Source organism: Paenibacillus sp. FSL R7-0026, assembly GCF_038004485.1.
GTDB classification, from domain to species: Bacteria; Bacillota; Bacilli; order Paenibacillales; family Paenibacillaceae; genus Paenibacillus; species Paenibacillus xylanexedens_A.
The window spans coordinates 1-115343 of sequence record NZ_JBBORG010000001.1; the positions used below are offsets into that span (position 1 = coordinate 1).

At 47.3% G+C, this 115343-nt stretch carries 102 protein-coding genes, 1 tRNA gene, 6 rRNA genes and 2 riboswitches (1 of these 111 running past the window's edge); of the genes, 94 read left to right on the plus strand and 15 right to left on the minus strand.

The window, feature by feature from the left end; all coding sequences use genetic code 11:
* The 6 genes from dnaA to gyrB all read left to right on the plus strand — a co-directional run.
* Nucleotides 1–1347, plus strand: a 1347-nt coding sequence (gene dnaA / locus MKY44_RS00005) for a chromosomal replication initiator protein DnaA (protein ID WP_301289659.1), incomplete at its 5' end; no start/stop codon positions are given.
* A 220-nt stretch (nucleotides 1348–1567) separates the two neighbouring features.
* Entirely contained in the window at nucleotides 1568–2710 is a 1143-nt protein-coding gene (gene dnaN, locus MKY44_RS00010) for a DNA polymerase III subunit beta (protein ID WP_017691408.1), read from the plus strand.
* A gap of 16 nt (nucleotides 2711–2726) precedes the next feature.
* Entirely contained in the window at nucleotides 2727–2942 is a 216-nt protein-coding gene (gene yaaA, locus MKY44_RS00015) for a S4 domain-containing protein YaaA (protein WP_036611994.1), read from the plus strand.
* Nucleotides 2943–2999: 57 nt separating this feature from the next.
* Nucleotides 3000–4112 (plus strand): DNA replication/repair protein RecF, encoded by a 1113-nt coding sequence (gene recF / locus MKY44_RS00020; RefSeq protein ID WP_017691406.1) that lies wholly within the window; start codon nucleotides 3000–3002, stop codon nucleotides 4110–4112.
* A gap of 14 nt (nucleotides 4113–4126) precedes the next feature.
* Nucleotides 4127–4375 (plus strand): extracellular matrix regulator RemB, encoded by a 249-nt coding sequence (remB, locus tag MKY44_RS00025; RefSeq protein ID WP_017691405.1) that lies wholly within the window; start codon nucleotides 4127–4129, stop codon nucleotides 4373–4375.
* A gap of 145 nt (nucleotides 4376–4520) precedes the next feature.
* Nucleotides 4521–6431 (plus strand): DNA topoisomerase (ATP-hydrolyzing) subunit B, encoded by a 1911-nt coding sequence (gene gyrB, locus MKY44_RS00030; protein WP_076216622.1) that lies wholly within the window; start codon nucleotides 4521–4523, stop codon nucleotides 6429–6431.
* Between the two features lie 77 nt (nucleotides 6432–6508).
* On the opposite strand, the gene MKY44_RS00035 is transcribed toward gyrB, so the two are convergent.
* Nucleotides 6509–7456 (minus strand): YheC/YheD family protein, encoded by a 948-nt coding sequence (locus MKY44_RS00035; RefSeq protein WP_341005657.1) that lies wholly within the window; start codon nucleotides 7454–7456, stop codon nucleotides 6509–6511.
* Nucleotides 7457–7884: 428 nt separating this feature from the next.
* Between MKY44_RS00035 and gyrA the strand changes: the two genes are divergently transcribed.
* The 6 genes from gyrA (at nucleotide 7885) to MKY44_RS00065 (ending at nucleotide 17901) form a co-directional block, all read left to right on the plus strand.
* A complete protein-coding gene (gyrA, locus tag MKY44_RS00040; RefSeq protein ID WP_036671890.1) occupies nucleotides 7885–10449 on the plus strand; it encodes a DNA gyrase subunit A in 2565 nt (854 codons plus the stop codon).
* A 221-nt stretch (nucleotides 10450–10670) separates the two neighbouring features.
* Nucleotides 10671–11789 (plus strand): HD-GYP domain-containing protein, encoded by a 1119-nt coding sequence (locus MKY44_RS00045; RefSeq protein ID WP_341005659.1) that lies wholly within the window; start codon nucleotides 10671–10673, stop codon nucleotides 11787–11789.
* Nucleotides 11790–12260: 471 nt separating this feature from the next.
* Nucleotides 12261–13813 (plus strand): 16S ribosomal RNA (locus MKY44_RS00050).
* A 314-nt stretch (nucleotides 13814–14127) separates the two neighbouring features.
* Nucleotides 14128–17053: ribosomal RNA gene (locus tag MKY44_RS00055) — 23S ribosomal RNA — on the plus strand.
* Between the two features lie 78 nt (nucleotides 17054–17131).
* Nucleotides 17132–17248 (plus strand): 5S ribosomal RNA (gene rrf / locus MKY44_RS00060).
* The 16S, 23S and 5S rRNA genes sit together here, the layout of an rRNA operon.
* Nucleotides 17249–17460: 212 nt before the next feature.
* Complete coding sequence (locus tag MKY44_RS00065; protein ID WP_084174380.1) at nucleotides 17461–17901, plus strand: hypothetical protein; 441 nt, start codon at nucleotides 17461–17463, stop codon at nucleotides 17899–17901.
* Nucleotides 17902–18576: 675 nt separating this feature from the next.
* Here the strand turns inward: MKY44_RS00065 and MKY44_RS00070 are convergent.
* Nucleotides 18577–19101 (minus strand): hypothetical protein, encoded by a 525-nt coding sequence (locus tag MKY44_RS00070; protein WP_036606136.1) that lies wholly within the window; start codon nucleotides 19099–19101, stop codon nucleotides 18577–18579.
* 499 nt (nucleotides 19102–19600) lie between these two features.
* On the opposite strand from MKY44_RS00070, the gene MKY44_RS00075 reads away from it, so the two are divergent.
* From MKY44_RS00075 to rsmI, 12 genes are all read left to right on the plus strand, one after another.
* Entirely contained in the window at nucleotides 19601–19786 is a 186-nt protein-coding gene (locus tag MKY44_RS00075) for a sigma factor G inhibitor Gin (RefSeq protein ID WP_017691396.1), read from the plus strand.
* A 257-nt stretch (nucleotides 19787–20043) separates the two neighbouring features.
* Nucleotides 20044–21870, plus strand: a complete 1827-nt coding sequence (locus tag MKY44_RS00080; RefSeq protein WP_341005661.1) for an aminotransferase class I/II-fold pyridoxal phosphate-dependent enzyme — start codon at nucleotides 20044–20046, stop codon at nucleotides 21868–21870.
* Between the two features lie 530 nt (nucleotides 21871–22400).
* Entirely contained in the window at nucleotides 22401–22829 is a 429-nt protein-coding gene (locus tag MKY44_RS00085; protein ID WP_341005662.1) for a CidA/LrgA family protein, read from the plus strand.
* On the plus strand, nucleotides 22799–23491 hold the full coding sequence (locus MKY44_RS00090) for an LrgB family protein (RefSeq protein WP_341005663.1): 693 nt from the start codon (nucleotides 22799–22801) through the stop codon (nucleotides 23489–23491). Before MKY44_RS00085 ends, MKY44_RS00090 begins: the two co-directional genes overlap by 31 nt.
* 217 nt (nucleotides 23492–23708) lie before the next feature.
* A complete protein-coding gene (tmk, locus tag MKY44_RS00095) occupies nucleotides 23709–24356 on the plus strand; it encodes a dTMP kinase (RefSeq protein WP_341005664.1) in 648 nt (215 codons plus the stop codon).
* A gap of 61 nt (nucleotides 24357–24417) precedes the next feature.
* Nucleotides 24418–24747 carry a cyclic-di-AMP receptor gene (locus MKY44_RS00100; protein WP_017691391.1) on the plus strand — a complete coding sequence of 110 codons (330 nt, stop codon included), beginning with the start codon at nucleotides 24418–24420 and terminating at the stop codon, nucleotides 24745–24747.
* A gap of 344 nt (nucleotides 24748–25091) precedes the next feature.
* Entirely contained in the window at nucleotides 25092–25535 is a 444-nt protein-coding gene (locus MKY44_RS00105) for a YaaR family protein (RefSeq protein ID WP_341005665.1), read from the plus strand.
* Between the two features lie 9 nt (nucleotides 25536–25544).
* Nucleotides 25545–26516, plus strand: coding sequence for a DNA polymerase III subunit delta' (holB, locus tag MKY44_RS00110; protein WP_074092912.1), 972 nt, complete (start codon nucleotides 25545–25547; stop codon nucleotides 26514–26516).
* 117 nt (nucleotides 26517–26633) lie between these two features.
* Nucleotides 26634–27434 carry a PSP1 domain-containing protein gene (locus MKY44_RS00115; protein WP_053778939.1) on the plus strand — a complete coding sequence of 267 codons (801 nt, stop codon included), beginning with the start codon at nucleotides 26634–26636 and terminating at the stop codon, nucleotides 27432–27434.
* 28 nt (nucleotides 27435–27462) lie between these two features.
* Complete coding sequence (yabA, locus tag MKY44_RS00120; protein ID WP_017691386.1) at nucleotides 27463–27831, plus strand: DNA replication initiation control protein YabA; 369 nt, start codon at nucleotides 27463–27465, stop codon at nucleotides 27829–27831.
* Between the two features lie 95 nt (nucleotides 27832–27926).
* Nucleotides 27927–28706, plus strand: a complete 780-nt coding sequence (locus MKY44_RS00125; protein ID WP_100528120.1) for a tRNA1(Val) (adenine(37)-N6)-methyltransferase — start codon at nucleotides 27927–27929, stop codon at nucleotides 28704–28706.
* Nucleotides 28707–29591 carry a 16S rRNA (cytidine(1402)-2'-O)-methyltransferase gene (gene rsmI, locus MKY44_RS00130; RefSeq protein WP_341005666.1) on the plus strand — a complete coding sequence of 295 codons (885 nt, stop codon included), beginning with the start codon at nucleotides 28707–28709 and terminating at the stop codon, nucleotides 29589–29591. It begins immediately after the preceding gene.
* A 283-nt stretch (nucleotides 29592–29874) separates the two neighbouring features.
* Here rsmI and MKY44_RS00135 read toward each other — a convergent pair whose 3' ends face one another.
* The gene (locus MKY44_RS00135) at nucleotides 29875–30129 is read right to left on the minus strand and encodes an AbrB/MazE/SpoVT family DNA-binding domain-containing protein (protein WP_024633700.1); all 255 of its coding nucleotides are present in this window, start codon (nucleotides 30127–30129) and stop codon (nucleotides 29875–29877) included.
* 317 nt (nucleotides 30130–30446) lie between these two features.
* On the opposite strand from MKY44_RS00135, the gene MKY44_RS00140 reads away from it, so the two are divergent.
* The 14 genes from MKY44_RS00140 to MKY44_RS00205 all read left to right on the plus strand — a co-directional run bounded on the left by MKY44_RS00140 (nucleotide 30447) and on the right by MKY44_RS00205 (nucleotide 43411).
* The gene (locus MKY44_RS00140; protein WP_341005667.1) at nucleotides 30447–31724 is read left to right on the plus strand and encodes an HD domain-containing protein; all 1278 of its coding nucleotides are present in this window, start codon (nucleotides 30447–30449) and stop codon (nucleotides 31722–31724) included.
* Between the two features lie 332 nt (nucleotides 31725–32056).
* Nucleotides 32057–32827 (plus strand): TatD family hydrolase, encoded by a 771-nt coding sequence (locus tag MKY44_RS00145; protein WP_179087975.1) that lies wholly within the window; start codon nucleotides 32057–32059, stop codon nucleotides 32825–32827.
* A gap of 241 nt (nucleotides 32828–33068) precedes the next feature.
* Nucleotides 33069–33322, plus strand: a riboswitch (cyclic di-AMP (ydaO/yuaA leader).
* Nucleotides 33323–33595: 273 nt separating this feature from the next.
* Nucleotides 33596–34780: a 3D domain-containing protein gene (locus tag MKY44_RS00150; protein WP_036606128.1), complete on the plus strand. Its 1185-nt coding sequence runs from the start codon at nucleotides 33596–33598 to the stop codon at nucleotides 34778–34780.
* 155 nt (nucleotides 34781–34935) lie between these two features.
* On the plus strand, nucleotides 34936–35481 hold the full coding sequence (gene rnmV, locus MKY44_RS00155) for a ribonuclease M5 (RefSeq protein WP_017691379.1): 546 nt from the start codon (nucleotides 34936–34938) through the stop codon (nucleotides 35479–35481).
* 4 nt (nucleotides 35482–35485) lie between these two features.
* Nucleotides 35486–36388: a 16S rRNA (adenine(1518)-N(6)/adenine(1519)-N(6))-dimethyltransferase RsmA gene (gene rsmA / locus MKY44_RS00160; RefSeq protein WP_341005668.1), complete on the plus strand. Its 903-nt coding sequence runs from the start codon at nucleotides 35486–35488 to the stop codon at nucleotides 36386–36388.
* Between the two features lie 59 nt (nucleotides 36389–36447).
* Nucleotides 36448–37344, plus strand: coding sequence for a sporulation peptidase YabG (gene yabG / locus MKY44_RS00165; protein WP_017691377.1), 897 nt, complete (start codon nucleotides 36448–36450; stop codon nucleotides 37342–37344).
* A 153-nt stretch (nucleotides 37345–37497) separates the two neighbouring features.
* On the plus strand, nucleotides 37498–37773 hold the full coding sequence (veg, locus tag MKY44_RS00170; protein ID WP_017691376.1) for a biofilm formation stimulator Veg: 276 nt from the start codon (nucleotides 37498–37500) through the stop codon (nucleotides 37771–37773).
* 257 nt (nucleotides 37774–38030) lie between these two features.
* Entirely contained in the window at nucleotides 38031–38207 is a 177-nt protein-coding gene (locus tag MKY44_RS00175; protein ID WP_017691375.1) for a small, acid-soluble spore protein, alpha/beta type, read from the plus strand.
* 149 nt (nucleotides 38208–38356) lie between these two features.
* Entirely contained in the window at nucleotides 38357–39211 is an 855-nt protein-coding gene (ispE, locus tag MKY44_RS00180) for a 4-(cytidine 5'-diphospho)-2-C-methyl-D-erythritol kinase (protein ID WP_026081373.1), read from the plus strand.
* 97 nt (nucleotides 39212–39308) lie between these two features.
* Entirely contained in the window at nucleotides 39309–40136 is an 828-nt protein-coding gene (purR, locus tag MKY44_RS00185; RefSeq protein ID WP_017691373.1) for a pur operon repressor, read from the plus strand.
* 188 nt (nucleotides 40137–40324) lie between these two features.
* Nucleotides 40325–40609, plus strand: coding sequence for a septation regulator SpoVG (spoVG, locus tag MKY44_RS00190; RefSeq protein ID WP_017691372.1), 285 nt, complete (start codon nucleotides 40325–40327; stop codon nucleotides 40607–40609).
* Between the two features lie 83 nt (nucleotides 40610–40692).
* Nucleotides 40693–40887: a hypothetical protein gene (locus MKY44_RS00195; RefSeq protein ID WP_341005669.1), complete on the plus strand. Its 195-nt coding sequence runs from the start codon at nucleotides 40693–40695 to the stop codon at nucleotides 40885–40887.
* A 77-nt stretch (nucleotides 40888–40964) separates the two neighbouring features.
* Nucleotides 40965–42356 (plus strand): bifunctional UDP-N-acetylglucosamine diphosphorylase/glucosamine-1-phosphate N-acetyltransferase GlmU, encoded by a 1392-nt coding sequence (gene glmU, locus MKY44_RS00200; RefSeq protein WP_445670668.1) that lies wholly within the window; start codon nucleotides 40965–40967, stop codon nucleotides 42354–42356.
* A gap of 101 nt (nucleotides 42357–42457) precedes the next feature.
* Entirely contained in the window at nucleotides 42458–43411 is a 954-nt protein-coding gene (locus MKY44_RS00205; protein ID WP_017691370.1) for a ribose-phosphate diphosphokinase, read from the plus strand.
* Between the two features lie 298 nt (nucleotides 43412–43709).
* On the opposite strand, the gene MKY44_RS00210 is transcribed toward MKY44_RS00205, so the two are convergent.
* The gene (locus MKY44_RS00210) at nucleotides 43710–43910 is read right to left on the minus strand and encodes a hypothetical protein (RefSeq protein WP_024633712.1); all 201 of its coding nucleotides are present in this window, start codon (nucleotides 43908–43910) and stop codon (nucleotides 43710–43712) included.
* Nucleotides 43911–44049: 139 nt separating this feature from the next.
* Between MKY44_RS00210 and pth the strand changes: the two genes are divergently transcribed.
* The 37 genes from pth to MKY44_RS00395 all read left to right on the plus strand — a co-directional run bounded on the left by pth (nucleotide 44050) and on the right by MKY44_RS00395 (nucleotide 84371).
* Entirely contained in the window at nucleotides 44050–44610 is a 561-nt protein-coding gene (pth, locus tag MKY44_RS00215; protein WP_036606126.1) for an aminoacyl-tRNA hydrolase, read from the plus strand.
* Nucleotides 44611–44707: 97 nt separating this feature from the next.
* The gene (locus tag MKY44_RS00220) at nucleotides 44708–44938 is read left to right on the plus strand and encodes an anti-sigma-F factor Fin family protein (RefSeq protein WP_017691368.1); all 231 of its coding nucleotides are present in this window, start codon (nucleotides 44708–44710) and stop codon (nucleotides 44936–44938) included.
* Nucleotides 44939–45210: 272 nt separating this feature from the next.
* Entirely contained in the window at nucleotides 45211–48738 is a 3528-nt protein-coding gene (gene mfd, locus MKY44_RS00225; RefSeq protein WP_036606125.1) for a transcription-repair coupling factor, read from the plus strand.
* Nucleotides 48722–49870: a peptidylprolyl isomerase gene (locus MKY44_RS00230; protein WP_341005671.1), complete on the plus strand. Its 1149-nt coding sequence runs from the start codon at nucleotides 48722–48724 to the stop codon at nucleotides 49868–49870. The genes mfd and MKY44_RS00230 overlap by 17 nt, the downstream gene beginning before the upstream one ends.
* 330 nt (nucleotides 49871–50200) lie before the next feature.
* A complete protein-coding gene (gene spoVT, locus MKY44_RS00235; RefSeq protein ID WP_036606123.1) occupies nucleotides 50201–50743 on the plus strand; it encodes a stage V sporulation protein T in 543 nt (180 codons plus the stop codon).
* A 166-nt stretch (nucleotides 50744–50909) separates the two neighbouring features.
* Nucleotides 50910–52658: a putative polysaccharide biosynthesis protein gene (locus MKY44_RS00240; protein ID WP_341005672.1), complete on the plus strand. Its 1749-nt coding sequence runs from the start codon at nucleotides 50910–50912 to the stop codon at nucleotides 52656–52658.
* 149 nt (nucleotides 52659–52807) lie between these two features.
* On the plus strand, nucleotides 52808–54301 hold the full coding sequence (mazG, locus tag MKY44_RS00245; RefSeq protein ID WP_341005673.1) for a nucleoside triphosphate pyrophosphohydrolase: 1494 nt from the start codon (nucleotides 52808–52810) through the stop codon (nucleotides 54299–54301).
* 307 nt (nucleotides 54302–54608) lie between these two features.
* Nucleotides 54609–54881, plus strand: a complete 273-nt coding sequence (locus MKY44_RS00250) for an HU family DNA-binding protein (protein ID WP_017691362.1) — start codon at nucleotides 54609–54611, stop codon at nucleotides 54879–54881.
* The gene (locus tag MKY44_RS00255; RefSeq protein WP_017691361.1) at nucleotides 54881–55159 is read left to right on the plus strand and encodes an RNA-binding S4 domain-containing protein; all 279 of its coding nucleotides are present in this window, start codon (nucleotides 54881–54883) and stop codon (nucleotides 55157–55159) included. Before MKY44_RS00250 ends, MKY44_RS00255 begins: the two co-directional genes overlap by 1 nt.
* Before the next feature lie 172 nt (nucleotides 55160–55331).
* Nucleotides 55332–55616, plus strand: a complete 285-nt coding sequence (gene yabP, locus MKY44_RS00260; RefSeq protein ID WP_036606119.1) for a sporulation protein YabP — start codon at nucleotides 55332–55334, stop codon at nucleotides 55614–55616.
* Nucleotides 55613–56182: a spore cortex biosynthesis protein YabQ gene (yabQ, locus tag MKY44_RS00265; protein WP_091039114.1), complete on the plus strand. Its 570-nt coding sequence runs from the start codon at nucleotides 55613–55615 to the stop codon at nucleotides 56180–56182. Before yabP ends, yabQ begins: the two co-directional genes overlap by 4 nt.
* A gap of 11 nt (nucleotides 56183–56193) precedes the next feature.
* Nucleotides 56194–56529: an FtsB family cell division protein gene (locus MKY44_RS00270; RefSeq protein ID WP_076254642.1), complete on the plus strand. Its 336-nt coding sequence runs from the start codon at nucleotides 56194–56196 to the stop codon at nucleotides 56527–56529.
* Between the two features lie 198 nt (nucleotides 56530–56727).
* On the plus strand, nucleotides 56728–57258 hold the full coding sequence (locus MKY44_RS00275; protein WP_017691357.1) for a S1 domain-containing RNA-binding protein: 531 nt from the start codon (nucleotides 56728–56730) through the stop codon (nucleotides 57256–57258).
* Nucleotides 57259–57731: 473 nt separating this feature from the next.
* Nucleotides 57732–60239, plus strand: coding sequence for a stage II sporulation protein E (gene spoIIE, locus MKY44_RS00280; RefSeq protein WP_179088724.1), 2508 nt, complete (start codon nucleotides 57732–57734; stop codon nucleotides 60237–60239).
* Between the two features lie 85 nt (nucleotides 60240–60324).
* On the plus strand, nucleotides 60325–61077 hold the full coding sequence (locus MKY44_RS00285) for a VWA domain-containing protein (RefSeq protein WP_091018321.1): 753 nt from the start codon (nucleotides 60325–60327) through the stop codon (nucleotides 61075–61077).
* Nucleotides 61061–62008: a serine/threonine protein kinase gene (locus MKY44_RS00290; RefSeq protein WP_341005674.1), complete on the plus strand. Its 948-nt coding sequence runs from the start codon at nucleotides 61061–61063 to the stop codon at nucleotides 62006–62008. Before MKY44_RS00285 ends, MKY44_RS00290 begins: the two co-directional genes overlap by 17 nt.
* Nucleotides 62009–62052: 44 nt before the next feature.
* Nucleotides 62053–63492, plus strand: coding sequence for a tRNA lysidine(34) synthetase TilS (tilS, locus tag MKY44_RS00295; RefSeq protein ID WP_341005675.1), 1440 nt, complete (start codon nucleotides 62053–62055; stop codon nucleotides 63490–63492).
* A 52-nt stretch (nucleotides 63493–63544) separates the two neighbouring features.
* On the plus strand, nucleotides 63545–64084 hold the full coding sequence (hpt, locus tag MKY44_RS00300; RefSeq protein ID WP_017691352.1) for a hypoxanthine phosphoribosyltransferase: 540 nt from the start codon (nucleotides 63545–63547) through the stop codon (nucleotides 64082–64084).
* Between the two features lie 100 nt (nucleotides 64085–64184).
* On the plus strand, nucleotides 64185–66230 hold the full coding sequence (ftsH, locus tag MKY44_RS00305) for an ATP-dependent zinc metalloprotease FtsH (RefSeq protein ID WP_341005676.1): 2046 nt from the start codon (nucleotides 64185–64187) through the stop codon (nucleotides 66228–66230).
* A gap of 300 nt (nucleotides 66231–66530) precedes the next feature.
* Nucleotides 66531–67469 carry a quinolinate synthase NadA gene (gene nadA, locus MKY44_RS00310; protein WP_341005677.1) on the plus strand — a complete coding sequence of 313 codons (939 nt, stop codon included), beginning with the start codon at nucleotides 66531–66533 and terminating at the stop codon, nucleotides 67467–67469.
* A gap of 35 nt (nucleotides 67470–67504) precedes the next feature.
* Nucleotides 67505–69145, plus strand: a complete 1641-nt coding sequence (nadB, locus tag MKY44_RS00315; protein ID WP_341005678.1) for an L-aspartate oxidase — start codon at nucleotides 67505–67507, stop codon at nucleotides 69143–69145.
* A complete protein-coding gene (gene nadC, locus MKY44_RS00320; protein WP_091039124.1) occupies nucleotides 69142–70008 on the plus strand; it encodes a carboxylating nicotinate-nucleotide diphosphorylase in 867 nt (288 codons plus the stop codon). Before nadB ends, nadC begins: the two co-directional genes overlap by 4 nt.
* 6 nt (nucleotides 70009–70014) lie before the next feature.
* Nucleotides 70015–70785, plus strand: coding sequence for a type III pantothenate kinase (locus tag MKY44_RS00325; RefSeq protein ID WP_026081372.1), 771 nt, complete (start codon nucleotides 70015–70017; stop codon nucleotides 70783–70785).
* A gap of 73 nt (nucleotides 70786–70858) precedes the next feature.
* Nucleotides 70859–71779 (plus strand): Hsp33 family molecular chaperone HslO, encoded by a 921-nt coding sequence (hslO, locus tag MKY44_RS00330; protein ID WP_047844508.1) that lies wholly within the window; start codon nucleotides 70859–70861, stop codon nucleotides 71777–71779.
* A gap of 23 nt (nucleotides 71780–71802) precedes the next feature.
* Nucleotides 71803–72753: a peptidyl-prolyl cis-trans isomerase gene (locus MKY44_RS00335; protein ID WP_341005679.1), complete on the plus strand. Its 951-nt coding sequence runs from the start codon at nucleotides 71803–71805 to the stop codon at nucleotides 72751–72753.
* Nucleotides 72754–73098: 345 nt separating this feature from the next.
* The gene (gene cysK, locus MKY44_RS00340; protein WP_341005680.1) at nucleotides 73099–74037 is read left to right on the plus strand and encodes a cysteine synthase A; all 939 of its coding nucleotides are present in this window, start codon (nucleotides 73099–73101) and stop codon (nucleotides 74035–74037) included.
* Nucleotides 74038–74177: 140 nt separating this feature from the next.
* Entirely contained in the window at nucleotides 74178–75791 is a 1614-nt protein-coding gene (locus tag MKY44_RS00345; RefSeq protein WP_341005681.1) for an anthranilate synthase component I family protein, read from the plus strand.
* 50 nt (nucleotides 75792–75841) lie between these two features.
* Nucleotides 75842–76417 carry an aminodeoxychorismate/anthranilate synthase component II gene (gene pabA, locus MKY44_RS00350; protein WP_036606106.1) on the plus strand — a complete coding sequence of 192 codons (576 nt, stop codon included), beginning with the start codon at nucleotides 75842–75844 and terminating at the stop codon, nucleotides 76415–76417.
* 1 nt (nucleotide 76418) lies between these two features.
* Nucleotides 76419–77303: an aminotransferase class IV gene (locus MKY44_RS00355; protein ID WP_341005682.1), complete on the plus strand. Its 885-nt coding sequence runs from the start codon at nucleotides 76419–76421 to the stop codon at nucleotides 77301–77303.
* On the plus strand, nucleotides 77300–78163 hold the full coding sequence (gene folP, locus MKY44_RS00360) for a dihydropteroate synthase (protein WP_341005683.1): 864 nt from the start codon (nucleotides 77300–77302) through the stop codon (nucleotides 78161–78163). Before MKY44_RS00355 ends, folP begins: the two co-directional genes overlap by 4 nt.
* A gap of 116 nt (nucleotides 78164–78279) precedes the next feature.
* A complete protein-coding gene (gene folB / locus MKY44_RS00365) occupies nucleotides 78280–78642 on the plus strand; it encodes a dihydroneopterin aldolase (protein WP_036606103.1) in 363 nt (120 codons plus the stop codon).
* A gap of 9 nt (nucleotides 78643–78651) precedes the next feature.
* Complete coding sequence (gene folK, locus MKY44_RS00370; protein WP_047844503.1) at nucleotides 78652–79200, plus strand: 2-amino-4-hydroxy-6-hydroxymethyldihydropteridine diphosphokinase; 549 nt, start codon at nucleotides 78652–78654, stop codon at nucleotides 79198–79200.
* Nucleotides 79161–79355 (plus strand): helix-turn-helix domain-containing protein, encoded by a 195-nt coding sequence (locus tag MKY44_RS00375; protein ID WP_036668438.1) that lies wholly within the window; start codon nucleotides 79161–79163, stop codon nucleotides 79353–79355. Before folK ends, MKY44_RS00375 begins: the two co-directional genes overlap by 40 nt.
* A 96-nt stretch (nucleotides 79356–79451) precedes the next feature.
* Nucleotides 79452–80471 (plus strand): tRNA dihydrouridine synthase DusB, encoded by a 1020-nt coding sequence (gene dusB, locus MKY44_RS00380; protein WP_091018303.1) that lies wholly within the window; start codon nucleotides 79452–79454, stop codon nucleotides 80469–80471.
* A gap of 250 nt (nucleotides 80472–80721) precedes the next feature.
* Nucleotides 80722–81201: a transcription elongation factor GreA gene (greA, locus tag MKY44_RS00385; RefSeq protein ID WP_036606099.1), complete on the plus strand. Its 480-nt coding sequence runs from the start codon at nucleotides 80722–80724 to the stop codon at nucleotides 81199–81201.
* Nucleotides 81202–81317: 116 nt separating this feature from the next.
* The gene (lysS, locus tag MKY44_RS00390; protein WP_341005684.1) at nucleotides 81318–82829 is read left to right on the plus strand and encodes a lysine--tRNA ligase; all 1512 of its coding nucleotides are present in this window, start codon (nucleotides 81318–81320) and stop codon (nucleotides 82827–82829) included.
* 204 nt (nucleotides 82830–83033) lie between these two features.
* On the plus strand, nucleotides 83034–84371 hold the full coding sequence (locus MKY44_RS00395; protein ID WP_341005685.1) for a TrkH family potassium uptake protein: 1338 nt from the start codon (nucleotides 83034–83036) through the stop codon (nucleotides 84369–84371).
* An 84-nt stretch (nucleotides 84372–84455) separates the two neighbouring features.
* Here MKY44_RS00395 and MKY44_RS00400 read toward each other — a convergent pair whose 3' ends face one another.
* Nucleotides 84456–85046 carry a TetR/AcrR family transcriptional regulator gene (locus tag MKY44_RS00400; RefSeq protein ID WP_341005686.1) on the minus strand — a complete coding sequence of 197 codons (591 nt, stop codon included), beginning with the start codon at nucleotides 85044–85046 and terminating at the stop codon, nucleotides 84456–84458.
* An 86-nt stretch (nucleotides 85047–85132) separates the two neighbouring features.
* Here MKY44_RS00400 and MKY44_RS00405 point away from each other — a divergent pair, with 86 nt between their 5' ends.
* The 13 genes from MKY44_RS00405 (at nucleotide 85133) to MKY44_RS00465 (ending at nucleotide 99633) form a co-directional block, all read left to right on the plus strand.
* Entirely contained in the window at nucleotides 85133–85684 is a 552-nt protein-coding gene (locus MKY44_RS00405; RefSeq protein ID WP_341005687.1) for a hypothetical protein, read from the plus strand.
* Nucleotides 85685–86124: 440 nt separating this feature from the next.
* Nucleotides 86125–87677: ribosomal RNA gene (locus tag MKY44_RS00410) — 16S ribosomal RNA — on the plus strand.
* 314 nt (nucleotides 87678–87991) lie between these two features.
* Nucleotides 87992–90917, plus strand: a 23S ribosomal RNA gene (locus MKY44_RS00415).
* Between the two features lie 81 nt (nucleotides 90918–90998).
* Nucleotides 90999–91115, plus strand: a 5S ribosomal RNA gene (rrf, locus tag MKY44_RS00420).
* Between the two features lie 367 nt (nucleotides 91116–91482).
* A complete protein-coding gene (gene guaB / locus MKY44_RS00425; RefSeq protein ID WP_341005688.1) occupies nucleotides 91483–92940 on the plus strand; it encodes an IMP dehydrogenase in 1458 nt (485 codons plus the stop codon).
* 416 nt (nucleotides 92941–93356) lie between these two features.
* On the plus strand, nucleotides 93357–94745 hold the full coding sequence (locus MKY44_RS00430; RefSeq protein WP_341005689.1) for a D-alanyl-D-alanine carboxypeptidase family protein: 1389 nt from the start codon (nucleotides 93357–93359) through the stop codon (nucleotides 94743–94745).
* 216 nt (nucleotides 94746–94961) lie between these two features.
* The gene (gene pdxT / locus MKY44_RS00435; RefSeq protein ID WP_341005690.1) at nucleotides 94962–95552 is read left to right on the plus strand and encodes a pyridoxal 5'-phosphate synthase glutaminase subunit PdxT; all 591 of its coding nucleotides are present in this window, start codon (nucleotides 94962–94964) and stop codon (nucleotides 95550–95552) included.
* A gap of 273 nt (nucleotides 95553–95825) precedes the next feature.
* Nucleotides 95826–97109 (plus strand): serine--tRNA ligase, encoded by a 1284-nt coding sequence (gene serS, locus MKY44_RS00440; RefSeq protein ID WP_017691327.1) that lies wholly within the window; start codon nucleotides 95826–95828, stop codon nucleotides 97107–97109.
* Between the two features lie 197 nt (nucleotides 97110–97306).
* Nucleotides 97307–97395 (plus strand) — tRNA-Ser (locus MKY44_RS00445).
* A 190-nt stretch (nucleotides 97396–97585) separates the two neighbouring features.
* Nucleotides 97586–97924: a hypothetical protein gene (locus MKY44_RS00450; RefSeq protein ID WP_036607297.1), complete on the plus strand. Its 339-nt coding sequence runs from the start codon at nucleotides 97586–97588 to the stop codon at nucleotides 97922–97924.
* A 29-nt stretch (nucleotides 97925–97953) separates the two neighbouring features.
* Nucleotides 97954–98130 carry a hypothetical protein gene (locus MKY44_RS00455; protein ID WP_017691325.1) on the plus strand — a complete coding sequence of 59 codons (177 nt, stop codon included), beginning with the start codon at nucleotides 97954–97956 and terminating at the stop codon, nucleotides 98128–98130.
* Between the two features lie 21 nt (nucleotides 98131–98151).
* The gene (locus MKY44_RS00460) at nucleotides 98152–98304 is read left to right on the plus strand and encodes a small acid-soluble spore protein P (protein ID WP_036607296.1); all 153 of its coding nucleotides are present in this window, start codon (nucleotides 98152–98154) and stop codon (nucleotides 98302–98304) included.
* A 234-nt stretch (nucleotides 98305–98538) separates the two neighbouring features.
* The gene (locus MKY44_RS00465; RefSeq protein WP_341005691.1) at nucleotides 98539–99633 is read left to right on the plus strand and encodes a hypothetical protein; all 1095 of its coding nucleotides are present in this window, start codon (nucleotides 98539–98541) and stop codon (nucleotides 99631–99633) included.
* 260 nt (nucleotides 99634–99893) lie between these two features.
* Here MKY44_RS00465 and MKY44_RS00470 read toward each other — a convergent pair whose 3' ends face one another.
* Nucleotides 99894–100463, minus strand: a complete 570-nt coding sequence (locus tag MKY44_RS00470; protein WP_341005692.1) for a GNAT family N-acetyltransferase — start codon at nucleotides 100461–100463, stop codon at nucleotides 99894–99896.
* A 43-nt stretch (nucleotides 100464–100506) separates the two neighbouring features.
* The gene (gene tadA / locus MKY44_RS00475; protein ID WP_341005693.1) at nucleotides 100507–101013 is read right to left on the minus strand and encodes a tRNA adenosine(34) deaminase TadA; all 507 of its coding nucleotides are present in this window, start codon (nucleotides 101011–101013) and stop codon (nucleotides 100507–100509) included.
* A 332-nt stretch (nucleotides 101014–101345) separates the two neighbouring features.
* On the opposite strand from tadA, the gene MKY44_RS00480 reads away from it, so the two are divergent.
* Nucleotides 101346–103685 carry an ATP-binding protein gene (locus tag MKY44_RS00480; RefSeq protein WP_341005694.1) on the plus strand — a complete coding sequence of 780 codons (2340 nt, stop codon included), beginning with the start codon at nucleotides 101346–101348 and terminating at the stop codon, nucleotides 103683–103685.
* Nucleotides 103686–103703: 18 nt separating this feature from the next.
* Nucleotides 103704–104405, plus strand: coding sequence for a 23S rRNA pseudouridine(2604) synthase RluF (gene rluF, locus MKY44_RS00485; RefSeq protein WP_036607293.1), 702 nt, complete (start codon nucleotides 103704–103706; stop codon nucleotides 104403–104405).
* Nucleotides 104406–104618: 213 nt separating this feature from the next.
* On the opposite strand, the gene motB is transcribed toward rluF, so the two are convergent.
* Both motB and motA read right to left on the minus strand, forming a co-directional pair.
* Nucleotides 104619–105437, minus strand: a complete 819-nt coding sequence (gene motB / locus MKY44_RS00490; protein ID WP_341005695.1) for a flagellar motor protein MotB — start codon at nucleotides 105435–105437, stop codon at nucleotides 104619–104621.
* Nucleotides 105424–106224, minus strand: coding sequence for a flagellar motor stator protein MotA (gene motA / locus MKY44_RS00495; protein WP_017691317.1), 801 nt, complete (start codon nucleotides 106222–106224; stop codon nucleotides 105424–105426). The genes motB and motA overlap by 14 nt, the downstream gene beginning before the upstream one ends.
* A 234-nt stretch (nucleotides 106225–106458) precedes the next feature.
* Here motA and MKY44_RS00500 point away from each other — a divergent pair, with 234 nt between their 5' ends.
* The 3 genes from MKY44_RS00500 to rbsK all read left to right on the plus strand — a co-directional run bounded on the left by MKY44_RS00500 (nucleotide 106459) and on the right by rbsK (nucleotide 108327).
* Complete coding sequence (locus MKY44_RS00500) at nucleotides 106459–106752, plus strand: hypothetical protein (RefSeq protein WP_074092938.1); 294 nt, start codon at nucleotides 106459–106461, stop codon at nucleotides 106750–106752.
* A 250-nt stretch (nucleotides 106753–107002) separates the two neighbouring features.
* Nucleotides 107003–107299, plus strand: coding sequence for a 4a-hydroxytetrahydrobiopterin dehydratase (locus MKY44_RS00505; protein WP_341005696.1), 297 nt, complete (start codon nucleotides 107003–107005; stop codon nucleotides 107297–107299).
* Between the two features lie 44 nt (nucleotides 107300–107343).
* Nucleotides 107344–108327: a ribokinase gene (gene rbsK, locus MKY44_RS00510; RefSeq protein ID WP_341005697.1), complete on the plus strand. Its 984-nt coding sequence runs from the start codon at nucleotides 107344–107346 to the stop codon at nucleotides 108325–108327.
* A gap of 78 nt (nucleotides 108328–108405) precedes the next feature.
* Here the strand turns inward: rbsK and MKY44_RS00515 are convergent, their stop codons facing one another.
* The 5 genes from MKY44_RS00515 to MKY44_RS00535 form a co-directional block, all read right to left on the minus strand.
* Complete coding sequence (locus MKY44_RS00515; protein WP_036607288.1) at nucleotides 108406–108762, minus strand: c-type cytochrome; 357 nt, start codon at nucleotides 108760–108762, stop codon at nucleotides 108406–108408.
* 150 nt (nucleotides 108763–108912) lie between these two features.
* Nucleotides 108913–109407: a GNAT family N-acetyltransferase gene (locus MKY44_RS00520; protein ID WP_341005698.1), complete on the minus strand. Its 495-nt coding sequence runs from the start codon at nucleotides 109405–109407 to the stop codon at nucleotides 108913–108915.
* A 355-nt stretch (nucleotides 109408–109762) separates the two neighbouring features.
* A complete protein-coding gene (locus MKY44_RS00525) occupies nucleotides 109763–110233 on the minus strand; it encodes a C40 family peptidase (RefSeq protein WP_036607285.1) in 471 nt (156 codons plus the stop codon).
* A 3-nt stretch (nucleotides 110234–110236) separates the two neighbouring features.
* Nucleotides 110237–110374: riboswitch (cyclic di-AMP (ydaO/yuaA leader) on the minus strand.
* A gap of 245 nt (nucleotides 110375–110619) precedes the next feature.
* Nucleotides 110620–111471, minus strand: a complete 852-nt coding sequence (locus MKY44_RS00530) for a hypothetical protein (protein WP_341005699.1) — start codon at nucleotides 111469–111471, stop codon at nucleotides 110620–110622.
* A gap of 10 nt (nucleotides 111472–111481) precedes the next feature.
* Entirely contained in the window at nucleotides 111482–113473 is a 1992-nt protein-coding gene (locus MKY44_RS00535) for a M1 family metallopeptidase (protein WP_341005700.1), read from the minus strand.
* Nucleotides 113474–113574: 101 nt separating this feature from the next.
* On the opposite strand from MKY44_RS00535, the gene MKY44_RS00540 reads away from it, so the two are divergent.
* Complete coding sequence (locus tag MKY44_RS00540; protein WP_341005701.1) at nucleotides 113575–114078, plus strand: YwhD family protein; 504 nt, start codon at nucleotides 113575–113577, stop codon at nucleotides 114076–114078.
* 198 nt (nucleotides 114079–114276) lie between these two features.
* Here the strand turns inward: MKY44_RS00540 and MKY44_RS00545 are convergent, their stop codons facing one another.
* Nucleotides 114277–115343, minus strand: the 3' portion of a protein-coding gene (locus tag MKY44_RS00545; protein WP_341005702.1) for a transglycosylase domain-containing protein. 1012 nt of this gene lie beyond the right edge of the window; the window shows 1067 of its 2079 coding nt (coding positions 1013–2079); the start codon falls outside the window, past its right edge; its stop codon occupies nucleotides 114277–114279.

The following is a 115343-nucleotide window of genomic DNA, read 5'->3' on the forward strand; positions in this document are numbered from 1 at the left end:
GTGGACAGCCATACTTCTGATTTATGGCAGCAAATTTTATCAATCATACAAAACAAACTCAGCAAACCCAGCTTTGACACCTGGTTCAAAGCAACCAAAGCCACCAAGCTGAATGACCGTTCAATCGTCATATCCGCACCAACCACGTTTGCCGTCGAATGGCTGGAGAGCCGTTACACCAAATTGGTTGGCTCGACGGTATACGAGTTGCTTGGCAAGCAAGTCGATGTGAAATTTGTCATCGAAGAGAACAAGCCTGCTGAACCGGACCCGCAACTGCCGGCACCAACGCCTACAGTTGTACAGGAAGAAGCCGTACTCAGCATGCTGAATCCGAAATATACGTTCGATACATTTGTCATCGGGCCGGGCAACCGTTTTGCCCATGCCGCATCGCTGGCGGTCGCTGAAGCGCCAGCCAAAGCTTACAATCCTCTCTTTCTGTATGGGGGAGTAGGTCTCGGTAAAACTCACTTGATGCATGCGATCGGACATTATGTTCTGGAGCATGATCCGGGCAGCAAAGTCGTTTATTTGTCGTCTGAGAAATTCACGAACGAATTCATTAACTCGATCCGTGACAACCGCGGGGAGAGCTTCCGTAACAAATACCGGAGCGTCGACATTTTGCTCATTGATGATATTCAGTTCTTGGCGGGAAAAGAATCAACACAAGAGGAATTTTTCCATACGTTTAATGCGCTGCATGAGGAACGGAAGCAGATTATCATCTCCAGCGACAGACCACCGAAGGAAATTCCGACACTGGAAGAACGGCTTCGTTCTCGCTTTGAATGGGGGTTAATTACGGATATCCAGCCTCCAGATTTGGAGACAAGGATCGCAATTTTGCGGAAAAAGGCACGTGCGGAAAACCTGGATATTCCGAATGAAGCGATGATGTACATTGCCAACCAGATTGACACCAACATCCGTGAACTGGAGGGCGCCCTGATTCGGGTCGTTGCTTATTCTTCACTGACTAATCAAGATGTAACCACTCATCTGGCAGCTGAAGCACTGAAGGATATTATTCCTTCCAGTCGTCCCAAAATGATCACTATTCATGACATCCAACAAAAGGTCGGCGAGTATTATAGCCTTAAGCTTGAAGATTTCAAAGCACGGAAACGGACCAAGGCAGTTGCTTTTCCAAGACAGATTGCCATGTATCTCTCTCGTGAACTGACAGACTTTTCTCTGCCCAAAATTGGGGAAGCATTCGGAGGACGAGATCACACCACTGTCATACATGCTCACGAAAAAATCTCCCAAGCGATTAAAAACGATCAGGATCTCTATAAAGTTATCAACAACTTAACCGAAAAAATTAAGAATCCAACCTGAACAAGTCCCAAGCCTATGCACAACGTATACACATGTGGATAGGCTTGGGTGTACGGGTTTATACCCACTTATCCACATATTCAGTGCCCCTATTACTATTATTACTAAAAAGATCTTAAAGATATCATCTCCAAAATAGCCATTTCGGAGCTTAGCCTTCGGCCTTTGAAAAACACCTTTTAACAACCCAACACCCAAAAAATCAGCTAGGAGTGAAACCATGAAAATCAGCATAATGAAAAACTACTTAAACGATTCCATACAGCAAGTATCCAAAGCGATCTCGAGCCGTACGACGATTCCGATTCTGAGCGGTATCAAATTCGACGTGAATCATCAAGGTGTAACGTTGACAGCAAGTGACACCGATATATCCATTCAATCCTTCATCCCGCTTGAAGATGGAGATAAAAGCGTAGTTCAGGTAGATCAACCGGGCAGTGTAGTTTTGCCAGCCAAGTTTTTTGTGGAGATCATCAAGAAGCTGCCATCGCAAGAAGTGCACATGGAAGTCAAAGAGAACTTCAACACCTTTATCTCCGCAGGTGCTACCGAAATTCAACTGGTAGGTCTTGATCCGGAAGAATTCCCGGTACTGCCAAGCATCGAAGAAAACCAAACGGTCTCCATTCCAGGAGATTTGCTGAAAAATATGATCAAACAAACTGTTTTCTCCATTTCCACACATGAGACTACTCCAATCCTGACAGGTGTACTCTGGAGTTTGGGTGACAACGAATTGAAATTTGTGGCAACAGACCGTCACCGTCTTGCTACTCGATCAGCAATGCTGGATAATGCAGAAGGTATCCGCTTCAACAACGTGGTCATTTCCGGTAAAACGCTGAACGAGCTCAGCAAAATTGTTCCGGATCAAAATACCCTTGTGGATATCGTTGTTGCAGATAACCAGGTCCTGTTCAAAATCGACCGTGTATTGTTTTACTCCCGTATTTTGGACGGAACATATCCGGATACTTCTAGAATTATTCCAACGTCATACAAAACAGAACTTGTTTTAGATACAAAAAAATTAAGTGAATCCATTGACCGGGCTTATTTGCTGTCGCGTGAAGAGAAAACAAACATCGTGCGTATGCAAACGATGGATTCAGGATCCGTTGAAATTTCTTCAAGCTCTTCCGAGCTAGGTAAAGTAAGAGAAGAAATCGAACCTGCCGAGTTTACAGGAGATCCGTTAAAAATCTCGTTCAACTCCAAATACATGCTGGATGTGCTGAAAGTTGTTGAAAGTGAGCAGCTGATGATCGCTTTTACAGGAGTCATGAGTCCAATCATCTTGAAACCGCTGGATGACAGTCACAGCCTTTACGTGATATTGCCATATCGGACGACCAACTAACGAAAGGAAGATCACAGTGAACCAAGTTACGATTCGTACGGAATATATTAAGCTTGATCAATTTTTGAAACTGGCTGATTGCATCCCAACTGGAGGTATGGCCAAAGCTTTGCTTCAGGAAGGACTTGTACGTGTGAATAAAGAGCCTGAGGAACGCCGGGGACGTAAGTTATACCCTGGGGATATCGTTGAAGTGGACGGAGAAGGCACATTCGAAGTTGCTGCAGAATAAGAAGACCAGTTCGATCCTGCTGCCTCCTGACGGACGGGATAAAAGGGAGGTTACCGCGTGTTTGTGAACAGCATTGATCTGCAGAATTTCCGCAATTATGAACATCTGAGACTGGATTCTTTTGGTCCCGTAAACTTGTTGATCGGGCAAAACGCCCAAGGCAAGACCAATCTTGCAGAGGCGATTTTTGTACTTGCACTCACCAAGAGCCACCGTACATCCCGTGACAAGGAGTTAATCCGTTTCGGTGAGGAACGTGCCAGACTTGCAGCAGAGGTCGACAAAAAGTACGGATCGGTCAAGCTTGAACTATCATTGTCGCAACAAGGCAAAAAAGCAAAGATTAACGGCCTGGAGCAGCGCAAGTTAAGTGATTTTGTCGGAGCGCTCAATGTTGTGATGTTTGCACCAGAGGATCTGGAGATTGTAAAAGGCACACCGGGGGTTCGCCGCCGGTTTCTTGACATGGAGATTGGACAGGTTGCACCTGGCTACCTGTACCACCTGCAGCAATATCAAAAAGTGCTCGTCCAACGAAATAATTTGCTTAAGCAGTTATGGGGAAAAGGGGCATCGGCCCAGACCATGCTTGAGGTGTGGAACGAACAACTGGTCGAGCATGGTGTTAAAATCGTCAAAAAAAGGAAACAATTCATAAAGAAACTGCAAAAGTGGGCAGAAACGATTCATCAGGGGATCACCGGAGGCGGAGAAGTCTTGCGGCTGGCCTACCTTCCTTCCTTCAGCGAAGCCGCTGAGGAAGATGAAGCTGTCTTAATGGACCAATTTATGATAAAATTATCACAAATGAAAGAGCAGGAGATTCGCCGAGGCACAACCCTTAGTGGGCCGCATCGGGATGACCTGTCCTTTTTCATTAACGATCGGGAAGTACAAACATATGGCTCGCAGGGGCAGCAGCGCACAACGGCGTTGTCCCTTAAACTTGCGGAAATTGAACTGATTCATGAAGAAATCGGAGAATATCCAGTTCTGTTGCTGGATGATGTTCTGTCCGAGCTGGACCCTTTTCGCCAGACGCAGCTGATCGAAACGTTCCAGAGCAAGGTGCAAACCTTTATTACGGCTACGGGGATCGAGAGCCTGAACGTTGACAAGCTCAAAGATGCCAGTATTTATCACGTTCATGCCGGACAGGTTGAACGCTAAGGAGTGAGGGGCTTATGTACATTCATCTGGGCGGTGAGAAGATCATCCGTTCTTCCGAATTGGTCGCTATTTTTGATATATCGATTGAAAAATCCTCAAAGATCTCCAAGCAGTATGTCACGCATGCCGAGCAGGAAAAAACAGTGGAGCACATCGGCGAAGAGGAAGCCAAGTCTATTGTGGTGACCAAAAACATTGTGTACTACTCGCCTATTTCCTCAGCCACGCTGAAAAAGCGGGCTCACATTTTTCCGGATCTCTAGCGTTGTGTGGCATAAAAAATGTCTCTTTTGCTGCTTGTCTTTAAATTTGAATAGCTGCTGAAATGAAGGACGTTGCCTATTTCAGCAAACAATTATTAGTTAACGCATATTTACGATATTGAATCTATAGAAGTAGGTGAAAGGCATGTCTATGAATCAACCGTCATATGATGCGAATGAAATTCAGGTCCTTGAAGGATTGGAAGCCGTACGGAAGCGTCCGGGCATGTATATCGGTTCCACCAGTTCCAAGGGCCTGCATCATCTGGTCTGGGAAGTAGTGGACAACAGTATTGACGAAGCGCTTGCAGGTTACTGCGACCACATTGAGGTCAGTATCCATGAAGACAATAGCGTGACTGTAGTCGATAACGGACGGGGTATTCCTGTCGGCGAACATACCAAAATGAAACGTCCTGCACTTGAGGTAGTTATGACTGTCCTCCATGCAGGGGGGAAATTTGGCGGCGGCGGATATAAAGTATCCGGTGGTTTGCATGGTGTTGGTGTGTCCGTTGTGAATGCACTCTCTGAAAAAGTGGTTGTAACGGTTAAACGTGAGGGGCATATCTATCAACAGGAATATCGCCGTGGAGCTCCACAGTACGACCTGAAAGTGATCGGTACAACCGACGAAACAGGAACAACGGTTAGATTCCATCCGGACCCTGAAATTTTCACGGAAACAAGAGTTTATGAATATGACATCTTGCTGGCCCGTATTCGTGAGCTGGCGTTCCTGAACAAGGGTATTGGTCTTACACTGACGGATGAGCGCACAGGTGCAACCAACTCATTCCTGTATGAAGGCGGCATTATCGAATACGTCTCCTTCCTCAACCAGAAGCGCGAAGTACTGCATGAAAATCCAATTTACGTTGAAGGTTCCAGAGATAACATCCAGGTGGAAGTTGCCCTGCAATACAATGACAACTACACCGAGAATATCTATTCCTTCGCGAACAATATCAACACGCATGAGGGCGGAACACATGAATCAGGTTTCAAGAGTGCCCTTACGCGGATTATCAATGACTACGCCCGTAAGGCGGGAGTAATCAAGGACAGCACGGGGAACCTTTCCGGGGATGACGTGCGTGAAGGCTTGACAGCTATTATTTCGGTCAAGATTCCGGAGCCGCAATTTGAAGGACAGACAAAGACCAAGCTGGGCAACAGCGAAGTGCGTGGGATTGTCGAATCCTTGTTTGCCGAGAAACTTCAGGAGTTCCTGGAAGAGAATCCTTCCGTATCCCGTCGCATTTTGGAAAAAGGGCTGCAAGCAGCACGTGCTCGTGAAGCTGCCCGTAAAGCCCGTGAACTGACACGTCGTAAAGGTGCACTCGAAGTAAGCTCACTTCCAGGTAAACTGGCAGACTGTTCATCCAAGGATGCTTCAATCAGCGAATTGTACATCGTCGAAGGTGACTCTGCAGGCGGATCAGCAAAGCAAGGTCGGGATCGTCATTTCCAAGCGATTTTGCCACTGCGTGGTAAGATTTTGAACGTGGAAAAAGCTCGTCTCGACCGGATCTTGGGTAATGCGGAGATTAGAGCAATTATTACGGCAATGGGTACGGGTATTGGTGATGACTTCGATATTGCCAAAGCACGCTATCACAAAATCATTTTGATGACCGATGCCGACGTTGATGGTGCTCATATCCGAACACTATTGCTGACATTCCTGTATCGGTACATGCGTAAAATCATTGAAGCAGGTTATGTATATATTGCACAACCGCCATTGTTCAAGATTGAGCGTAACAAAGTGATTCGTTATGCTGGTTCCGAGAAAGAGCGCGATGAAATTATTGCAACGCTCGGCGAAAATGCGAAATTCAACGTTCAGCGTTACAAAGGTCTTGGCGAGATGAATGCCGGACAATTGTGGGAAACGACGATGGATCCGGAGAGTCGGACCATGATGCAAGTATCGATTAATGATGCCATCCTTGCTGATACCATGTTTGACACCCTGATGGGAGATAACGTTGAACCGCGTCGTGACTTTATCCAGGAAAATGCAAAATACGTGAAAAACCTCGACATTTAACATATTCGAAGAGGCGCCTGAGAGGGCGCCTTTTTTATATTAGGGAAGGCGTATACTTAGACTCACGTATCCCTTTGTTATCTGCGTACACGTTTTTTGGCAGACGAAGCCTGTGCTTTAGGGGATGGACGGGAGCTCTTACCCTTTTTGGAGGGCAAACGACCGTACGCAATCGCATAACGTTTGATCTTCCGGTATGCCTCCTTGTCCGGTAATAAGCCAAAGGCGTAAATGCCTGGCAGTGTGTTGACTTCAAGAATCCAGGGACGCCCTGCTTCGTCTAGCGCAATATCAATACCAATCTCTTTGAGTCTTGGAAATGATGTTTGCAATTGCACAGCGGTATGAATACCTAAGCGGTACAGCTCAGTGCGAAGTTTTTTGAAGCCCTCCTGGTGAAGATGGGGGAGTACGAGTTCTTCAAACGTGGCCAATCGCCCACCACCATGAATGTTGGTGATTATTTTGCCTGGCGCAGCAACACGTCCCAGAATACCTGTTGTTTCCCAGTTGTGTTGCAGATTTTTCTGAGTTAACACACGCAAGTCAAAAGGCAAATCTTCATGCTTCATCAGCGATATTCCCTGTTGAATGATATATTCACGTTCCTGAATGCGATCATTCAGTGCTCGTTCGAGTTCGTCCAGGGAATGAAATGATCTCTCCTCTGTACCGTATTGGAGTTGATATGTTGTTGTGAGATAGGTAGCTCTGGAGATAACAGTACTTGCTTCGGGTTCATCAGGCAGGTTCCGATCATTGGTTTCTTCCGAAACCTCTGTATCTGTGGTGGAATCTTCGGAATTAACAACAGGTTCGTATAAACGGGTTGTTCTCACCCGCATAACGCCATTACCGTAAGTGCCACGGTCCGGTTTGATATAGTTGGACTCAAATAATTCAGTCATTCGTTCCAGAGTTTGACGGCTATATTTTCGGGTCACTGGGATATATTCATTGACAATGCGACTGCGTTGTAACACGGCTGTTTTGGCCCATTTGCTGGAGACGCGTTGGATACCCAAGATTCATCAGTCCTTTCATGTTTTGTTCAGTTCTAAAGAGGGACCAGACACGGAGAAATCAAAGGACAAGAGACGATTTCAGTGGTATAATAGAGAAATATGGCGTTTTGTGCGATGAGCTGCACAATTTGCAGTTTGATCGTAGGACGGGAATGGCTTTAGCCTCGGTAGGCACAGTACATATGCCGTTTTTCTAGCATTGTATGTGCAATTGGGGAGGAAGGCAGGGCGTATCCCCAGACACGCAGAAGTTCCCGGAAGAAAGGCTATTGCCCAGCGGACGTTTAATTGTGTAACTTTTGTGAAAGTAATATAATAAAGAGTAGCGTTCTTGCGCGGTTTTAGCCTTGTTAGGCTTTTCACATATAATCAACTTTTTTTGCATGACGGAATGGAACGTTTGTTGAAGGACAAGAAGGAGGTCCAGCATGGCGGAAGAAATGAACTCTCAGATTACAGATCGGGATATAGGCGTCGAGATGCGTGAATCGTTTATGGATTATGCGATGAGCATCATCGTTAGCCGTGCCTTACCTGACGTGCGTGATGGATTGAAGCCGGTTCACCGGCGTATTCTGTACGCGATGTCAGAGCTCGGCATGACACCCGACAAACCACATAAAAAATCAGCCAGAATCGTCGGCGAAGTTATCGGTAAGTATCACCCACACGGTGACTCTGCTGTTTACGAGACGATGGTACGGATGGCACAGGATTTCTCCCTGCGTTATATGCATGTAGATGGGCATGGTAACTTTGGATCGGTCGATGGTGATATGGCAGCAGCCATGCGTTACACCGAAGCACGTTTATCCAAGATTGCTATGGAAATGCTCAGAGATATCAACAAGGATACGATTGATTTCCAGCCGAACTATGACGGTGAAGAACATGAACCAATCGTCCTGCCTGCTCGTTTTCCTAACTTGCTTGTCAATGGGGTCGGCGGGATCGCGGTAGGTATGGCTACCAATATTCCTCCTCATAACCTGGGCGAGGTCATTGATGGTGTACAGGCCATGATTCAAAATCCGGACATTACATCCATGGAACTTATGGATTACATTCAAGGACCAGACTTCCCTACGTCCGGCTACATTTTGGGCCGCTCAGGCATTCGCCAGGCATATCAGACCGGACGTGGTTCAGTAACGATGCGGGCTAAAACCAACATCGAAGAGAACAACAACAAGGCGCGAATTATCGTTACAGAGTTGCCTTATCAGGTAAACAAGGCGAGACTCGTTGAGAAAATCGCCGAGTTGGTACGTGATAAAAAGATTGATGGCATTACTGACCTTCGTGATGAGTCTGACCGTAATGGTATGCGGGTTGTAATTGAGCTTCGCAGAGACGTGAATCCGGGGGTTGTCCTGAACAACCTGTACAAACATACATCGATGCAATCCACTTTCGGGATTAACATGCTTGCGATTGTTAATAAAGAACCTAAAATTCTGAACTTGCGCGAAGTGTTGTATCACTACCTGCAGCATCAGATTGAGGTTATTCGCAGACGTACGCAGTTTGAACTGAAAAAGGCTGAAGCTCGTGCACACATTCTAGAAGGTTTACGTATTGCGCTGGATCATATCGACGAGATTATTACGTTGATTCGTTCATCCAGTAATGCGGATGCAGCAAGAGAAGGTTTGATTGAGCGCTTCTCACTCAGTCATGATCAGGCTCAAGCTATTCTCGATATGCGTTTGCAACGCCTCACAGGTCTGGAACGCGAACGTATTGAAAATGAATATAACGAACTGATGGTCAAAATCAGAGAGTATCGCGAAATTCTGGCGAATGAACATCTGGTGCTTGAGATTATCAGTACGGAGCTGCAAGAGATCCGCGACCGCTTCAGCGATGATCGTCGTACGGAGATCACTGTAGGTGAAGAGAGTATTCTGGATGAGGACCTGATTCCACGTGAAGAGGTTATCATTACGATTACTCATACAGGCTACGTGAAACGTCTGCCGGTATCCACATACCGCAGCCAGAAACGTGGTGGACGTGGGGTCGTGGGTATGGATACAAAAGATACCGACTTTGTCGAGCATCTGTTTGTGACCAACTCTCACAATTACCTCATGTTCTTCACTGACAAAGGTAAAGTGTACCGTCTCAAAGCTTACGAGATTCCAGAGCTTGGACGTACCGCACGGGGAACGCCGATTATCAACCTGATCCAGATCGAGCAGGGCGAATCGGTCAATGCCGTAATTCCGGTCCAGGAATTCGAAAGTGACAGATACTTGTTCTTTGCTACCCGCCAAGGGGTTGTGAAGAAGACGCCACTTGAGGATTACACCAATATTCGCAAAGGCGGCTTGATCGGTATTTCCTTACGTGATGATGACGTTCTGATCGATGTTAAGCTGACCGATGGATTGCAAGAGATCATCATGGGTACAGCTCACGGAATGTCTATTCGATTCTCGGAAGGTAACGTACGTTCCATGGGACGTAGCGCAACCGGGGTCAAAGGGATTACATTGGATGAACAGGATGCTGTTATCGGCATGGATGTAGTTGATAAAGAGCTTGATGTTCTGATCGTTACAGCCAAAGGTTACGGTAAACGTACACCTGTCAGTGATTATCGGATGCAGACTCGTGGCGGTAAAGGGATCAAGACTATTAATGTCACAGAGAAGAACGGCTCAGTAGTCAGCCTCAAAATGGTTAAAACCGAAGAGGATCTGATGATTATCACGTCTAGCGGTACGTTGATCCGGATGAGCATGGAAGGCATATCCACTATGGGTCGATACACGCAGGGTGTGAAGCTGATTCATATTCGTGACGAGGATTCAGTAGCTACAGTCAGCCGAATTGACAAAAATGAAGAGGAACCAGATGATGAGTCGCTTGAAGGCTTGGAAGGCGAGGAGTCCCAAGCTCCGGTAGTAAGCTTGGAAGAAGGCACCGTTTCTGACGCTGAGGTTAATGAAGTTGAGGGCGACGACGATTCCGGTTCGGAAGCATAAAATAGAATTTTATAAAGACTGATCTCTTGGAGATTGGAAGAAGATTGCGAGGGCTCCCACGGGGAGCCCTTTGTTTGTATAAAGGAATCTCTTCTTTTATTCTTCCGAATCTGGGATGTACAGCCTGATTCCTGAGTAATATAATGGGAAATATCATGAAAAACCGGGACTATGGTCTTGTTTGTATTAACATAGAAGAACGATGAGTGAGGGGAATACACATGGGATTAATCACCCTGTCAGAAGTCAAACCAGGACTCAAACTTGGGAGTGATGTGCAAACACTTCGCGGTAATGTTCTGCTTCAGAAGGGAAAAGTCATTTTACCCAAGGATATGGAAGTGCTCAGAGCCTTTATGATTCAACAGGTAGATATTGAACAAGAAAGAATGGCGTCGAGTAGTACGGGAACCAAAGGTGCATCTTTGTCCGCAGGAAGCTCTGCCAATGACAACAATGGTGAACGGGCTGGTAAGACAGGGAACGTCACCACAGCTCCTGTAGTAACGTCTTTGCAGGATGAGTATGAGAAGATGGTCGGACTAACCAAAAATGCTTTCCTGTCCTCTCTGGCGGCTGAATTACCGGTCTATGAGTTACGTACACAGTTGGAGTCTGTGTTTGCACAGCTCAAACAATATAATGTGCTTACCTTCAGTCCACGAGTAATGCAAGAACATGATTATGTATATCACCATTCCGTACTTAGTGCGATCACATCCTATCAACTGGCTCAATGGATCGATCTCCCCTCCAAGGATTGGATGCAAGTGGCTTTTGCAGGCTTGTTCCATGATATTGGTAACAACAAGGTAGATCCGCAGATTCTTCATAAACCATCCACGTTGACGGCTACTGAGCAGGAAGAGATTCGTCAGCATACGAAATATGGTTATCAGATCCTTAAACAGGCAAAGGCCATTAATGAGGGAGCCAGACTTGCAGCTTTGCAGCATCATGAAAAAGTGGATGGATCAGGCTACCCGTTGCAGCTTAGTGGGACGCAGATTCATATTTATGCCAAGATTGTAGCTATCGCTGATATTTTCCACGCCATGACGCTGGAGAAGATCTACCGCAAGGCACAATCACCATACCTAGTCCTAGAACAGATCCAAAGTGAGGCATTTGGGAAATTGGACCCTGCAATCGTAAGTGTATTTGTTCAACGATCGACCCAGATCCATAATGGCATCCGAGTGAAACTCAGCAATAACCAGATTGGAGAGATCGTATTCTCTGATCGAGATCATCCTACACGGCCTATGGTGTCAGTAGAAGGAACCATCATTAACCTGATGCAGCAACGGCAGCTTCACATCCAAGAGGTTATCGGATAACAATAGATATTAAAGTAACTTGATGAGAGGGAGGGTCTTTCTTTTATAGAGAGGCCTTTTACGTGAGATAAATGTGGGGGTGTAGAAAAAAACAGAAAGATTATAGAAAGATATATAATTACTCAAAAAAAGACTTGCATTCAATAACTGTACATGGTATATTCTAATTCCGGCCAAGAAAACACGGTTTACACGGTGCGGCAAGCAAATGAAATAAGCTTCGAAAGAAACTTAAAAAAAAAGCTTGCAAAGTTGGTTCGGATGTGATAAGATATAAAAGTTGCTGAAGAGAACAACATTCGGTAACAAAACAAGTTTGATCTTTGAAAACTGAACAACGAGTGAGTAAACATTCTGCTTGCAGAATGAACGCAAAAGTTTGAAACAAGCCTTGGCTTGGATCGGCTGGAGCACAAATGAGATTTTTAATCTCGTCAGATTCAAAATGAGCTTATCGCTCTTTTCAATACTTTATTGGAGAGTTTGATCCTGGCTCAGGACGAACGCTGGCGGCATGCCTAATACATGCAAGTCGAGCGGACTTGAAGAGAAGCTTGCTTCTCTGATGGTTAGCGGCGGACGGGTGAGTAACACGTAGGCAACCTGCCCTCAAGTTTGGGACAACTACCGGAAACGGTAGCTAATACCGAATAGTTGTTTTCTTCGCCTGAAGGAAACTGGAAAGACGGAGCAATCTGTCACTTGGGGATGGGCCTGCGGCGCATTAGCTAGTTGGTGAGGTAACGGCTCACCAAGGCGACGATGCGTAGCCGACCTGAGAGGGTGATCGGCCACACTGGGACTGAGACACGGCCCAGACTCCTACGGGAGGCAGCAGTAGGGAATCTTCCGCAATGGGCGAAAGCCTGACGGAGCAATGCCGCGTGAGTGATGAAGGTTTTCGGATCGTAAAGCTCTGTTGCCAGGGAAGAACGCTTGGGAGAGTAACTGCTCTCAAGGTGACGGTACCTGAGAAGAAAGCCCCGGCTAACTACGTGCCAGCAGCCGCGGTAATACGTAGGGGGCAAGCGTTGTCCGGAATTATTGGGCGTAAAGCGCGCGCAGGCGGTCATTTAAGTCTGGTGTTTAATCCCGGGGCTCAACCCCGGATCGCACTGGAAACTGGGTGACTTGAGTGCAGAAGAGGAGAGTGGAATTCCACGTGTAGCGGTGAAATGCGTAGATATGTGGAGGAACACCAGTGGCGAAGGCGACTCTCTGGGCTGTAACTGACGCTGAGGCGCGAAAGCGTGGGGAGCAAACAGGATTAGATACCCTGGTAGTCCACGCCGTAAACGATGAGTGCTAGGTGTTAGGGGTTTCGATACCCTTGGTGCCGAAGTTAACACATTAAGCACTCCGCCTGGGGAGTACGGTCGCAAGACTGAAACTCAAAGGAATTGACGGGGACCCGCACAAGCAGTGGAGTATGTGGTTTAATTCGAAGCAACGCGAAGAACCTTACCAGGTCTTGACATCTGAATGACCGGTGCAGAGATGTACCTTTTCTTCGGAACATTCAAGACAGGTGGTGCATGGTTGTCGTCAGCTCGTGTCGTGAGATGTTGGGTTAAGTCCCGCAACGAGCGCAACCCTTATATTTAGTTGCCAGCACTTCGGGTGGGCACTCTAGATAGACTGCCGGTGACAAACCGGAGGAAGGTGGGGATGACGTCAAATCATCATGCCCCTTATGACCTGGGCTACACACGTACTACAATGGCCGGTACAACGGGCTGCGAAATCGCGAGATGGAGCCAATCCCAACAAAGCCGGTCTCAGTTCGGATTGCAGGCTGCAACTCGCCTGCATGAAGTCGGAATTGCTAGTAATCGCGGATCAGCATGCCGCGGTGAATACGTTCCCGGGTCTTGTACACACCGCCCGTCACACCACGAGAGTTTATAACACCCGAAGTCGGTGGGGTAACCGCAAGGAGCCAGCCGCCGAAGGTGGGATAGATGATTGGGGTGAAGTCGTAACAAGGTAGCCGTATCGGAAGGTGCGGCTGGATCACCTCCTTTCTATGGAGAATCGTTTCCTGCAACGGAAACATTCAAATAAGCAGCTTAGCTGCAAAACACTCACTCGTTGTTCGGTTTTGAGAGCTCAAACTCTCAAACAGCTTGCTTTTGCATGGAGCTTGTTCTTTGAAAACTAGATATCGAAACGAAACAAACGCGAATTAGAACATTCCTTTAAGCTGATCTTGTGTAAACAAGTGAAGTGTTTATAAAGGTAGTTAAATTGCTTTTGTGATGGTATCGGGTGAGAGCGACTTTTGGATTTGGACGTAGTCCAAACCAAGGGAAGCGAGCGACCGAAACCGGAACAAAATGGTTAAGCTACTAAGAGCACACGGAGGATGCCTAGGCGCTAGGAGCCGATGAAGGACGTGGCGAACAACGAAACTGCCTCGGGGAGCTGTAAGCAAGCTTTGATCCGGGGGTGTCCGAATGGGGAAACCCAGCTGGGGTAATTTCCAGTTACTCATAACTGAATACATAGGTTATGTAGAGGCATACCAGGGGAACTGAAACATCTAAGTACCCTGAGGAAGAGAAAACAATAGTGATTCCGTCAGTAGCGGCGAGCGAACGCGGAGAAGCCCAAACCAGAGAGCTTGCTCTTTGGGGTTGTGGGACGTCTCACATGGAGTTACAAAGGAACCGGTTAAGCGAAGAGGTCTGGAAAGGCCCGCCAAAGAAGGTAAAAGCCCTGTAGTTGAAAGTTGGTTCCCTCCGAGACGGATCCCGAGTAGTGCGGGGCACGTGAAACCCCGTATGAATCCGGCAGGACCATCTGCCAAGGCTAAATACTTCCTAGCGACCGATAGTGAAGCAGTACCGTGAGGGAAAGGTGAAAAGCACCCCGGAAGGGGAGTGAAATAGAACCTGAAACCGTGTGCTTACAAAAAGTCAGAGCCCGTTTTAGGGGTGATGGCGTGCCTTTTGTAGAATGAACCGGCGAGTTACGTTCCCGTGCAAGGTTAAGGTGAAGAGCCGGAGCCGCAGCGAAAGCGAGTCTGAATAGGGCGATGTAGTACGTGGACGTAGACCCGAAACCGGGTGATCTACCCCTGTCCAGGGTGAAGGTGCGGTAACACGCACTGGAGGCCCGAACCCACGCATGTTGAAAAATGCGGGGATGAGGTGGGGGTAGCGGAGAAATTCCAATCGAACTCGGAGATAGCTGGTTCTCCCCGAAATAGCTTTAGGGCTAGCCTCGGAAAACAGAGTCGTGGAGGTAGAGCACTGATTGGGTGCGGGGCCCGCAAGGGTTACCAAGCTCAGTCAAACTCCGAATGCCATAGACTTACTTCCGGGAGTCAGACAGTGAGTGCTAAGATCCATTGTCAAAAGGGAAACAGCCCAGACCATCAGCTAAGGTCCCCAAGTGTGTGTTAAGTGGGAAAGGATGTGGAGTTGCACAGACAACCAGGATGTTGGCTTAGAAGCAGCCACCATTGAAAGAGTGCGTAATAGCTCACTGGTCGAGTGACTCTGCGCCGAAAATGTAACGGGGCTAAACACACCACCGAAGCTATGGCTTGATGCTTTGCATCAGGGGTAGGGGAGCGTTGTATAAGGGTTGAAGGTGTACCGTAAGGAGCGCTGGACATTATACAAGTGAGAATGCCGGTATGAGTAACGAAAAGATCAGTGAGAATCTGATCCGCCGAAAGCCTAAGGGTTCCTGAGGAAGGCTCGTCCGCTCAGGGTAAGTCGGGACCTAAGGCGAGGCCGAAAGGCGTAGTCGAAGGACAACAGGTCGAAATTCCTGTACCACCGTAAGCCGTTATGAGCAATGGGGGGACGCAGTAGGGTAGTGACGCGGACTGATGGATGTCCGTCTAAGCAGTGAGGCTGATGTGTAGGCAAATCCGCACATCGTAAGGCTGAGCTGTGATGGGGAGCGAAAATTATAGTAGCGAAGGTCATGATCTCACACTGCCAAGAAAAGCCTCTAGCCAGGTGATGGTGCCCGTACCGCAAACCGACACAGGTAGGCGAGAAGAGTATTCTAAGGCGCGCGGAAGAACTCTCGTTAAGGAACTCGGCAAAATGACCCCGTAACTTCGGGAGAAGGGGTGCCCCGGTAGTGTGAATAGCACGAGGGGGCCGCAGTGAAAAGGCCCAAGCGACTGTTTAGCAAAAACACAGGTCTGTGCGAAGCCGTAAGGCGAAGTATACGGGCTGACGCCTGCCCGGTGCTGGAAGGTTAAGGGGAGTGGTTAGGAGCAATCCGAAGCTGTGAACCGAAGCCCCAGTAAACGGCGGCCGTAACTATAACGGTCCTAAGGTAGCGAAATTCCTTGTCAGGTAAATTCTGACCCGCACGAATGGCGTAACGACTTGGGCGCTGTCTCAACGAGAGATCCGGTGAAATTTTAATACCTGTGAAGATGCAGGTTACCCGCGACAAGACGGAAAGACCCCATGGAGCTTTACTGCAGCTTGATATTGAATTTGGGTACGATCTGTACAGGATAGGTGGGAGCCTTTGAAGCATGAGCGCCAGCTTGTGTGGAGGCAACGTTGGGATACCACCCTGATCGTATCTAGGTTCTAACCTGGTACCGTAATCCGGTGCGGGGACAGTGTCAGGTGGGCAGTTTGACTGGGGCGGTCGCCTCCTAAAGAGTAACGGAGGCGCCCAAAGGTTCCCTCAGAATGGTTGGAAATCATTCGAAGAGTGCAAAGGCATAAGGGAGCTTGACTGCGAGACCTACAAGTCGAGCAGGGACGAAAGTCGGGCTTAGTGATCCGGTGGTACCGCATGGAAGGGCCATCGCTCAACGGATAAAAGCTACCCTGGGGATAACAGGCTTATCTCCCCCAAGAGTCCACATCGACGGGGAGGTTTGGCACCTCGATGTCGGCTCATCGCATCCTGGGGCTGAAGTAGGTCCCAAGGGTTGGGCTGTTCGCCCATTAAAGCGGTACGCGAGCTGGGTTCAGAACGTCGTGAGACAGTTCGGTCCCTATCTGTCGTGGGCGTAGGAAATTTGAGAGGAGCTGTCCTTAGTACGAGAGGACCGGGATGGACGTACCGCTGGTGTACCAGTTGTTCCGCCAGGAGCACCGCTGGGTAGCTATGTACGGACGGGATAAACGCTGAAAGCATCTAAGCGTGAAGCCCCCCTCAAGATGAGATTTCCCAGTATGTAAGACCCCTTGAAGACGACGAGGTAGATAGGCTGGGGGTGGAAGTGCAGCAATGCATGGAGCTGACCAGTACTAATCGGTCGAGGGCTTATCCAATAGCAAGTTGTAATTCGCATGTTTCGTTTCGAATCTAGTTTTCAGAGAACGATCTCTGAATGTAAGCTAAGCTATGCGTTTGGTGGCGATGGCGGAGGGGTTCCACACGTACCCATCCCGAACACGACCGTTAAGCCCTCTAGCGCCGATGGTACTTGGACCGCAGGGTCCTGGGAGAGTAGGACGCCGCCAAGCAAAGAACCACTGCCGATGTTATTCGGTGGTGGTTTTTATTTGTTTATAAGGATTAGATACGTTGAGCAGAAGCTCTGACATGATCGATATTGGAAGGTAACATTTTTGTTACGGATAACAGCGGCAAAACCAGTATAATAGGACTATGTTAAATATGCTAAAAGTACCTGACCACAGAGCTGGAATGTGCAGCTGTGAAAAGGAGGGTGTGTGTGTTAAGTTGGCGGAGACTTGGACTACAATCATTTCTGTTGCTTTGTTTGACCGTTGTTCTGGCAGGATGCGGTGAAGCTTCAGGATCTGTATGGACTTCATATGAAGGTGCGGTGAACGAAAAGAGTTTTCCGGTGCCGAAAGTAGCGAATAAATCTGACCAGTCTGAAAATAATTCGGATATGGATTATGTTCGATATACGCTGTCTGGTATTAGTGAGAGTACTAGCTTGCCTGAGGTATATCTAGACGAGATTAAAAGCTGGGGTTGGACAGAGAAGCAAGCCAAGGGTACATCCAATGAATCCAGTACCTTGCGTGTATTTGCAAAGGAAGGACATACTGTGCATTTAGCAGTACATGATGGTTCCTTTACACTAATGGTTCCTAGAAATGATGCTACTCAAGCGACAGTTAAATCATTGGCTGAAGACGATTGAGCTGTTGCGGGTAAGGTTGCATATGATTAATTAACGTTGTGATGTTCCTTATAATATAGTAAAGCTCCCGTGTACTTGATCGGGGGCTTTTTGTTATTTAGCGAAGTAGGCTTTAGTAATGATGGGAGAACCTATCACGTATGGTGGTTCAGAGGTCATAAAGGTACAGAAGGAATGGAGCAGTTTCTTTCGTACACGTATAGGTGGTATGTGTGCGTGAAGCATAGGGGAGTGTAGAGCGCCAAAAGTAGAGGGGAGAGATAAGTTGTATAAAGGTATTGAGGTAGTGAGTGGCTGATGGAAAGCAGCTAGAGAGCAGCTAGAGAGCAGCTAGAGAGCAGATAGAGCTGAGACTGAGGCAAAAGATCGCTCAAAGGTGTAAGATCTACGAGATATCTGGGGTTATGAGGATATGGAGCAGCGGGAGGAAAAGAAGAGAAGAACAATGCCTCGAGTGGGGATAACTCATTTAACTATACCCATGCTGTGGATAATGAATGAGAAGGGAACAATAAATAAAGGTTATCCACTGTGGATAACCTTTATTTGAGCATGTGAGGTTGAGTCAACTGAACGATACACGATTATGTTTTTGTAACAGATTATTCGAAGGGCTCAGCGGTTATGTATTACAGGTAAGTGAGGTTCATTGAGTATTGCATAAACGAGGGAGCGTTATTGCAGATAGTATGAGACATCTTGTTCATTCAATTTGATGAGTCCGTCTTTGCGCTCACGGGAGAGCACCATTACAACATACAAGCGAGGACCCAACAACCACAAATGCCAGAAGATCAGCGAGAGGGTAAAGGACAATGGCGACCATATCAAACATACTGTAATGATACATAGTCCAATCCAGCTCATGTTAAGGTGTACCCGGACAAACATACGGAAGCTAAAATGCTGATCAGGGATATAACCTAACCAGGGCATACGCATATTCCAACGCCAGCGTTTGGCGTAAGAGGTACGGACCAGAAGTAATATCGTTCTGGCGATGACATAATGAATCCAGATGGTGATTGGACCTGCCAGTACAAAAAAGAAGAGGCCAGTCCAGGAGAATGCGAGTAGATTGAATAAGAGCATGATGACCGGCAGACACAGATAGCTGTAAATGACACTGCGGGCGATAGCCTTTTTTTTCAGAAGCCGGTATTGATAAAATGTTGCTTTATTCTCCGGTTCGGCGATCATACGATTATATATCCTCCTTCGGATTCACGTTTGTGTGGGGTAGGTATTCGTTTTTCTTACACGAGTAAAAGGGAATGAATCATACATGTATGTATATATGAACCTTGTATCTCACGCCATGACGATTGTACAAGATATTGAGATTCGACGGAGCTTATCTCAGTATACTCTTGAATACACGGACTGTCAGGCTTTGATATCGTTATCATGTATTATATATCGGCTGAGATTCCAAGTTTTTTTAAGGAAATTGAATATAAGTTTGAGTCAGGCCATGGGATACGTGATGTAGAGGTAAATGCGATGGATTGTAGGAGTACTGTATATACATAAGCAGGTGAATGTTCTTGTAGGGAGTTGAATGTATTTTTCGGTACAGACACCCAAGAGGGGGTGGGCGAATATATATATTTTATAGAAAGAAAGCACTATGAAAATGTTTAAAATAATAGAAACTGTGCAATACTGATAGTAAACGTAAAACAAGGTGGGATGGTTCATGGAAGAACATGCCGAACACACATGTATTATCTGCGAGCAAAGAAAAAGAGAAGGCATTTTTATTGTATCTGAATTCATATGTGACACTTGTGAAGCAGAAATGGTTCATACCGACGCGCAGGATGCCAAGTACAATTATTTTATTCATCAAATGAAGCAAATTTGGGTACAAAAAAACGCATAATGAATGTTGCTAATAGAAGTAGAAGCGAAACATCACATTGTAACGATGCTGATGTGTATAGAGGCCCAATGGGCCTTTTTCTGTTTTTAAGAGGAGAGATTGTCTTGTTTGCCATCTTGGGAAGGCGTATGCTGATATAATGGTATAGATCATTTGCAGTAGAGCGTGTGGAGATGAGGAAGAAGGACGTTCCTTAGATTAGGAAGCATTTTGGAGCGCATAGGGCGCACATTATATATGTACAGGATGGTTATTTCATGGATCATAAAAATAAATCAAGTAGAGCCCCTTTATATGAAGCGTTGCTTGCGTATCGTGATTCGAAGCAGCGTTCTTTTCATGTGCCTGGGCATAAGAATGGACAAGCTTATCGACATTTGTTGGAACAAGCAGAAGCAGGGCAACCTCCAGTTAAGGATATCGTTAATGAGGAACACCAGCACAACGGTGAGATTCAGAATGATGGAGGAAAGAATGTTAACCAGAAGGTAGAGCGTTTCAGTTCGGTGGATGAACATGGGGTTGATCTGGAGAGTGTGGAACGACTCAGCGTTGAAGGGGCTCACTCGGAATTAGAACTGGTACCGGTGCGTTCATTTCTGGAGATGATGGAGATGGATGTTACGGAGATTACGGGCACCGATGATTTGCACCATCCGGAAGGTGTAATCCAGGAAGCACAGGAGCTTGCGGCAGATTGTTTTGCAGCGGAGGAGAGTTTCTTCCTTGTGGGAGGCAGTACAGCAGGTAATTTGTCTCTATTGCTCACCGTGTGTGATGAGCCAAACAGTATTGTGCTGGTGCAACGGAATGTGCACAAATCCGTTATTCACGGGTTAATGCTGGCAGGTGCAAGAGCTGTATTTCTGCAGCCGTGGGTCGATCCTGCGTCTGGACTTGCGGTCATGCCGTCGGTGGAGACGGTTCAGGCAGCTGTCCAGTCTTATCCTGAGGCAAAGGGCGTACTAGTCACTTTGCCCAATTATTACGGCATGGGCGCTGATCTGACGCCCATAGCCGAGGTATGCCACGCCGCTGGCATGCCATTGCTCGTGGATGAAGCGCATGGCGCGCATTATGGGCAGCATCCGGAGCTGCCTGTCTCTGCACTGTCGTGCGGAGCAGACGGTGTAGTGCAGTCGACACATAAGATGCTGACGGCCTTCACCATGGGTGCCATGCTGCACATTCAGGGGCCAGGGTTAAACCGGTCCCTGTTAAGGCAGCGCCTGGCCATGGTGCAAAGCTCAAGCCCATCATACCCCGTGATGGCTTCGCTTGATCTGGCGCGCCGCCTGCTGCACGTGCAGGGCGCGAACGCCTTCACGGCGGGGCTTGCCGCCGTGAAGGCCTTTAAGCGCGGCCTCGCGGAGCTGCCGCGCTTCCAGTTGCTGCAGCCTGCACAGCCGCTGCAGCCAGAACCGCCAGCCGGAACAGCGAAGCCGGCTGGCATGTCCGTGTCCGCTGCGCAGCAGACACGGGAGGGCCTGACCGCGGCGGCGAAGCCTTCTGCCGCGGGGTATACCGCTCAGGACCCATTCAAGGCCGTCATCTATGACGGCGCAGGGGTGCTGAGCGGTTATGGGCTACAGCAGCAGCTGGAAGCATGCGGCTGTGTGCCCGAGATGAGCGACGAACGGTACGTCGTCTTGCTCTTCAGCCTGGGCTCAACGGTGCAAGATGCTCAGCACCTGTTGCAGGCTTTACACCATATCAGCTCTGCCAATGGGCATGAGCAGGTCCAATCTAATGCAGCGCCATCACATCAGCTTGCGAAAGGTTCGGCACATTATATTTCCACGTGGAACAATTTACAAGAAAAAACTCGCTACTCGGAACCGATCTCCTTTACACTGCAACCGATTGTGGAGACGGATACGATCAATGTGCCGATAGAAGAAAGCGCAGGCTGTCGATCAGCTGAGATGGTAGTCCCGTATCCTCCAGGGATTCCGCTTGTATATCCGGGTGAACGTATTAGTACATCGATGGTGGCACGTATACAACTGCTGCGGGATGAAGGAGCAAAGTTTCATGGGGTATCCGATGCATCTCTACAGTCATTGAGGGTCATGAAGGAATGAAGGGAACACATGAAGATCTGAATTGCACTCACCAATAGGTGGACAATATGACCAATACGGATAGCGATACCGGACCCTACACATGTGAGGGTCTCTTGGTCATTAATCTAGTTGCTAGGGTGTGTCTTCAAACTCAGGCATGCAATACGTTGAAGGATGTCAGGGTCCAACATCTTGAAGTTAAGGATTGCTGATCCTGGCGAATTGTCCGACGATTTTCTAAGGAACCGAGGACGTCTTATTTAGCCTTCGAGTCCTCCTTTTATTTTGTAAGGAACCTGAGACATGTTATTAACCAAATTCGCCTAACAAACACGCTGTAAACGGCTGGTTATTCCAATATAGCGTGTTTTAGATTCCTTAGATTGCTGTGGGCGCATTAAATCGCTGAATAAGACGTCACAGGATCGTTAGCGCTCCCGCTCCGTGCCCTGCTCCAGACACGTTCAGTTATGTTCCGGCTTTCGGCAGGTATGAAGACAGGCTCTAGTTCAACTTATACAGATAGACATAAGAAAGAAGGGAACACTTTGGGTATTCCGCTAAAAAAATATACAGGAATAGTCCTGCAAGTTTTGTTGATGTACGGTTTTTATTGGATTGGAAACTTGATTCAAGCTGTATTACATCTGCCGTTAACAGGCAGTATTGTGGGCATGCTGGTATTGTTTGTCACCATTCAACTGGGATGGATCAAAATGAGCTGGGGAGAAGAAGGGTCGACGTGGCTTCAATCTCATCTGCAATTGTTATTCATCCCGCCAACTGTGGGTATTATTAATCATTTTGATTTTTTTAGAGCCAACACCTTGTTATTGGTTCTGGGTTTGATCGTTAGCACATTAATCACATGTCTGATATCTGCCAAATTAAGTGAGTGGCTTATGACATGGAGATCGTCTCATTCAGTCAAAAAGGAGGCGATCAATTGTCAGCATTCATCCTCGGAATTGGAATGATCGCGCTAACCATCGCTGTATATATTCCAGCCACTCGTCTATATAAAAGACTGAGATGGCCGATACTTATGCCTGTACTCACAACGACTGCCATACTAATCCTGATCTTGGTGATTTCCGGTATAAAGCTGGATACGTACATGTTGGGTGGCAAATGGATACAGGAGCTCTTGGGTCCAGCAGTTGTATCTCTCGCTTTTCCCTTGTCCAGACATCTGCATGTGCTGAAGCAAAATATCATTCCCATTGTGGGTGGAACAATCGGAGGCAGTATTACAGGTGTCTCCACGGGGGCGTTAATCGCCATTCTGCTTGGTTATCCTCAGGAAATGGTCATCGCTTTATTGCCAAAATCCGTGACCACTCCTGTGGCTATTCAACTCGCTAATCAGGTTGGAGGGAATGCCTCATTCACATCGTTGTTTGTGATGATTGCAGGATTCTCAGGGATATTATTGGGGCCGATGCTCTTGAAATGGGCCAAAGTCCGCAGTAAACATGCCTATGGAATTGGACTGGGTTCAGCATCTCATGCCCTCGGCATGGCAAGGTCTTTCGAATATGGAGAGAATGCGGTAGCCCTCAGTTCAGTTTCCATGATTGTCAGTGCTATTGCCGGATCAGTTATGCTTCCATTATGGGTATGGATCATCTACGGTTGAACGCTTTACTTTGTTGTTCATGTTGGAGTAACCGCTGACCTATAGTATGATAGAAAGAAACAAGCTTGTATGATCTTGGTGTTATTAATACGTACCGATATAGCTGTAGCTATACACCTCTGGGCGAGGGATATCATATCTTGTAGCAAGAGGGTCTAAGCATATTCAATTACAGCAGCAATAGATGCAATTATCGACATAGAAAGCAGGGAAGCATATGCAGGGCAGAGGTAAATTCATTACGCTGGAAGGGGGAGAGGGTTCCGGGAAAACAACGATGATCGGTAGAATAGGTTCTTATTTTGAAGAACGGGGTATACCTTACGTAGTTACGCGAGAGCCTGGTGGAATTGAGATTGCGGAGAAAATACGTTCAATTATTCTGGACCCTCTTCATACGGCAATGGATGCTCGAACCGAAGCGCTATTGTATGCAGCTGCACGCAGCCAGCATCTGGCGGAGAAAGTAGAGCCTGCACTGAGAGCTGGAAAAGCAGTCATCTGTGACCGATTTGTCGATAGCAGTCTGGTCTATCAAGGGTACGCCCGTGGACTCGGGATAGAGAACGTATGGGCCATTAATCGTTTTGCGATTGGTGATCTCATGCCGGATGTGACCTTATATCTGGACATTGAGCCTGAAGTGGGGCTTGCCCGGATCGATGCTCATGATGGCCGCGAAGTGAACCGTCTGGATCTGGAAAATCTGGAGTTTCACCGTAAAGTGCGAAAGGGTTACTTCCTATTAAAAGAGCAGTTCCCGGAACGGATCAGAGTTATCGATGCTTCCATGAAGCAGGAGGATGTATTGGCAGCAATGATTTTGTCGCTGGAGACAGGGATTTTGAAGGATTTTGACGAGTAATTGTCTAATATATAGACAGGGCATTTGATAAAGGTGCTTATTCTAAAGGAGGTTATGCAGGATGAAACTGATTGTTGCGATTATACAGGATAAAGACAGCAACCGATTATCCAGCGCATTGGTCAAAGCAAACTTTCGGGCGACGAAGCTTGCCAGTACGGGCGGATTTTTGAAGGCAGGCAACACGACGTTTATGATCGGTGTCGATGATGGTCAAGTCGAATCTGTAATGAACGTCATTCGCAGCAGCTGTAAGGTTCGTGAACAGCTCGTGACTCCGGTCACACCGATGAGTGGAACAACCGACTCTTACCTGCCGCTACCTGTTGAAGTTCAAGTAGGCGGAGCTACTGTATTTGTTCTCCCGGTAGATCGCTTCGAACATTTCTAATTAAACCTATTGCATGGATCCCATGAGGGTCCTTCATGATCGATAGCATGTTGGAAACGATGGATGCAAGAAGAGTTAACAGCGTTCGTGCGTGCCACTTACGGAACGCCTTTCTTGATGAGAAGAATCAGCATACTCTTTCCGGATGAGCATTTCCCAGCTGGGGGAATGGTTCATTTCGGAAAGAGGTTGACTACAAAGAACAAGTCCTTGATGGTGATGTGTATCTACCATTATATATAGAGTATGATCAGCATATATAAAAGCCTCATTCTCACGCACAGGCGCAACGCGCACTGTGCTGATGGGCGATTGGCTAACTAAGATAGAAAGCGGGCGTATCCATGAAAATCAATCCTGGATTCAGACCGATTCAGAGCGGGATCAGTTCTACTGATTCAGGTTCCAAACCGGTTCAATCCAAAAATTTCTCTGATATGATGAATCACCAGGGAGAACGGGTCTCACAAGCTGAACTGAATCGCCGGTTTAGTGAAATCCAGCTTCAGGGAGATCGCTTGGCACGCTCCATGACGATTCGTGAACTGAAGGCGTATAAGCAACTTGTTAAAAGGTTCCTGGAAGAGACCGTTCGTCGCGGTGTATCCATGAAAGAGACAAGGGGTTGGGATCGTCGTGGCAGAGGTAAGCGGTATAAGCTGATTGATGAAATTGACTCCGCTCTGTTATCCATGGCTGATGAATTGCTGGATACAGAAGAAGGAAAAATCTCTCTATTACAACAAGTAGGCGAAATTCGGGGGATGCTTATTAATTTAAGCTTCTGAGGAGGAAGTATGTCCTTTCAACAAATTATGGGTCAACAAGCGGCCAAGCAAATGTTACAAAGCAGTTTGAGACGTAAGGCAATAAGCCATGCGTATTTGTTTAGCGGTCCAGCCGGTAGTGGGCAACGGAAGACGGCAATTACCTTTGCCAAGGCAATATTCTGTACAGAGCTTGAAGATGACGCTTGTGGGCAGTGTCTTGAATGCCGTAAGGTGGATCATGGTAACCATCCGGATCTAACCATGCTTGCACCAGATGGAAACAACATTAAAATAGATCAAATCCGGGATCTGCAGCGTATCTTTTCATATCGATCAGAGGCAGGTCATCCCAAAGTATATATTATAGAACAAGCCGAGAAAATGACGGTGCAGGCAGCAAACAGTTTGCTCAAATTTCTGGAGGAACCGCAGGTACCAGCAGTCGGCATCCTGATTACAGATAATGGACAGGCCATGTTGCCAACGATCCGCTCACGCTCCCAATTGGTGCCGTTCAGCGCACTGAATCCGGAAGAGATGCTTCAATCACTAATTGAGGAAGGGCACCCTGCCAATCTGGCTCGCTCTGCCGTCCATTTAGCGTCAGGATTGGAAGCATGTAGAGAAATTCTCCAGCAGAATTGGTTTGCAGAAATTAGAAACGTAATGTTACAATTAGGGAAGGAGTCCCTGGGTAGAGGAAGTACATCATTGATCTCTGCACAGCAGAAGCTTTTTAAAACCGGACTCTCTGAACACCTGGACATGTTACTTAGTTTGTTCCATCTGTGGTTTAGGGACATGCTGTATGTTCAGTACGATAGGCATGAACATATCGTTTTTATAGATCAGTTAGACATGTTATCTCAGTTGGCACATACCCGCAGCACAGAGCAGTGGGTCTCCTATATGGATATGGCCGCAGCATGCAGAAAAAAATTGCGTTTCAACGTCAATGGCCAGCTTTGTCTGGAGCAATTTTTGATCGGTTTGGCATAAGACTGGGAGAGGGCAAAGTTAGCTCCAATCATATGCAAACGGTTATAACTTCGGCCGGTTCCCTAAGAAGACGGGGCTTCAGACGAAGTGGGGTTGGCTTACAAGGGGGTTAATTTTTTGTACAGTGTAGTGGGTGTCCGTTTCAAAAAAGCGGGCAAAATTTATTACTTCGATCCCCTGGACCTTCCCATTGAGAAAGAAAACTGCGTTATCGTGGAGACAGCGCGGGGGGTTGAGTACGGTAAGGTTGTCGTAGGTAAGAAGGAAGTGGGCGAGTCCGATGTGGTGTTGCCGCTGAAGAAAGTCATCCGCGTTGCGGGCGAGACAGATGCCCGTGTGGTTGATGAGAACAAGCGTGCAGCGAAGGAAGCATTCGGTACTTGTTTAAATAAAATCAAAGACCATGGCCTCAAAATGAAGCTGGTCGATGTGGAATTTACGTTTGATCGCAATAAAATTATATTTTATTTTACAGCTGAAGGAAGAGTTGATTTCCGGGAGCTGGTCAAGGATCTGGCAAGCATATTCCGGACACGAATCGAGCTGAGACAGATTGGTGTACGTGATGAAGCGAAGATGCTTGGCGGAATCGGACCTTGCGGCCGTGTGTTGTGTTGTTCTTCCTGGCTGGGAGACTTTGAGCCGGTATCAATTAAGATGGCTAAAGATCAGAGCCTGTCACTGAATCCGACGAAAATTTCAGGGTTGTGCGGAAGACTCATGTGCTGTCTGAAATTTGAGCATGATAACTATGAAAGTGTGAGAGAAGAACTGCCAGCTGTAGGCAAATTGGTCGTCACCTCATTGGGTGAAGGAAAAGTTGTCGGAATTAATGCCGGTAGCCGCACAGTCCATGTTCAACTGTTCGACATCAGTAAAGTCAAAGAACTTCCGCTGGATGACGTCGTTATCAAGTAAACCATAAAGGTTGCTTCGGGGTGGAAACTTGGAAAAGAAAAATCTGTTTACGCACATTCATGAAATGGAAACCCAACTGGGTCAGTTGCACGGTGATTTAGGAGAGTTAAAAATGATTGTGAAGGAGCTGCTTGAGGATAATCAGCGGCTTACCATCGAGAATGAGCAGTTACGCAAACTGCTCAAACGTGAGGCTCCGGCAGATCTGCCGATCTCCTCAGCACTCGCTCCTGTAGCAAGACCAGCAGGTCCGGCTACAGGCGAGGACGTTGTGGGTGAAGGGTATGATAATCTGGCCCGGTTGTATCACGAAGGCTTCCATATCTGCAACGTCTATTATGGACATTTGCGGACGGAAGGCGATTGTCTGTTCTGCCTGTCTTTTTTGAATAAATGAAGTGACCGTAGGGATCCCCTACGGTTTTTTTTCAAGGTTATAAACCTAAACTAAACAAACATGAGATATAGAGTACCGGAGGATGAGCGTAACATATGAAAGCAAATGAAGTTGTGTTACATGAGTCAGAGCGGATTGATGATCTGCTCTCTCATGATCTGAGAATCATTCAAAGTGATGAAGTGTTTAGTTTTTCGATGGATGCCGTATTATTAGCCCGGTTTGCTTCCGTACCTAAACGGGGTCGTATACTTGATTTGTGTACGGGTAACGGGGTGGTTCCCATTTTGCTTACAACGCGTACGCAGGCTAGTCTGGAAGGGATCGAGATTCAGCCACGTTTGGCTGATATGGCGCGTCGCAGTGTGCAATTAAATGCATTGGATGAGTCGATTATGATTCGTGAAGGTGATTTGCGAGAACTCGTGAAAGAAACAGGACATGCTGTATACGATGCAATAACCGTTAATCCTCCATACATGCCTCTGAATGGCAGTGATCTCAAGATGAACACACATCAGGCAATGGCACGTCATGAGATCGGATGTACCCTGGAAGAAGTGATACAAGCTTGCAGTCGACTTGTACGTAATGGCGGCAAAGTATCGATGGTTCATCGTCCGCAGCGCCTTGCAGAGATTATCTCGCTCATGCGCGAATATAAGCTGGAACCAAAACGGATTCGGATGGTACATCCCCGTGCTCATCTGGAAGCCAACATGGTGTTAATTGAAGGAATGAAAGATGGTAAACCAGAAGTTAGGATGCTTCCTCCACTCATTGTCTACAATGAAGAGGGGAAATACTGCGAAGAGATTATGGATATTTACTATGGTCAGCAACATGCTGAGCGTACTACGAAAGGAGGGCTTTAGATGACTTTGCATATTCAAAAAAGCTATGCGGAGCAGCCTGAAGGATCAGGCAAGCTTTATCTGGTTGGAACACCCATTGGTAATCTGGAGGATATGACCTTCCGTGCCATCAAGACATTGCAGAGTTGTGACATCATTGCAGCAGAAGATACACGCCAGACCCGAAAGCTGCTTACCCATTTTGAAATTACACCTTCGATGCTGTTTAGTTATCATGAGCATAATAAGGGGGCGAGTGGACCTGAACTGATACGCTATATAATAGAAGGAAAAAATTTGGCACTCGTCAGCGATGCCGGTTTGCCAGCTATTTCGGACCCTGGTTCTGACCTTGTACAGCTTGCACTGGAAGCCGGAATAACGGTCATTCCCATCCCGGGGCCCAATGCTGCGTTGTCTGCTCTGATCGTGTCCGGATTACCGACGGAGCGTTTTACATTCGGCGGTTTTTTGCCGCGGGAGAAAAAGGACATGCGAAAAGTGCTGGAGGCTTTTGACGAATCCAACGGGACTTTGTTATTTTATGAATCGCCTCACCGTATTCGGAAAACATTAGTCCACCTTGAAGAAATTCTGGGTGATCGCTCGATTGTCCTGGCTCGTGAACTAACCAAGCGTCATGAGGAATTCGCAAGGGGTACTGTGAGGGAATGCATAGACTGGCTTGAAGAACATCCGCCTCTTGGCGAGTACTGTTTGCTGGTAGAAGGCATTAAGGAAGAGGAGCGTAAGGCTGAGCGCGAAGCATGGTGGCAGCTCATGTCACTCGCGGATCATGTCAGCCATTATGAGGGTGAAGGACATAACCGCAAAGATGCAATGAAAAAAACGGCTACCGATCGCGGTCTGACGAAACGGGATGTATATAATGCATTAATCGAGTAGTAATCTAACCCAATATCTTATGCTGTGGGGGACATAACCTGAAAAAGAAGCTTATATCCAACCTTAGTGGAATATTAAAAAGAGCAGAGTGGCTAAAAAAAATTCCGAACAAATTTCATCGTTCTCTCCCAGTTCGCGTGTGACCGAATCATTTTGGGTAATGGAACCCATAACAAGGCAAAAAAATACCTTCCGCGGTGGGGTTCACACCGGGAAGGTCATTAAGGAATATTAAAAAGGTTAGAAATAACAATTTAGATAAGTCCAGTATACCTGGTTTTTATTATTTTGTCACAGGTGCAGGGATTTCGGAAATACATTCGTTACAAACAATTTTACCTTTGAAGTAAGTAACGTTCTCTGCATTACCACAGAAGATACAAGCAGGCTCGTATTTTTTCAACATGATGCGCTCGCCGTCAACGTAGATTTCCAGAGCATCTTTTTCACCAATACCGAGCGTACGGCGCAATTCAATTGGAATAACTACCCGTCCCAGTTCGTCCACTTTTCTTACAATACCTGTTGATTTCATCATTATAATCAGTGCTCCTCTCAGCTAACTATCTTTGTCATTATTCGACATAATTTTATGTTTTATGATACTCATCATACCAACGATTCCCAAATCAGTCAACCTTAAAATTAGCTTAAAATTAAGGCTGTTTTTCACAAGGTTACTGGTGGTAAGGGATTGGAAGCCGTTTTTCGCATTTAAACCTCAATGTCAGCTTTGTCGATTTGGAAAACGACAAAACTACTTCATTCGACAAAGTTCGTCATATGGTGTCGAATCTTAGGTGGATCGTAGAGCTCAAAGCGTTAATATAAAAGAAATTAAAGGAGTGAGTCGACATGGAACAACGTTTAACGGAAGAGAAAGTATTCAAAGATCCGGTACATAATTATATCCACGTGCAAGATCCGGTTATATGGCAGTTAATTAACACCCCGGAATTTCAGCGTTTACGCCGGATTCGTCAGCTGGGTACTTCTTACCTTACCTTTCACGGAGCAGAGCATAGTCGGTTCTCACATTCACTAGGTGTTTATGAGATTACACGCAAGATCATCTCTCAATTTGAAAGAAGTCATTATTCGGATTGGCCGAAGGAAGAAAAGATTGTAGCTCTGTGTGCAGCTCTGCTTCATGATCTCGGGCATGGGCCATTCTCTCACTCCATCGAGGAAGCTTTTGACATGAATCACGAAGATTGGACTTGTCGCATTATTACAGGTGATACCGAAGTAGGGGCGATCTTAAGACGGTATGCTCCTGATTTTCCTGAGAAAGTAGCGTCTGTCATTCAAAAAACGTATGAAAAGCCGATTGTGGTGAACTTGGTGACCAGTCCGCTTGATGCAGACCGAATGGATTATTTGCTCAGGGATGCCTATTTTACAGGTGTAAATTACGGCACGATTGACCTTGATCGTATCCTTCGGATGCTGCGTCCTTATCATGGGCGGATTGTAGTCAAGGAGTCAGGCATGCATGCAGTGGAGGATTACCTAATGTCTCGGTATCAGATGTATTGGCAGATTTACTTCCATCCGGTAACTCGTAGTTCTGAAATTATATTGCGGCAAATATTCAAGCGAGCGAAAATACTCCTACAACATGGTTTTCAATTCCGCTTCATGATTGATCCACTCCCTCAATTATTTGAAGGAGAATTATCCGTGGATGAATATTTGCAGTTGGATGAAGCATTAATTCAGACGGCATTTACGCAGTGGCGCAAGGAGGACGATACTGTTCTGAGTGAGTTATGCGAACGTTTTATGGATCGCAAGTTATATAAGTATGTAGAGCTTGAACAGGTCGACTTGACAATGATGGAAGAGATTCGGGAAGCTTTTGTACAGGCTGGCCTCGATCCCGAATATGATCTTGAAATTGATTTTCCTTCGGATAATCCGTATGATGTGTTTCGTCCGGATGAATCCACAGATAAGCAGATTCTTCTTCTGGATCGACAGGACAATTTACGTGAGTTGTCAGAAGTATCTGACATTGTCCGTTCCATCAGCGGACTTCACCGAGGGAAACATCATTTGTATTACCCGCAAAACAAGGTGGATGCGATTATTCACGAATTACCGTCACATATACGCCCCTATTTCTTGTAATCGTGTGGGTATAATCCGATGAAGAATTTCGATATCAAAACACTTTCTAAAAGAGCTATTTTTCATGATACAGTAATCTGCTTTAATGGGGAGTATATGTAGATCGACATAATTTTGTAAACGCAAGCAGGCAGAATGAGTGCAATAAGCAATATATAGATCAGAATATCCGTATATCTTCTATATATTGTAGTTGTGAAGAAACAAACGTAATGATGTAATACACAGATGCCCAAAATGTTTTATGTATGAGTCATTGAATTATTGAATTTTACAAATTGAATTTTGAAAAAGAAGATAGTCGTTATTTCGACATGAAGGGAGATACAGACATGATGCTGTTCGACACACATACACATCTGGATGCACCACAATTCGACGAGGACCGCGAGGACATGATTCAGCGTGCTGTGGATGCAGGAGTTGGTCGTATGATCAACATTGGCTTTAACCGGGAGACAATTCCAACCACAATGAAACTCGCCGAAACGTATGACTTTATATATGCAGCTGTAGGGTGGCATCCCGTAGATGCGATAACAATGCAGGAGGGCGATTTGGAGTGGATTGCATCTTTATGCAAGCATGAAAAAGTGGTTGCGATCGGTGAGATTGGATTGGATTATCACTGGGATACTTCACCCAAAGAAATACAGCATCGCGTATTACGACAACAAATTGCTTTGGCGCGTGAAGTGAACATGCCAATTGTCATCCATAATCGGGATGCACATGAGGATATCATAAGAATTTTGCGTGAAGAGAAGGCTGGCGAAGTTGGTGGTGTGATGCACTCGTTCTCGGGCAGCTGGGAAACAGCAAAAAGTTGTCTCGATATGGGCTTCCATCTCTCTTTCGGAGGACCGATCACATTCAAAAATGCAAAGCAGCCCAAAGAGGTGCTGGAGAAGGTTCCTATGGACCGATTTTTCATTGAAACAGATGCTCCATATTTGACACCTCACCCTTATCGTGGGAAGCGAAATGAGACAGCGCATGTACGTCTGGTTGCAGAGGCAGCTGCGGAAATTAAAGGCATTTCGGTGGAGGAAATTGCTGCAATAACAACCAAAAATGCCATGGAACGATTTGGGATTCGTTAAAAAAACGAGCAAATGAGGTGAAAAAGGCAGGTAAGCGGAGGTAATTTGCCCTTTGATCCAAATAAATCAAGAATATTACAATATTTTAACCAAATATTCAGAAAAACGTACTTGATCAACGCTTTACAACATGCATCAAAACAGGATATCATCTTTTCAGTGAATTGTTGTGCGGAAAATTGGACAGATGTTCGGGGGATGAACAAAGGGACACTTTCCGATGAAACAACATTACTTTCATGAATCAGTCTCGCTGAGTCTCCGTTATCGGAGAGCGGGGGAACCAATAGGGCTTAAACATCGGTGTATTTGGCCGATGCGCAACGTTCGCTGACCCAAAAGCAGCGAAGGGAACTGCGAAGCCGTATTTGATTTCTTCTTTGGGTCTCGGGGTGAATTCAAGGGCGTCCGCCATGAGCGGGTGACCCAAGATAGGGCGGCTCTCTTTCGCCCGAACCCGACAGCTAACCTCGCAAGCGGAAAAAGAGAGGCAACCTCGTGCATGAATTTCCGATATTCAAAATCATTCGGAAGCCACGAAAGAGTTCCTCTTACACTCTTTCTTTGGCTTTTTTGTTTTTGAATAAAAGAAATATTGTCATCATACGGTAGGTATTCAGGAGGATGACATCATGTTGCGAAGATTGATTCATGGTGCAGAACCGGATTATGTTGGTCCGATCTGTGTTCTGTAGAAAATTTGGTATAGTCACGTCAAAGACATCATGCATTACTTTAGACGGCGAGGCTATGAAGGAGGACGGAGAAGTGGGCACATTCCAACCAGAAGAGACCCATGAGTCACGATCATCCAGTAAGTCTTTCGCGTTGCGGTGGAAGCATGAGAACATGCGTCAAATGGCATTGATCGCGATTTTCTCAATTGCGCTTACAATCATGATCTTGTTAGTCGTTTACGGTCAGGCCGGGAAACAAATTTCACTGGTTATTGATGGCAAAGCTCAGGTGGTAGAGACTCGTACAGGAATGCTTCAGGAAATGCTGGAGGAGCAGTCGATCACAGTCAGCCCTCACGATAAGGTATCCATGTCCATGAATGGGGCGATTACAGATGGAGACCGAATCGTTATTGAGCGGGCCGTTCCAGTTAACATTACGGCAGACGGAGACACCAAGACTCTGTATACAACCGATTCATCGGTAGAAGATGCAATTCAAAAATCAGGTATTCAAGTTGAAAGTAATGATAAAGTGTATCCGGCGCTTGGAACTGCGATCAAAGCGGAGATGAAGATCCGTGTAGTGCGCGTAACAAAGCGTACAGTGGAAGTAGAGCAACCGATCGCTTACAAAGTCATTAAAACGGCTGACCCTAGCTTGTACAAAGGGGATAACCGTGTCGTTGTGAACGGCAAAGAAGGCACAATTGTGCAGCATATCGAAAAGGTATTTCAGGATGGAGAATTGGTCTCCAAAAAAATGGTCGGCAAATCTGTCGCGAATAATCGTGTAGATAAAGTGATCGCTGTTGGCACCAAAGCAAAACCGGTCGTGAAAGAACCTGAGATTCAGACCGTATCGGCTCAAACGTCAACAACCAAAAAGGCTACAACAACGAACTCGAAGAAAACATCTGCCTCGGGCAGCAAAGTGATTACCGTATCCGGGACTTCTTTTAAATACTCCAAAGTACTTAAAAATGTATCCATGACTGCCTACTCTTCCGAAGAGCCTGGCATTGGAACTAAAACAGCTTCCGGTACTCGTGTAACGGAAGGGCGCACCATTGCGGTTGATCCCAAAGTCATTCCAATTGGCTGGTGGGTATATATCGAAGGTCTGGGATTCCGTCGTGCGGAAGATACAGGCGGTGCCATTAAAGGCAACAAAATTGATGTATATTATGACAGTGTGAAGCATGCCCTGAATTTTGGACGTAAGAAAGGCAAGACGGTCTACGTGATCGGTCCGGTGAAGCCGGAAGCGAACTAAAATCGTTTTACTTTGAAATGGGAATGCTATAAAATAGTTGCATGAATGATTCATGCGGAATATGCGGCGGAGGAGTCTGAATTTAGTCTCCCCCGCCGTTTGGCAGAGAAGAGGATATTCCTCTTCTTTTTGCGTTAGAAAGGAAGAAATGGAACATGATAAAAGAAGTCATTGTGGTGGAAGGCCGTGACGATACGGTAGCTATCCGTCGGGCCGTGGAAGCCGATACCATAGAAACAGGTGGATCAGCCATCAACCAACGCATTCTGAAGCGGATTGCGCTTGCTCAAGAGAGACGGGGAGTCATTGTACTGACAGATCCGGATCATGCTGGCGAACGCATTCGAAAAATTATTGCGAATAAGGTGCCAGGCTGCAAACATGCCTTTATTCCGGAAGCCGATGCAACGCGCAAAGGGGACATTGGGGTGGAGAATGCCTCACCGGAGGCGATCCGTCATGCTCTGGCGCGCGTACATACTTCATACGAAGGTGCTCCGAGCCTGATCGATTGGGAGGACCTGATCGCGGCAGGACTTATCGTGCATCCGCAGGCAGCTGCACGTCGCATGGAGATGGGCAATCTGCTGGGCATCGGTTATTGTAACGGGAAGCAGTTCCACAAACGTCTCAGTGTATTTCAGATTACACGGGAAGAGTTCTCTACAGCATTAGCGCAAATTGAACGTGAAGGATTGTGAGCATATGAAGGACATGGAAGAGAAGATAGAAATTGCAACGCCCAAGCGAACCAAAGAGATTATTCAAAGACACGGATTCTCATTCAAGAAAAGTCTGGGTCAGAACTTTCTGATCGATCAAAATATACTGAACAAAATCGTTAATGCAGCCGATTTGGATGAGTCCAAGGGCGCACTGGAGATTGGGCCGGGTATTGGAGCTCTCACGGAGCGACTGGCTCGGGTAGCTGGTCCCGTCACAGCCGTAGAGATTGACCAGCGCTTAATCCCAATCCTGGGAGAAGTGATGCAGCCTTATTCGAATGTACGTGTTCATCATGGGGATGTGTTGAAGCTTGATCTGGCTGAGTTGTTTAATACGGATTTTGCATCCGTGAACAAAGTCAGTGTTGTGGCTAACCTGCCTTATTATGTAACGACTCCAATTATGATGAAACTTCTGGAAGAGAAACTGCCGGTAGACAGCATTGTTGTCATGATCCAGAAAGAAGTGGCTGAACGCATGGCTGCTGCACCTGGATCAAAAGACTACGGCAGTCTGAGCATTGCAGTTCAGTACTACAGTATGCCGGAGCTTGTGTGTATTGTGCCTCCTACAGTTTTCATTCCGCAACCTAATGTGGAATCAGCTGTCATTAAGCTGAAAGTGCGTGAGCAACCGCCAGTGGAGATTCCGGATGAAGCACACTACTTCGAAGTGGTACAGGCTTCTTTTGCCCAGCGGAGAAAAACAATCTCAAACAACCTGAAGGCACGCTTCTTCACAAAAGAGAACCGGGAACAGGCAGACATTCTGCTGGAGCAGGCAGGTATTCAACCGTCCCGACGTGGAGAGACGTTGAGTCTGCAAGAGTATGCCACACTCAGCACCGTAATGTGGGAAGCAGGGGTACGTGCAGCGCTGTAAAATTTGAATGAACCAAACCGGGTCTTTGCCCATACGATGGGGTAGAGGTGATTACGTTGATGAATATCGGAGACTTGGTCGTTCGGAAGTCATACGGCGGCGATGTGACTTTTCGGGTGGAAGGCCTCCAGTTGGATGCTGCGGTCATTAAAGGGACTGAGTTCCGGCTGATTGCCGATTCCCCGGTGGACGATTTGATACAGGTTCCCTACGAACCACAAAGCGCCAAGACCAGACAGGCGCATATTAAAGCACATCAGACCCTGTCCCGTCTGCAGCAGAATCGTATGGAACAGGCTGAGCGGAATCGTGAAGGTCTGGTACAGGATTGGTCTGCTCAGCAGGAACCGGCTTATTTTGAAATGCCTGGAAAGGTGCTTCATCTGGATGGAGATCCGAACTATTTGAAAAAAAGTATGGATCTCTATGAGCAACTTCGTGTGCCCGCAGAGGGACAATATGTCCATGAATCGGCAATGGCAGATACCTTATACCGCTTATTACCCAAAGTACGTCCGGATATCGTAGTTATTACGGGTCATGATGGGGTGCTAAAGACACGTCAGCCCTATGACTTATATAGTCTTGGTAGCTACAAGAACTCGCAAAATTTTGTGTCGGCCATTCAGGTGGCCAGACAATATGAACGTCATCTGGACGCACTCACTATTGTTGCAGGAGCCTGTCAGTCCCATTTTGAGGCACTGCTACGCGCAGGGGCGAACTTTGCCAGTTCCCCAGGCAGAATTCTCATTCATGCACTTGATCCGGTCTATGTGGCAGCAAAGGCCTCCTTTACCTCTGTGCGGGATACGGTCAACATGAGTGATGTTCTGCACAATACCATCAGTGGCAGCCAGGGTGTGGGTGGTGTTGAGACACGGGGGAGTTACCGGGTAGGTCTGCCTGGGCTGAATGATTTATCTACGCTAAAAGTGAACCCGTCGGCAGTCTGATGTAGGCCATTTAAAGTCCCAATTTGGGGCTTTTTTTGTTTGCAAAAAAATTCATTGACAACAACTTTTTGATGCTGATATAATAATTAGTTTTGATTTGACAATGACTGTAAAATCCGGTATAATGGACAAGAAAAGAGGTGGTCGTCGACAATGGCTAAAAACACGCTGTTGGATATCAAACGCAATCTCGATGCACATATTGGTCAGAAAATTATGTTGCGGGCTAATGGTGGCCGCCGTAAGACCATTGAGCGTACGGGTGTATTGGAAGAAACGTACCCTTCTGTTTTTATTGTTAAGCTTGATGAGGAGCAAGAAACCTTCAAGCGAGTATCTTATAGTTATGCGGATATACTTACGGAATCGGTGGAAGTCATGGTTTATGACCCGGGCAGCCAGACGCATAGCTCCTATATGGAGACGTAAGTATCGATTTACAGGCGATTCGCCCCATAAGGCGGATCGCTTTTTTGTTTTTTTTAAACACCAATTCTCCCTCTAACGTAACCCATACATACTCAGGAATGAGCGAGGAACGGTCGCGGCATACTATATGGACAGGTGAAGGGACAGTTTCTTAAGCAATGCAGGAAACTGAATATGGCCTGGTGACAAAATGTCCAAAACGTGAACGAACAACGAACTCATCACATTATGAAGGATACTTTGGAGGAGGATGGTTCATGAGTCGCAGAAGAAGAAGTGTCATGTCAGAGGATCTGAAGAATGAGCTCGCGAAAGACCTGGGCTTCTATGATACTGTGCAACAGGAAGGTTGGGGCGGAATTAAAGCCAAGGATGCAGGAAACATGGTAAAACGTGCAATTCAACTTGCTGAACAGGCTGCGCGCAAATCTTAATCCGTTTAAAGCAAACTGAAAAGCGGGGAAATCCGTCAGGAACAACCCCGCTTTTTCCCCTTAGATGCGGAATACAAATGACTTGACAGCCCCATTTTGATATAATATGTTAAGTTGTCTTAGGGAAAAGGTGAGGACGGGTGAACGCCTTGAAAATTTACGAAAAAGCGCCTGCTAAAATTAATTTGATGCTGGACGTTTTACATAAAAGAAGCGATGGATTCCATGAAGTTGAAATGATCATGACCATGGTCGATCTGGCTGATCGACTGGAAATGTCGGAGCTGCCGCGAGATACTATTTTCATCTCCAGTCAGGCGGGTTATATCCCGCTCGACGAGAAGAATCTGGCTTTCCAGGCAGCCAGACTCATTAAGGAGCGCTATAACGTGCGTACAGGTGTCCATATTCATCTGGATAAAAAGATTCCAGTTGCAGCCGGACTTGCCGGCGGCAGCAGTGATGCAGCAGCAGCGCTGCGTGGATTGAACCGTCTGTGGAGGTTGAATATACCGGATCACGAACTTCAGGAGCTTGGAGCTGAACTTGGGTCGGATGTTCCATTCTGTATCACAGGAGGGACTGCACTCGCTACAGGCCGTGGTGAGAAGTTAACTCCCATTCCTAATCCGCCGCAGTGCTGGGTAATTCTGGCCAAGCCTCCGATTAATGTGTCTACAGCCGATGTGTACGGAAGGTTCCGCAGTGACAAGATTGTTCGTCATCCGAGTGCAGCTAAAATGGAGCAGGCTATACGCAATCAATCATTTACAGAAGTCTGTGACCAGATGGGCAATGTGCTTGAAGATGTAACGTTGAAGCTGTATCCGGAAGTTCAGCATCTGAAGGATGCCATGATTCGATTGGGTGCAGACGGCGTGTTAATGTCTGGTAGCGGTCCAACGGTATTTGGTCTCGTTTCCAAAGAATCCAAGGTTGCCCGGATATACAATGGTCTGCGAGGGTTCTGTAAAGAAGTGTACGCTGTGCGCATGTTGACGTAAAATTCGCTTTTATAATGTACAAACACGTATAAAGGTGTTATATTCTTAAATAATTATTCGGATTTGGATGTTTCCGTGATCGTGAGGATGGATCTCTGTGAAGAAGTTAAAACGAAGCGCAAGGCTGGTTGAAATGACGCAATACTTATTGTCCAGACCGCATACGGTTATTCCGTTGACCACATTTGCCGAACGTTATGGAGCCGCAAAGTCTTCAATTAGTGAAGATTTGGCGATTATCAAGGAAGTGTTCGAAGAAGGTGGGTCAGGAGAACTGCATACACTGGCTGGAGCGGCCGGGGGAGTAAGATGGATTCCGAAGGTATCCCGAGAACTGGCATTGGCATTTGCGGAGCGGCTCTCGACCCAGCTCGCGCAACCTGATCGGATCTTGCCTGGAGAATACCTGTACATGTCCGACTTGCTTGGTCAGCCCGCATTGATGAATGAAGCCGGCAAGATTTTTGCAACGGCCTTTGGCAATATGAATATTGATGTGGTTATGACGGTAGAAACCAAAGGAATTCCACTGGCTTATGCGACCGGTGCCCAGCTCAACCTGCCTGTCGTGCTCGTACGCAGGGACCATCAGGCTACAGAAGGATCGGCCGTAAGTATCAATTATGTATCCGGGTCCCATAAAAGTCTGCATACCATGTCCCTGTCCCGCAGGGCGATGCGTGAGCATTCCAGAGTACTTATTGTGGATGACTTCATGAAGGCCGGGGGTACGGTGCAAGGAATGATCGATCTTTTGGCCGAGTTTAATGCTACAGTTGCCGGGGTAGGGGTACTGGTGGAATCTGGTTCTGTAGATTCAGAAGAACGCCTGCTAACAGATTACGTATCTCTGGCGAAACTGACAGCAGTTGATGCCAAGAGCAGACAGATTTCCGTCAAGCCTGGTAACTATTTTGACCTGTAGAAAGATGACGAATGTTATGTCGTTAAAAGGTCTTTTCCATCGACCTGGCACTAACGTTGTCGAATTGTGTATTAAATAAAAAAATTCCTGAAATTAGGAAATTTTTGTGGTTATAAAAAGAAGGAGTTCGTATATGCTGTGTGGAATTATACACCAAGTTCTGATGGAAAAAGGTGGTGAACACACACATGCAAATTACGGATGTCAGACTCCGCCGTGTTAACTCGGAGGGGAGAATGAAGGCTATCGCATCCATTACCATCGATAACGAATTCGTCGTTCATGACATTCGTGTCATTGATGGTAACAACGGAATGTTTGTTGCTATGCCGAGCAAACGTACTCCTGATGGAGAGTTCCGTGATATCGCCCACCCGATCTCTTCCGGTACGCGTGAGAAGATTCAGGCAGCAGTTTTGACTGAATACGATCGTGCGGCAACTGAGGAAGAAGTCATTGAAGAAGGTGCCTGAGAACATTATTGGGGTTCGAAGGAAAAGAGAGCCATGTCTTATGGCTCTCTTTTCTTTTTGACCGGAATAAGATATATTCAGTATTGAGTTTATTAGTAGAGAACAAAAAGCGCATCGTGCGCTTGGTGGCAGGGCGGCATCTTAGGAATCATTGGGATTCGGTTAAGCTCGCAGGTACACGGCGTATACATATAGGTCACGATTCGTTGGTGTCCGCGTTGTTACGTGTGATTACAGAGACAGCAGGCGATGAACAGGACCGGCTTGAAGCCGGCTGAACGATACTCATTGGATATAGATCAGCAATGCATTTCAATGGGATTTTCAGAACAGGAGGTCGTTAATTTTGAAACGAATGGCAATCGTTCTTGCCGCAGGGCAAGGAAAACGAATGAAATCAAAATTGTACAAAGTACTGCATCCCGTATGCGGTAAACCTATGGTTGGACATGTGCTGGATGCAGCACTCAGCGCAGGCGTTGAACGCAGTGTAGTTGTAGTCGGTCATGGTGCCGAAGCGGTGCAGTCATTTTTGGGTTCCAGAGCGGAGTATGCACTCCAGGCAGAACAATTGGGTACAGGTCATGCAGTGAGGCAGGTTAAATCTTTGCTTGGCGGCGAAACAGGCTCTACAATTGTGGTATGTGGAGATACACCGCTTGTGACCAGTGAGACGTTGGAAGGTCTGATGAAGCTGCATGAGAGCAGCGGAGCAGCAGCCACAGTTCTTACGGCTCAGTTGGACAATCCCAAAGGTTATGGCCGCGTTATTCGCGGAGAAGATGGATCTGTACAACGGATTGTGGAACAAAAGGATTGCACAGAGCAGGAAGATGCTGTGAACGAGATTAACACAGGCACATACTGTTTCGATAATGCAAAATTGTTCGCTGCCTTGGAAAAAGTGACGAACCAGAACGCTCAGGGAGAGTATTATCTCACAGACGTAGTTGGGATTTTCCGCAATGATGGAGAAGTGGTTGAAGCTTACATGTCGGATGACATCGCAGAATCCATCGGGGTTAACGACCGACTTGCACTTTCGCAAGCCGAAGCCTTCATGCGTGAACGTCTTGCCGTACGCCATATGTTGAACGGTGTGACAATCATTGATCCGTCATCGACATATATCGGAGCGGATGTTACGATTGGATCAGATACAGTTTTGTATCCGGGGACAATCCTCAAAGGCACAACTTCCATTGGTGAAGCATGTCATATTGGTCCTCAGGCAGATGTGGAAGACAGTGTTATTCAGGACGGAGTTACAATTAAACATTCGGTAGTATCCAATGCCGAGGTTGGTTCTGATGCAACGGTAGGTCCATTTGCTAATTTGCGTCCAGGGACTAAGCTGGGTCGCAACGTAAAAATTGGTGACTTTGTTGAAGTGAAAAATGCTACAATTGATGAAGGTTCCAAAGTATCTCATCTCAGCTATATTGGAGATGCCAAAGTAGGGAAAAACGTAAATGTTGGATGCGGGGCAATAACTGTCAATTATGATGGTTATAATAAAGCTGTGACAACAATTGAAGATGATGCTTTTGTAGGTAGCAACGTCAATCTAATTGCACCGATTACGGTAGGAAAAGGCGCTTATGTGGTTGCTGGCTCCACCGTTACCCATTCCGTTCCCGAGAATGATCTGGCCATTGCTCGTCCACGTCAGGAGAATAAACCTGGTTATGCGGAGAAGATTCGCGGACGTGCCAAAGCCAAGAAACAAAATGCCAAACCCCAATAAGGGGTTTTGATAACAAGATTGCCTCCCGAAGATCGGGGAGGTGCCGACATGTCGCAGACGCTTATTGATTCCAATGAACCAGCACGGAGGGTTTTTATTTTATGACTTATTTTGATTCGAAATTAAAAATATTTACTTGCAATTCTAACCCCAAGCTTGCCCATCAAATTGCTGATTATATCGGGATCCCTATGGGTGAATCTCACACAACCAGCTTTAGTGATGGCGAGATTCAAGTGAAACTCTCCGAGAGTGTTCGGGGTTGTCACGTTTATATCGTGCAGTCCACTTGCTTGCCGGTTAATGATAACCTGATGGAAATGCTCGTTATGATTGATGCACTCAAACGGGCATCTGCCAAGACGATTAACGTCGTTATTCCTTACTATGGCTATGCAAGACAGGATCGCAAGGCACGTTCGCGTGACCCGATTACAGCGAAACTGGTTGCTAACCTGATTGAAAAAGCGGGTGCAACCCGTGTCATCGCGATGGACTTGCATGCAATGCAGATCCAGGGATTCTTCGACATTCCAGTCGACCATTTGCTTGGCGTGCCAATTCTGGCTCAATATTTCCGGTCGAAACAGATCGAAAATCCGGTTGTTGTGTCGCCTGACCACGGTGGCGTAGTGCGCGCACGTAAACTGGCTGATTTCCTGAATGCACCCCTGGCGATTATCGATAAACGCCGTCCTGAGCCGAATGTGAGCGAAGTGATGAACATTATCGGTAACATCGAGGGTAAAACAGCCATCCTGATCGATGACATTATTGACACGGCGGGAACGATTGTACTGGGAGCGAATGCTCTGATGGAAGGCGGCGTAAAAGAAGTATACGCGTGCTGTACTCACCCGGTATTGTCCGGACCTGCGATGGAACGTTTGGAGAATGCACCATTGAAGGAAGTTATCGTAACGGATACCATTCCAATTACGCATGCTAATCCGACAAGCAAACTCAAAGTGTTGTCTGTAGCGCCTTTGCTCGGAGAAGCGATTATCCGGGTTCATGAGGAATTGTCAATCAGCAAGCTGTTTGAAATTGAATAAGGATGTCTGCATAAAGTAGTAGAGGGGTTACGTTTTCCGGTTCAATGGAAAATGTAACCCCTGTCGGCGTGCCGTTTTATTAAAAGTGAAACAGACGCTGGTTAGTCCATATAATTTGAACTACTAATTTACACAGAACGAAGAGGGCAGAAAAGATCTGAAGAAGTGAAGCGTTCGCCTTTATCACCGGATTTTCCCTTTGAAAAGGGAATCAAAAAAATCTGGGGATAACAGCGATCGGAAGATGTTTCTGCACGCGCAGTGATCCAGTGTAAAATGGTTCGTTCATCTTATATGGTTAATACCCGGGGCGGGAGATAAATCGGAAACGACGCCGATGAAAAAGCGTGTCGGCAATTTCGACGAATTGATTATCGAAACGTGTGATTAGACCAATCTCAATATGGGTGTCGCGGTCGTATACCTGTACAGGTACGTGATATTCGAGATGATAGATAAAATCGCTATGTTGAGTCAGTTGTCCATTGTCTTCGCGCAAAACCCGCTCACCTTCCTGGGTCGATAAAATATGAACTGTAAATACTACAGTAAATCGATCTTTACTTTCCTGATATTATATGAAATATAAGATTCGAAGTCTATGCCTCACCTCAGGCTAATCCGAAGGAGGGAACAAGATGAAGTGGATTGTCGGACTTGGAAATCCAGGCTCGAACTATGCCAAAACCCGTCATAATATCGGTTTTATGGCACTGGATCGGTTGGCTGATCGTCATAATATCTCCATTACACAGAATAAATGTAAAGCGCTGATTGGAGAAGGCAATATTGGCGGTGTGAAAACCGTACTGATCAAACCAATGACCTATATGAACTTGTCTGGTGAATCGGTTCGAGCATATATGGATTTTTATAAAGTTAGTCTTGAAGATCTGATTGTTGTGTACGACGACATGGATACAGAGATTGGCAAAGTCAGATTGCGTTACCAAGGTAGTGCAGGCGGACATAATGGAATCAAGTCCATTATTCAGCATACCGGTACACAGCAGTTTAACCGGGTGCGCATGGGAATATCCCGGCCTGAACCAGGACATGCCATTGTTGATTATGTACTGTCGACATTCATGAAGAAAGAAAAGGAAGCCCTTGATCAGACCATTGAGCAAACGTGTGATGCCCTGGAGCATAGCTTGACTCATACGTTTGAACAAACAATGGCGAAGTTTAACGGTTAATTTTGTAAGACATACTGGTAAAATGATCAAAAAGACGGGTTCGATTCAGCCATACTGGACATACTGGATGTATAAACCATGTTCAGGAGGCATAAACATGTCAGTGAATTACGTATGTAGGCATTGCCGTACCTTTATTGGACGAATCGATTCTGCCCGGATAACGGAAGTAGAGCTTGGCTTTCATTTCTTGACCCCCGACGAGCGGAGGGATATAATAGCGTATAATTCCGGTGGTGACATTACCGTTCGGATTACATGTGATTACTGTAAGGAAGCCCTGGAGCACAATCCGGAGCTTAGCCTGCTCGCGAGTCCGCTTCAGTAGACATCGCCCATACAGGATCGAATGACAGTTGAGGGCGGTTGCGTAATAACGCTCCACCTTTTATAGCCTTGGCAGCCTGCTGAGGCTTCTTTTCAGTTGGCATGAAAGCCATCTCTAGCTCGAAATTAGGCTCAGCCGCATCAACAGATGTGGCAATGTTGCGAGTAATCCGATATGATGAAACAGGACAAAAAGGAATTTGTATCCATTTTAATAGTGATGCTACGCGTATGCGTGAGATAATCAAGTAAGTTATAAGAGAGGTGCCCCTTTTGTTACAAGCACTTATACAGGCTTTTTCCAAAGATCCGGACTTCGGGTCCATTACAGCCGGAATCAAGTCCGGCATGAAGGAACAATTGGTTTCGGGTCTATCCGGCTCGGCGCGTCAGATTATGCTGGCTGCCTTGCATCAGGAAATGAACCGACCATTGCTCGTAGTAACACATAATATGTTTTCAGCTCAAAAAATTGCAGAAGATTTACAGGAAGCGCTTTCACCTGATCAGGTGTTGATCTATCCTGCCAACGAGCTTGTCGCTGCGGAAGCTGCTGTTTCCAGCCCGGAAACATTGGGTCAGCGTATTGATGTGTTGGTCCGCTGCGCCCAGGGATTCAGGGGCGTTGTTGTTATTCCTTTTTCCGGGGTAAGACGTTATGTTCCGCTTCCGGAAGTGATGGCCAATGCTCGAATTTTGATTAAACAGGGCAACACACTTCAACTGGACTCCTTCCTGCTGGAGATGGTAAAGCTCGGATATGAGCGTGTGGAACGCGTGGAATCTCGTGGTGAGATGAGTGTACGCGGAGGTATCATCGACTTCTATCCGGTTACTTCATCGATCGCATATCGGGTGGAGTTATTTGATGATGAGATCGACTCCATTCGGACATTTGATCCAGCGGATCAGCGTTCGATTGAACGGATTGAAGAAATTACGGTTTTACCATGCAAGGAGTTAATTGCAGATCGTGAACGTATGGAAAAGGCTGCCGATGCGGCTGCTCTTTTGCTGGAGCAACAGCTGGAGAAAATGACGGACCGGCAGGCGAAGCTGCGTCTTCGTGAGGAAATTCACCGGGAGATCGAGCTTTTGCGGGAACACGTGTATTTCTCCGAAATGTATAAATATATTTCTCCGCTCTATCCGGAGAACAAAACGATCTACGACTATATGCCAGAAGATACCCTGCTGGTTCTTGATGAGCCTGCCAGACTATCGGAGACATCAAAACAGCTGGACCGTGATGAATCAGAGTGGAACCTGCATTTGATGCAAAACGGAAAAACACTTCCGGATCTTCCATTATCCGCAGACGGTGATGAACTCTTGTATGAGCGTCCATTCCAGACGCTGTTTATGTCGATCTTTTTGCGCCAAGTTCCACACACTCAACCACAAAACATTCTGAACTTCATCAGTCGTGGCATGCAGGATTTCCATGGACAGATGAACGTACTGAAGGCAGAGATGGAGCGTTGGCAGAAGGCCGGAGTCAAAGTGCTCATGCTGGCGAACGGTGAGGAGCGACTCGAGCGGATGCGCCGGGTACTGATGGACTATGATATTCCAGAGCCAGAGATGATGATCGGTAATTTGCAAACGGGATTTGAAATGCCGTCCATTCATTTGGCTGTTGTGACCGAGGGCGAGATGTTCTCGCAAAAACAGCGTAAAGTACGCAAACCGATTCGGAATGTAGATAATGCTGAACGGATCAAATCCTATAGCGAGCTAAAAGTGGGCGATTATGTCGTTCACCAGAACCACGGGATTGGTAAGTACCTGGGGATCGGCACCCTCGAGGTTGGTGGTATTCATAAGGACTACATGCATATTCTCTATGCTGGTGGAGACAAACTGTCTGTACCTATTGAGCAGATCGATCTGATTCAAAAATATGTTGGTTCCGAAGAGAAAGAACCGAAAATATACAAGCTGGGCGGCAATGAGTGGACACGGGTCAAAAATAAAGTCCGCACATCCGTACAGGATATTGCTGATGATCTAATTAAGCTGTATGCAGAGCGTCAGACCTCCAAAGGGTTTGGATTCGACAAGGATTCTGCGGAGCAGCAGGAGTTTGAGGACATGTTCCCTTACGATGAGACACGTGATCAGGTGCGTGCGATCGAAGAAATCAAAAAGGACATGGAACAAAACCGTCCAATGGATCGTTTATTGTGTGGGGATGTTGGTTACGGCAAAACCGAGGTGGCTATTCGGGCTGCATTTAAAGCAGCTATTGAAGGCAAACAGGTGGCTGTCCTCGTGCCAACAACCATTTTGGCACAGCAGCATTTTGAGACGTTCCGTGAGCGGTTCTCTGGTTATCCGTTCAACATTCATGTGCTTAGCCGGTTCCGCTCCCGTAAAGAGCAGAATGAAACAGCCAAAGGCATCAAGGCAGGCACAGTGGATATTGTCATCGGGACGCATCGATTGCTGTCGCAGGATCTGGTGTTCAAGGACCTGGGACTGCTCATTGTTGATGAAGAACAGCGCTTCGGTGTAACCCATAAGGAAAAACTGAAGAAGCTGAAAACCAATGTGGACGTGCTGACGCTGACGGCAACGCCGATTCCGCGTACGCTTCATATGTCCATGCTGGGTGTGCGTGATCTGTCCGTTATCGAGACTCCACCAGAGAATCGTTTCCCGGTGCAGACCTATGTGGTTGAACACAGTCAGGCGCTTGTTCGTGAAGCCATTGAGCGTGAGCTTGCCCGTGGTGGGCAAGTGTATTACCTCTACAACCGTGTTCAGGGAATTCAGGAGATGGCTGCCGAAATTTCTGAACTTGTGCCTGAAGCCAAAGTTGGTGTGGGACATGGTCAGATGTCGGAAACAGAGCTGGAGAAAACGATCTTGGACTTCCTGGATGGTGAATATGACGTGCTTGTGAGCACAAGTATCATCGAGACCGGGGTAGATATTCCGAACGTAAATACACTGATCGTACATGATGCGGATAAAATGGGACTCTCCCAGCTGTATCAGCTGCGCGGACGTGTGGGTCGTTCCAACCGTATTGCGTATGCCTATTTTACGTACCAACGGGATAAAGTGCTTACTGAAGTTGCTGAGAAACGTCTGCAATCCATCAAAGAATTCACCGAACTGGGTTCAGGTTTCAAAATCGCCATGCGTGACTTGTCGATTCGTGGTGCGGGAAATCTGCTAGGAGCGGAGCAGCATGGTTTCATCGCTTCCGTCGGGTTTGATCTGTATTCCCAGATGCTCGCAGAGGAGATCAACAAACGCAAAGTTACGATGCTTGGCGAGGAGCCGGTACCTTCTGATCAGTGGAACACAACCCTGGATCTCAGTATCGATGCCTACTTGCCGTCCGATTATATCTATGACAGTATTCAGAAGATTGAGATCTACAAAAAAGTGGCGGTCATTGCATCTTTCGACGATGCGATGGAATTGGAAGACGAATTGGTTGACCGATTCGGTGATCTTCCGGAAGCCGTCATTAACTTGCTGGCTGTTGCGCGGATGAAAGTATACGGAAAAATCTACGGTATTGAGTCCATTTCCCAACGCGGTGAGGACATTACCGTGAAGTTCTATGAAGGGCGTGAACATGCCTTTGAACTCTCGAAAATCGCGCACATTGGAAATCAGTTCGAAAGACGTGTACAATTTGAACAAGGACCCCATATGCTGATTCACGCTAAAGGCAAGGGGCTTGGGGATAAGCAACTGATGGAGCTGGTAGAGAAAATTCTGGAGTCCATGAAAACTGCTTTTAAATCAAAGGGGGAACTAAAGGATGTTACCAAAGTATAAAAAAGTAGGAAAAGTACTGTCTGTGAGCATGGTCGCAGTACTATCCTTATCACTGCTTGCTGCATGTGGCAAGAAGGAAGAAGCAAAAACACCTGAATCGACGGATACAAGTGCTGTAGTCGCTACGTATGATGGTGGTACCATTACAGCCAATGAATTCGACATGGAGCAACGTGTCATGAAATTCCTCTATCCGGAGTATGCACAAATGATGGATATGGACGATTTCAAAGAGTATCTGGTGAAACAGGAAGTTGCCTATGAATATCTGAGTGGCAAAGCAACTGAAGATGCCAAAACAGCCGGTACAAAAGCGGCAACTGAGCAATTCGATAAAATGAAAGCTTCTGTTCAGGCAGATCAATGGACAGAAATGCTCAAAGCTCAGAACCTGACTGACGACAACATTAAAGACTACATGACTCGGATCATGACAGTAATCAAAGATAAAGAAACAGGTGTTACGGACGATGCAATCAAGGCTGAGTTTGAGAAAAACAAAGATCAGTTCACAACGGCTTCTGTTCGTCACGTACTGATTAACTTCACAGATCCAAAAACGCAAAAAGAGCGTAAAAAAGAAGATGCACTTAAAATTGCAAAAGAAGTAAAAACCAAGTTGGATGGCGGAGCTGATTTTGCTGAAATTGCAAAAAAATATTCCGAAGATCCAGGTTCTGCTGAAAAGGGTGGACTGTATGAAAATACACCTGTAGGTAGCTGGGTAGAAGCATTTAAGGAAGCTGCAAAAACGTTGCCACTGAACAAAATCAGTGATCCAGTAGAGACAGAGTACGGTTACCACGTCATGAAAGTGGAAGCTCGTACAGAAGCTGACTTTGCCAAATTGACGGCTGAACAAAAAGAAAGTCTGAAGAGCCAATTGGCTGCAGCCGAAATCGATACGTTCATGCAAAATGAATTGGACAAAATCGTAAAAGAAGTTAAACTGCCAAAAACAGAAAAAGCTGAAGAAGGTACGACTGAAGGTACTACGGGTACAGGAACTGAAGGAGAGAAAACAACCGAACCAAAAACGGATGACTCCACAGGTACGGATACCAAGACTGACCAAGGTACGACTGGAACAGACAAAGATGCAACTACAGATGAAGGTACAAGCAGCAAGTAAGCTGGTAAAATTGCTGTGTTAGCATACGTTCAGGGTTAAATTCGCCCGAATGAATGCCTTGTACTACGTAAATATGGACAACCATACAGAGAAGCAAGGGGAGGACTTAGGACCTCCTTCTTGCTTCTTCTTGTATCTATTCAAGCAGTATGGGTACATGGTCGCCTTCTTCGAAAGTTACACAACTATATTCTCCGAAGCATGTATAAGGAAATGGGAACAGATGAATACTATGGTCAAGATATCACACTAAACGTTCTGGGACTTTCCTCTACCCATTAAGGAACAGTAGTTGAAAAATCTTCTCGAGAAAGTGGGGCAACATGTGAAATGAAAGCTACTGGTATTGTCCGCCGTATAGATGACCTTGGTCGTGTGGTCATTCCAAAAGAAATCCGCCGTACGTTACGTATTCGTGAAGGTGATCCACTGGAAATTTTCGTGGATCGTGATGGAGAAGTTATCCTTAAAAAATATTCGCCAATTGGCGAACTTGGTGATTTTGCCAAAGAATATGCAGAATCCCTGTATGAGAGTACAGGACATGTAACGATGATTTCTGACCGGGATACCATTATCACGGTGGCAGGTGGTTCGAAAAAAGAGTATTTGGACAAGCAGGTAGGTCAACTGTTAGAGGGATGTATGGAAAACAGGAAGACCATTTTGGAAACAAACAACGGTTCTTATGAGCTTAGCAAAGATCATGACGAGACGTTATCCTCTTTTGTTATTGCGCCGATTATTTCAGGTGGTGACCCCATCGGAACGGTTATCCTGTTCAATAAGGATGAATCGGTGAAGATGTCTCAGATGGAAGTGAAGATGTCCGAGACAGCTGCTGGTTTCCTTGGCAAGCAAATGGAACAATAGACCGCAGATCAACTCCTGGTGCCCTGTTTTGGGCATACGGGAGTTTTTGCATTTTATGGGACAACGAAGTTAATCCGGATGATTGTGATGGGGTAGGGTTAGTCTGTGTGCCTTCAGGCAGTTATAATAGCAAGGTATGCTTAAAAGGATTACGCGGGAGGGACTTATGAAACAGCCGTCTACAGGCTCAAGGCTGCTACAGGGTGCATTTATACTTGGGCTTGCTGCCATTATCTCTAAAATCATTGGTGCTTTTCAGAAGATTCCGCTGCAGAATCTGGGGGGAGACGGTGTATTTGGCATCTACAATACGGTGTATCCGTTATATATGCTCATTATCACGCTTGCTGCTGCAGGGCTGCCGCTTGCCGTATCCAAATTCGTAGCAGAACAGAACGCACTCGGAAGACCAGACGAGAGCAGAAGAATTATTCGACTATCTTCCCTACTGCTCGGGGGAATTGGAATTATAATGGCGCTCTTGATGTATGCAGGTGCGCCGCTGATCGCTGACATGATTGGCAACCACCATGTGGTTCCATCGATTCGTGCAGCTTCATGGGCGTTATTGTTCGTACCTGTGATGACAGGGCTGCGAGGATATTTTCAGGGATTACAGCAGATGGTCCCAACAGCGGTATCACAAGTGGTGGAGCAGACGATACGTGTCACCGTCATGATTGTTCTGCTTCTGTGGTTGATGAGACGGGACGCTTCGCTTGAGACTATTGCTGCTGGTGCCATGATGGGCTCCGTTGCTGGTGGAATGGTTGGGCTGTTAACCATGTTAGGGTACATGGTCCGTCATCGGCGGAAAGGCAGGGAAGTGGTCACCGAACAGTTGGATTCAGAATGGAGCAGTAATGGCGGAGAAGTTGGATCAGATCGTCATGAGCGTCAGGAGAATACACCGGTTACGCCGCTGAAGAAAACGGTGAGTGCTATTAACCCGGCTCTGGCAGAAAGATCACGATCCAATGGGGAGTGGATCAAGACGCTGCTCATGTACGCCATTCCCGTCTGTCTCGGGTCGCTGGCTGTACCGCTGATGAATCTGGTGGATACCTTCACCGTGCCCCGATTGCTGCGAGGAGAAGGACTGGACGAGCTTCAGTCAATGGTTTCCTTCGGCATCTATAACCGTGGATTGCCGCTGGTTCAACTGGTGACGATGCTGGCCACGTCACTGTCTGTGCTGTTTATTCCGGCGATGGCGGAAGCCCGGTTAAAGGGCGGGCCAGAAGCCGTCCGGCAGCAAGCAGGCCTAGCGCTGCGCTGGTTCTGGTTGATCGGCCTGGCGGCATCCGCGGGTCTCGCGGTGCTGGCGGAGCCGATTAACCGCATGCTGTACGGAGATGCCGCAGGCACCGAAGCACTGCGGTACATGGCGCTGACGGCTGCGGGCAGCACCGTCAGCATTATTGCGGCGGCGCTGCTGCAAGGCCTCGGCGCCGTGCGCGCACCCGCGTTCAGCATGCTGGCCGCCGCAGGCGTCAAGGCGCTGCTGAACGTCATGTTTGTGCCGGCGCTGGGCATCAGCGGCGCGGCCCTGGCAGGCGCAGTCGCCTACATGCTGGCAGCTGGCCTGAATGTGGCGCTGCTGGCGCGACTTGTCGCCCTGCGCCCTGCCCCTGGCGCCGTCCTGGCGAAGCCGGCGCTGGTGATCGCCGCCATGAGTCTGGCGGCGTTAGGCACGGCTTGGGCCGCCGAAGCGGTGCTCGGCGGCATCGGTATCGCGGCCGACCGCAGGCTGGCCGCGATGGGCGTGAGCCTGCTGGGCATTGCCGCAGGCTCGGCCGTGTTCTTGCTGGCGGCGGCCCGGACAGGGCTACTGACCGCCGCGGAGCTGGCGGCTGTGCCTAAGTTGGGGCCTCGCCTTGCCAAGCTGTTGCGCAGACTGCGTGTGCTGCGCTAGCTCCATGCTCACGGTGCCTCTACACCCAGCACAGCGAATATGCAATTATAGGATATCGAATGATTCTGGTATAATACGTGTAATTAGTCCTGTTCAGGCATGATGAATCAGTGAGCCTGGACAGGATAGTCCGGATGGAGGTTTACGTAATGAGTGCAGCTTTAACCGTAGTGGGTCTTGGATCTGGAGATGCAGACCAACTGACCGTAGGTATTATCAAAAAAATGAAACATGCAGCTACGCTTTATGTACGTACCCTGGATCATCCCGTATTGAATGATCTGAAGCAAGAGGGGCTGGAGATGACCTCATTTGATGCCATCTATGAGGCGAAGTCCTCCTTCCCCGAAGTATATGATGAGATCGCGAATCAACTGATAGAAGCCGCTCGCAAGGGTGAGACCGGAACGGAGATTGTGTATGCCGTACCCGGTCATCCGATGGTAGCAGAAGCAAGTGTGCGCCTGCTCAAAGAACGTTGTCCGCAGATGGGCATTTCACTGCGTGTCATGGGTGGAGAGAGCTTCCTGGACGAAGCCTTTATCCGGCTTGGATTCGACCCAATTGAAGGGTTTCAACTTCTGGATGCCAGCAGCCTGAACACGGAATTGGTACAACCACAGCTACATACGTTGATCGGACAAGTCTACGATGTGTTCACTGCTTCAGACGTGAAGCTGTGCCTGATGGAGGTTTACCCGGATGATTATCCGGTATTTGTTGGTCACGCGTTGGGTGTACAGGGCCAGGAGGTCATTCACAAGATTCCATTGCACGAACTGGACCGGATTGAAGGGTACGGCAATCTGTCACTGATCTATGTACCGAAGAACACCGATGATGCCTTGCGTCGCAGATCCTTTGCGCGTTTGCATGAGATCGTGAACATTCTTCGTAGTCCTGGCGGCTGTCCATGGGATCAGGAGCAGACACATCAGTCCATTCGCAAAAACCTGATTGAAGAGACCTATGAGGTCATTGAGACGATCGATGAAGATGACCCCGACCATATGAAAGAAGAGCTGGGTGATCTGCTGCTGCAGATTTTATTACATTCCCAGATGGAAGAAGAAGTGGGCACATTTAATGTGTATGATGTCATCGAAGGCTTGAATGATAAGCTGATCTTCCGCCATCCACATGTTTTTGGCGATAATCAGGCAGAAGATGCGAATGAAGCTCTTCAGAACTGGGAACAGATGAAGGCAGAGGAGAAGAAGCGCAAAGGCCAGGATCAGCAGAAGGTTTCCGTGCTGGATGGTATACCGCGTGACTTGCCTGCATTGATGAAGGGATACAAGTTACAGAAGAAAGCAGCCAAAGTAGGCTTTGACTGGGATGATGTTGAAGGTGTATTTGCCAAGATCGAGGAAGAACTGGCGGAGTTGAAAGAAGCGGTGCAACAAGGCCAGTCTGCGGAAGAACGGAAGCTCGAACTGGGTGATTTATTATTCGCAGCTGCCAACGTTGCAAGATTCATCGATACGGACCCGGAAGAGGCGCTTGCTGCGACCAACCGCAAGTTTGTTGGGCGGTTCCAGTACATCGAGGAGCGTTTGCGTGAACAGGGAAGAACACCAGCAGATAGCAATGTAGAAGAGATGGAGCAATTCTGGCAGGATGCGAAGAAAGCAGGATTATAACGGGTTCAATTTTCTGGTAAATACCGATAAACCTTATTCCATCATGTTATGCAGTGTGTTATGATATACGAACATGTGTTCATCTGTGTTGACTGGGATAGGTGTTTAGCGACGGATGGTTTCGGGTACTGGTCTTAGACTGTTGCCTGCGGACCATCGACAAAAAGCTAAAAAAAGTCGCGGACCAAGGCAGGATTTCAGATGCCAAGCCAGAATACATGTGTAGTAACCTAACGCGAAACCAGCGGCAATAACCTATTGCTCAGGCTCGCAGATACTTTTTTTTCAATTTGGGAGGCTTTTAAAAATGAACAAAACAGATCTGATTAACAACATTTCAACCAAAAGTGGTTTGACTAAAAAAGACGTTGAGTCCGTATTGAACGGCTTTTTGGGAGAAATTACAGATGCACTTGCCAGCGGAGACAAAGTACAATTGATCGGCTTTGGCACTTTTGAGACCCGCAAACGTTCCGGTCGTACCGGACGTAACCCACAAACAGGGAATGAAATCGTGATTCCTGAGTCCACTGTTCCTGCATTCAAAGCAGGCAACAAACTTAAAGAAGCCGTAAAATAATGCGTCTTGATAAATTCCTGAAGGTCTCCCGGCTAATCAAACGCCGCACTGTGGCCAAGGACGTCTCTGAACAGGGACGTGTTCTGGTGAACGGACGTGAAGCTAAGCCCAGCGCCGCTGTCAAAGTGGGCGATGAGCTGACGGTTCAGTTCGGTCAGAAACTGGTCACTGTGAGGGTGGAACGAATTGCCGAGAGTACCAAGAAGGATGAGGCGAGCAGCCTCTACACCTTGGTGAAGGAAGAGCCGATCGCCAAGGATAACGGAATGAACTGGTAACAGTACATCTGGTATTAAATATTCATTCAATGCAAGTTGAATCGAAACGTCCTCCTGTAACAGGGAAGGGCGTTTTTGTTTTTACTGGATGCCGGGTTATTTGTTCAACAACGCTGGTTCTATTCCAACCTCCACATCCATAAGCTAGGTGTAAGAAGGAGGGGTACATGCCATGGTTGAGCACGGTAAGGCCAAACAGCATCATCTGAGCATGCAGAATCGGAAACTGCTGGATCTGACGGGTGTCTCCAACGTGGAGAGCTTCGACAGTGAGGAATTTTTGCTGCAGACTGAACTTGGGCATCTGACCATCCGGGGGCACAATTTACATATCAAAAACCTGAGCCTGGAGGAAGGTCTGTTATCCATTGAAGGCACAGTCAGTTCGCTCCAATATCTGGACCCCGGTTCCCAGTCCAAAAATGGTAAAGGCCTGTTTGGCAAGATGTTCCGATGAGTCCGGATACTCAATGGATCACATTGATGTGGATGCTTACTTCGGGGGTCGTGATGGGAATGGCCTACGACAGTTACCGGGTACTGTCCGGACAGCTGCGGTTTCCGAGATGGAGTATACACACGCTCGATCTGTTGTACTGGGTTGCTTCCGCGCTGTTCGTTTTTCGGATGCTATACGCCGGAAACCACGGACAGTTGCGGTTTTATGTCTTTTTGGGGCTGATTATAGGGGTTTGCTTCTATTTTTGGCTTTTAAGTGTTACAACCCAGCGTTTTGTGGTAATGTTAATTAAACTCGCAAGAACGCTGATTCATTGGTGTGGACATATCCTTAACATCCTGATCGTTATGCCGGTTAAAGGAATTTATAAGTTAATTCGCGTATTATTCGGTTTTGTAATTGCGATACTATTATTCCTGGGCAGGCTGGTGCTGCAATGTTTGGTACCTTTCGGCAAGTTGTTCCGCTGGATGTTTAGGCCGCTCCTGAAACATTGGGTAACGCCACGCTTCATGATCCGTGTGGGTACAAGAATTGCAGCGATGTGGAAACGCTGGTTTTAAGGAGGTCCGTAATGGGTAAAACACCTGTGGGCAGATCAAAGGCTCCAACTAACCAAGGAAAATCTGCCGGTGCAAAAAGGCGCCTCATGCTTTGGATGACGTTTATGATTGTATTTGTAATATGGGCAGGATATACGTTCCTTGTGCAGAATGCACAAATTTCGGACAAGAGTTCTCATCTGGCCACTCAGCAAGCTTCAAAGGAAGATACGTTGAAGAAGCTGGAACAGTTGAAGTACGAAGTCAGCCGGTTGAATGACCCTGAATACATAGGACAGCTGGCACGGAAAAAAGGATATTATCTTCCTGAGGAAACGCCGATCCAGGTTGAAGAGTCAGGGAACTGATGGAATTCGGTCTATTACCGAGCTAGGTTTGTTATCCGTGTGTCTGAAGCCGTTAAACCGGAAAAAATAGGCTCTCTGATGGGGTAGTGTTCAGTTGACCTTGGTTTATGGCATAAGGTATAATTACATTAGCGCAGCATTGATTTTGGCATTCAAAAAATCGGGTTGTATATTTTTAAGGGAGGATCATTTTATTCTATGGCAATTGAAGTGGGCACCAAGTTAGAGGGCAAGGTGACAGGAATCACGCATTTTGGAGCATTTGTGGATCTGTCAGGAGGTGTCACGGGTCTCGTTCACATCTCGGAAATCGCCGACAATTATGTCAAAGATGTCAACGACCACCTGAAGCTGAATGACCTCGTTACAGTGAAGGTTATCAACGTTGACAAGGATGGCAAGATCGGACTTTCCATTAAGCAAGCTGTTGACAAACCGGTTGAGCAACAAACCCAATCTAGACCCCCGAGAGCTCCTAGACCGGAACGCAGTGGAGGAGATCGCGAACGATTCAGCGGCGGAGGCCCAAGTGGTGGCCAAGGTCGTGGTGGTGGCGGCGGTGGATTTAACCGTGGTGACCGCGGAGGCCGTTCTTTCAAGCCCGCAGCAGGCAAACCTTCATTTGAGGATAAAATGTCACGCTTCCTGAAAGATAGTGAAGAGCGGATCTCTTCGCTTAAGAAGAACACAGAAGGCAAACGCGGAGGCCGTGGAGCCAAGCGTGTGTAATCTGTCACAACCTGATCTAAACATATAAGTAAAACCGTTAGCCCATGGGCTAACGGTTTTTTTGCGTTTCTTTCACAGATAAGTAATTGAATAGCTTTTTTTGTAAGGTGAAGCTCCATATCCCCAGTTTTTCTGCACGGCAAAATGAAACCATAAGAACATTTGTCGTCTACCATTTTTTACCGACAGGTTTCCGTGGCATTCCACAGTTATCCTGCTCAAATGGTGGCGAGACCAAACCATCTCCGGTTCAAAATCAGACATTCCGATTGTCGGAATCAAGTAGGAGAATGAATGAAACCACAATAAGGCCGGGGGTTTCGCTCCACCGCGCCAGGCTTGTTTCTTTTGTCGTAAACTTTTTGGACCCTGCCCACCTATTCTGACAAACTACGTCTTCTAATCTATCTATAATCAGAACCATCGAGAACGAAACACGAAAATTCAAATTAATCGAATGGGGTGCCTTGAGGATGATGGAAAAGTGGAATGTCATTCAATTTCCGGGAATGAAAGCAGGTAAAGGAGGTACGGAAGCTCGGGAGGAGCTGTCGGTACGTCTGAAACAATGGCTTGGCTCCCGCAAGGCTGTCCAGATGGTTGCTTCCCGCAAATGGGTACTGCTGCTTACATTTATGGGGTTCCTGCTCGGAAAGGCAATGATCCTGAATGAGTTATCTCCCTTTGCCATTGCTTACTTCGCCGTAATTGCTTTCATGCGCAGGGATTACATCATTCCGGTAGGCGCCGCTTTACTCGCAGGTAGCCTCTTTGCACCGTTTCCAGTACCACTCATTGTTGCATCGGAGATCGCCATCTTTTATCTGCTCTTCCGCGGTCTGGAGTCATATGATCGTGCTGAATTATCTTATGCACCAACGATGGTGTTTACGACTACATTTATGGTCAAATTATTCGCGGTTGTGATCGGACCATCCTTCAGCTGGTACGCAATGCTAATGCTCACGATGGATTCGGTATTAAGTTTCGTGCTCACCCTTGTTTTTATACAAGCCATACCGATCTTCACTTACCGCAAAAAAAAGTTCAGCCTAAAGAACGAGGAGATCCTCTGCCTGATCATATTGCTCGCTTCCGTTATGACGGGAGCCGTAGGGTGGACCATTCAGTCCTTATCGGTCGAGCATATGCTCTCCCGTTATCTCATATTAATCTTTGCGCTGGTGGGCGGAGCCCCCCTTGGAGCCTCAGTTGGGGTCATTACCGGCTTGATTCTGAGTCTGGCTGACATGTCAGCGGTGTATCAGATGAGCCTGCTTGCTTTTGCCGGGATGCTGGCGGGTATGCTTCGAGAAGGCAAACGTGCGGCGGTTGCACTGGGCATGCTGCTGGGTTCGTCCATTCTATCCATATATCTGGGAGGACCGGGCGATGTGATGAACTCATTATGGGAGACGTGTGCAGCTATCGTACTATTCATGTTAACACCTAAAAGCCTGATGACGGCGATATCCAAATATGTACCGGGTACGCAGGATCATACGAAATCGCAGCATGAGTATGCCAAACGGATACGGGATATCACGGCAGAACGGGTAACCCGGTTCTCACAGGTATTCCGTCAATTGTCACGTAGCTTTGATCAGATGTCCGGTGCAGGGGAGCAGGTACAGAAAGAAGGTGGAATGGACCATTTCATGAATGCGGTTGCCGAGGGAACATGTGCAAGCTGCTTCAAGCGTACACAATGCTGGGATGCGAAGTTTATTCAAACCTACAAATATATGACGGACGTGATGAGTACGATTGAAGGAAACCCGGAGATCTCAGGCAAGCAGATTCCAGTGGACTGGAACAGGGTGTGTGCAAAACCGGAAGAGGTCCTTGAAGTCATGCGTGCCCAGTATGGACTGCATCAACATAACATGCAATGGAAGCGCCAAATTATCGATAGCCGGCAGCTGGTTGCAGAGCAATTGTCCGGTGTATCTCAGGTCATGGAGGACCTGGCCAAAGAAATTCAGCGGGAAAGTGATGAGATGGTACAGCAGGAGGAGCAGATTCGGGACGCACTGGAGTCATTGGGCTTGTCCATTCATTCCATTGAGATCATCAATCTGGAAGCGGGCAATGTAGAGATTGAGATTGTACATGCATATACACGTGGATTCGATGAGTGCCGGAAAATGATTGCTCCGCTGATCTCGGATGTACTGGACGAGCATATTGCCGTCTTGCATGAGACCATGACCGACCCTCGTCAGGGACTGGCGACCGTTACGTTTGGTTCAGCCAAAACGTTCGAGGTAACCACCGGTGTTGCTGCTGCTGCAAAAGGGGGAGATGTGATGTCAGGCGACAGCTTCAGTACGGTTGAGTTAGGTAATGGTACATTTGCAGTGGCGCTCAGTGATGGAATGGGCAATGGAGAACGGGCACGTATGGAGAGCAGCGCGGCGCTGAACATACTGGAACAGTTGTTACAGTCCGGCATGGATGAGAAACTGGCGATCAAATCCGTGAACTCCGTTCTGATGTTGCGCTCCCCTGAAGAGATGTATGCCACAGTGGATATGGCACTGATCGATGAATATACGGCAGAGACCACGTTTATGAAAATCGGATCGACGCCAAGTTTTATCAAACGAGGACAGGAGGTTATTCAGGTTTCGGCCAGTAATTTGCCGATCGGTATTATTAAGGATATTGAAGTGGATCTGGTGACGGTACAGCTACAACCAGGGGATATCCTCATTATGATGACAGATGGCATCTATGATGCACCGGGGTATGCGGTGAACAAAGAGTTATGGATGAAACGGCTTATTCAAGAGATTGATACGGATGATCCGCAAGATTTGGCCGATTGCCTGCTTGAAAGTGTCATAAGATATCAGCAGCATGAGATATTGGATGATATGACCGTCGTTGTTGGAAAAGTAGAGCATTTCCGCCCTGAATGGGCCACACTGCGTGTGCCTGGCATCAACCGGATGGAGCGTCCACGGACCGTCAGCTAATTGCATATTCTTCTGTTTGAAGTCTCTTCATTCTGGCAATGCTAGTCATAGAGTTGGAGAGTAACGAATAACGGAGGGATATCGGATGAAGCAAATCTTATTGATCACCGACGGTTGTTCCAATGTAGGACCAAGTCCGGTGCTGGCAGCGGCCGAAGCACAGGAAGAGGGGATTACGGTTAATGTGGTTGGCGTGATTGATTATGGAACCATTGGTGAGCTGGGTAGCCGGGAGATTGAGGATATTGCCAGAGCCGGAGGTGGAATCAGCCAAATTGTAGGTACACGGCAGCTTGCCCATACGATGCAGATGATGACAAGGAAAACGGTGGTTCAGACCATTCAGCAGGCGGTTAATAGAGAGTTAACACAAATTTTGGGAGAGAAGGAGCCCAAAACGGTAACCGATCTGGAGCCTGCACAACGCGCCCGGGTCGTGGAAGTGATGGATGATATGGCTGAAACTACAGCCTTACAGGTTATATTGCTAATAGACGTCAGTGCCAGCATGAAGCCCAAACTGGCTGCGGTAGAAGAAGGCATTCGTGATTTAATGTTGAGTTTGCAGGCGCGTATAGGTCAGAGCAAGCTTTCCGTATTTCATTTTCCGGGACGACACAGTGGAGAAGATGCGGTAATGGATATTGACTGGACAACGGATCCAGGCCGTGTTCGGTCCTTGTTTGGAAGGTTGCAGATGAAGGGTGCAACGCCGACAGGTCCTGCAATTCAGAAGGTGATTGATTTTTACCGTTATGGTACACTGGAGAAACAGCAGGAAATAGAAGGGAACTATCGCATTGAAAGAGAAGGGATGCTCGGTGACAACGTTGTCTGACGCCTCTTTCCCGCCAGGAACAGTGGTTACAGGGAAATGGAATCGCAGTCGTTACACGATTCGGAAGCTACTGGGCAAAGGAGCTAATGGCATCGTTTTTCTTGTCCAACGGGGTGAAAATGGCAAACACTACGCGCTAAAAATGGGATTTGATCCGGTTGATCTGCAATCGGAAGTTAATGTGCTCAAATCTTTTCAACTACAGCGTAATCATGAAGCCCTTCGGCAGAGCGGCATTCCTTCCTATCTTAAAGATGTGGATGATTATGCCGTTCGTGGCCGGGATATTCCCTTTTATGTGATGCGTTACGTTAGAGGTGAGGCACTTCATCACTTCATTCGGCGTCAGGGGACAGACTGGACACTTCTGGTGGGACTTAGACTCTTGCAGAAGCTGGCACAATTGCATCAGGCGGGATGGGTGTTTGGTGATCTCAAACCTCAGAATGTGTTGGTATCCGACTATGGGCAGGTGGAATTGATCGACTACGGCGGAGTTACGTCGATTGGTCGAAGCGTCAAACAGTTCACCGAATGGTATGATCGGGGCTTCTGGAATGCAGGCAGCCGTACGGCAGATGGTACCTATGATGTATTTGCATTTGCATTATTGTTGATTCATGTACTTGAAGCAGACGCGCTCAAGGCACTGGCAGCCGAGGGATTACCGCAACTGCGAAGTGTGAATCAGCTCGTAGTGCTGGTGGAGCGCAGTGAACGACTGGGTCCTTTTCGCAATTGGACGATTCAGGCATTACGAGGTCAGTTTCGTGATGCAGTTCATGCTGCACAAGGGTGGAAGGAAATGATGGCACGCCCCACGCCTCTCCGCCGTCGTTCCAAAAGTACAACACCGCGCTGGCTTAAAAACGCATTTGCTGTATCTGTGATATTACTTATTGGAGTGCTCATCTATGCACTACTTTTCTGATCTGTGAGAGTGCATATACATAACGCAAGGAATGAGGAACAGGTATGGAGGCTTTACGCTGGAACATGCTGGTGAAGAACGTGCTGGATGCAGCGGAAGAGCATCAGTTATGGGTTCCCGGGGATCGGATTGTCGTCGCAGTATCGGGCGGGCCGGACTCGGTAGCTTTTTTGCATATCATGCACGAGATCAGCAAGCGGCATATGCCACTTGAATTGATCTGTGCCCACGTGCATCATGGCTTCCGGAGTGAATCTGATGACGAAGCGGAGAAAATGATGGAACTGGCACAACAGCTTGGTATTACATTTGAATGGACCAAGGCCGATGTACCTTCATATATGGAGCTTACGGGTCAGGGACCACAGGAAGCAGCCCGCAACAAGCGATATGCCTTTCTTCATGAAGTGGCTTCCAAATATAATGCAGCAAGCATCGCTTTGGCACATCATGCCGATGATCAGGCGGAGACGGTCATGCTTCATTTGCTTCGTGGAACCGGCTTGTCGGGACTCTCAGGAATGAAGTTTAAAAGACGAGAAAAAAATGTGGAACTTATTCGTCCATGCCTTCGTATAAACAAGACAGACCTTGTAGAAGCTTGTAATACCCAGGGTTTTATGTATTTCAATGATGAGAGCAACGCCCTGCGTAAATATCGGCGTAATGCCATTCGCTTGGATGTGCTTCCTTTTTTGGGGCAGTATAATGGACAACTCACGCCGTCATTGAATCGGCTTGCCGAAATTGTGGGTGATGAAGACGATTTCATGGAGCAGAGTGCATATGACACATACAGGTGTCTAGTGCAGGTGAACGGCGGAAGGCAAACCTTTGAGGTGCCTTCCTTCTTGAAGTTACATGTCGCTTTACAACGAAGGTTGATTAAACTAATATTGAATTATCTGCCTTTGGACAGTGATTTTGTCGACTTTACCCGTATAGAAACCATTCGACGCAAGGTCATGGAGACCCATGTGACGACCTGGAGCCTGGATATAGGACAGACACTCGCCTGCACTCGGGAGTATAATCTGATTTCTTTTGGCATACGGACGGACGTACAGGATCAATCTTACGAGTATCGTCTTGCGCAATGGAGTGGAACTTATGAGCTTTCACTCACCCCAATTAACCGGTATATTCGGTTGATGACGGTGAGTCCCGAGGACTATCATGTACCGGAATCGGCGGATCAAGCCGCGTTTGATGCGGATCAACTGCTTATGCCGCTGGTTGTGCGTTCACGGTTACCTGGAGATACCATGAAAGTGATGGGATTAAACGGAAGCAAAAAGGTGAAAAATATTTTCATCGATGAGAAAATCCCCCCATCTGTCCGTCCACGTATTCCTGTGGTATGTGATGGAGCAGGTCATATCATCTGGTTACCGGGTGTTCGACGGTCCAATGTGGCTCCTGTCAGGGAGGGCACTTCCGCAATCCTGTACATGACTGTAGGCGATTCAGCGATTCAGGGGTAGTGGTTATGGTTCAGGTAAGGCTTTCATAGTATAACTTAGGAGGTTCGCACAGTTGCAGAACGACATTCAGGAAGTATTGATCAGTGAAGAAGAAATTCAGAGTAAAGTCAAGGAATTAGGCGCAACACTAAGTGCCGAATATGCAAATCGCAATCCTTTGGTCATTTGTGTGCTCAAGGGTGCGTTTATATTTATGGCTGATTTGGTTAAAAACATAACGGTACCTGTTGAAATGGATTTTATGGCGGTATCCAGTTATGGCGCTTCCACCAAGTCATCAGGTGTTGTCAAAATCATTAAGGATCTGGATGTATCCGTTGAAGGACGGGAAGTTCTGATTGTCGAAGATATTATCGACAGCGGACTTACACTCAGCTATCTGATTGAACTGCTAGAAAACCGCGGTGCCGAGTCGGTGCGAGTGGTTACGCTGTTCGACAAGCCTTCAGGCCGTAAAGTTGAGTTGGAAGCTCATTACACAGGCTTTGACATTCCTGACGCGTTCATCGTTGGTTACGGTTTGGATTTTGCGGAGAAGTACCGGAACCTGCCCTATATCGGGATTTTGAAGCCGGAAGTCTATAGTAGCTAATATCCTGCCCGACCCAAGCCTTGAGCTGTTCTTGGCTTCTGTTGAGAAGCCATGTCGGGCTATGTTAAAATAATTAAAGTGTCTCGAGAGGAGGTAGGGGATGAATCGGTTCATCCGGAATTCTGGTTTTTATTTGATTCTTTTTTTAGTTGTGGTGGGGATAGTCCAGTTCGTCAGCAATGGCGGCGAAGCCACCGATAATCCTAGATATGATCAGTTGCGTGCAGCGATCAAAGCCAACAATGTCTCTGAATTGACGGTTCAATTCAACGGTCAAACGTATCTCGTGACCGGTCAATACAAGAAGGCACCTGATGGCGCCAAATCAGAAAATTTCTCAACGTATATTCCTCCTACGGATGAGGCAATTAGTGAACTTGTAGCTGCAAGTGAAACTAACAATTTCCAATATCATCAGGAGCCAATGAAAGGTGACAGCATCTGGTTGACGTTGCTGACTTCCTTTATTCCTTTGATCATTATGTTCCTGCTGTTCTTCTTCCTGTTTAATCAGGCTCAAGGCGGCGGCGGTAAAGTAATGAACTTTGGTAAAAGCCGTGCTCGTCTCTACAACGAAGAGAAGAAGCGGGTTACATTTGAAGATGTTGCGGGTGCTGACGAAGAGAAACAGGAACTTGTTGAGGTTGTAGACTTCCTCAAGGACCCTCGTAAATTCGCAGCAGTAGGTGCACGGATTCCTAAGGGCGTATTGCTCGTAGGGCCTCCAGGTACCGGTAAAACATTGCTCGCTCGTGCCGTAGCCGGTGAAGCGGGTGTACCATTCTTCACTATTTCAGGTTCCGACTTCGTGGAAATGTTTGTCGGTGTCGGTGCATCACGTGTACGTGATTTGTTTGAAAATGCGAAGAAAAATGCCCCATGTATCATCTTTATCGATGAGATTGATGCTGTAGGACGTCAGCGTGGTGCTGGTCTCGGTGGTGGTCACGATGAACGTGAACAGACACTCAACCAGTTGCTCGTTGAGATGGACGGATTCGGAGTTAATGAAGGTATTATCATCATAGCTGCAACGAACCGTGCAGATATTTTGGACCCTGCCTTGCTGCGTCCTGGACGTTTTGACCGTCAAATTACGGTTGACCGCCCTGATGTAAGAGGTCGTGAAGCTGTCCTGAAAGTACATTCCCGTAATAAACCACTGACCAAAGATGTGAAGATGGATATTATCGCGAAGCGTACAACAGGTTTCTCTGGTGCAGATCTGGAAAATCTCTTGAACGAAGCGGCATTGCTTGCAGCGCGTCGTAACCGTAAAGATATTTCCATGAAGGAAGTTGACGAAGCGATTGACCGTGTCATCGTTGGTACGGAGAAGAAAAGCCGTGTCATCAGTGATCGCGAGAAACGAATCGTTGCTTATCACGAAGCAGGTCATACCATTGTAGGATACTTCCTCGAACATGCTGATATGGTACATAAAGTGACCATTATTCCGCGCGGACGTGCGGGTGGATATGTAATCATGTTGCCAAAAGAAGACCGTATGCTGGTTACCAAGCAGGAATTGCTGGATAAAGTAACCGGACTTCTCGGGGGTCGTGTAGCTGAAGAATTGTTCATCGGAGAAATTGGTACTGGTGCATACAGTGACTTCCAGCAAGCGACAGGTATTGTTCGCAGCATGGTTATGGAATACGGTATGAGTGAGAAATTGGGACCTATGCAATTCGGAAGTTCACAAGGACAGGTATTCCTTGGTCGGGATATCGGTCATGAACAGAATTACTCGGATTCCATTGCTTACGAGATTGATCAGGAAATGCAACGCTTTATCAATGACTGTTATGAGAAGTGTAAGGACTTGCTTGTTAAACATTCAAAAGAGATGCACCTGATCGCTCAAACTTTGCTTGAGGTAGAGACTTTGGAAATGGATCAGATCAAGCAATTGATCGAAACAGGTTCTTTGACTCCAAAAGCAGAGAATGACAATGATGGTGAAGGCACACCATCTGAAGGCGGAGAGCCAATCATCGACACCATCGGTGATGTGCGTGTTCGTATTCAAGGTAAAGATGAAACGCCTGAGCCACCAGCCGGAGATATTCCAAACGAAGCTCCGAATCTGGAAAAGGGTAATAACAATAACCCGGATGATGGCGGAACGAAGCCAACGTCTTAATGCACAATACATCTGGCTATGATAGCAGGTGAAATCAAGAGAGCCCTCGAGGCTCTCTTTTTTTTATCCATTATTTTAAAAGAGGATAGATAAAGATAAACGGGAGTTAGATGGCGAACCAGTTAGCAAACAGGTGGTTACAGCGCTGTTCCGGGCCTTTTTCATTTATTGACAGAGTCGTGAACGTTGTGTAAATTAGTTGTTAAACCGCTTGTGATTCGTTTCTCAAGCGAAGATAACGACTTAGGTTAGCCCACGAAACAGCGCATGACGCTGTCCCGATAAAGGAGAGGATCACAGGTGGAAGCTCTGGCTTTAGAGCGCAAGGCTGAGATGAACCGCGAGCTGCGTGAGCGGCTTATGGTGTTGAAGAAGGAACGTAATGCCATTATTCTTGCCCATTATTATCAACGTGACGAAGTACAGGAGGTTGCCGACTTCCGTGGAGATTCGTTTCTGTTAGCCCAGAAGGCAGCACAGACAGATGCGGATGTGATCGTTTTCTGTGGTGTTCATTTTATGGGTGAAAGCGCTAAAATTCTTGCGCCAAATAAAACAGTTATTATCCCGGACGAACGTGCGGGCTGCCCAATGGCAGATATGGTGAATGTGGATGGACTACGCAAATTGAAAGCACAACATCCTAATGCCAAGGTGGTTACGTATATCAATTCCTCGGCTGAGATCAAAGCAGAGACTGACATCTGTTGTACATCGGCGAACGCAGTCCGGGTTATTCAATCGGTGGATTCCGACGAAATTATCTGGGTACCGGATAAAAACCTGGGACATTATGTGCAGCAGCATACAGACAAGAAAATGATTATCTGGGAAGGTTACTGCAACACTCACGATATGCTTACAGTCAAAGATGTGGTGGAGATGAGAGCCAAGCATCCAAATGCAGAGTTTGTTGTCCATCCAGAGTGTCGCCCTGAGGTTGTAGAAATGGGTGATTTTGTAGGCAGCACAACAGCTATTCTGGAGTATTGCAAAAATTCATCAGCGAAGGAATTTATCGTAGGTACCGAAGATGGTACAGGATATCAGCTTCGTCTGGATAGTCCGGATAAACAGTTCCACTTTGCTACCAAGTTCCTCGTATGTCCCAACATGAAGGTGAACAACTTGAAGAAACTGGTGAAATGCCTGGAAACGATGAGGCCGCAAATCTACGTGCCACCGGCCGTTGCCGACAAAGCCAGAGAATCGCTAGAGCGCATGTTGTTGGTAAAGTAGGATGCGCTACTCTTGCTCCAAGACAGGTGAATAACATGATACCGCAATATTTAGTTGATTTTGATCTGTCTGCCCTACCCATGGTAGAGACGGATGTACTGGTTATAGGCTCAGGGATTGCTGGTTTGTTTACTGCCATTAAGGCAAGTGAACAACAACGTGTATTAATGATCACAAAGAAGTCATTACTTGAAAGTAACACCAGATATGCGCAGGGAGGCATCGCTGCGGTTATTGCTGAGGATGATTCACCTGCTTACCACTTGCAGGACACACTTGTAGCAGGAGCGGGCTTATGCCGCTCCGAAGCGGTAGAGGTATTGGTGAATGAGGGGCCGGACGGAGTGAAGGAACTGATTCGTTTGGGTACTTTATTTGATCTGGAGAACGGCGAGTTGGCGTTGACGCAGGAAGGTGCGCATAGCCACCGCCGTATTTTGCATGCCAACGGAGATGCAACAGGATATGAGATTGTACGTGCGCTTGCTGTTGAAGTGAATGAGCATCCCGGGATTGAAGTATGGGATGAGCATTTTGTTGTTGACCTGATTACGGATCGAGATCGAGGGGAATGCATTGGCGCTCTGGTTCAGAAGGATGACGGATCGCAAGTGTTTGTGAAGGCACAGGCAACCGTTCTTTGTTCTGGTGGGGCAGGACAACTGTACCGATACACGACGAATCCGGATGTAGCTACTTCCGATGGTGTAGCCATGGCCTATCGGGCTGGGGCTATTGTTCGTGACATGGAATTTATCCAATTCCACCCCACCTCTCTATGTTACCCGGGAGCCCCGCGTTTCCTTGTGTCAGAAGCCGTACGCGGTGAAGGGGCATATTTGCGCAATGTGAAGGGCGAGCGCTTCATGGATCGTTATCATGCCCAGCTTGAACTGGCCCCACGAGATATCGTGGCACGAGCGATTGTTAGTGAGATGGAGTCCACCAACAGTACCTTTGTGTACTTGGACATTACACATGAACAGCCAGAGATGATCAAGCATCGGTTCCCTACCATATATGAGACTTGTATGCGTTATGGATTAGACATGACAACGGACTGGATTCCCGTTGCACCTGCTGCCCATTACATGATGGGTGGAGTGAAAACGGATTTAAGTGGAGAGAGCAGCATCTCCCGATTATTTGCTTGTGGCGAGGTGTCTTCTACAGGAGTGCATGGAGCCAACCGCCTGGCAAGCAATTCTTTATCAGAAGCGATTGTATTTGGGCGGAGAATTGTTGATCGTATTCAATCTCTCCCTCCGCTTGGTTTATTACAAGCAAGAGGGGCTACGCCTTCATCTGTGGACATGAATAAAAAGATCAACAAGATCACGGAAGAGCAAAAGCCGGTATCCGAAAGACGTTTACGACTACAGAAAATGATGGTTCGTCAGGTCGGTTTGCGCCGGAATGGTGAGGACCTGCAGAAGGCTATGGACAAGCTGCAACAGGAATTGCAATTTTTTGATCAGACACTCACTCATAAGGAAGAGCTGGAGTATGCCAACCTCTTGACCTGTGCCTGGTTAGTTACCAGCGGAGCATTACATCGCGAGGAGAGTCGGGGGGCTCACTATCGTGAGGATTTCCCGGCGCGTGATGATATCGTGTGGCAGAAGCATAGTCTGCAGCAGCGAGAACAAGCCATTGTGGAGGAATTGATGTCATGATACTGAATGGATATAATGAAGGGCTTATCGAATCAATCAAAAACTGGCTTCGTGAAGATGTTGGTGCAGGTGACGTTACAACAAGTGTGACGATTCCAGCAGGCAACCAATCCAAGGCCATTATACACGCCAAAGACAATGGTGTTATTGCAGGCATGACCGTAGCTGAACTTGTATTTCAGGTCGTTGATCCTGATCTTGTATTTACACCGAAGGTAACAGACGGAGACAAGGTTACCCATGGCACGATTTTGGCCGAGGTAGAGGGAAGTACACATTCACTGCTTACAGGGGAACGACTGGCACTTAACTTGCTGCAACGTATGTCCGGAATAGCTACGCGTACGCGTGCCTACGTGGATGTGCTGGATGGTCTTGAGACCAGGCTTGTGGATACACGTAAGACAACGCCGGGCCATCGATTACTTGAGAAATATGCAGTGCGCGTGGGTGGCGGAGCGAATCATCGATTTGGACTGTACGATGCCGTTATGATTAAGGATAACCACATCAAGGGTGCAGGCGGAATCACCGAGGCGGTACAGCGTGCGCGAACCGTTATCCCACATACGATGACGATTGAAGTGGAGACTGAAAATCTGGAGCAGGTGAGAGAAGCCTTGCAAGCCGGGGCAGATATCATTATGCTGGATAACATGCATCCAGAGCGGATGCGTGAAGCAGTTGAACTTATTCGTGAACAGGCTCCTCATGTGAAGGTTGAAGCATCCGGTAACGTGTCTCTTCAGACCATTCGTGGTATTGCAGAGAGTGGTGTGGATGTAATTTCGGTTGGCAGGTTAACCTATTCCTTTGAGAGCCTGGATATTAGTCTGGATTTAAATGAAAAGAAAGAGGGGTGAACCTCTTTGATTCTAGTTGTAGACGTGGGGAACAGCAATATGGTGCTCGGCGTATATCAAGGCCGGGAATTGCTGCACCACTTTCGTCTGAGTACATCACGTCAGTCAACAGTGGATGAATACGGCGTATTGATTTATAATTTATTTCATATGTCCGGCATCAGGGCAAGTGACATCGAAGGTGTCATCATCTCATCTGTGGTTCCGCCGCTGGTGAATGTAATCGAAGCGATGTGTGAGAAGTATGTAGGCAAAAAAGCTTTGCTCGTTGGGCCTGGTATCAAAACTGGCTTGAACCTGCGATACGAGAACCCTCGTGAAGTGGGTGCGGATCGTATTGTTAATGCAGTGGCAGCCGTTGAGAAGTATGGCGGCCCTCTCGTCGTGGTCGATTTCGGTACCGCAACGACCTTTGACTGTATTGACGAGAAAGGTCACTACCTGGGGGGAGCTATTGTACCTGGCATTCAGATCGCCACTGAAGCGCTCTATGAGCGGGCATCCAAGTTGCCTCGTATAGAGCTGGAGAAACCTAAAAAGGTCATTGGCCGTAATACTATTCATGCTATGCAAGCGGGTATTATATTTGGCTATGCAGGGCAGGTAGATGGTATTGTAGAACGTATTCGCGAGGAAATGGGAGCGAAGCCCCGAGTTATCGCGACGGGTGGTCTCGCTACACTTATCGCAGAAGAAACCCGTAGTATAGAGGAAGTTGATCCGCTGCTTACGCTTGAAGGGCTGCGTATTATATATGAGCGGAACCGGGAAAGGTGAGCATAGTGACGGCATACAGCGGGCTGAGATTACAGCTTAAGTGTTGTGCCGTTTTTTCTGTGTTACGACTATTATGGCGATACGCCAAAGGAGGCTGAATGACTTGGAAAACAACAACAAGCATGACCGGTTAATTCGTGGTACAGCAATGAATGGAAAGGTAAGAGCCTTTGCTATCCAGACTACGGAACTGGTTGAGGAACTACGCAGAAGACACGATACGTTTCCCACGGCTACAGCTGCCATGGGGCGTACGGTTACAACAGCAGCCATTATGGGTGCAATGCTCAAAGGTGAAGAGAAGTTAACGGTACAAGTCAACGGTGATGGGCCCATTGGACAGATTGTAGCTGATGCCAATGCGAAAGGCGAAGTACGAGGATATGTTTCTAATCCGCATGTACATTTGCCAAGCAATAGTGTGGGAAAACTGGACGTTGCAGGCGCGGTTGGAACGGAAGGTTTCATCAACATAACGAAGGATTTGGGACTGAAAGAACCATATCGTGGCAGTGTGCCTATTATTTCAGGAGAACTGGGCGAAGACTTCACGTACTACTTTGCGCAATCGGAGCAAACACCTTCTGCAGTAGGCGTTGGTGTGCTCGTTGATACGGATAATTCCGTTATTGTCTCAGGTGGATTCATTATGCAGCTGTTGCCGGGATTGACAGATCCAGAGATCACGGCGATCGAAAACGCCATTAGTACGTTGCCGCCAGTGACGACGTTGCTGGAGCAGGGACTTGAATTGGAAGAGTTGCTTCGCCGATTGTTGCCAGATGTACAAGTGATGGAAGGATTGGATATACATTTTAGCTGTGAATGTTCACGTGAGCGAGTAGAGAAGACGCTGATCAGCCTGGGCCAAACGGAGATGGAGCAATTAATTGAAGAAGAGGGCCAGGCTGAAGTGGTCTGCCAATTCTGTAATGAAGCCTATGACTTTAACAAAGAACAACTTGAGACCATCCTAGAGCAAGCCAAGAACTGATCTATGCGGGGACGGGATGCGGAATGACAAGACAGGAAAAAGGGTTGTGGACGGCTGTAATTGTCTTGACGCTGGGCATGCTGGTTATGGGAACGGTGATGGCTATGCATGGTCTCAGACAGGGCAAAGACGAGGCAGATGCATCCCATGATGCCAATACGGAAGAAGGAAGCACCGTAGCGACGATCAACGGAGAAGTTATCACGGACAAAGAGTGGACCGATGCGCTGAAACGACGTTACGGCAGTGAGTTATTACTCCAGATGTTAAACCGTAAAGCAGTATATGCCGAAGCAATTGAACGCAAGCTGACCGTCACTCCCCAAGAGATTGCAAGAGAACTTGCCGCCGCGATGGATGGGTACGATTCAGAGAAATCATATTTTGACGAAATGAAATCCCAATTGGGCCTGTCGAAACAGGAACTTGAGTTGGAAGCCGGCTACAGGCTGCTGCTTGAGAAAATCGCAACGATCGGTATACAGATCAAGGATGCAGATATTGAGCATTACTGGACTGAACACCGTGAGGATTACGTTTCTCCCGAGAAATATGACTTGTCCATCATCGTAGTGAAGGAAGAAGAAGAGGCGGATTCCTTACTGGATGCGTTGGAGAAGGGGGGAGACTTTGAAGAAGCTGCTCGCAAGCAATCGACAGACAGCTTCTCTCGTGATGCTGGTGGCAGGCTGGGATGGATTGAGAGGAATGATCCATTCCAGTCAGAAGAAATCCTTCAACTTGCTGCCGGGCTGGATGTAGGCGATATTGCCGGTCCGGTTCAAGTGGAAGAAGGCTATGTTATTATCAGACTTAATGATAAAGAAGAACGCCAGGTGCAATCGGCCGAAGAAGTCCGTGAGGAGATTCGAATGGAACTGGCTCTGAGTCAGGCTGATCCGTTGCCGCAGGTAGAGCAAATGCTGCGTAACAAGTATGAAGCCGTAATCCTGTCCGAGATTCCTGCCTCCTGAATGCAATGGAAAAGATTGTCTCGTACTGCTGCATCTTGATAAATATACTCTGTCTGCGGTCTTAGGGCCAAAGGCAGAGTATTTTTTTTGAGTACTCATATTGACAATAAGGGTTAACGTTGATAAGATGAAAATAATAAATACCTACTCGTTTACTCGGATATAAAAGATTTATTTATGAACAAAGAAACTTTCGGAAACCTCCGCCCTGTCTAGAAATCTTAGCAGTAAGGGATAGGATCAACAGGATTTCCGCAGTTCTTCTATAACAGCTAGAGGCTACCGGCCGCACAGTATAGGTTAACAGGACTCAAGTTTTATTCATCCACTAAGGAGGGCATTCATATGGCTAAAGTAGTTAATAACGTAACAGAACTCATCGGAGGTACTCCGCTTGTTCGTCTGAACCGTATCGTACCTGAAGGCAGTGCTGAAATATTCGTGAAGCTGGAGTACCAGAATCCAGGTTCAAGCGTGAAAGACCGTATCGCAATTAGCATTGTGGAAGAAGCGGAAAAAGAAGGCAAGCTGAAACCAGGTGATACCATTATTGAAGCAACAAGTGGTAACACGGGAATTGGACTCGCGATGGTGGCTGCAGCCAAAGGCTACAAGTCCGTTATTGTAATGCCTGAGACGATGAGCTTGGAGCGTCGTAACTTGCTTCGTGCGTATGGTGCTGAGCTTGTGCTAACACCTGGAGCTGAAGGTATGAATGGTGCTGTTAAAAAAGCCGAAGAACTGCTGAAAGAAAACCCTTCCTATTTCATGGCTGAGCAATTTAAAAATAAAGCCAACGTGAAGATCCACCGTGAAACGACTGGCCCTGAGATTGTTGAAGCAATTCAATCTGTAGGCGGTACGTTGGATGCTTTCGTTGCGGGAATTGGTACAGGCGGAACAATTACAGGTACAGGCGAAGTGCTGAAAGAAGCTTTTGCTGGTATTAAAATTGTTGCGGTTGAGCCAGCAGCTTCGCCAATTCTGGCGGGCGGCAAACCAGGACCACATAAGATCCAGGGGATTGGTGCCAACTTTATCCCTGAGATTCTGGATCAGGAAATCTATGATGAGATCATTCACATTGAGAATGATGATGCATTCGAGACGGCTCGTCAGGTAGCGAAGGAAGAGGGCATTCTGTCTGGTATTTCTTCCGGTGCGGCGATCCGTGCAGGTCTTCAGGTTGCGAAACAGTTGGGTGAAGGCAAGCGCGTTGTCGTAATCGTGCCAAGTAACGGCGAACGTTATCTCAGCACACCTCTTTACAACTTCGAAGGCTAAGTCTGCAAATGACAAAACCAATCCTCCTTGCCCGTATGACGGGTATGGAGGATTTTTGGCGTAATGCTTTTAAAAGGGGCGGCGCTTTAGTATACTATCAGACAATAGAACTAGCGACAGATGGAGGGCGGCACACCGCAATGACACACCTGATGACAACATACGCCGACTGGATGGAGTGGGCTGAACAAGGCTGGACCATGATGCCCTATATCACGAAGTCGGATGAGGGACCGTATCATGGCGGTTTACCGTTATCGTGGGAGGCAGCCTGGCAGCAGGCGTCACCCTACGCAATTGTGCTGGAGAATGGCAAAGGCGGGAGATATACATTTCTGGGGTTAGACCCCGTATCCGTTATTTCCGGTAAAGGTCAAGAAGCGATTATTCATGATGTGACGCAAGGAACCACCTCGACGGACAGCGGTAAGCCGCTTGATGTATTGAAGAGATGGACTGCCCCGTATCGCGCACCCAAGGTTAATGGGGCTCCAGACTTTGGGGGTGGATATGCAGGTTATCTCAGCTACGATGTAGCAAGATCATTGGAGAAGCTTCCAGACTTGGCTGAGGATAACCCGGCTCTGCCGGATTATTGGTGGATGCGCTTTGAAGAAATATGGGCGTATGACCATGAGCAGCAGGCGCTTTTCTGCATGGTTCATCTGGCTATAGAGCCTAACCGGAACGAAACGGATATCCGTAGCCTATATTCAGCGGCCGAAGTACGAGCGACAGCGATGCAGAAACGTTGGCTTCATATTATGGGGGCTGCACAGGCCGAGGAACAACAGCAGGCACTGGAACGCCGCAACAAGCAGGTCAATCGTACACCGCAGCCTGAAGATGCGGATAGGGAATCGGAAGGATGGGAAACCTCCTTTCCCCAGGAGAACTTTGAACAAGCTGTGCGTACGGTACAGGAATATATCAGGCAGGGCGATGTGTTCCAGGTGAATCTGTCCTTGAGGCAGGAGAAGCGGCTTCATTCGAGCGCTGAGCATATTTATGAATGGCTGCGCCTTGTGAATCCATCACCATATATGGGTATGCTGCGTAGTCCAGACTTTCAACTGGTAAGCGGATCTCCCGAGCTTCTGGTCAAAGTGGAGAATGGCAAAGTCAGTGCACGTCCCATCGCAGGAACCCGAAGAAGGGGCCGGGATGAAGCAGAGGATAAAGCTATGGCGGATGAACTGCTCAGCAGTGAGAAGGAACGAGCGGAGCATATTATGCTCGTTGATCTGGAACGTAATGATATCGGACGGATTGCGGCCTACGGTTCGGTTCATGTGCCTGAATTGATGACCATCGAGAAGTATTCCCATGTCATGCATCTCGTTTCCCAGGTGGAAGGTAGGCTGGCAGAAGGGTTATCCGTATTTGATGTGATCGCTGCGACATTCCCGGGTGGAACGATTACCGGGGCGCCGAAAGTCCGCACCATGGAGATTATCGAGGAACTTGAGCCTGTACGGCGTGGGCCCTATACGGGTTCCATTGGGTGGATGGATTACAGTGGGAATATGGAATTGAACATCGTCATTCGTACACTTGCCATCAAGGACGGTATTGGTTATGTACAGGCCGGGGCAGGGATTGTTATTGATTCCGATCCATATCGGGAATACAAGGAATGCCGCAACAAGGCAAGAGCCATGATGAGAGCTGTAAATTACAGCGAAGAGGCGGAAGCAAGCAGAGCTATTGAACAAGAACAAGCGGAGCGAACAGAAGCTGTTAAACTAAAATAAAACGAAGCAACCGTCACTTGCATTGACGGAAGATGAGGAGGAGCAGGCATATGATACTGGTTATCGATAATTACGATTCCTTCACGTACAACCTGGTTCAATATCTGGGTGAACTGGGCGAGACGGTGGAAGTTCGCCGCAACGACGAGATTGATCTGGCAGGCATAGAGGCACTGGCACCTGATCATATTCTGATCTCTCCGGGCCCGTGTACACCGAATGAAGCGGGTATTAGTCTGGCAGTCATCGATCATTTCAAGGGAAGCATTCCGATCTTTGGTGTTTGTCTGGGACATCAGTCCATTGGACAAGCGTTTGGTGGCAATGTCATTCGTGCGGAGCGCATGATGCACGGCAAAACATCCGAGATGCACCACAATGGGACATCGGTATTTGCCGGATTGCCATCTCCATTCACAGCTACCCGCTACCACTCCCTGATTGTGGAGCGCAGCAGCTTGCCTGACTGCCTGGAGATTACAGCGGAGACAGCTGAAGGTGAGATTATGGGTCTGCGCCACAAAGAATATGCGATTGAAGGTGTTCAGTTCCACCCGGAATCCATTATTACAGACCATGGTCATCAGATGCTTCGTAACTTTTTGTCCCAACAAGTGAAGGTATAACATGCAATATGCCGCGATAAATGGAGAGTTGGTCAATATGGCGGCGGCCGTGGTTCCTGTAACGGATCACGGCTTTTTGTACGGACTGGGCCTGTTTGAGACGTTCCGGACGTATCAAGGTGTCCCATATCTTTTGGAACGGCATCTGGAGCGAATGGCTTCGGGGTGTAGGGAACTTGGTATTCCTTTTACAACGACCACAGCAGAGGTGACAGATTGGATTCAACGTTTGATGGATGCGAACGGACTTCGGGATGCGTATGTGCGTTATACGGTATCAGCCGGTGAAGCACCGCTAGGCTTACCTTCTGGTGATTATTCAAAGCCAAATCATATTTTGCTGGCAAAAGCATTACCTGAACCTTCTCCCTCTTTATATGAGAGCGGCAAAATGCTCCAACGGTTGTCTACACCTCGCAACACGCCCGAAGGAGAAGTTCGGTTCAAGTCGCTACATTACATGAATAGCATTCTGGCGAAACGGGAGCTTAATGGATACGGGCAGCATGTGCAGGGTGCGGAAGGGTTACAATTAAACCGGGATGGTCATGTAGCGGAAGGGATCGTCAGCAATGTATTTTGGGTACGGGAAAATGTGCTCTACACGCCAGCAATCTCAACCGGCATTCTGCCGGGCATCACTAGAGCTGTGGTAATTGAGATCGGCACGCAGCAAGGAATTCCCTGCATAGAAACGTTAGCTGCCTGGGAGGAACTCCTGCAAGCAGATGAAATATTTTTAACCGGCTCGGTGGCAGAACTGGTTCCGGTGACAATTCTGCGGGATCAGGAGGGAGCCGAAACAATAATCAGCAACGGACATATAGGCCCGGTTACAGCATTCCTTCTGGGTATGTACCGGGAGAAAGCGGGGTATACTTCATGACACTTACACCTGTCATCTATGAACGGAACTATGCATGGGGACCAGCTAAGTTGAAGCTGGGTGAAAGAACACAGATTATGGGCATTCTTAACGTCACGCCTGACTCGTTCTCGGATGGTGGACGTTATACCAACGTGGAGCGGGCGGTTGCCCATGCCAAGCAGATGATGGAGGACGGGGCGGACCTGATTGATATTGGCGGGGAGTCCACCCGGCCAGGTTCAGATGTCGTGGGCGCCGATGAAGAGCTTAGCCGGATTATTCCGGTTATTGAGGCATTGCATCAGCAAGCCCCACACATTCCGATATCGGTAGACACGTATAAGGCCGATGTTGCACGTCAGGCTATTCTAGCCGGTGCCCATATTATTAATGATGTGTGGGGTGCCAAGGCAGATGCAGATATGGCCCGCACGGCAGCAGAGCTGGGGTGTCCCATCATTTTGATGCATAATCGGCAGGAGCGAAACTATACCGATTATCTGAGTGATGTCGTGAGCGATTTGCAGGAGAGCATACAGATTGCGTTAACAGCCGGCGTGAAAGCAGAGCAAATTATCCTGGACCCGGGTATTGGTTTTGTGAAGGATCTCGAAGAAAATCTGAAGCTCATGTCATCGCTCGGTTTGCTCAATGAAATGGGATATCCGGTTCTGCTAGCCACCTCACGCAAAAGATTCATCCAGAACACCCTGGATGTCGGGGCGGATGATGCGCTGGAAGGAACGGCTGCGACCGTTGCATTTGGCATTGCCCAAGGGTGCCAGATGGTTCGCGTTCATGATGTGAAGCCGATTCGGCGGACGGCAGACATGTGTGATGCCATGTTGTATGCTTCTCCGGGTATACGGAGGAAATAATGCTGGCGGGTCCGAGTGACCCGTCCAGTGGAAGCGCAGCGTTTTTCAAAGGCGAAGCTAAGGGATAACTTTAAATAGATTAAAATTTCAATATATATAGAGGGCAGGCGGATCGTATGGATAGAATGGTATTGCATCGTATGGAGTATTACGGATATCATGGTGTTTTTGCAGAAGAACGGAAGCTTGGGCAGCGGTATTATATTGATCTGGAGATTGATATGGACCTGGGTGAGGCCGGACGTAACGATGATCTGACCAAAACGATTAATTATGCGGAGATCCATGAGCTGGTAAAACAGATTGTAGAAAATAAATCATTCCAGTTAATTGAAGCTTTGGGCGAACATATTGCATCTTCTTTACTAGACACTTATACTATTATCAATGCATTGACAGTCAAGGTGACGAAGCCACATCCGCCATTCGATATTCATTTTGAGGGCGTAACGGTAGAGCTTCGCCGCACAAGAAAGTGAGAACCGATCATGATTGCACATTCGACCTCTGAATCCTCAGAGGCTTATATTGCTTTAGGGGCCAATTTGGGTGACCGGGAACAGACGCTGTTTGAAGCATTGTCTTTGCTGGATGAACACCCTCATATATCCGTTCTGCGTTGTTCTGCACTATATGAGACGGAGCCTGTAGGATATGTAGATCAGCCTGCATTTCTGAATATGGCAGTCGCCGTACAGGCGATGCTGACACCTGAGCAGTTGCTCACGGAATTATTGGATATCGAGAACCGTCTCGGTCGTGTTCGTGATATTCGCTGGGGACCGCGCACTGTTGATCTGGATCTGCTCTGGATGCACGGTGAGACGCGAGATACCGAATTGCTTCAATTGCCTCATCCCCGCATGGGAGAACGGGCTTTTGTGCTTGTCCCACTGTCGGATATCGTACCGGAGGGCGAGATTTCAGGTTTGTATACCTTTGTACACTCATCGTTGTCTGTACTGGATGGAAAGGATGGAATACAGCTTTGGAAAACATGCAATTGGCCAACCGAATCCGGGCATTCCGGAAGCTGAAAGGTTTAACACAACATGAACTTGCGGCCGAGACCGGCATCTCGCTGGCCATTCTGGGAACCATTGAACGGGGAAACCGTAAGGTATCACAGCAAGAGCTCGATCGAATTGCTGGTGTGCTGGCAATCAGTATCGAGGAGTTGCGGGGCAACTAGGACCGTTTCGGTTTCGCCATGTTACAACAACCAAGACACCGATCAAACTTTATATCGTGATATATACAGAATTAAAAAAGGAGTGGAACGACTACCGTGCTTAACATTGGTGGCATTGAAATGAAAAACCAGGTCGTACTTGCGCCGATGGCTGGCGTATGTAATCCGGCTTTTCGTTTGATCGCAAAAGAATTCGGAACAGGCCTCGTATGCGCGGAGATGGTGAGTGGCAAAGCCATTGTCCATGGCAACCAGCGTACACGTGAGATGTTGTTTGTAGATGAGCGTGAGAAACCGCTGAGCCTTCAGATTTTTGGGGGAGATCGTGATTCCCTTGTAGAAGCAGCCAAAATCGTGGACCAAGAAACCAATGCAGACATCATCGACATTAACATGGGATGCCCTGTGCCAAAGGTAACGAAATGTGATGCCGGTGCACGTTGGTTGCTTGATCCGAACAAAATCTATGAGATGGTATCCGCTGTCGTGGACGCGGTGGAGAAGCCGGTGACGGTCAAGATGCGTATCGGCTGGGATAACGAGCATATCTTCGCGGTGGAGAATGCGCTCGCGGTTGAACGTGCTGGTGGACAGGCGGTAAGTGTACACGGCCGTACGCGTGAGCAACTCTATACAGGCACAGCTGACTGGTCACACATCAAAGATGTAAAAGAAGCTGTCTCTATCCCAGTGATCGGCAATGGTGATGTCCATACACCAGAGGATGCACGCCGTATGCTGGATGAAACGGGTTGTGACGGAGTTATGATTGGTCGTGCTGCCCTGGGTAACCCATGGATGCTGTATCGTACCATTCAATACTTAAGCACGGGGGAATTGCTTCCTGACCCGAATGGCGAAGAGAAGATCCGTGTTGCCATCCTGCATATGGATCGCCTGATCGCATTGAAGAATGAGACAGTTGCCGTACGCGAGATGCGTAAACATCTGGCTTGGTATTTGAAAGGTTTGAAAGGATCTGCCCGCATCAAGGATGTTATTATGGAAGGAACCAAGCGGGACGAGATGGTACAGATTCTGGAGAACTTTGTGAGTCAGTTGAAAAGCGAAGGTAATTTGGAGTCAGAACCGGTAATCGCCGGAAATGCATCTTAATTATAAACGCATCTGTAAAACGTTTACACCTATAGGGGACTAACATTGACTTTTCGAGATCGTTCCCCTATAATTTCTCAGTATAAATTCGCCATGTGCGTTAATAAGGCTATAGCATCAGGAGGAATATTCTATTTCTCTGGAGAACTTCATATAGTTTTGAAGATGTATGCGAGCGGAGCTCTGTAACAAGCACTGATTCCGTTGCCGTACAATCAAATTTATTCCCATGACAGGAGAATCGGTTGAGATGAGCGACAAGGAAGTTATCCTTACACCAGAAGGACTCAAGAAGCTGGAAGAAGAATTGGAAACATTGAAATCAGTGAAGCGCCGCGAAGTGGCTGAACGGATTAAGGTAGCCATCGGGTATGGAGATATCAGTGAAAACTCTGAATACGAAGACGCGAAGAATGAGCAAGCTTTCATTGAAGGACGTGTAATCACGTTGGAGAAATTGCTTCGTAACGCGCGGATTATTAACAGCGACGAGATCGATACCGATGCCGTAAGCGTGGGTGCAACCGTCACTGTAGAAGATCTGGAGTTTGGCGACATCACGGAATATACGATTGTAGGTACTGCGGAGGCAGATCCGCTTCAGAACAAGATATCGAATGAGAGCCCTGTAGGTAAAGCGATTCTGGGCAAGAAAAAAGGTACAGTTGTTGATGTAAGTGTGCCTGCTGGCGTAATTCAATATAAAATTATGGACATTAAAAAGCTATAGCAACGAAGCAGTTGGGCGCGGTAAACAAAAGCTTCCTTAGGGAAGCTTTTTCAACATTAGAGGAAAAACGTCCTCTCGCGATGCCTGCAATGTAAATAAGGAGATGAATACAGATCATGACGGATGAAGTCTTGAATCAGGAAACCGAACTTAGCGAGCTTTTACAAATTCGCCGTGACAAATTGGACGAGCTCCGCAAATTGGGAATCGACCCTTTTGGCCAAAAATACGTACGTACCGAAGAAGCCGGCTCCATTCTGAAGAAGTATGAAGAACTGACCAAGGAAGAGCTGGAAGAGAAGCACATCGAAGTCAGTATTGCCGGACGGATTATGGCGAAGCGGGGAATGGGTAAAGCAAGCTTCGCACATATTCAGGACCTGAGCGGCAGAATCCAGATCTATGTTCGTCAGGATAGCGTGCCTGAAGACAAGTATGCGGCATTTAGCCTGCTTGACCTTGGCGATATCGTTGGGGTATCGGGTGTGATCTTTAAGACCAAAACAGGTGAAACTTCTGTCAAAGTGAAAGATCTTGAAGTGCTGTCCAAATCGCTCTATCCGCTTCCGGATAAATTCCATGGTCTCACTGACGTAGAGCTGCGTTACCGCCAACGTTATGTTGACCTGATTATGAGCCCGGACGTACAACAGACCTTTATCGCACGTTCCAAAATCATTCAATCGATGCGTCGTTACCTGGATTCCCTTGGATATCTGGAAGTGGAAACACCTACGTTGCATACGATCGCAGGAGGAGCGGCAGCACGTCCGTTCATCACACATCACAATGCGCTGGATATGGAACTGTACATGCGGATTGCGATTGAACTTCACCTGAAACGTCTGATTGTTGGCGGACTGGAGAAGGTATATGAGATCGGCCGTGTATATCGGAACGAAGGTATGTCCACACGTCACAATCCAGAGTTCACAATGATTGAATTGTATGAGGCATATGCCGACTACAAGGATATTATGCAATTGACGGAGAACCTGGTTGCTCATATTGCACAGGAAGTACTGGGTACGCAAGTGATCCAGTATGGAGATTATGAAGTAGATCTTACGCCACAGTGGCGCCGTGTTACGATGGTGGATGCAGTTAAGGAAGTCGCGGGCGTAGACTTCTCCGTACACATGACGGATGAGGAAGCACATAACTTGGCGAAGGAACATAAGGTTCCGGTTGAAAAACATATGACATTTGGTCATATTCTGAACGCGTTCTTTGAAGAATTTGTAGAAGAGACGTTGATTCAACCGACATTCATTATGGGACATCCTCTTGAAATCTCACCACTAGCGAAGAAAAATGATGTAGATCCGCGCTTTACGGATCGCTTCGAATTGTTCATCGTTGGACGCGAGCATGCCAATGCCTTCACAGAGCTGAATGATCCAATCGATCAGCGTCAGCGCTTTGAAGCACAGATGCTGGAGAAAGAACATGGGAACGACGAAGCTCATGAGATGGATGACGACTTCATCCGTGCGCTCGAATATGGTATGCCACCAACAGGCGGATTAGGAATCGGGGTTGATCGTCTGATCATGCTGCTTACCAACTCCCCGTCGATTCGTGACGTACTGCTCTTCCCGCACATGCGTCCTCGTACGCAAGATTAAATAAGGAACGTAGGATACGTTCATAATAGAAGAGGAACCTGCCGTTCAGTATCATGCTGGGGCAAGTTCCTCTTTAGGTTTACATAGACGCTAAAAATAAAGTTTGTCAGAAGGCCCTTGCTTACAGCACACCATTAGGGTAACACCGCGTCTTGAATTTGTTAGATTAACCTGTTCGTATTTTTGTTAAAAGAGGTGCCCTTCATGAAGTTCAGGCTTCACTTTGCCAAATTCTTATCTCCTCCGTTAATTCTGGTCGGTGGTTTTCTGCTTATCATTGCGATTGGAACGGTGCTTCTCATGTTACCAATCTCCAACCAAAGCGGTATGCATTTGGCGTTTATTGACGCGCTCTTTACATCAACCTCTGCTGCATGTGTGACTGGATTGGTTGTTGTGGATGTAGGGACAACGTTTAATTTGTTTGGTCAGATCGTCATTATGGTATTGATGCAGCTTGGTGGACTCGGATTCATGACCATGGCTACTCTCTTTGCACTTGTATTGGGCAAGCGAATCTCACTCAAGGACAGGTTATTACTCAAAGAAGCCATTAATGCAGACAGTATGGAAGGGATAGTACGCATTATCCGCAAGGTGTTGATTTTCTCCTTTACCATTGAAGGGGTGGCAGCTGTCATACTAGCGCTGCGCTGGGCAACGGAGATGCCATTGGGTCAGGCGGTATACTATGGAGTATTTCACTCTGTTTCACTATTTAATAACGGCGGATTTGACCTGTTTGGCAACAGCTTTCAATACTACACTGGAGACTGGATATTCAATGTGACCGCTTCTGTACTCGTTGTCTCTGGTGGACTTGGATTTGTTGTATTGAATGACCTGTTTGAGTATCGCAAACGTCGCCGTCTATCTCTTCAGTCCAAATTGGTGCTGTCTGTATCCGGAGCACTGATCGGTATAGGAGCGATTGTGTTGTTTGTTTTCGAATTCACCAATGGACATACACTGGCTTCACTCACTTGGAGCGAGAAGATCTATGCGTCCTTCTTCCAGTCTGTATCTACACGTTCGTCGGGAACGAGCACAATCGATATCACGGAGATGAGGCAGGCTACCCAATTCTTCTTCATTCTGCTGATGTTTATCGGGGCTTCCCCAGGATCGACCGGGGGCGGGATCAAGACGACTACATTCCTGATTATGATTGGTGCAGTGTATGCCATGATTCGGGGAAATAAGGATATTGTGTTTTTCCGCCAGCGTGTTCCGAAAGAACTGCTGATGAGGGCGCTGACCATTATTATGGTTTCTCTGATCATATTCATGATCGTGGTGATGCTTCTGCTTACGACAGAGGATGCGCCATTCCTTTCACTGATGTTTGAAGCTGCATCCGCAATCGGTACCGTGGGTCTTTCTGTGGGAGTGACTGATGAGTTGACCAATTGGGGAAAAATCATTATTACCTTTACCATGTTTGTAGGTCGGATTGGGCCATTAACCATCGCGTATGCCCTTCGTCCGCGCAAAGAGAAGAAACTGTATCGTCATCCGGAGGGCCGGATCATTATCGGATAAAAATAAAAACCGTCAGACATTCAGAACTAACTCCTGTTATCGTAACGGGCCTTAGTACAACGAATGTGCTGCGGTTTTTTTGGTTTAACGGCACAAGGAAGCAAGATGCAAAGTGAGAACATCGTCCATAAGTTTGGCATTCATCTGATCCGGTCTAAGCACGGTATGTATGCCTAAGCCATCCACGAGTGCATACAATCTTTCAATCTCCAGTTCTTTGTCCAGATCGGCTCTGGAGAGGTCGAGCTTTATCAGGTAGGCGATAACAGAGCCTACAGCTTGTCTGAGTTCATCATATACGGTATTAGCAAGTTCTTTGAGTGTAGGATCGGTTTTCGATCTGGCTGTAAAAGCGTACCACACCTCCATCTCGGCCAGTTTTTCTTCTGTGTTTGGTAAGAATTCGAGCAATAGGCATTTCATATTGTCCATGGGAGAGCCGGTAAAGGACATTTTTTGGACTCGTTGAGACACCCGTTCAGATACCAAATTCATGGCATATCGTAGTAGTTCCGATTGAGTAGAAAAGTAGTGACGCATCGAACCGACCGAAACTCCAGCTTCTTCAGCGATATTCCGAACAGAGGCCTGTTCCATGCCATCTCTTCGTATAATACGCCAAGCTGCCTCGGCCACGAGCACGCGCTGTTTATCGTGATCAACAATTTTAGGCATAGGCATATTATATCACTATTGATTATTATAATACATACGTGCTAAATTATATTTAATACAATTGTATCAAAAAAGGAGAGGCTGAAATGATTGGTTATTTCATTATAGGTTGTGAGATTGCCTTTTGGGTGTTTGTGTTCGCGGGTCTGAGTGTCAGGTATCTCTTTGGCATGAAGCGAATAGGCATCGGTTTGTTAATGGCGACGCCGGTTATCGATCTGTTATTGCTGGTAGCTACAGTTATGGATCTACAGCGAGGAGCTACAGCAAGTATGATTCATGGTATAGCTGCGGTGTATATAGGAGCAAGCATTGCCTATGGTCACCAGATGATCGCTTGGGCGGATCGATATTTCCTATATTGGTTCAAAGGTGGAGAAAACCCTCGTAGTAACAAGTTATATGGTAGAGAACATGCGAGTCGTGAGCGTAGTGGATGGTTTAGACATCTATTGGCTTGGGCTATAGGAAGTGCTTTTCTATTCGCCATGATATGGTGGATTGGAGATGCTGAACGTACAGCTGTTTTCAATAATCTGATCAGAGTGTGGGGAATGATACTCGGAATCGATTTTCTGATAAGCTTTAGTTACAGTTTATGGCCAAGAAAGGTTCCTGCTAGGAATGTTAAACATTAAAAAGTTAGGTGGACGTGCGTATGAAGTTGCTAAGTTGGGAGAATAACATATGTACGTCCGTATTAGATCAAACCGATTGTTAAATATAGTTTCAAAAAAAGACTTGCATTCAATATCTGTACATGGTATATTCTAATTCCGGCCAAGAAAACACGGTTTACACGGTGCGGCAAGCAAATGAAATAAGCTTCGAAAGAAACTTGAAAAAAGAGCTTGCAAAGTTGGTTCGGATGTGATAAGATATAAAAGTTGCTGAAGAGAACGACATTCGGTAACGAAACAAGTTTGATCTTTGAAAACTGAACAACGAGTGAGTAAACATTCTGCTTGCAGAATGAACGCAAAAGTTTGAAACATGCCTTGGCTTGAATCGACTGGAGCACAAATGAGATTTTTAATCTCGTCAGATTCAAAATGAGCTTATCGCTCTTTTCAATACTTTATTGGAGAGTTTGATCCTGGCTCAGGACGAACGCTGGCGGCATGCCTAATACATGCAAGTCGAGCGGACTTGAAGAGAAGCTTGCTTCTCTGATGGTTAGCGGCGGACGGGTGAGTAACACGTAGGCAACCTGCCCTCAAGTTTGGGACAACTACCGGAAACGGTAGCTAATACCGAATAATTGTTTTCTTCGCCTGAAGGAAACTGGAAAGACGGAGCAATCTGTCACTTGGGGATGGGCCTGCGGCGCATTAGCTAGTTGGTGAGGTAACGGCTCACCAAGGCGACGATGCGTAGCCGACCTGAGAGGGTGATCGGCCACACTGGGACTGAGACACGGCCCAGACTCCTACGGGAGGCAGCAGTAGGGAATCTTCCGCAATGGGCGAAAGCCTGACGGAGCAATGCCGCGTGAGTGATGAAGGTTTTCGGATCGTAAAGCTCTGTTGCCAGGGAAGAACGCTTGGGAGAGTAACTGCTCTCAAGGTGACGGTACCTGAGAAGAAAGCCCCGGCTAACTACGTGCCAGCAGCCGCGGTAATACGTAGGGGGCAAGCGTTGTCCGGAATTATTGGGCGTAAAGCGCGCGCAGGCGGTCATTTAAGTCTGGTGTTTAATCCCGGGGCTCAACCCCGGATCGCACTGGAAACTGGGTGACTTGAGTGCAGAAGAGGAGAGTGGAATTCCACGTGTAGCGGTGAAATGCGTAGATATGTGGAGGAACACCAGTGGCGAAGGCGACTCTCTGGGCTGTAACTGACGCTGAGGCGCGAAAGCGTGGGGAGCAAACAGGATTAGATACCCTGGTAGTCCACGCCGTAAACGATGAGTGCTAGGTGTTAGGGGTTTCGATACCCTTGGTGCCGAAGTTAACACATTAAGCACTCCGCCTGGGGAGTACGGTCGCAAGACTGAAACTCAAAGGAATTGACGGGGACCCGCACAAGCAGTGGAGTATGTGGTTTAATTCGAAGCAACGCGAAGAACCTTACCAGGTCTTGACATCTGAATGACCGGTGCAGAGATGTACCTTTTCTTCGGAACATTCAAGACAGGTGGTGCATGGTTGTCGTCAGCTCGTGTCGTGAGATGTTGGGTTAAGTCCCGCAACGAGCGCAACCCTTATATTTAGTTGCCAGCATTTCGGATGGGCACTCTAGATAGACTGCCGGTGACAAACCGGAGGAAGGTGGGGATGACGTCAAATCATCATGCCCCTTATGACCTGGGCTACACACGTACTACAATGGCCGGTACAACGGGCTGCGAAATCGCGAGATGGAGCCAATCCCAACAAAGCCGGTCTCAGTTCGGATTGCAGGCTGCAACTCGCCTGCATGAAGTCGGAATTGCTAGTAATCGCGGATCAGCATGCCGCGGTGAATACGTTCCCGGGTCTTGTACACACCGCCCGTCACACCACGAGAGTTTATAACACCCGAAGTCGGTGGGGTAACCGCAAGGAGCCAGCCGCCGAAGGTGGGATAGATGATTGGGGTGAAGTCGTAACAAGGTAGCCGTATCGGAAGGTGCGGCTGGATCACCTCCTTTCTATGGAGAATCGTTTCCTGCAACGGAAACATTCAAATATGCAGCTCAGCTGCAAAACACTCACTCGTTGCTCAGTTTTGAGAGCTCAAACTCTCAAACAGCTTGCTTTTGCATGGAGCTTGTTCTTTGAAAACTAGATATCGAAACGAAACAAACGCGAATTAGAACATTCCTTTAAGCTGATCTTGTGTAAACAAGTGAAGTGTTTATAAAGGTAGTTAAATTGCTTTTGTGATGGTATCGGGTGAGAGCGACTTTTGGATTTGGACGTAGTCCAAACCAAGGGAAGCGAGCGACCGAAACCGGAACAAAATGGTTAAGCTACTAAGAGCACACGGAGGATGCCTAGGCGCTAGGAGCCGATGAAGGACGTGGCGAACAACGAAACTGCCTCGGGGAGCTGTAAGCAAGCTTTGATCCGGGGGTGTCCGAATGGGGAAACCCAGCTGGGGTAATTTCCAGTTACTCACAACTGAATACATAGGTTGTGTAGAGGCATACCAGGGGAACTGAAACATCTAAGTACCCTGAGGAAGAGAAAACAATAGTGATTCCGTCAGTAGCGGCGAGCGAACGCGGAGAAGCCCAAACCAGAGAGCTTGCTCTTTGGGGTTGTGGGACGTCTCACATGGAGTTACAAAGGAACCGGTTAAGCGAAGAGGTCTGGAAAGGCCCGCCAAAGAAGGTAAAAGCCCTGTAGTTGAAAGTCTGTTCCCTCCGAGACGGATCCCGAGTAGTGCGGGGCACGTGAAACCCCGTATGAATCCGGCAGGACCATCTGCCAAGGCTAAATACTTCCTAGCGACCGATAGTGAAGCAGTACCGTGAGGGAAAGGTGAAAAGCACCCCGGAAGGGGAGTGAAATAGAACCTGAAACCGTGTGCTTACAAAAAGTCAGAGCCCGTTTTAGGGGTGATGGCGTGCCTTTTGTAGAATGAACCGGCGAGTTACGTTCCCGTGCAAGGTTAAGGTGAAGAGCCGGAGCCGCAGCGAAAGCGAGTCTGAATAGGGCGACATAGTACGTGGACGTAGACCCGAAACCGGGTGATCTACCCCTGTCCAGGGTGAAGGTGCGGTAACACGCACTGGAGGCCCGAACCCACGCATGTTGAAAAATGCGGGGATGAGGTGGGGGTAGCGGAGAAATTCCAATCGAACTCGGAGATAGCTGGTTCTCCCCGAAATAGCTTTAGGGCTAGCCTCGGAAAACAGAGTCGTGGAGGTAGAGCACTGATTGGGTGCGGGGCCCGCAAGGGTTACCAAGCTCAGTCAAACTCCGAATGCCATAGACTTACTTCCGGGAGTCAGACAGTGAGTGCTAAGATCCATTGTCAAAAGGGAAACAGCCCAGACCATCAGCTAAGGTCCCCAAGTGTGTGTTAAGTGGGAAAGGATGTGGAGTTGCACAGACAACCAGGATGTTGGCTTAGAAGCAGCCACCATTGAAAGAGTGCGTAATAGCTCACTGGTCGAGTGACTCTGCGCCGAAAATGTAACGGGGCTAAACACACCACCGAAGCTATGGCTTGATGCTTTGCATCAGGGGTAGGGGAGCGTTGTATAAGGGTTGAAGGTGTACCGTAAGGAGCGCTGGACATTATACAAGTGAGAATGCCGGTATGAGTAACGAAAAGATCAGTGAGAATCTGATCCGCCGAAAGCCTAAGGGTTCCTGAGGAAGGCTCGTCCGCTCAGGGTAAGTCGGGACCTAAGGCGAGGCCGAAAGGCGTAGTCGAAGGACAACAGGTCGAAATTCCTGTACCACCGTAAGCCGTTATGAGCAATGGGGGGACGCAGTAGGGTAGTGACGCGGACTGATGGATGTCCGTCTAAGCAGTGAGGCTGATGTGTAGGCAAATCCGCACATTGTAAGGCTGAGCTGTGATGGGGAGCGAAAATTATAGTAGCGAAGGTCATGATCTCACACTGCCAAGAAAAGCCTCTAGCCAGGTGATGGTGCCCGTACCGCAAACCGACACAGGTAGGCGAGAAGAGTATTCTAAGGCGCGCGGAAGAACTCTCGTTAAGGAACTCGGCAAAATGACCCCGTAACTTCGGGAGAAGGGGTGCCCCGGTAGTGTGAATAGCACGAGGGGGCCGCAGTGAAAAGGCCCAAGCGACTGTTTAGCAAAAACACAGGTCTGTGCGAAGCCGTAAGGCGAAGTATACGGGCTGACGCCTGCCCGGTGCTGGAAGGTTAAGGGGAGTGGTTAGGAGCAATCCGAAGCTGTGAACCGAAGCCCCAGTAAACGGCGGCCGTAACTATAACGGTCCTAAGGTAGCGAAATTCCTTGTCAGGTAAATTCTGACCCGCACGAATGGCGTAACGACTTGGGCGCTGTCTCAACGAGAGATCCGGTGAAATTTTAATACCTGTGAAGATGCAGGTTACCCGCGACAAGACGGAAAGACCCCATGGAGCTTTACTGCAGCTTGATATTGAATTTGGGTACGATCTGTACAGGATAGGTGGGAGCCTTTGAAGCATGAGCGCCAGCTTGTGTGGAGGCAACGTTGGGATACCACCCTGATCGTATCTAGGTTCTAACCTGGTACCGTAATCCGGTGCGGGGACAGTGTCAGGTGGGCAGTTTGACTGGGGCGGTCGCCTCCTAAAGAGTAACGGAGGCGCCCAAAGGTTCCCTCAGAATGGTTGGAAATCATTCGAAGAGTGCAAAGGCATAAGGGAGCTTGACTGCGAGACCTACAAGTCGAGCAGGGACGAAAGTCGGGCTTAGTGATCCGGTGGTACCGCATGGAAGGGCCATCGCTCAACGGATAAAAGCTACCCTGGGGATAACAGGCTTATCTCCCCCAAGAGTCCACATCGACGGGGAGGTTTGGCACCTCGATGTCGGCTCATCGCATCCTGGGGCTGAAGTAGGTCCCAAGGGTTGGGCTGTTCGCCCATTAAAGCGGTACGCGAGCTGGGTTCAGAACGTCGTGAGACAGTTCGGTCCCTATCTGTCGTGGGCGTAGGAAATTTGAGAGGAGCTGTCCTTAGTACGAGAGGACCGGGATGGACGTACCGCTGGTGTACCAGTTGTTCCGCCAGGAGCACCGCTGGGTAGCTATGTACGGACGGGATAAACGCTGAAAGCATCTAAGCGTGAAGCCCCCCTCAAGATGAGATTTCCCAGTATGTAAGACCCCTTGAAGACGACGAGGTAGATAGGCTGGGGGTGGAAGTGCAGCAATGCATGGAGCTGACCAGTACTAATCGGTCGAGGGCTTATCCAAATAGCAAGTGATAATTCGCATGTTTCGTTTCGAATCTAGTTTTCAGAGAACAACACTCTGAAATGTAAGCTAAGCTATGCGTTTGGTGGCGATGGCGGAGGGGTTCCACACGTACCCATCCCGAACACGACCGTTAAGCCCTCTAGCGCCGATGGTACTTGGACCGCAGGGTCCTGGGAGAGTAGGACGCCGCCAAGCAAAGAACCACTGCCGATGTTATTCGGTGGTGGTTTTTATTATATAGTTTTATTATGCAGTATGGGATTAAAATACAGATTGAATTTGTTAATTTATCAGCACAATAGGATATATAAATGTAACGTTATTCGATACGAATTGACGTTTTTTTGCGTAATAACTAGACTTGTCCGCTCTGGAAAAACAGTTGTGTTCATCAGGCAATACACCTGATATAACCAAGTACTTTTCCTTGACAGTCTAAATATCGCTTTGCTAAGATGGCAATAATAAATTTTTCAGAAAACGTATTTTCGGCGTAAAATACAGCCTGGAATCTTCGGGTTTTGGACCGTAAAGCTGAGCAAACATAAGGAGGAACACTTGCGTGTGGGAAGATAAATTTGGTAAGGAAGGCCTCACCTTTGATGATGTATTGCTAGTGCCACGGAAATCCGAGACACTGCCTAAAGAAGTAGATGTATCTATTCGTTTGAGCGATAGTGTAAAGCTAAATATTCCTTTGATTAGTGCGGGTATGGATACAGTAACTGAAGCGACATTGGCTATTGCCATTGCACGTGAAGGTGGTATCGGTATTATCCATAAAAATATGTCGGTTGAACAACAGGCAGAAGAAGTAGATCGTGTTAAGCGTTCGGAGAGTGGTGTTATTACAAACCCGTTTTCACTGACGGCAGATCATCTGGTATCTGATGCAGAAGCAGTAATGGCGAAATATCGGATCTCCGGTGTACCTATTATTGAAGGAGATCAGAAGCTGGTTGGTATTTTGACCAATCGCGATTTGCGTTTTATCCATGATTACGGCATCAAAATTAGCGAAGTCATGACTCATGAGAATCTGGTTACCGCTCCTGTAGGCACTACACTACAAGAAGCTGAAGGTATCCTTCAGAAGCACAAGATTGAAAAACTTCCATTAGTTGATGAGACAAACACGTTGAAAGGTCTTATCACAATTAAAGATATTGAGAAAGCCATTCAATTCCCTCATGCAGCCAAAGATGCTCAAGGCCGTTTGTTGGTTGGTGCAGCGATTGGTATTTCCAAAGATACATTTGAACGTGCAGATGCTTTGGTACAAGCTGGTGTCGACCTGATTACGGTAGACTCGGCTCACGGACACCACATCAATATCATTGAAGCTGTACGTCAGCTTCGTGAACGTTTCCCTAGCCTGACCATCGTTGCAGGTAACGTCGCTACTGGCGCTGCCACTCGTGACCTGATCGAAGCAGGGGCTTCGGTAGTCAAAGTAGGTATTGGTCCAGGTTCGATTTGTACAACACGTGTTATCGCTGGTATTGGTGTACCTCAAGTAACTGCAGTCTACGATTGTGCAACAGTGGCACGCGAATATGGAGTTCCGATTATCGCGGATGGCGGAATTAAATATTCTGGTGAAATTACGAAGGCACTGGCTGCAGGCGCACACGCGGTGATGCTGGGAAGTTTGTTTGCCGGCACAGCAGAAAGCCCGGGAGAAACTGAAATCTTCCAAGGACGTAGCTACAAAGTATACCGTGGTATGGGTTCAATGGCTGCAATGAAACAAGGTAGTAAAGATCGTTACTTCCAAGATGATGACAAGAAACTGGTTCCGGAAGGAATCGAAGGTCGTGTTGCTTACAAAGGACCATTGTCTGATACGATCCACCAACTGATTGGTGGTCTGCGTTCGGGTATGGGATACTGTGGTACAAGTAACTTGGAGCAACTTCGTAACGATACAGGCTTTATCCGAATTACAGGTGCGGGACTGCGCGAAAGTCATCCCCATGATGTACAGATTACCAAAGAAGCACCTAACTACTCGTTGTAATCTGAAGAGAGTTAATCATTTCCAGGACAGGCTCGGTGATTTTCACCGGGTCTGTCTTTTTTTGCAGATACCCCTGTGATAGAATAGAACAAGCGGTGACGATCCATGGATGGATTAAGGCGTTGCGGCGGCTATTTGACGTGAATCTATGAATATGGTTTTGAAAAGCAAATGCAGTGCCAGAAAAGGCTGCCAGTTAAACAGAAGCGCGGACGTCCTTTTACATAAGCATTTGCAAAATGCGGACTAAGTGACAATCGATAACGAACTTTAGGAGCAATAATATTGCTCGTTCGATACAGCGCATATAGCACACATCTCATACATCATACACGCAGGTTAGGGAACAAGAAAATCGCAGCATAAGCTGCACTGAAGCAATTAACAATGCTTTGGATCGAAGGGAGTATTCATCATTGAAAGCCAAACACATGAATAAAAAGAAACGCCAAATGCTCAAAAAGAGCGTAGCCTCGGTAATGCTAATTAACATGCTTTGTATGTCTGCAGTAATGCCGGTCATGGCTGCTGCGGACAACTCCGGTCAGGTTCTGACTGCTGCGGCAACAACAACGAAGACGGAGAAAGCTGTACAGGTGCCTGGGGTAGACTCGCTTGGGCTTGAGGTTAGATCTGCGGTGCTAATGGAAGCCTCAACGGGACAGATTCTACTAAATGTTGATGCGGATAAAGCAATGCCACCTGCCAGTATGACCAAGATGATGACAGAGTACATTGTCGCAGAACAGGTCAAACAAGGTAAATTCGGTTGGGACGATATTGTAACTGTTAAAAAGAATGCTGCACAAAGTATCGGGTCGCGTATTTTCCTCGCAGAAGGTGACCAGCACACAGTTAAGGATCTCTATATAGCTATGGCTGTTGGCTCTGCCAATGATGCTACGGTTGCTTTGGCTGAACATGTTGCCGGTTCGGAAGAAGCTTTCGTGAAAATGATGAATGATGAAGCGAAGCGTATGGGCATGAGGGATACGTTCTTCATCAACTCTTCCGGTCTAGACCGAGCAGATATGCCTGCCGACTTCCGTCCAGCTGAAGACAAGGAAACAGTGATGTCCGCAATGGATGCTGCGATTCTGTGCAGATATATCATCATGGATCACCCGGACTACAAAGATTTTACAACCATTCAATCCTATAAGTTCCGTCCAAATGATAAAGCTCCAATTATCAATTACAACTGGATGCTGGAAGCGAATAAAAATATAACCAATTTCAAAAGCTATGCCTATGAAGGTCTGGATGGAATGAAAACAGGCCATACCACGAACGCAGGTAATAACTTTACAGGTACAGCAGAACGTAACGGTATGCGTCTAATTAGTGTTGTTATGGGCACAGATTCGGAATCCGCACGTTTCAGAGAAACTAAAAAGGTATTGGACTATGGATTTAACAACTTTGAAGTGAAGCAGGCTGTTGCAGGCAAGACCAAAGTGACGGGCTGGGAAGCAGTACCTTTGAAAAAAGGTAAAGAAACAACTGTTCCTGTCGTAACAGATAACGCGGTAAGTTTCGTTGTTCCCAAAGGTACTCAGAACCTGGATGTGACGTTCAAAGCCAACGTAACTGAGGCTGACAAGCTGGTAGCACCAATCAAGGCAGGTACAAAGGTTGGTACAGTAACGTACACGTATAAAGCAGATGGAATTGAGCCACAGGAAAAAACAGTGAACTTGATCACTGCTGAAGAGGCTGAAAAAGGTGGATGGTTCCGTTTGTTCTTCCGTGCCGTGAAGGATTTCTTCGTGGATCTTTTTGACGGAATCAAAAACCTGTTCTAACCCTTAGCAAACTTCATGGAAAGAGTATGATCATGATTTTAATGTTACATGATCATATCATTGACAAAATACAAGTTATTCCGACCGGATGGATTGTATATTTACAATTTTTCCGGTAAAATATCAAGTTAGAATTCACGTATGATGAAGTAAAAAAGTACAATGTTCGTTTACCGTATGCAAGATCGTGGCTGGTAAGAGAAGGGGAATGAGCGTATGAAGATCGGCGTTTTAGCACTTCAAGGAGCTGTCACAGAGCATATTCGAAGTATTGAACGTGCTGGAGCAGAAGGTATAGCTATCAAACAGGTTCAGCAATTGGAGGACTTGGATGGTCTTATCCTTCCTGGCGGGGAAAGCACGACGATCGGTAAACTGATGCGCAAGTATGGGTTTATGGATGCCATTCGGGCGTTTGCTGCTGAGGGCAAACCGGTATTTGGTACCTGTGCTGGCTTGATCGTTATGGCTAAACACATTGCAGGGCAAGAAGAAGCTCATTTGGAGCTAATGGATATGACTGTATCCCGAAATGCATTTGGACGGCAGAGAGAGAGTTTTGAGACGGATTTGCCAGTCAAAGGCATTGAGGAAACGGTAAGGGCTGTATTTATACGGGCGCCCTTGATCGAAAGTGTCGGAGATCAGGTGGAGGTTCTCTCCACATATAAGGATGAGATTGTTACGGCTCGTCAGGGACATTTGCTGGCTTGCTCCTACCATCCAGAATTGACGGATGACTATCGTCTGCATACTTATTTTGTAGACATGGCCAGATCCTACAAAAACACGGTAGACTCTAAATAATGCATGATGTACAACCTATGATCTCCCGGTCATCGGATGACTTCCCCAGAAGCCGTGTAAGGCCACTGGTTGGCAGTTGCATCTGAACGGATGCCTGATGTTGCCTGTATCTGCTTCATAGCGGGAATCGCAGCGGAGGGTGACAAGGGGGATATAGGTTGTTTTTTGGGTTACAGGTTCCGATAAGTATATAGTATGGTGTATACAGTAGAGTTTGGAGAATGGATTTAACATAAGGCTTCACGTTGTGAGGTTATTTAGGAGGGGTATAACGTGCTTGATGTGAAAATATTGCGGAATGAGTATGCACGTGTGGAAGAAGCATTGACTAAACGTGGCAAATCGCTGGATCTTATCGCTGGATTTACCGAGATGGATGCCAAGCGTCGGGAATTGCTTCAAGAGAGTGAAACACTGAAGAGCCGTCGGAATACAGTTTCCGCGGAAGTTGCTAGACTGAAGAAGAATCGTGAGAATGCTGATGATCTGATTGTGGAGATGCGCGAAGTCTCTGATCGAATCAAAGCCATGGACGAAGAAGTTCGGGAACTGGAAGTGAAGATCAATGATCTCACAATGGCAATTCCTAATATTCCTAACGAAAGCGTACCTATTGGAGCTTCTGAAGACGACAATGTTGAGATTCGTCGTTGGGAAGAGCCGAAGTCATTTACTTTTGCACCAAAAGCACACTGGGAAATTGCGCAGGATCTCGATATTCTTGATTTTGAGGCGGCTGCCAAAGTAACAGGTTCCCGTTTTACCTTTTATAAAGGATTAGGCGCACGTCTGGAACGTGCATTGATTAACTTCATGATGGATCTGCACAGCGATCAACATGGATATGAAGAGATTCTGCCTCCATACATCGTTAATCGGGATAGCTTGTTTGGAACAGGTCAACTGCCTAAGTTCGAAGAAGACCTGTTTAAGTTGAAAGATACCGAATATTATCTGATCCCTACTGCTGAAGTTCCGGTAACGAACTATCATCGCGAAGAGATTCTGAATGTAGATCAATTGCCTAAGCACTTTGTGGCATACAGCTCTTGTTTCCGCTCTGAAGCCGGTTCGGCTGGACGGGATACACGCGGATTGATTCGTCAGCATCAATTCAACAAAGTAGAGCTGCTCAAGCTCTCTACTCCGGAGACTTCGTATGAAGAGCTGGAGCAAATGACTCAAAATGCGGAGCGTGTGCTTCAATTGTTGGGCTTGCCGTATCGCGTCCTGACATTGTGCACGGCAGATATGGGCTTCACTTCAGCTAAAACGTATGATATTGAAGTATGGTTGCCTGAGAGCAATACCTATCGTGAGATTTCTTCGTGCTCCAACTGTGAGGATTTCCAGGCACGTCGTGCCAATATCCGTTTCCGCAGAGAACCAAAAGCGAAACCTGAATTTGTTCATACATTGAACGGGTCAGGATTGGCCGTTGGACGGACTGTAGCCGCTATCCTGGAGAACTATCAACAGGAAGATGGTACGGTTGTCATTCCTGAAGCATTGCGTCCTTATATGGGCGGTGCAAGTGTGATTGCACGTCGCTCTTAAGTAAGAGTTAGCTAACCATCCTCATCAAGGGGAATACAAATTCAATCCGTCATTTCGGAATGGCGGATTGGAGTGTTTTGTATAACTGAGGCAGTTGTCTGATACGGGATCATAATTTTAATATAAAAAGGTTGCATTATAATGTCGAGATGTGGTATGATACTTTTCGTGGCAAGTTTATAAAAGTTAATTTCCCTGGAGAGGTACCGAAGCGGTCATAACGGGGCGGTCTTGAAAACCGTTAGGGGGCAACTCCACGTGGGTTCGAATCCCACCCTCTCCGCCATACTACACTTATAACAAGGATTCGAGCGATCTCGCTCGGGTCCTTTTTTGCGTTTAGTTTGTCCAGCATAGTGAGCATACAGGTTAGTGACCGATGTATATGTTGCTCAGTACAACGTTATATTTTGAATAAGTCTAATATGTATAAAAACATCTTAATCGCCGCACTTTATAGGAGTGGAGGTGGTAAGATGAACCGCGAGTTAAACATCGATCAGACAGAGCTTGTAGGGGCCTGGCAAGAACGTTTGCCTCAAGTCCTGAATGTTGGAGACCAGGCTCAGGTAATGGCCGATGAAGCCGATCAGCAGGCGATTCGGATACACATTGCTACAGCAGGGCACGAGATGTACTCTTTTGATTTCAAATGTGCATATGTCGATTCCCGTGAAGTCAGCGTACAGCTGATTGATGTGGAACGGGATGGACGAACGACGGATGAGCGTACAGAACCGATTCAGGAACTGGCTCACGATTATACACGGCACATTCATGAATGCGCCCAGTCGTTACAATCCCAGACGAGATAATAGCCTGAAATCTGAAGGAGTGAACTCAATTGACTAAAGCCAAAGCGGGAGTAGACAAAAACCTGCAAAATGTAGTCGATGATCTGGAGCAGCCTGCCGTAAACAGTCATCATGCCCAGCAAATTCAGCAAGATATTAATGATCGCCGTCATCAGGATGCACTGAATCATGACAAAACGGAAGATAGGGACCCATCCCATTCCTAACAATGATGAGGGGGCAATAATATGAGCAAACCAAAAACAATTCCCGTACCGGAAGCGCAAGCATCCGAACAGCATCGTCATTCATCCAAACGCTCTTCCATGCAGGAACCATTATCCGGTTCCAAAAAAGTAAAAAATCAAAATCATGTGGATCATTTGAATCCTCAAGGTTAATAGAAGAAACAGATTCACGCAAAAGTCCCTTGTTACCTAACAGGGGGCTTTTGCGTATTCATACATATATAAAGACAGGCACACGCATATTCCCAAAGCTGACATAGGTCTTTGTAGCCATTTTAAAGAGGAAAGATCACATTTTTCCCAAATTAGGTTTCGGTATCTGTTGATATGGTATATCATTGATATTGAATTACTTTTTTTGGGGTTATCACGAGAGGAGAGAAACAAATGACTAAACGTATGGGGGCGCTTCTTCTTACGTTGCTGTTGACCGTATCTATGGCATTGACAGCATGTAGCAGCAAGCAGGAACCAAAAGAGGCATTGAAGACGGCTGCGGCCAATGCTTCCAAATTGACATCGTATGAGATGAGTTCCAACTTTACAATTAATGAATTGAGCTATAAACCTGGGGATGCGTCACAAACTGATCCTACTATGACTCAGTTTATGAGCATGCTGAAGGATGCTCAGTTGAATGTAACAGGTGTATACCAAAGTGAGCCTATGCAGACAGAGATGACTCTTGGCATCGAGCTTAAAGGCGACATGGGTATGACCTTTAACATCCCAATGGTGATGACGGCTGAGAAACTCTATGTGAAAGTGCCGAATATTCCGTTCTTCCCGATTCCGGAGAACGTTGTAGGCAAATTCTTGGAACTTGACCTGAAAGAACTGGCTGAGCAAGAGGGTACAGAATGGAACCCGGATGCTATGGACGCAGCCAAAACGCAAAAGCTGAGCAACGAAGTCATGGACGCAGTGCTGAGCGAGTACGATCAAGCTAAATTCTTCAAAAATCTAGACACCAAAGATGCAAAACTTCCTGAGGGTGTAGATGCGAAGCAAGTTGTACAATTCTCGGTGAATAATGACAATGTTAAAGAAGCAGTTACTGTACTGGTAACAAAAGCTATGCCTAAAGTATTGGATATTCTGTCCAAAGAGGAATATCGTGAAATGCTGCAAATGGATCAGGCTGATATCGACAAAGCTAAAGAAGATCTGAAGATCACTGAAGCAGATCAGGCTGAAATGGCTAAAGACTTGGATAAATTGAAAGATGTTCTGACAATCAACCAATTCAACATCGATTTCGCATTGGACAAAAACGACTTCCCTGTATATCAAAAGATGGTCGCTGATTTGCTGATCAAGCCAGAAGGTACAAAAGACGAAGTGAAATTGGCATTTACCGGTTCCAATACGTACACCAAGATTAACGAAAAAGCAGCATTCAAAATCAACATCCCTACTGGCGATGAGGTAATTACTATGCAAGAGTTCGAAGAATTGATGAACGCTTCATACGGATACTAATCTCGCTGAGTTCAAACCGTCTGTGATTCAAGTGAAGGATAATCTCCTTCCGCTTGGGTACAGGCGGTTTTTTTTGCTATACAGCGTAAGGGGGATATCCGCAACATAATTGATCTTTGAAGTTGAATCGTGGCTGGTGATATATACAAATAAAACCGCACTCTCTCCTACATAACTAGGGTAGTGCGGTTTTGAATATTAAATTTGTATATAGTTAAATTGGGAATACAGACAGCTTTATTGGGAAGCTTCTAAATCAATTAATTCGCAAGTTCGTCCAAGTCTTCAGCAAGTACAGCATAGATCTGATGATCCTGATATTTGCCGTTGATCTTGAGGTATTTGCGCGCAGTACCTTCAAACTGGAATCCGTTCTTCTCCAGTACGCGCTGTGAACCTTTATTGGAGGGTAATACCGCAGCCTGAACCCGATTTAACTTCAGCGCACGGAAGCCATAAGCTACGGCCAGTTTAACCGCTGCTGTCATTCGTCCGCCACCCTGATAATCCGGATGGATAAAGTAACCCATATCCGCATAATTGGCAACGCCCAATACGACATTGTTGATACTTACTTGTCCAATCAACAGGCTGTCTTTAATGGTATAGATTCCAAATTGATATCCTGTACCTTCTTCTGCTGCCTTGACCCGATCCTCAATCCGCCGAGTCTGAGCATCCAGTGTATAGAATTCATCGTCTCGCACGGGTTCTACAGCCTGGTATGGGACGCGTGTGATCTGAATCAGGTCCAGATAGGACTGTGTATCCTGGGGTGTGAGCAACCGAAGGCTTATGCCATTGGCTGTATCATAGAGTGTTAGTGCCATTACAGCACACTTCCTTTCTAATTGGGATGTTTGTAGTCGGTGACTACTTTAACTTTTGGCGCAGACTTCTGAAAAATTGAGTTAGCATCGTAGAGCATTCGGGCTGAAGGATATCCGGGATCACCTCGGTGCGATGGTTAAAACGAGGCTCCTGTAGCAGGTTCATCAGTGTACCTGCACAGCCCGCCTTGGGATCAGCCGTACCATAGATGACGCGAGGGACCCTGGATTGTACAATTGCACCTGCACACATTGGACAAGGTTCCAATGTGACGTACAGAGAACAATCCAACAAACGCCAAGCTCCGATGGTCTCGCTGGCCTGACGAATAGCCACCATCTCTGCATGGGCGGTGGAATCCAGTGTAGTTTCACGCAGATTGTATCCCCGACCAATAATTTGGTTATTTTGTACGATTACAGCTCCAATCGGCACTTCCCCAAGAGCCTCAGCTTTGTAGGCCTCAGCAATGGCCTCTCGCATCCAATGCTCATGTTGAGCCTCTTCAGATAAATTCCCAAGATCGGGCTGGAGAGAATGGTCATTCATTACTATATAACTCCTTCCAAAATCGTTTATTCAGCGAACAAATATTCGGGTTGTTAACATGTTGTGTATAGAATTGTGGATAACCGTGTAGTTGCTCACATAGTTATAAACAAACTATCCACAAGCCTGTGGGTATGTGGATAAATATAGTGATTAATTTCATTGTAGAGTTCGAAAATGCAAAAAACAACGAATTTCGAGCTTTTCAGTCATTCGGTAACTTTTGGACACAGGTCAATTATCCTTTTCAAAAAGACATACAAGCGTTATGATGGAGATAGGTTTTGCCATATATCGCCAGAGGGTACAAGCCGAGAGGTGAACAAAAAAACTTGTCTATTAAAACGAAATTATCCATGATTATGTCGTGCTCAGTGCTCGTTATTTTAGTGTTGAATATCGCACTGAGTTATTATACTACAGAAGAGAATCTGAGGCAGGACAGTGAAACCAAGATGGTGCTCACTGCAAAGCAGATTGCAATTGCTGTCGAACAGAATCAATACAGTTCGGATTATGTAAAACGGCAGATTGGAAACAATCTGTGGCTTGCTGCTGTCATGGCAGCGGAAGAATTGGACCCGGATATTAATAATATCACAAATGAAGAACTTGTACGCTTGAGCCAAAAGGTCGGCGTCTCACATATTTCGTTAATGGAGCAGACGGATGATGACATCGTTGTTAGCCGCTCCTCAGATCCGAGAGAAATCGGGCTGTCCACCAAATCCATGACTTATTGGTATCAGGCCTTTAAGCAATTGTTTGAAAAACAACAGGTGACGATTCCCCAAGGGCAGAAGTTGGAGCATTTCTGGTCAGATGGATTCGAATACTCGACATCCAGTCCTTCGGATATTGATATTTGGGGTTACTACCATGATGGAAAGAGAAACTACATAATCAATCCCTTCTATAATAATACGGAAGTTGATGACTATGTGAAAATCTCTAGTCCGGATGAGATTTTAAATAAAATTCGTGAGGTCAATCCCTCCATTCTGGAGATTACAGGCATCAATCCGTTAACTTTTGGCAGCCCGAACATGGGTGATGACGGAAGAGATTCGAACTTTAGCAAGTTGAATAACAGACCGATTCGTTTTGGTACATACCAGTATGGTTCTACGGATGAGGATCATCGTGCTGTGGTGCGCGCCATTCGAACAGGGCAAAATGTATCTTTTGTCAGTGAAACGCACGAACAGAAGGTACTGAAGAGTTTTATTCCCATTTTCACACCCAATCAGTCTTCCTATGTGATCAGTATTGTCATGGACTATAAGCAAATATCCTCCATGGTATCTGAACAGTTGGTGAGCCATGCCTCCATATCGTTGGTTTTGCTGGAGATTGTGATCTTTGGCAGCTATCTGCTCGCAGGGTACATCACACGTCCGATCCAATCCATACTGGGCAAAGTGAATGATGTAGCGGATGGGCACTTTGATTTCCGTCTGAAAGTAAAGAGGAAAGATGAACTTGGCCAACTGGCCAATCGTATTAATGCCATGATTCGTAATCTGGGCCATTATACGAGTCGTCTGAAACAGATGTATGAAGAGAATCGGGCGGTGAAAGAACATCTGGAGTCCATTATCAATCAGACAGCGGATGCCATTCACATTACGGATCTTGAAGGAAAAGTGCTGCGGGTTAACCGCGCATTTGAACAATTATATGGCTTTCGAAGTCGTGAGGTGGAAGGTCGTAATCTGAAGATCATCCCGCCAGAGGCAGAAGAAGAAATGAAACGTCAGCATGCCCAACTCGTTGAGGGGATGTCCATTACGTCCAACGAAACTACCTGGATGAAGAAAGACGGGACCCGAGTAGAGGTCAGTGTCAGTACGGCTCCGGTACGAGACGAGGCTGGAGAGATTACCGCGCTCATTAGTGTCTCCAGGGACATTACAAGCCGTAATCGGATGGAAGAGCTGCTCAGACGTTCTGAGAAGCTAACAACCGTGGGCCAGCTTGCAGCAGGTGTGGCACATGAGATTCGTAATCCACTGACCACGCTGCGCGGATTCCTACAGTTACAGCAAGAGAGCAACAAGCTGAATCATCGTCATCTGGATCTGATGTTATCGGAGCTGGATCGAATCAACCTTATTGTTGGTGAATTTCTGATTCTGGCGAAACCGCAGGCGGTTCATTTTCAGAATCGGGATATTCGTTTTATTCTTGGTGATGTCATCTCGTTATTGGATAGTCAGGCGCATCTGCATGGTGTAGAATTTGTACTGCGTGCCTCATCCGATTCGGCTATGGTACACTGTGAAGAGAACCAATTGAAGCAGGTATTCATCAATTTGCTGAAAAATGGTATGGAGGCCATGCCAAATGGAGGAAACATCCATATCAAGCTCAAGCATGACGAGCAGTCGAAACGCGTCAGAATTGAGATCAGGGATGAAGGCATTGGTATCCCGGAAGAGATGATGCCCAAGCTTGGGGAGCCTTTCTTTACGAATAAAGAGTCTGGAACAGGGCTTGGCCTGATGGTCAGTCAGCGCATTATTCAATCACATAAGGGCATGATGGATATTAAAAGCGTCATGAACAAGGGAACAACGGTTATTATTGAACTGCCTGCATCTGAGCAACAACCGGATGTTATTGAGGTAGATCAGGTAACGGATCAACCACTTACAGATGAAGAGAAATAGATGAGGTGAGATTACCTTTTGCGTATTAATAAATTTATTAGTGAAACAGGTTATTGCTCCCGGCGTGAAGCCGACAAGTTGGTGGATAGTGGTCAGGTAACCATTAATGGAGTTAAGGCTGAACTGGGCAGTCAGGCAGAAGAAGGCGACGATGTACGAATCAATGGCAAGCCGATCAAGGAAAAGAGAAAACACGTATATATCGCGCTGAATAAACCGATCGGGATCACAAGTACAACTGAGCAGCATATTCAGGGGAATATCGTTGATTTTGTCGGGCACGATGAACGTATCTTTCCTATTGGACGTCTGGATAAGGACTCAGAAGGTTTGATCCTGATGACCAATGATGGTGATATCGTTAACCGGATTCTTAGATCAGAAGGGCGCCATGAGAAAGAGTATATCGTTACTGTTGATCGATCTGTAACCCCGAGTTTCCTTAGAGGTATGAGCACTGGGGTGAAGATCCTGGGTGAAATGACCCTGCCTTGTACAGTGACCCGGATGACGGATCGAGTATTCCGTATCATCCTGACTGAAGGAAAGAACCGTCAGATTCGGCGGATGTGTAGTGCCTTTGGTTACGAGGTTCGTAAGTTGAAGCGTATTCGGATCATGAACATCCATCTTGGAGAAATGGCGACAGGTTCATGGAGAGAGCTTACCCCTGCTGAAAAAGCGGAGCTGGGCGGTCTGTTGGACTATTCACTGGAATAGTTGATTCGAGTTCGAGTAATTTAACCGATTAAGCTCTGCTTTCCGTAAGGGAGTGCAGGGCTTTTTGGTATAGGGTCAATGATGACAGGTGAATCTTCCAAAATAGCGTGAAAAAATGTAGAGATAAACCAAGCATAAGCCTTATATAAACCCAAAAGACCGTTCTCCAGGTACAAGGAGAACGGTCTTTGGTTAATGAATCGCTGCAGGCCTCTAGTTTCCTCCGCCAACGGCTTTTACATTGGTATTGTTACTTTGATACTTCCGAATGATAGAAACCTCTACACGGCGATTCTGTGCCCGTCCGGTATTGGTGTCATTGCTGGCAACCGGGTGATACTCTCCATAACCACTTGGTGTGAATTTGGAAGGGTCCAATTGCGTGTTCAGCAACAGGATTTTCAGGAAGTTGAGCGCACGGTCTGCACTCAGATCCCAGTTATCCTTATATTGGTTGTTCGAAATGGGAATATTATCGGTATGCCCGGATACAACCACTTCATATTCAGGGAACTCCTGCAGCATGCTTGAGATTGCTTTGGCCAGGGATCGTGATTCTGGCTTCACATCTGCTCGGCCTGAGGAGAACAGGGCGTTATCACTGATGGTGATCTTCAATTCAGATTGATTCAGCTTGGTGTTCAGCTGGTCCGAAAGTCCGTTCTTCGAGATATACTGGTCAAGCCGTTTCTTGAGCTTCTCCAGATCTTCCTGCTCTTTTTGAGCCATCTGTGCATCCGTTATCTGAGCTGGTGTTTTCTTGGTGATTTCTGTAGGTTCCTGTTTGTTCTTACCCAGATCGGCACCTGGCGTATCCGGATTCATGGACGTATGATCCAGAACACCGGAGCCTCCATTCAATGCACTGCTTAGTGCGGAAGCCATCTGCTCGAACTTGGCTGCATCGAGTGAACTCATGGAGAACAACGTGATAAACAGGGCAAGCAACAAGGTCATCAAGTCAGAATAGGGAAGCAACCAGCTCTCGTCTATATGTTCTTCATGTGGTTCGTGCTTTTTAGCCTTTTTCACCTGATGATCCCTCCTTCTCTTCCAGTTGTTTACGTTCGGAAGGTGTCAGGAATACGGATAACTTTTGGTTGATGGCAATGGTGGATACACCAGACTGTATGGATAACAATCCTTCAACCATCATCAGCTTGATCTCCATTTCTTGCTTGGACATCCGCTTCAGCTTGTTAGACATCGGGTGCCATAACACGTAACCACTAAATATACCAAGGAGTGTTGCGATAAATGCTGCCGCAATCGCATGGGAGAGTTTCTCCATGTCACTGAGATCGGCAAGTGCTGCGATGAGACCTACAACGGCCCCGAGAACCCCGAGCGTTGGCGCGTACATCCCCGCTTGAGCGAAGATCAAGGCACCGCCACGGTGGCGCTCCTCTGTAGCATGAATATCTTCCATCAGTACATCACTTACAAATTCCTGATCGTTGCCGTCGATAATCATACGCATACCGCCACGAAGGAACTGATCGTCAATCTCTTCTACTTTTGATTCCAGTGCAAGCAAACCTTCACGACGGGTAGTGGAAGCCCAATCCATAAACGTGCCGATCAGAGACACTCGATCAATAAGTACTTGATTTTTGAAAATAATCCCGAAAAGCTTAGGGATTTTCTTAACTTCAGACATTGGAAATGCGATAAAGATAGTTCCTGCTGTACCAACAAAGATAATAACGTAGGCTGCCGGATTGTTAACCAGGTTGATTAAGGGCGCACCCTTCAGGAACATACCGAGTACAAGGGAGACCAGCCCAAAAACTAGTCCAATAATCGTTGAAATGTTCATCATACACCTCATCCATGAGATAAAATTGAATCCTTTCAAGCGGCTGTATTCGGGCTTCCGGACGAATTTTTGGCCGCAATCCGTTCAATGTTAAGGCATTCCTTAAGGTTGCTAAAACAGTTAAAACGGTCATATATGTATTTATCGACCAGAAGGCCTTTTTTTTTAAGGGCTATTTTCAGGTATAATAAGATCAAATCCGCTCCTTAGGGGCCGAATAGGAGTGAAAAGCCAATGGGCGTAAAGCATGGACGGGATTATGAAGGAATTTTGACAGATCTGACAACGGCAATCGGACGCATACCGGATCGGTATGTTTTCTTTGAAATGGACGCGGAAGAGTGGGAGAGACTGGCTGCATCTGACCAACTTGAAGTGGATGAGGCGTTGGCGGAGGATTTGTTCTATGCGCTGGGCGAGGAGTCCGTTATTCCGGTTGGAAGTGGCGTGGTCATCCATGATAAGGAACAGCACCGCATTCATATTTTGATCGGGGAAGAAGAGCTGACATTTGTACCTTTAATTTAGTGTGTTTACATGCATTTTCAGGGGTGTAAATGGAATTGGAATTACCCTCAAAGCCTTATGGTTATTGGTTCTATGCCATGTAGTTGATTGGATTTTGAAGCTTGTCCGTGGTAAGATGTTAGTCGTGAAATGGGCCAACCGCATGGCGGTGAGCCTGGCCTTTGAGGTTGCTGTTGATCGCACCGAAGGTGTCGGTGGTTATACGGACGCATGTCTGTAATGTACCATCCTATGGGGAGGAAGATAACGCATGGTTTTTTCGCAAGAGGAAGTCGAAGCTCATCTGGGGAGGCTGGAAGGCTGGGAACTGGAAGAGGGACGGTGGATTGTACGTAAATTCGTGTTCTCCAACTACATGAAAGGGGTTGCATTTGTGGATGAGGTCGCTGCGATCTCGGAAGCATTCAATCATCATCCTTTTATTACGATTGATTATACAACGGTTACGCTGCGTCTCACATCATGGGATGCGGGTGGTATCACATCTGTAGATATCAAGGAAGCAGGGCAATATAACGAAGCTTATGACAAAATGAGGTCGCAATAACGAGGTCGGTTATTATCGCGCGGCCAGAAGTGAGTGAACCATACATGTCAGACTATAATCAGAAACAACCTCTTATTGCTGTCGTAGGCAGTCTCAATATGGATCTTGTGGTGAAGACAGACACGATTCCGGAAGAGGGAGAGACGGTGAGCGGTGAGGAGCTGCATTATCTCGCTGGTGGCAAAGGGGCCAACCAGGCTGTTGCCGCTGCGCGTCTGGGTGGACAGACGACGATGATTGGTGCGGTGGGATCGGACGGTTTTGGCGAACGTCTGCTGCACAGTCTGACGGAAAGTGGTGCAGATGCCTCGCAGGTTCGCATATTGGAAGACACGGTTACAGGGACGGCTTCCATCTGGCTCTCTCGGGGAGACAACCGGATTATCGTTATTCCTGGTGCGAATGGGCAAGTGGTGCCTGAGATGCTGGAAGAGGCGGATACGGTAAAAAGCCTGACTGCAGCCGCAGCGGTGCTGCTACAGCTGGAGATCCCGCTGCCAGCGGTTACCCGCGCCGCCCAACTGGCGGCTGAAGGCAGCGCACTGGTGGTGCTCAACCCGGCTCCCGCGGTGCCGGGTCTGCCCCAGGAGCTCCTGCGGTGCGTCGACGTTGTCACGCCGAACCGCAGCGAGCTTGCCGTGCTTACCGGCCGGGATCATCTCCGGCCGGAAGACCTGGATGCGGCGGTCGCAGAGCTCGCCGCATCTCTCGGGGCCGCTGTCGTCACGACGCTCGGCCCCGAGGGGGCTGTGTACGCGGCGGCGCCTGGTGGCCGCGTACAAGCAGGGCGTGCCGGCGATTGCCGTGCGCCCGGCTACGCCGTAAGCGCCGTCGATACGACCGGCGCTGGCGATTGCTTCAACGGCGCGCTGGCAGTAGCCCTCGCGCGCGGTGAGACTTTGGACGCGGCCGTAGGCTTTGCCATGGGTGCGGCCGCGTTATCCGTGACGAAGCTCGGCGCCCAGTCCGGGATGCCGTCCGCACGTGAAGTTGAGGCCTTTCTGGCTGAGCATGCCGCAGAGGCTTAATAATTGGTACAACAAAGAGGCTCTTATTCTCCCAAAAGGGAATTAAGCGCCTCTTTGTTATGCGTGTGCAGAGAGAGATTATTTCTTCTCTGACAGCCACATGGCGATATTTGCAATCTCTTCATCCTGCAGCTTGCCTTTGAAGGAAGGCATGCCACCTTTACCTTTGACAATCGTAGAATAGATCTTCTCCAGATCATCCTGGCTGCCGATGTTAGCCAGAGCAGGTCCTACGCCACCTTGAAGCTGATCCCCGTGACAGGAGATACAATTGGCTTTGACCAGTGCTTCAGCTTGTCCGGCATCCAATGTTACTTCCGGCATGGTTGGCTTGGCTTCTTCAGCCACTTCTTCTTTCCCTGGAAGCGTAAACATTAAAACAATAGCTAAAGCGCATGCTGCAAAAAATACTCCGCTCATGATCCATTTGTGCATCCCTTATGTCCCCTCCAGAATGAAAGATCATCTAACCTGAAACTATCCATATCATTATAACGGAACCTGTACTGACATCATAGCATTTTGTGGGAATTTTTTGAACTAATCACATAACAAGGGGCAAATTTAGTTGTTTTGCAATGGATTCTAACCGCGAGGCCCTTCGTAAACCATACAGTGAAAGGGCTTCAAGCCGCTTGGGGTCTGTCGTTCGTATGTATCCTGGGTGACAAATCCACTCTTCAGATAGACTTGAATGGCACGAGCATTCCAAGTGAGTACTTCCAGATCAATCTCATTCGTGGGATTTCGGCGAATAGCTTCCTGTACAATGGCAGTGACAAAAGCTGTCCCTTGACCCTGACCACACAGCTCTGGATGCATGCCAAGGCCAATCCGGGTTACCCCTTGAAGTGGGAAGTATTGAGCAAACCCACATATGCGATCGTTCTGATCCAGGACGATCGCATATTGCTCCTGCCGCAGCTGTGCATCTCCGAATTCCACTTCCAGAGCTTTCATCTGCTTCCAGGGGAGCCAGCTGTAAATATTGTAAGGCGGATCATACTGCCAACTGCAGATAAGCTCCGCATGTTCTTCTCGCATGGGTACAACGTGAAACGTTACAGGGGTTTCCTTCATACACCTGCATGCTCCTTTCCTTGAAACAGAACTCTTTGTCCACTCTACAAAAGTGATGTTCATTTAGCAAGTCTTCCTTCCCAAGAAAAAAAATGAAACAAAAGTTCCGGTAATTTCGTTTATATTATAACGGGATGGGTAAAAACATCATAAGGGCACGGACGAACGAACGCAAAATGAACCTGTTGATGTCGCAGGATATACCCCGAGTATAACTTGCAACATGAATAAGGATTGAAGCACAAAAAAACCGCCGGATACATTCCTGCGGAGAATGTACCGGGCGGTTCTGTTATGCTTCTTGCTTCGTTCCAGTATGGTTAATGGTTACAGCATCATGTTGCTCAGCTTGTCCCTAGTCAAGGGCCAGTGATTCATATGCGTCCGTGCTCATAATCCGTTTCGCGCCAACATAACGATTGGCCCAATAGTTTTCACTCAATGCACTGATCGTAACGCCTTTGGAAGAAGAGGAGTGTGCGAACTTTCCATCCCCTACAAAGATACCTACATGAGATACGCCTTTACCCGTTGTATTAAAGAACACCAGATCGCCAGCTCTCATTTCCATGCGGGATACGGAATCGCCCATGTCGAATTGGGAACTGGATTGGCGTGCCAAATCAATACCCAACTTGTCGAATACATACCGTGTAAATCCGGAGCAGTCAAAGCCGTTAAGCGTTGTTCCCCCACTTTTGTATGTAGTTCCCATTGCTGAATCAATTACTGTGTCCATCTTTGAATCTGCGAATGCGCTACCTGCACCAAGCGATAAAGCGAATGTGATGCTAAGTACAGCTGCGGTTAATTTCTTCTTGAACAAGAGATATTCCCCTTCCAACGCCTGCGAGGTTAGCTTAAGGATTCGGTTGAAGGTCCCCTATGATCCCTCTGTAGCAAGATCAATTCACCCATAACTGGTTCCCCCGCTTCCCAGGTGCCAGGAATTTGGCTATGCTAGTTATGCACCTGCGAAATCAAGAAATGACGATTTAATTTTAAGTAGTTACAAATATGAATGTAAAGATTACAAAGTTGTTACTAAAAACTCACTGCGATTATTGTAACAGAGGAGTACGGCTTTGGCAACGTTTAGCAACAAATTTAGCAAAAAAAACCTCGACCTTTGACGGGGAAAGGTTGAGGTTTGCCTATTTATAAGTACATATTAGGCCATGAGTTTAACATGTGATGGTAACAATTTTTAAACTATCGGCTCTCACCTTTGGATATTTTGGACTGCCATAATCGGAAATGGCTGCATATTTTCCACAGACTCAATAGACATCTGGCAAGTGGATACGTCTGTTGTAGTATAAGTCCGGTCAGTCCCGTTAATAACCATGAGACTGTAGTGAATGCCCCAAAGACGAGCAAGTGTACTCCACCCAGTAGGAGTGCAATGCCGATTACAGCGATGAGATGACGCAGTGCAATCCAGAGTGCTTTGAGGGTACCGTGAGCCCCGCCTTCTCCTTCTGGTGCCGAAACACCGAACTGCATGTAGAGTATGACATGGTGGATGATCCAACCATATACAATCCAGGCAGCAACATAAGGTATACCAGGCAAAAGTAATTGAAGGGAATGAAATCCGTCCATGAGAATCGAGTAGAGCTTCGGTATGAGCCAGTAGGCGGGCAGAAGTATCAATAATGTACGTATGGTGTGGAGCAGCAGCATCGGTTTCCACAGATTTTTGATTCCGCGGACAAAGGGGATGCGCTCTTCTGTAGAATTAAAGTGCTGAAGTGAGTAGAGCAGTCCTGCCTGAATGAGGGGGCTGATCAACATGCGAACCAGCAGCATGCCCCCGAGAATCCATAGATAACGATGAACCTCCGGATGGGTAGACAGGTTAAGTTGACTTTCCATTTTGAACAAAAGTGTACTCAGCTCCCCTGCATCAGCATCTGGATAGCGCAGGAGCAGTGGGATGACAGCCGATTGTACCATTCGATAGAAGAAATATCCCCAAATGAGTTGATAGAGAAATAAGAGTGCGGCAATGAACATATGCTGACGGACGAGAAACCAGCCTTCACGTATTTTCGCTTTCACCGTTTCCACCTCACCATGACAGACCTCCGAATATGGCTTCTATTAGTTTGGTTACACTCATGCTCCAGCGGGACTTCGTCTGCTCATCCAGTCCGGATTTCAGGAAATTGTTCATATGGCGGTTCTCCAGCACGATCGAGTACAGGGGATCGGTCATGGCCCAGGATACGGGGGATGTGTGAGTTAATTTATACGTGATGCGATCTTCTTTGCCATTCCATTGCTTGGTGAGGATATGCCCGTCTTCAAAAGCAATGCGAACAGGAACGGCGCTGTAGTCACTGCCTTTTTTCGCTATCGTCACGGATGACTCGTACAATGTTTGCCCATCTTTCTGTACGGGCGTAACACGAATCTTCTCTACAGCAAAGTCAGCCATCCCGTTACCATAGACATATTGGTCAAAATAATCAGACCAGGAAGTGCGGGTCACTTGTTCCACAATTTTCTGAAAATCAGCCGAAGTGGGATGTTTGAAACGGTACTTCTTCACATAGGTAGAGAGAATGCGTTCCATCTTTTTTGTGCCGACTTGATGTTCGATACCAAGCAATACAAGTTTGCCACGTGTATAGACATTGGCTGCATACTCATTCTGTGAATCGAACTTCCAGGATTCTTGTGTTAAAGATGAAGGAGACGTAATCAGTCCCGATTGTACCGGCAGATTCGGAATCAATCCGTATTCCTGCTCCATCAGTTTGTCTTCTGCATAAGAGGTGAACCCCTCATCCAGCCAGGCTTCCTCGAATTCGTTGCTAGCAACCATGCCGTAGAAGTACTGGTGTCCGATCTCGTGGACTACGGTTCGTTCCAGGTCATAACCTGGCGTGGTGTCATCGGCTCCAAAGGCTGTAACTAGCGTAGGGTATTCCATACCTCCAGCGCCGTTCCCCGCTTTGGGTGGAACTACGATGGATAAGGTAGCATAAGGATATGGGCCAAACCATTTGCTATAATTGGCTAGAGCGGCCTTCGCGGCGTAGAAATAACGTTCTTTCAGATCCTGATGAGCTGGGTCCAGATATAACTTGATTCGTACACCAGGCACATTGGGTGCAGAGAAGGGTTCCTCGGCGTACACAAAATCGGGTGAGGCTGCCCAGGCGAAATCATGCACATCATCGGCATAGAATTGATAGACCTTTTCTCCATTCTTCACCACGGCTTGCTGCGTCGGAAATCCGGTAGCAGCAACTTTGTATGTTTCGGGCACCCGAATACGTACACTATATATACCGAAGTCAGCGTAAAACTCTGAATTGCCATGGTACTGGTGCAGATTCCAGCCTTCCGTTGTTCGTCCACGTCTGCCCACAGGTTCATAGGCACTTAATTTGGGAAACCATTGACCTGCCATGACAAAATGATCAGCAGTTCCCATCCGGGCAAAAATCTTTGGCAGATTCACTTCAAATCGGGTGTGGAGTGTGATACTTTCCCCGCCTTTGACGGGTTTGGGCAGGCGTACTTTAATGAGGGTGGTGTCCTTGATATTTCCGTCATCTGGTTGCACATACTGCATCCGGTGCAGCAGAGAGAGCCCGTCCTCCGTTTTCATTTCGGTAATGTTCATGGAGCCATAACCATTGGTAGGCATGACATCACCCCGAAGCTTTCCACCGGATTCCTTCATAAAGGTGGTGTCAGCAGAAGAGAAGGCGTTGGGATACATATGAAAGTAAAGCTCGCTGACGGTTTTTTTACCTGGATGTGTCCAGGTAATCGTCTGAGTCCCTTCCAGTACATTCCCTTCGACCAGTTTTACATCCATGTGATATTCCACAACACGGTTGCTGTACACTTCGGCAGTAGGGGTCTGTACACTTTCTGGAGGTGCTGGCGTTGGGGCTATTGCCTTGGGCTTGCCCGATTCGGGGGCGAGTACTGGCAATTCGGAATGAGTTGAGCGATTATAACCCAGAGTGATCCATATCCCTCCGGCAAGTACACACAGGGCCAGGGATGCAGTGAGCCAGCTCTTGGCGCGTCGTGGAATCATCGTTAAATACCTCCCGTTGACAAGCATCTACAGCATGTATATGTTTGCAATGGGGTAATTATTAGTTAAAATATTTGTATCAACCCTTGGAGGTTATAAACATGGACCAAAACGAGCAAAACGGCAAAAAACAGATTGCCTTGAATATCGTTAGTGCAAAAAGCAAGCATAAAGGCTTCGGTGCAGGCTCCATTGAGCTGAATAACCTTTCCCCGGTCATTATTGATAATGGCGAAGCCAAAATCGATATCGGTGCGATGCATGCGAAGAGCAAAGTGGAACGCAATATCAAGTTCTCTACCAATCGTGAAGATGTGCCCAACGGACGCCAGGTATGGCTGGTGTGGGTAGCTGTCGATCGCACGGAGGAAGGCCAACTCTATGGTGGAGCAACGGCATGTGAGATGTGGATTGATACGGAAGCAAGACGTGGATGGAAACTGCTGGCGGAACATGTGAATCGCATGGATTATGCCTTGAAGCGTCGGTTCATGCTGGATGAGCTTGGACCTGAAGCTCGAGCTGCACTTAAGACACTGCTGATCTCACACAACGAGGAATGGTGGAATGCTTCTCCAGATGAATTGAAAGAAGCACTCGCCTAAGGCAGGTCTTTCAACACAGTATAAAAGAAAAAAAGCAAAAGGCCCCTTGACCGGAAATTTCGGTTGGGGGTCTTTTGCTTGTGCATTAATTGTATTCATTGATCTGAATAATTATGAATTTTCATCCGAAGTGAATTTCCAATTGTTCAATACAATTAGGGGTTATAGGTGACGCAACTAAGTCATCGCGCATTTGCGTCATTCTACCCACCAACGTTTGAAATCTCCCCACCAGGAATGTTTCTCTTCCTGTATGCCTTGTTGATTCTGTACCTGACGGGTCTTCTCATCTTCTCCAGAATCCGAATCATCCGTCGTGCCATGGCATACCTCTGTCGGTTCAGTACCATCAATGAAAACTTCCAGCCGTTTCTCTTCACAACCGTTGCCTGCCAGCTTGCCGGATTCCGGGTCAATATAGACACTTACGACATGATCAGGCACGGTGAAAATTTTGGGTGGTACGCTCGCAAGTGCCTGCTCTGTGAACTGGGCAAAGATTGGCGCTGCCCGGCGGCCATCCGAAGTTGAGATGGCTTTGCCTTGGTCGTACCCAACCCATACCGCGGTGGAGAGCTCCGGTGTGAATCCAACGAGCCAGGCATCCGTGTTGGTTGTTCCCGTTTTTCCGGCTACCGGACGTTTGATCGCCTTAGACACCCGGTTACCCGTTCCTCCATTTTCGAAGACACTTTCCATTAAACGAGTCAGGACATAAGCTGCTGCAGGTTCCACGACGGTCTCAGCCTTGGTTTGAGGCGATTCATAGAGTACACGTCCTGCGGCATCCGTCACTTGCAGAATGGCTACAGGTGGCGTCCGTTGTCCACCAGCAGCAATGACGGAAAAGGCCGACGCCATCTCCAGCGGGCTGACAGGTGACGTTCCCAGTGCAAGAGAAGGTACGGCGCTCAGGTTGCTTGTAATGCCGAGGTTTTTTGCCATACTCACAACCTGCTCAGGACCGATCTGCATAATGGTGTTCACCGCATAGATATTGTCTGAAGCGGCGATCGCCTGTCTTAGATCAATCTCACCCAGATACTTGTCTCCAAAGTTGCCGGGTTTATAGGTTTTGCGGTCATTGTCATAGTGAAAAAGGGTAGGTTCACTGTTAAATATGGATGCACTGGTGAGCTGCTTGGATTCCAGGGCTGCCAGATACATAATCGGTTTAAACGCCGAACCTGGCTGGCGTGTTGTCGCCAGTACATGGTTAATCTGATTGGTGCGGTAATTCTTGCCGCCTACCATGGCTTTGATGT

Excerpts from the sequence above, each read along its gene's own strand:
- dnaN (WP_017691408.1), top strand. The coding sequence starts at position 1,568 with ATGAAAATCAGCATAATGAAAAACTACTTAAACGATTCCATACAGCAA.
- remB (WP_017691405.1), top strand. The coding sequence starts at position 4,127 with ATGTACATTCATCTGGGCGGTGAGAAGATCATCCGTTCTTCCGAATTG.
- gyrB (WP_076216622.1), top strand. The coding sequence starts at position 4,521 with ATGTCTATGAATCAACCGTCATATGATGCGAATGAAATTCAGGTCCTT.
- gyrA (WP_036671890.1), top strand. The coding sequence starts at position 7,885 with ATGGCGGAAGAAATGAACTCTCAGATTACAGATCGGGATATAGGCGTC.
- MKY44_RS00045 (WP_341005659.1), top strand. The coding sequence starts at position 10,671 with ATGGGATTAATCACCCTGTCAGAAGTCAAACCAGGACTCAAACTTGGG.
- MKY44_RS00070 (WP_036606136.1), bottom strand. The coding sequence starts at position 19,101 with ATGATCGCCGAACCGGAGAATAAAGCAACATTTTATCAATACCGGCTT.
- MKY44_RS00075 (WP_017691396.1), top strand. The coding sequence starts at position 19,601 with ATGGAAGAACATGCCGAACACACATGTATTATCTGCGAGCAAAGAAAA.
- MKY44_RS00080 (WP_341005661.1), top strand. The coding sequence starts at position 20,044 with ATGGATCATAAAAATAAATCAAGTAGAGCCCCTTTATATGAAGCGTTG.
- tmk (WP_341005664.1), top strand. The coding sequence starts at position 23,709 with ATGCAGGGCAGAGGTAAATTCATTACGCTGGAAGGGGGAGAGGGTTCC.
- MKY44_RS00100 (WP_017691391.1), top strand. The coding sequence starts at position 24,418 with ATGAAACTGATTGTTGCGATTATACAGGATAAAGACAGCAACCGATTA.
- MKY44_RS00105 (WP_341005665.1), top strand. The coding sequence starts at position 25,092 with ATGAAAATCAATCCTGGATTCAGACCGATTCAGAGCGGGATCAGTTCT.
- holB (WP_074092912.1), top strand. The coding sequence starts at position 25,545 with ATGTCCTTTCAACAAATTATGGGTCAACAAGCGGCCAAGCAAATGTTA.
- MKY44_RS00125 (WP_100528120.1), top strand. The coding sequence starts at position 27,927 with ATGAAAGCAAATGAAGTTGTGTTACATGAGTCAGAGCGGATTGATGAT.
- rsmI (WP_341005666.1), top strand. The coding sequence starts at position 28,707 with ATGACTTTGCATATTCAAAAAAGCTATGCGGAGCAGCCTGAAGGATCA.
- MKY44_RS00135 (WP_024633700.1), bottom strand. The coding sequence starts at position 30,129 with ATGATGAAATCAACAGGTATTGTAAGAAAAGTGGACGAACTGGGACGG.
- MKY44_RS00140 (WP_341005667.1), top strand. The coding sequence starts at position 30,447 with ATGGAACAACGTTTAACGGAAGAGAAAGTATTCAAAGATCCGGTACAT.
- MKY44_RS00145 (WP_179087975.1), top strand. The coding sequence starts at position 32,057 with ATGATGCTGTTCGACACACATACACATCTGGATGCACCACAATTCGAC.
- rnmV (WP_017691379.1), top strand. The coding sequence starts at position 34,936 with ATGATAAAAGAAGTCATTGTGGTGGAAGGCCGTGACGATACGGTAGCT.
- rsmA (WP_341005668.1), top strand. The coding sequence starts at position 35,486 with ATGAAGGACATGGAAGAGAAGATAGAAATTGCAACGCCCAAGCGAACC.
- yabG (WP_017691377.1), top strand. The coding sequence starts at position 36,448 with ATGAATATCGGAGACTTGGTCGTTCGGAAGTCATACGGCGGCGATGTG.
- veg (WP_017691376.1), top strand. The coding sequence starts at position 37,498 with ATGGCTAAAAACACGCTGTTGGATATCAAACGCAATCTCGATGCACAT.
- MKY44_RS00175 (WP_017691375.1), top strand. The coding sequence starts at position 38,031 with ATGAGTCGCAGAAGAAGAAGTGTCATGTCAGAGGATCTGAAGAATGAG.
- spoVG (WP_017691372.1), top strand. The coding sequence starts at position 40,325 with ATGCAAATTACGGATGTCAGACTCCGCCGTGTTAACTCGGAGGGGAGA.
- glmU (WP_445670668.1), top strand. The coding sequence starts at position 40,965 with ATGGCAATCGTTCTTGCCGCAGGGCAAGGAAAACGAATGAAATCAAAA.
- MKY44_RS00205 (WP_017691370.1), top strand. The coding sequence starts at position 42,458 with ATGACTTATTTTGATTCGAAATTAAAAATATTTACTTGCAATTCTAAC.
- pth (WP_036606126.1), top strand. The coding sequence starts at position 44,050 with ATGAAGTGGATTGTCGGACTTGGAAATCCAGGCTCGAACTATGCCAAA.
- MKY44_RS00220 (WP_017691368.1), top strand. The coding sequence starts at position 44,708 with ATGTCAGTGAATTACGTATGTAGGCATTGCCGTACCTTTATTGGACGA.
- MKY44_RS00230 (WP_341005671.1), top strand. The coding sequence starts at position 48,722 with ATGTTACCAAAGTATAAAAAAGTAGGAAAAGTACTGTCTGTGAGCATG.
- spoVT (WP_036606123.1), top strand. The coding sequence starts at position 50,201 with ATGAAAGCTACTGGTATTGTCCGCCGTATAGATGACCTTGGTCGTGTG.
- MKY44_RS00240 (WP_341005672.1), top strand. The coding sequence starts at position 50,910 with ATGAAACAGCCGTCTACAGGCTCAAGGCTGCTACAGGGTGCATTTATA.
- mazG (WP_341005673.1), top strand. The coding sequence starts at position 52,808 with ATGAGTGCAGCTTTAACCGTAGTGGGTCTTGGATCTGGAGATGCAGAC.
- MKY44_RS00250 (WP_017691362.1), top strand. The coding sequence starts at position 54,609 with ATGAACAAAACAGATCTGATTAACAACATTTCAACCAAAAGTGGTTTG.
- MKY44_RS00255 (WP_017691361.1), top strand. The coding sequence starts at position 54,881 with ATGCGTCTTGATAAATTCCTGAAGGTCTCCCGGCTAATCAAACGCCGC.
- yabP (WP_036606119.1), top strand. The coding sequence starts at position 55,332 with ATGGTTGAGCACGGTAAGGCCAAACAGCATCATCTGAGCATGCAGAAT.
- yabQ (WP_091039114.1), top strand. The coding sequence starts at position 55,613 with ATGAGTCCGGATACTCAATGGATCACATTGATGTGGATGCTTACTTCG.
- MKY44_RS00270 (WP_076254642.1), top strand. The coding sequence starts at position 56,194 with ATGGGTAAAACACCTGTGGGCAGATCAAAGGCTCCAACTAACCAAGGA.
- MKY44_RS00275 (WP_017691357.1), top strand. The coding sequence starts at position 56,728 with ATGGCAATTGAAGTGGGCACCAAGTTAGAGGGCAAGGTGACAGGAATC.
- spoIIE (WP_179088724.1), top strand. The coding sequence starts at position 57,732 with ATGATGGAAAAGTGGAATGTCATTCAATTTCCGGGAATGAAAGCAGGT.
- MKY44_RS00285 (WP_091018321.1), top strand. The coding sequence starts at position 60,325 with ATGAAGCAAATCTTATTGATCACCGACGGTTGTTCCAATGTAGGACCA.
- tilS (WP_341005675.1), top strand. The coding sequence starts at position 62,053 with ATGGAGGCTTTACGCTGGAACATGCTGGTGAAGAACGTGCTGGATGCA.
- ftsH (WP_341005676.1), top strand. The coding sequence starts at position 64,185 with ATGAATCGGTTCATCCGGAATTCTGGTTTTTATTTGATTCTTTTTTTA.
- nadB (WP_341005678.1), top strand. The coding sequence starts at position 67,505 with ATGATACCGCAATATTTAGTTGATTTTGATCTGTCTGCCCTACCCATG.
- nadC (WP_091039124.1), top strand. The coding sequence starts at position 69,142 with ATGATACTGAATGGATATAATGAAGGGCTTATCGAATCAATCAAAAAC.
- hslO (WP_047844508.1), top strand. The coding sequence starts at position 70,859 with ATGGCGATACGCCAAAGGAGGCTGAATGACTTGGAAAACAACAACAAG.
- MKY44_RS00335 (WP_341005679.1), top strand. The coding sequence starts at position 71,803 with ATGACAAGACAGGAAAAAGGGTTGTGGACGGCTGTAATTGTCTTGACG.
- cysK (WP_341005680.1), top strand. The coding sequence starts at position 73,099 with ATGGCTAAAGTAGTTAATAACGTAACAGAACTCATCGGAGGTACTCCG.
- MKY44_RS00345 (WP_341005681.1), top strand. The coding sequence starts at position 74,178 with ATGACACACCTGATGACAACATACGCCGACTGGATGGAGTGGGCTGAA.
- pabA (WP_036606106.1), top strand. The coding sequence starts at position 75,842 with ATGATACTGGTTATCGATAATTACGATTCCTTCACGTACAACCTGGTT.
- MKY44_RS00355 (WP_341005682.1), top strand. The coding sequence starts at position 76,419 with ATGCAATATGCCGCGATAAATGGAGAGTTGGTCAATATGGCGGCGGCC.
- folP (WP_341005683.1), top strand. The coding sequence starts at position 77,300 with ATGACACTTACACCTGTCATCTATGAACGGAACTATGCATGGGGACCA.
- folB (WP_036606103.1), top strand. The coding sequence starts at position 78,280 with ATGGATAGAATGGTATTGCATCGTATGGAGTATTACGGATATCATGGT.
- folK (WP_047844503.1), top strand. The coding sequence starts at position 78,652 with ATGATTGCACATTCGACCTCTGAATCCTCAGAGGCTTATATTGCTTTA.
- MKY44_RS00375 (WP_036668438.1), top strand. The coding sequence starts at position 79,161 with ATGCAATTGGCCAACCGAATCCGGGCATTCCGGAAGCTGAAAGGTTTA.
- greA (WP_036606099.1), top strand. The coding sequence starts at position 80,722 with ATGAGCGACAAGGAAGTTATCCTTACACCAGAAGGACTCAAGAAGCTG.
- lysS (WP_341005684.1), top strand. The coding sequence starts at position 81,318 with ATGACGGATGAAGTCTTGAATCAGGAAACCGAACTTAGCGAGCTTTTA.
- MKY44_RS00395 (WP_341005685.1), top strand. The coding sequence starts at position 83,034 with ATGAAGTTCAGGCTTCACTTTGCCAAATTCTTATCTCCTCCGTTAATT.
- MKY44_RS00400 (WP_341005686.1), bottom strand. The coding sequence starts at position 85,046 with ATGCCTAAAATTGTTGATCACGATAAACAGCGCGTGCTCGTGGCCGAG.
- MKY44_RS00405 (WP_341005687.1), top strand. The coding sequence starts at position 85,133 with ATGATTGGTTATTTCATTATAGGTTGTGAGATTGCCTTTTGGGTGTTT.
- pdxT (WP_341005690.1), top strand. The coding sequence starts at position 94,962 with ATGAAGATCGGCGTTTTAGCACTTCAAGGAGCTGTCACAGAGCATATT.
- MKY44_RS00450 (WP_036607297.1), top strand. The coding sequence starts at position 97,586 with ATGAACCGCGAGTTAAACATCGATCAGACAGAGCTTGTAGGGGCCTGG.
- MKY44_RS00460 (WP_036607296.1), top strand. The coding sequence starts at position 98,152 with ATGAGCAAACCAAAAACAATTCCCGTACCGGAAGCGCAAGCATCCGAA.
- MKY44_RS00465 (WP_341005691.1), top strand. The coding sequence starts at position 98,539 with ATGACTAAACGTATGGGGGCGCTTCTTCTTACGTTGCTGTTGACCGTA.
- MKY44_RS00470 (WP_341005692.1), bottom strand. The coding sequence starts at position 100,463 with ATGGCACTAACACTCTATGATACAGCCAATGGCATAAGCCTTCGGTTG.
- tadA (WP_341005693.1), bottom strand. The coding sequence starts at position 101,013 with ATGAATGACCATTCTCTCCAGCCCGATCTTGGGAATTTATCTGAAGAG.
- motA (WP_017691317.1), bottom strand. The coding sequence starts at position 106,224 with ATGAACATTTCAACGATTATTGGACTAGTTTTTGGGCTGGTCTCCCTT.
- MKY44_RS00500 (WP_074092938.1), top strand. The coding sequence starts at position 106,459 with ATGGGCGTAAAGCATGGACGGGATTATGAAGGAATTTTGACAGATCTG.
- MKY44_RS00505 (WP_341005696.1), top strand. The coding sequence starts at position 107,003 with ATGGTTTTTTCGCAAGAGGAAGTCGAAGCTCATCTGGGGAGGCTGGAA.
- rbsK (WP_341005697.1), top strand. The coding sequence starts at position 107,344 with ATGTCAGACTATAATCAGAAACAACCTCTTATTGCTGTCGTAGGCAGT.
- MKY44_RS00515 (WP_036607288.1), bottom strand. The coding sequence starts at position 108,762 with ATGCACAAATGGATCATGAGCGGAGTATTTTTTGCAGCATGCGCTTTA.
- MKY44_RS00520 (WP_341005698.1), bottom strand. The coding sequence starts at position 109,407 with ATGAAGGAAACCCCTGTAACGTTTCACGTTGTACCCATGCGAGAAGAA.
- MKY44_RS00535 (WP_341005700.1), bottom strand. The coding sequence starts at position 113,473 with ATGATTCCACGACGCGCCAAGAGCTGGCTCACTGCATCCCTGGCCCTG.
- MKY44_RS00540 (WP_341005701.1), top strand. The coding sequence starts at position 113,575 with ATGGACCAAAACGAGCAAAACGGCAAAAAACAGATTGCCTTGAATATC.